This window comes from Vogesella margarita (genome assembly GCF_028548475.1).
GTDB lineage: Bacteria > Pseudomonadota > Gammaproteobacteria > Burkholderiales > Chromobacteriaceae > Vogesella > Vogesella margarita.
In genome coordinates this window covers 1-111,256 of sequence record NZ_JAQQLE010000002.1, presented here as the reverse complement: position 1 = coordinate 111,256, position 111,256 = coordinate 1, and the positions used below count along the sequence as shown (strand labels likewise).

The window sequence follows — 111,256 nt, the reverse complement described above, 5'->3', positions numbered from 1 at the left end:
ATGGTCACGCCCTCGATCTCGCGCAGCTCCTTCTGGATGCGGTCCAGTTCGCGACGGTGGAACACCTCCACCCCCGGCGCCAGGCCTTCCTTCAGGCCGTGTGCGGTGCGGTACTTGTCCGGGTCGTCGCTGGTGATCACGATGCGGCCAACCCCTTCGGCGTGCACCTGGCGGGTGATCATCGGCACGTCGAGGTAGCCGTCCACATGTTGGCCGCCGGTCATGGCCACCGCATCGTTGTAGAGAATCTTGTAGGTGATGTTCACCTTGCCGGCCACCGCAGCGCGGATCGCCAACAGGCCGGAATGGAAGTAGGTGCCGTCGCCCAGGTTGGTGAAGATGTGCTTGGTGGTGGTGAACGGCGCCTGGCCCAGCCAGGTGATGCCTTCGCCGCCCATCTGGGTGAAGGTCTTGGTGCTGTCGCCCTCGATCCAGTGCGCCATGTAGTGGCAGCCGATGCCGGCCACCGCGCGGCTGCCTTCCGGCACCTTGGTGGAGGTGTTGTGCGGACAGCCGGAGCAGTAGTGCGGCACACGGGCGATCGCCTCGCGCGGCTGCACCAGCTGCGCTTCCTTGTCGTCGTAGAACTTCAGCCGGTCGTGGATCACCGGGCTGTCGAAGATGTTGGCCAGCCGGCTGGCGATGGCGCGCGCGATCATCGCCGGGGTCAGTTCGCCGGCGGCCGGCAGCAGCCAGTCGCCGTGCGGCAGCGCCCATTCGCCTTTCTCGGCGAACTTGCCCACCACGCGCGGACGCACGTCGTCGCGCCAGTTGTACAGCTGCTCTTTCAATTGGTATTCGATGATCTGGCGTTTTTCCTCGATCACCAGGATCTCGTCCAGGCCCTGCGCGAATTCGCGCACGCCTTCCGGCTCCAGCGGCCACACCATGCCCACCTTGAAGATGCGCAGGCCGATGTCGGCGGCCAGTTGCTCGTCGATGCCGAGGTCGTCCAGCGCCTGCATCACGTCCAGGTAGCTCTTGCCACAGGTAATGATGCCCAGGCGCGCCTTCGGCGAATCCAGCGTCACATGGTTCAGCTTGTTGACGCGGGCGTAGGCCAGCGCCGCGTACAGGCGGTGGTGCAGCACGCGCTTTTCCTGCGCCAGCGGGGTGTCCGGCCAGCGGATGGACAGGCCGTCCGGCGGCAGCGGGAAGTCTTCCGGGATGATGGTCTTGACGCGGTCCGGGCTGATGTCGACCACCGCCGAGCTTTCGATGGTGTCGGTGATCGCCTTGATCGACACCCAGCAGCCGGAGTAGCGGCTCATCGCCCAGCCGTGCAGGCCGTAGTCGATCACTTCCTGCACGCCGGACGGCGACAGCACCGGGATCATGCTGGCGGCCAGGATGTGGTCGGACTGGTGCGGGAAGGTGGAGGATTTCGCCGCGTGGTCGTCGCCGCAGATCAGCAGCACGCCGCCGTGCTTGCTGGTGCCGGCCACGTTGCCGTGCTTGATCACGTCGCCGGAGCGGTCCACACCGGGGCCCTTGCCGTACCACAGCGCGTACACGCCTTCGTACTTGGCGCCGTCGAACATGTTGACCTGCTGCGTGCCCCACACCGCGGTGGCGGCGAGGTCCTCGTTCAGGCCGGGGTGAAACACCACGTTGTGCGCCTTGAGGTATTTCTCCGCCTTCTGCATGGTCTGGTCGACGTTGCCCAGCGGCGAGCCGCGGTAGCCGGTGACGTAGCCGGCGGTATTGAGGCCGGCGGCGCGGTCGCGCTCCTGCTGCATCATCGGCAGGCGCACCAGCGCCTGGATGCCGTTCAGCAATACCTGTCCGGTAGCGGCCGTGTACTTGTCTTCCAGTTCGACATGGCGAATCGACATGGTTTCTCCTCCATCATTCTCTGTGCTTGTGGCAACGGGGGCGAGGCGCGGCCTTGTGGGCGGCGCTTGCTGGCAATCTCTATCTCTAGTTGTAGCGCCTGCGGCGTCTTTTTGTGGTGGCGGCCGGCGCGCGGATGGCGGCGCGGCTACTGGGCGCAGACTAGGTGACGTAAACGTAAACGTCAATATAATTGTCGTTTCAACGCGATAGGTGCGGCTTATGTGCCAGTGCAGCATGCGCGGCTGCTGGCGGCGGCAGAACACAGCGTTTCGCCCCCACCATTGAGTAGACCGTCGCCGGGGGGTAGAGTGCTTCCTTGACCCTGCCGCCGTCGGCCACAAGCCCGCTGCGGCCAACCTTTGCGGTGCCTCCCATGCCTACCTCCCGTCAGGAAACCTCGCGCGGCGTGCTCTATGCCGTCGGCGCCTTCTTCATCTGGGGCCTGTTCCCGCTGTACTGGAAGCCGCTGCACGACGTGCCGGCCTTGCAGATCCTGTGTCACCGCATCGTGTGGTCGGCCGTGTTCGTGGCGCTGGTCCTGCTGCTGCAGCGCAACTGGGGCTGGCTGGCCGACAGCGTGCGCGACACGCGCCGCCTCGGCATTTTCGCGCTGTCCTCCTTCCTGCTGTCGCTGAACTGGCTGATCTATATCTGGGCGGTCAACGACGGCCGCGTGGTGGAGGCCAGCCTCGGCTACTTCATCAATCCGCTGGTCAACGTGCTGCTGGGGCGCTTCTTCCTCGGCGAGCGGCTGACGCGGCCGCAGGCCGGCGCCGTCGGCCTCGCCGCCCTCGGCGTGGCGTGGATCACCATCGGCGTCGGCAGCCTGCCGTGGGTGGCGCTGGGGCTGGCCGGCACCTTCGGTGTCTACGGCCTGTTGCGCAAGCAGGCGTCGCTGCCGTCGCTGGAAGGGCTGGCGCTGGAAACCTTTCTGATGCTGCCGCTGGCGGCGGCAGCGCTGCTGTGGTTCGAATCCAGGGGCAGCGGCGGCTTCGGCCACCTCGGTGTCACCACCGACCTGCTGCTGATCGGCGGTGGTGTCGTCACCGCCATCCCGCTGCTGTTGTTTGCCAGCGGCGCGCGGCGACTGAAGCTGGCCACCGTCGGCCTGATCCAGTACCTCGGTCCCAGCATCCAGCTGCTGCTGGGCGTGCTGCTGTACCAGGAGCCGTTCGGCCCGGAACGCGCCGTCGGCTTCGCGCTGATCTGGAGCGGGCTGGCGCTGTACTCCGGTGCCGGGCTGCTGGGCTACTGGAAGCAACGCCGCCTGCAGCAGGCGTAAATCAGCATCGCGTAAAGAACATGCGGCCAACCTTGAGGCAAGGTTGGCCGCATTGCTTTTGGCCTCGGGCTTCACACTGTGTTCTGACCGCACCGCTTGTCGCCACCGCCTGCCGGCAGTAGCGTGACAGGCTCGACCGGAGAGCAACATGGCCATCACATTCGATACCGACAAGCAGCGGCTGGACCGCGACATGGTGTACCGCTACCTGAGCGGCGAATCCTACTGGGCGCGCGGCCTGCCGCGCGACATCTTCGAGCGCTCGCTGGACGGCGCGCTGTGCATCGGAGGCTACGACGAGCACGGCCGCCAGGTGGCGTTTGCGCGCGTGATCAGCGACTACGCCACCTTCGCCTACCTCGGCGACGTGTTCGTGCTGGACAGCGTGCGCGACCAGGGCACGGGCAAGGCGCTGATGGCCTTTATCCAGGCGCACCCGCAACTGCAGAACCTGCGCCGCTTTATGCTGGCCACTGCTGATGCCCACGGCCTGTACGCGCAGTTCGGCTTTGCCGCGCTCAGCGCGCCGGAGCGCATCATGGAAAAGGTGGAGCCGGACATCTACCGGCGGCTGGCCGCCGAGAGCAAGCCGGCCTGACGTGCCGGCCGCTCAGGCCCGTGCCGGTTGCTGGCTGAAGAGCTGCACCGCCAGCACGCTGGCCAGCACCGTCACCATGCCCGTCAGCATCCAGCCGTGCAGGCTTTGCCCCAGCGCCAGCCAGCCCAGGATTACCGCCGCCAGCGGGCTGAGCAGGCCCAGTGCCGATACCGCCACCGGCGGCAGCAGGCGCAGGCCGCGGAACCACAGGCCGTAGGCCAGCAGCGCGCCCACCAGCGACAGGTAGGCGTAGCCCGCCACGTTGGCCGCGGACAGCGCCGGCAGCGGCGGGTCCAGCCACAGCGCCGCCGGTAGCAGCATCAGCCCGCCCAGCGCCAGCTGCCAGCCGGTCAGCGCCAGCAAGGGCAGGCTGCTGCCCCAGCGCCGCGCCAGGTACATGCCCAGCGCCATCACCACCGCGCCGCCGGCGGCGGCCAGCACACCCAGGCCGTCCCACTGCGCGTTGCCGGCGTTCAGCAGCACCACCATGCCGGCAAGGCCGGCGCAGGCGGCCAGCAACACCAGCGGCCGCGGCGTCTGCCGCTCCAGCCCCCACAGCAGCCCCATCATCAGCAGCGGCTGGATCGCGCCCAGCACCGCGGCGATGCCACCGGGCAGGCGGTAGGCGGCGACAAACAACAAGGCCTGGAAGGCGCCGATGTTCAGCAGCGACAGCAACAGCAGCCGCGGCCACTCCTGCTTTTGCGGCAGATGCCGCGTCCACAGCAACAGCAGCAGGCCGGCCGGCAGCACGCGCAGCACACCGGCGGTCAGCGGCAGGCCGGGCGGCAGCCATTGCGTGGTTACCAGATAAGTCGAGCCCCAGATCAGCGGCACGATGGCCGTCAGCAGGGTGTCGCGCCACAGGCGGGAAGCGGTCGTCACGGATTTATCTCCCATTCAAGATATAATCAGCGTATCGCCAATTTATCTTCAACTCAAGATATTTATCTTGAACACGAGCTATCTGGAGCCGCCATGGACACCCAACCCAACCCCGACGCCGTGGACGCCATCCGCGCGCAGTGGCAGCGCGAGCGCCCCGACCTCGACACCCACGACATGGCGCTGATCGGCCGCCTGGCCCGCTGCGCCGGCCAGCTGCAAAAGCGGCTCAACGACACCTTCGCCCAGTACGGCATCTGCAACTGGGAGTTCGACGTGCTGGCCACGCTGCGCCGCAGCGGCGCACCGTACTGCCTGGCGCCCACCGCGCTGTTTTCCAGCCTGATGCTGTCGTCCGGCACCATGACGCGCCAGCTGCAGCTGCTGGCCGAGCGCGGGCTGGTGGAACGGCTGCCCAACCCGGCCGACGCGCGCAGCCTGCTGGTGCGGCTGACCCCGGACGGGCTGGCGCTGGTCGAGGCGGCGCTGGATGCCCACGTCGCCAACATGGCAACCATCCTCGCGCCGCTGCCCGCCGAACCCCACGCCGCGCTCGACGCCGGCCTGCGCCAGCTGCTGGCGGTGCTGGAAGCGCCCGCGCCCTGAGCCGGCGCACGGCCGGCTCGTTCCATGCCCCAAAAGCAATGCGGCCAACCTTGGACAAGGTTGGCCGCATTGTTTCCGGGCATCTGCCGGTTTACTGGTTGGCGCGCACCCAGCGGTGCCAGTGGCCGAACAGCTCCGGGTCCAGCGCCGCGATGGCCGAGCGCTTCCACAGCGTGTCCGTCCAGTAGTCGTCGGTATTGAGGCTGGCGATGCGGCCGCCGGCTTCTTCCAGGATCACCGCGCCGGCGGCGTAGTCCCACAGCCGCTGGCCGCCGTGCAGGTACAGGTCGTAGCGGCCGGCGGCGAGGAAGCACCAGTCCAGCGTGCTGGAACCCATGCTGCGCTGGCTGCCGAACGGCGCCACGCTGCTCATGCGTGCCGCCAGCTTGCCGGAGCGCAGGTACTTGATCTCCACCGCGGCGATGGCGTCGCCCATGCTGTTGCGCGTGTTCTTCAGCGGCAGGCGGTTGCCGTTGAGGTAGGCACCCTTGCCGCGGCGGGCGTAGAACATCTCGTCGGAGACCGGGTTGTAGATCACGCCCAGCTCGCTGATGCCGTTCACCATCAGCGCCACCGAGATGGCGAAATAGGGCAGGCCGTTGACGAAGTTGGTGGTGCCATCGATGGGGTCGACCACCCACAGCCCGTCGGGATTGGCCGCCCACAGCGCGTCCTGCTCCTCGCGCGTCATTTCCTCGCCCAGCACCGGGTGCGGCAGGATCTGCGGCAGGTCGCGCTGCAGCGCCTGCTGGCAAGCGAGGTCGGCCTCGGTAAACAGCGAACCGTCGTCCTTGCGCGTCTTGCCGACGCGCAAAAAGCGCGGCATGACCTCGGTCTGTGCCACGTTACGAACGGTACGGATGACCTCGTCGACCACCTGCATGCACTTCTCCTGAGCGTCCACCGGCAGGCGGACGGGTTAACACGGTTGGCAGGCCGGCGGGCCCGCCGCTCAAGCCGTCCCCGCGGGGGCGAATCGAAAACAGTGGTTGTTGCAATTGCAGCAAAACAAGCAAAATACCGCCATCACCACAGACTTTCAACACACCATGCCCAGGTTTTTTGTTGCCACACCCCTCGCCGGCCTGCGTTCGCTGTCCCTTCCCGACCATGTCGTGCGCCATGTGCAGGTGCTGCGGCTGAAGGAAGGCGATGCCATCACCCTGTTCGATGGCCGTGGCGGCGAGTACCAGGCCACGCTCACCGCCATCGCCAAGCGCGATGCCGACTGCGACATCACCCGCTTCGACGACCACAGCCGCGAGTCGCCGCTGTGGCTGGGGCTGGCGCAGGCGATCTCCAGCGGCGACCGCATGGAGTTCACGCTGCAGAAGGGGGTGGAGATGGGCGTCAGCGTGTTCCAGCCGCTGATGACCGAGCGCAGCATCGTCAAACTGGCCGGCGACCGCGCCGACAAGCGCCTGGCGCGCTGGCAGGAAATCATCGTCTCCGCCTGCGAGCAGTGCGGGCGCAATACCATCCCCGAGGTGCTGCCGATCCTGACGCTGAAACAGTGGCTGGCGGCGAAGCCGGACGGCGACGCGCACCTGGTGCTGTCGCCGCTGGGCACGCAGCGGCTGGCCGACATCGCCAAAGCGCCGGCGCGCGCGTGGCTGATGGCGGGGCCGGAGGGCGGGCTGTCGGCGGCGGAAGAGGCGGCGGCGATCGACGGCGGCTGGACGCCGCTCAAGCTCGGCCCGCGCATCCTGCGCACCGAGACCGCGGCGCTGGCGGCGGCGGCGGCGATGCAGACGGTGTGGGGCGACTACGGCGCCTGAGCGCGCGCCCGGCGGTTACAGCGCTGCGGCCAACGTTGGCCGCAACGTCCGGCAACGAAAAACGGTGGCTGCATGCCACCGTTTTTTGTGCCCGTCCGCGAGCGGATCAGTGTCCGCTGCGGCGGTAAATCAGGCGGCGGTCGAACAGCGCCTCGTACTGGCCGAGGCGGAACTGGCCCTCTTCCGGCACCGCGCGATCGTAGTCGTAGCGCAGGCCCTGGTATTCGATCCACGCCACGATGGGCAGGCCGAGATAGCTGCCGACCGTTTCCGTGGACTTGATCACCTCGTTGTCGGCCAGCAGCAGGCCGACACGCTCCTTCGTGGTCACCGCCTCCTGCTGCTCGTCGCCGACCACCGTCGCCAGCGGCTTCAGCGGGATGCCGCGGCGGCGCAGCTGGCGCGCGTGCCACTGCATCAGCCAGCGCACCATCAGCGTCGGCAGCAGCACCGGGTGCACCTGCTTGCTGTCGTCGAACATGCACTTCACTTCGAAACGGCTACCGCACTGCGGGCATTCGGCGCGCGCCAGGATGAACACGCGGTCGACCACCATTAGCGCCACGCCGTGCATGGCCGCGGACTTGACCAGCTTCTTGCAGTGCGGGCAGTGCTTGGCAAAGCTGCTGACCTTGACGCCGCTGGGGAAGACCTGCGGCAGGAATCGATCGAGTCGATCGGGCTTGAGCATACTCGTCACGCTCCGGTGTATCAGGTAAAGCGCGATTATAACGCCGCGACGCGCAGCTGCTGCGTCAGACTGTGCGCCTCGCCGGCCGCCAGCACCCGCACATCGGCGCCGGCATTGGCCGCCTCCACGCACAGGAAGTGCTGCCAGCCGTCATCGGGCAGGTCGCCAAGGCTGGCCGCGCCCTGCTGCCACGGCGTCCACAGCACGGTACTGGCGCTGCCGCTGCTGGACAGCTGCAGCCGGCGCTGCCAGCCGCCATCCTCCAGCTGCAGCGGTGCGGCACTGGCCAGCACCGAATCGGTGGCCGCCTGCGGCGTCCAGTCGCCGTCCGGCCAGGTCTTGAACTGGCCGTCGAGCTTGTCGTGGTACGGCGCCTGCGCCACACCGTGCAGGCGCAGCTGGCGGATGTCGCTGACCGCGACATAGCTGTGCAGCGCCTGGCTCAGCAGCTGCGCTGTCTTGCCGAGGTTGCGCGTGGTCAGCGTCAGCGACAGCTGTGCCGGCGCCAGCTGCAGCGTCAGCGACGCCTGCAGCTCGCCTTCGCGCGGGCCGTTGAGGCTGAGATGGAAGCCGTCGTCGCTGCGCGCCACCGCGTTTACCGTCCACAGCGCGGTACGCGCCACACCATGCTGCGGGCGACTGCTGTCGGCAGGGTGGGGGCCGAACCACGGCCAGCACAGCGGGATACCGCCACGGATGGCCTTGCCCGGCTGCAACGTCGCCTGCGGCGACAGGTAGAGCAGCGGCTGGCCGCCGGCGGGCGTGAAGTCGAGTAGCTGGCCGCCATACAGGCTGAGCACGGCGCTGAAATCCGGGTGGCTGAAGGCGAGGCCGGGCATGCCGGGTGCCAGTTCGATGGCACGCACGCCGGCGGGCAACAGGTCGGGATGGACGGGGTGGGTCATGATGACATCCTTGCAGGCGTTGTAGCGGTGTGACGGCTACAATGCATCAGTTTCTGCCGGCTTGCCAAGCGCGTTATGCCGCCGGCGTTCTGCGTTCCAACCCTGTACCTTAAGGAGTCATGCCGTGAATTCACGCTGGATCGACATTCAAACCGCACAAGGCGAAACCTTCTCCGGCTACCTGACGCTGCCGCCGACCGGCAGCGGCCCCGGCATCGTGCTGGTGCAGGAGATCTGGGGCGTCAACGAGCACATCCGCGCCGTGGCCGAGCAGTACGCGCTGGACGGCTACGTGGTGCTGGCACCGGACGTGTTCTGGCGGCTGAGCCCGCGCGTGGATCTGGCCTATGACGACGCCGGCACGCAGCAGGCCTTCGGCTACTACCAGACGGTGGACACCGCGCTGGCCGCCAGCGACGTGGCGGCGGCGGTCGCCACCCTGCGCGCCCTGCCGCAGGTCAGCGGCAAGGTGGCGACGCTGGGCTTCTGCCTCGGTGGCCAGCTGGCGTTCCGCGCCGCGGCGTTGAGCCAGGCCGACGCGGCGGTTTGCTACTACGGTGGCGGCATCCAGCAGCACCTGGATGTCGCCGACAGGATCACCATGCCCATCCTGTTCCACTACGCGGCGCAGGACGCGCACATCAGCCAGGACATGGTGGCGCAGGTGAAAAAGGCCTTTGCCGGCAAGCCGAACGCGCAGTTTCACGACTACGCCGGCGTCGACCACGGCTTCAACTGCTGGGGCCGCCCGATGTACGACCAGCGCGCCGCGGCGCTGGCCCACGGCCGCAGCCTGCAATTCCTCGCCGAACACCTCGACTGAGGCCGCGGCGCGACCGCCCGCCAGCGGTCGCGCCTTTTTCCGTCCGTTTCAGCTTACAATCGCCGCATGAGCACGCCCAAACCCGCCTCCAAGCCGCACTACCTGCGCATCCGCGATTTCATTCTAGACGGTATCAAGAACCGCAGCTTCGCCCCCGGCGCCAAGATCCCGCCCGAGGTCGAGCTGGCGAAACAGTTCGGCGTGTCGCGCATGACCGTCAACAAGGCGATCCGCGATCTGGCCGAGGCCGGCGTGCTGCTGCGCTACGCCGGCGACGGCACCTACGTCGCCGAGCGCAAGGCGGAATCGCCGCTGCTGGACGTCAACAACATCGCCGAAGAGATCGCCAGCCGCGGCCATGCCTACCGCGCCGAGGTGCACTTCGTGCGCGAGGAGGCCGCCAGCGAGGAAGTGGCGCTGCGGCTGGCGCTGGGTGTCGGCATGGCGGTGTTCCACTCGCTGATCGTGCACTTCGAGGACGACACCCCGATCCAGATCGAGGATCGCTACATCAATCCGCAGTGGGCGCCGGACTACCTGGCGCAGCAGTTCCAGCGCGAAACGCCGAACGCCTACCTGATGCGCACCTGCCCGCTGACCGATGTCGAGCACACCGTCGAGGCGGTGCTGCCGGATGAGCAGGCACAGCAGCTGCTCGGGCTGCAGGCCAGCGAACCCTGTCTGCGCGTGCTGCGCCGTACCTGGTCCGGCAAGCACCTGGTCAGCTTCGCGCGGCTGCTGCACCCCGGCGCCGGCTACAAGCTGCGCTCGCAGACGCGGGTACGCAAATAGTAAATGTATATACATTTACGCAACAGCCAAAAAAAGGCCACGCCAGCGCGTGGCCTATTGTTTTTATTGGCTTTTTTATTACATTATCGGCCCGGCGGCTAGCCGGCCGCAACTCCCCCCGCTGCAGAAAAATCTTGACGGCCGCCTTGCGATCAACTAAATGTATATACAATTAATCGCAAAACAGCGGACACCCCATGAACAGCAGCAGCGACACCCTGTGGATCAACGCCCGTCTCGCCACCTTCGACGCGGCCAACCTTGCGCCGTATGGCGCGCTGGACGGCCACGCACTGTGGCTGCGTGACGGCCGCATCCACGCCATCCTGCCGCAGCACGAGGCGCTGGCCGCCTTTACCGGCTGCGGCGAGGTGCTGGATGCCAGGGGTGGCTGGATCACCCCCGGCTTCATCGACTGCCACACCCACCTGGTGTACGGCGGCAACCGCGCCGCGGAATGGGAAAAGCGCCTCACCGGCGTGCCGTACCAGCAGATCGCGGCCGAAGGCGGCGGCATCATCTCCACCGTGCGCGCCACCCGTGGTCTGGACGAGGACGAGCTGGCACTGGTCAGCCTGCCGCGCCTGAAGGCGCTGATGAAGGAAGGCGTCACCACCATCGAGATGAAGTCCGGCTACGGCCTGACGCTGCAGGACGAACTGAAGCAGCTGCGCGCCGCGCGCCGGCTGCAGGCGGCGCTGCCGGTGGAAGTGGCCACCACGCTGCTGTCCGCCCACGCGCTGCCGCCGGAATTCGCCGGCGATGCCGACGGCTACATCCGCCACGTGTGCGAGGTGATCATCCCCGCCGCGGCGCAGGAAGGGCTGGCCGAAGCGGTGGACGTGTTCTGCGAAGGCGTCGGCTTTTCGCCGGCACAGACCCGCTGCGTGTTCGAGGCAGCACAGGCGCATGGCCTGCAGGTGAAGGGTCACGTCGAGCAGCTGTCCAACCTGCATGGCGCCGCGCTGGTCGCCGAGTTCGGCGGCCTGTCCGCCGACCATATCGAATACCTGGACGACGACGGCGTGGCCGCGCTGGCCAAGTCCGGCACCGTGGCGGTGCTGCTGCCGGGCGCCTACTACTTCCTGCGCGAAACGCAGAAACCGCCGGTGGAGAAACTGCGCGCCGCCGGTGTGGCGATGGCGGTGTCCACCGACCTGAACCCGGGCACCAGCCCGTTCGCCTCCATCCGTCTGGCGATGAACCAGGCCTGCGTGCTGTTCGGCCTGACGCCGGAAGAAGCGCTGCGCGGCACCACCCGCCACGCGGCGCAGGCACTGGGCCGTGGCGCCACGCACGGCCAGCTGGCCGCCGGCTTTGTCGCCGACCTGCTGCTGTGGGACATCGAACATCCGGCCGAGATCGTGTACGGCCTCGGCACCAACCCGCTGACCCGCCGCGTGTTCCGTGGCGTGGTGCAGCACGAAGGATAAGCAATGACGATCGACATGAGCATGTGGAGCGGCCGCATCGACGCCGCCGAGGGCGACGCCGCCCGCCGCTGGCACCAGGTGGTGCAGCCGCTGGCTGCCGGCGCCGCCCCGGGCATCGCCATCCTCGGCTTCGCCTGCGACGAAGGCGTGCGCCGCAACCAGGGCCGCACCGGCGCTGTCGCCGGCCCGCTGGCACTGCGCAAGGCTTTGGCCAACCTGGCCTACCACCCGACACTGCCACTGTATGACGCCGGCACCATCAGCTGCGACGACGGCGACCTCGACGCCGCGCACCAAAGGTTGGCCGCACGCGTCAGCGCCATCGTCTACGCCGGCCACCTGCCGCTGGTGCTGGGCGGCGGCCACGAGACCGCCTTCGGCCACTGGCTGGGCCTCGCCGACGCGCATCGCGACAAGCGTATCGGCATCGTCAACTTCGACGCCCACTTCGACCTGCGCAGCGCGGCGGAAGCCACCAGCGGCACCCCGTTCGCGCAGATCGCCGCCGAGTGCGCCAAGCGCGGCCAGCATTTCCGCTACCTGTGCCTGGGCGTAGCCGAAACCGCCAACACCCGCGCGCTGTTCGAATCCGCGGCCAACCTCGGCGCCGAATGGCGACTGGACAGCGACATGACCGCCTGGCAGCTGGCCGATGCCCGCCACCAGCTGGCCGAGTTCATCGACAGCGTGGACGTGGTGTACCTGACCATCGACCTCGACGTATTGCCGGCGGCACAGATGCCGGCGGTGTCGGCGCCGGCCGGTTACGGCGTCGACATCAGCGTGGTGGAAGCGCTGGTCGGCAAGATCGCCAAGAGCGGCAAGCTGGTCGGCGCCGATCTGGTGGAATTCAATCCCAATTTTGACCAGGACAGCCACGGCGCCAAGGCCGCCGCGCGACTGGCATGGTCGATCACGCGCCAACTGCGGCGCTGAACGGATCACCGTCACCGGATGACAGGCCGGTGCGGACCCAAGCAGTGAATAAAACCTGACAAACAGCACAAACCAAACTAGGAGCAACTCCCATGACTGACCCACGTTTCGACGCTAGCCGCGTCATCCGCGCCCCGCACGGCACCGAACTGCACTGCAAGAACTGGATCGCCGAAGCGGCCTACCGCATGATCCAGAACAACCTCGACCCGGACGTTGCCGAGAACCCGCAAGGTCTGGTGGTGTACGGCGGTATCGGCCGCGCGGCGCGTAACTGGGAGTGCTACGACCAGATCCTGGCCAGCCTGAAAGACCTGAACGAAGACGAAACCCTGCTGGTGCAATCCGGCAAGCCGGTCGGCGTGTTCAAGACCCACGCCAACGCCCCACGCGTGCTGCTGGCCAACTCCAACCTGGTGCCGAAATGGGCGAACTGGGAACACTTCAACGAACTGGACCGCAAGGGCCTGTTCATGTACGGCCAGATGACCGCCGGCAGCTGGATCTACATTGGATCGCAGGGCATCGTGCAGGGTACTTTCGAGACCTTCGTCGAAGCCGGCCGCCAGCACTACAACAACGACCTGTCCGGTAAGTGGATCCTCACCGCCGGTCTGGGCGGCATGGGTGGCGCCCAACCGCTGGCCGCGACCCTGGCCGGTGCCTGCTCGCTGAACATCGAATGCCAGCAGAGCAGCATCGACTTCCGTCTGCGTACCCGCTACGTCGACAAGCAGGCGCGTGACATCGACCACGCGCTGGAACTGATCAAGGAACACACCGCGCGCAAGGAAGCGGTGTCCATCGCCCTGCTGGGCAACGCCGCCGAAATCCTGCCGGAGCTGGTAAAACGCGCCCAGGCCGGCGGCATCAAGCCGGATCTGGTGACCGACCAGACCTCCGCCCACGACCTGATCAACGGCTACCTGCCGATCGGCTGGACCGTGGAACAATGGAAAGATGCACAGACCAAGCCGGAACTGCACGCCCGTCTGACCGACGAAGCGGCACAGAGCTGCGCCGTGCACGTACAGGCGATGCTGGACTTCCAGGCCATGGGCATCCCGACCGTCGACTACGGCAACAACATCCGCCAGGTCGCCTTCGACAAGGGCGTGAAGAACGCCTTCGACTTCCCGGGCTTCGTGCCGGCCTACATCCGTCCGCTGTTCTGCGAAGGCAAGGGCCCGTTCCGCTGGGTGGCACTGTCCGGCGATCCGGAAGACATCTACAAGACCGATGCCAAGATCAAGGAACTGTTCCCGGACAACAAGCACACCCACCGCTGGCTGGACATGGCGCGTGAGCGCATCAGCTTCCAGGGCCTGCCGGCACGTATCTGCTGGCTCGGCCTCGGCGAGCGCCACCTGGCTGGCCTGGCCTTCAACGAAATGGTCAAGAACGGCGAACTGAAAGCGCCGATCGTGATCGGCCGCGACCACCTGGACACCGGCTCGGTAGCCAGCCCGAACCGCGAAACCGAAGCCATGAAGGACGGCACCGATGCTGTATCCGACTGGCCGCTGCTGAACGCGCTGCTGAACACCGCCGGTGGCGCCAGCTGGGTATCGCTGCACCACGGTGGCGGCGTCGGCATGGGCTACTCGCAGCACTCCGGCATGGTGATCGTGGCTGACGGCACCGACGCCGCCGCCGAGCGCCTGGCCCGTGTGCTGGTGAACGACTGCGGCTCCGGCGTAATGCGCCACGCCGACGCCGGCTACGAGCAGGCGATTGCCGCGGCCAAGCGCTTCGGCCTCAAGCTGCCAATGATCAAGTAATCCGCGTGCGGCCAACCCGCAAGGTTGGCCGCAGCACCGACACATCTGTCGCGGCCGCTAGCCGCCGCGCAAAAGGAAAGACCATCATGACCACCATTACCATCACCCCGGGCAAGCTGACGCTGGCCCAACTGCGCCTGATCGCCCGTGACGCTTCCGTGCAGCTGGCACTGGATCCGGCCGCCCACGCCGCCATCGACGCCTCCGCCGCCACCGTGGCACGCGTGCTGTCCGAAAACCGCACCGTATACGGCATCAACACCGGTTTCGGCCTGCTGGCCAACACCAAGATCGCCGCCGACGAACTGGAACTGCTGCAGCGCTCCATCGTGCTGTCGCACGCTGCCGGTATCGGCGAGCCGATGAAGGACTCCACCGTGCGCCTGGTAATGGCGCTGAAGATCAACTCGCTGTCGCGCGGCTTCTCCGGCATCCGCCGCCTGGTGCTGGAAGCGATGATCACCCTGTTCAACAAGGGTATCTACCCGGTGATCCCGCAGAAGGGTTCCGTCGGCGCCTCCGGCGACCTGGCCCCGCTGTCGCACATGAGCGCGGTACTGATCGGCGAAGGCGAAGCCTTTGTTGACGGCAAGCGCGTACACGGTGGTGACGCCATGCGCGCCGCCGGCCTGCAGCCGATCGTGCTGGCGCCGAAAGAGGGCCTCGCGCTGCTGAACGGCACCCAGGCATCCACCGCCTTCGCGCTGGAAGGCTTGTTCGCCGCCGAAGACCTGTACGTGGCCGCCTCCGTCGCCGGCGCCATGTCGGTGGAAGCCGCCCAGGGTAGCCGCACCCCGTTCGATGACCGCATCCACCAGGTACGCGGCCACAAGGGCCAGATCGACGCCGCCGCGCAATACCGCGCGCTGCTGGGCGCCGGCTCCGAGATCGCCGACAGCCACGCCAACTGCGGCAAGGTACAGGACCCGTACTCGCTGCGTTGCCAGCCACAGGTGATGGGCGCCTGCCTGACCCAGATCCGCCAGTCGTCCGAAGTGCTGCTGGTGGAAGCCAACTCCGTTTCCGACAACCCGCTGGTCTTCGCCGACGACAACGACATCCTGTCCGGCGGCAACTTCCACGCCGAACCGGTGGCCTTCGCCGCCGACAACCTGGCACTGGCGATTGCCGAAATCGGTTCGCTGTCCGAACGCCGTATGGCGCTGTTGATCGACAGCAACCTGTCCAAGCTGCCACCGTTCCTGGTGAACAACGGCGGCGTGAACTCCGGCTTCATGATCGCCCAGGTGACCGGCGCGGCACTGGCCTCCGAGAACAAGTCGCTGGCCCACCCGGCCTCCGTCGACAGCCTGCCGACCTCCGCCAACCAGGAAGACCACGTGTCGATGGCTACCTTCGCCGGCCGCCGCCTGCGCGATATGGCCGACAACACCGCCGGCATCCTGGCCGTCGAACTGCTGGCAGCCTGCCAGGGCGTGGACTTCCGCGCCCCGAACAAGGCGGCAGACAAGCTGGAAACCGCCAAGGCCATGCTGCGTGCCGAAGTGTCGTTCTACGACAAGGACCGTTACTTCGCGCCGGACATCGAAAAGGCCTGCGCGCTGATCCAGCGTGCCGAGTACAACCGCTTCGCCATCGACGGGCTGCTGCCGTCGCTGTAAGGGTAGGGTGAGCTTGCGGCCAAGGTTGGCCGCAGGGGGATGTGAACAAGGGCAAGCCTGATGAGGGCTTGCCCTTTTGTCATTATTGAACGAGTATGATGTTTGGCTGATTGGTATGTGGTCAAGGGTAGGTTGGGTGCCTATTAACAAGTTAGTTTCTGCAAGGAGCCAAGTACATGCATTTCTTTTATCTAGATGAAAGTGGAGACTCAGGAGCAAACTTAAATGATATACAGCAACCTATATTCGTACTAGCTGGATTAAGTGTTGCAGACAAGAAATGGAACAATACAAAAGAAAGATTAGATGCAATAATTTCAAACTACTGCGGTGGAGAAATACCAGCAGGATTTGAGATTCATTCGCATGAGTTGCTCTCACCCAATGGTGAAGGTCATTTCGCTGGCCATCCCATAGCTAACCGATTACAGCTAGTAAGATCATTACTGGGATTGATTGAAGATCTTGGTCATCAAATACAATATTTTGCGATAGAAAAATCTTTACTTGCTGCTTCGAACTGTCAGTACCAAACTGTCTACAATACGAAGCACCCTTATTTACTTGCATTTGATTATTTAATTACTTACATGAACTGGCATATTAAGGAAAATTTAGGTCAGTCCGCTCGGGGGATGATCGTGCTTGACGAAAAAGAAGAACATCACGAAAGCGTTGAGCAAATCATTCAAAATAGGCGCTTTGAAGTGCCAAACAATCAAAAAATAAAATGGATTGTTGAGTTTAGCTATCCAATAGATTCGCGTAAAAACCCCATGATTCAATTGTCAGATCTAGTCGCTCTTTGTATCAGGCGTTTCCTTGAAATCGAGAAGGGTTACAAACCAAATATACCTGATGTAGTAAGGAATTTTTATGCCGAATGTTTTAACATAATTGACAAGAGGGTAAAAAGCAGAAATATTATTGAGCGAGAAGGAAGGAATCTCAATCATTTGAATAATCATTTGGTGAATTCACAATGTAAGCCGAAAGCTCAATGGCGGCGGGCCTATGGCATTCAACGCAATTAAAAAACAACTGCACCGTGGTAATTCGAGATTGTAGGCTGCTACTGAGCTTGCGAAGCCTAGCGTTTACTGCGTAGCAATAACAAAGGTTGGCCGCAAGCCGTCACGGCTTTGCGGCCAACCTTGTTTCTATCTGGTGACTCAGCTACGCTGATGTTTTTATCTGCCGCTTTCCGCGCGGCGGCGGCTCCCTTTCTTTTGCTTCGCCAAAAAGAAAGGAAGCAAAGAAAAGGCGACCCGAAGGCGCCGGAATTCCCGCAAAAACGGTCACCAGCCCGGCGCCGCCCATACGCTGCGCTCAAAAGAGGGCGGCTTGTTTCCGGGCTGGCGGCCGTTTTTACGGCCGGCACCAACGGGAGCGGGGCGCGATGGTACGGTGCCGGCTGGCGATTGAAATGGCTTGCGGCCAACCTTGTTTTTCATTCCTTGTCTCGGGTTTCGCAGCCAAAGCCGCTTTTGCCTTTGTCCGTGTCTTTCCGTGTGCTTCCGTGGCAAAAATCAGCTGCGTAGAGTCCGCCCACCCGGAGGCCCGACGTTCACCGCGTATGAACAACAAAGGTTGGCCGCCGAACAGCCGCTGTCAGACACGACAACGGCTCCCGCGGGAGCCGTGTGTGCCGTGCGCAAGGCGCGTCAGTGCATGGGCTGTTCTTCCTTGAACATCTTGCGCAATTGCGCGCGCAGTTCCGGTGTGTCCTGATAGCCGTGTACCGCAACCGCGTGTTGTACGGCGGCGGCGAGCAGTTCGTCTTCGTTGTCGGCGGCAATCGAGACGGTGCATTGCGGCGGGCTGCCGCCATGTTCGCGGCAGTCGATGAGTTTCCTGGCCATGATGGCTCCTTCACCCCTTCGGGACGTGTCCGCCAGCGGCTGGCGGCACCCCGGTTCCAGAGATGGAATTCTCCTTATCCGTTACCGAGTTATAGCACTGCCCCTGCGTTCGCGGTGTGCGCCCGGCGCAGGCTGCCCGCTGCAAAAGCCGGGCTGAAAACGGCCACGCCACGGCAAGCCGTGGCCTGGTGACGGGCAAAGGCGGACAGGGTGTCAGGAGGGCAGGTGGGCGAACTTGCCGATCGCGTCCACCACCTTCTGCACGCCGCCGCGGATCTGGGTGATGGTGTCGCCGGCGCCCTGGGTCAGTTCCACGCTGCTGCGCGCCTGGCTCAGGATGTCGTCCATGTTCAGCACCGCGGTCTTGGTCTGTTTCTGGATGTCCGCCACCATGCCGGCGATTTCGGTGGTGGAGGTGGTGGTGCGCTCCGCCAGCTTGCGCACCTCGTCGGCCACCACGGCAAAGCCGCGGCCGGTCTCGCCGGCACGCGCCGCCTCGATGGCGGCATTCAGCGCCAAGAGGTTGGTCTGGTCGGCGATGTCCTTGATGGTCTGCACGATGGAGGTGATCTGCTCGGAGCGGGCGCCCAGCTGCTGCACATTGCGCCCGGCCTGCTCGATGCTGCCGGCCATCTGCCGGATTTCGGCCACGCTTTGCTGGATATTGTGCACGCCGTGATCGGACAGGTTCTGGGTCTCCTGCCATGAGCTGTACGCCACCATCACCGTTTCGCGGTCCTGCAGCTGTTCCTGCACGCGGGCGGTGACGTCGGTCGCGAACTTGATCACGCCGATCACGCGCTCCTCGTCGTCGAAGATCGGGTTGTAGCTGGCCTCCAGCCAGCGCTCGCTGCCGTCGCGCGCCAGCCGCCGGATGCGGCCGGAGAAGTATTGGCCCTGGCCCAGCGTGCGCCACAGCTGCTGGTACTCCGGGCTGTTGGCAAAGGCGGGGTCGCACAGCAGGCGGTGCGGTTTGCCGCGCAGGTCTTCCAGCCGGTAGCCCATGGTGGCGAGAAAATTGTCATTGGCGGTGGTGATGTTGCCGTCGGGCGTGAACTCGATCACCGCCATCGCGCGGTTGATCGCGGCATTGATGGCACGGTCGTGGCGCGCGAGGGTGACGCGCTCGGTGATGTCGGTCGCGCATTTGATGAAGCTCTTCACCTTGCCGTCGCTGTCCAGCACCGGGCTGTAGGTCGCTTCCAGATGGATCGCCTGGCCGCTGGCCGTCTTGCGCTGGATGCGGCCGGAGAAGGGTTCGCCGCGGCGCAGGCGCTCCCAGAAGCGCTGGTAGTCCGGGCTGGCAGCGTAGCCGGCATCGCAGAAGAGGCGATGCGGTTTGCCCTGGATCTGCGACAGGCTGGTATAGCCCATCACCTGCAGGAAATTCTCGTTGGCCCCGGTCACGTTACCGTCGAGGTCGAAGGTGACGGTGGCATTGGCGCGCGCGATCGCGCTCTCGACTGCCTGCAGATCGTGCAACCGGGCTTTCAGATCTGCGATTTCCTGTTTGAGTCTGGCATTGAACATGACGACGATACCTCTTTGGCACTACAACGCTCAGGGCCCGATACCGCGCCCTCCCCAGTGAGTCTGCGTATTCCGCTGCGGCGCTTTGGCTCGACGTTATGAATGGCGGCTTACCGGTGTTTTTATACAGAACCGCATTATGCCAATCAAGATTTTGTTGATCTTTGTCATTGTTTTACAAGTAATTGTTTTCTCTAAAAATAATTATCCCTCGCGCCGTTAATGCGCACGGCATTGAGATGTCGGCAGACAATGGCTAAGCTTGCCGTTTCCATCCCGAGTCCGGAGCCTGCCATGGCCCTTAGCCAGCTGTTCGTCCATCCGCTGAAATCCTGCCGCGGCAATACGCCGCACCAAGCCGAGGTCACGCCGCAGGGGCTGCGCGACGACCGCGTGTGGCTGGCCAGCCGCGCCGACGGCCAGTTCATCAGCGCACGCAGCCACCCGCGGCTGGTGCAGGTCGGCGTCACACGGCAGGACGACGGCCAGTGGTGCTTCACCGCGCCGGGGATGCCGCCACTGCTGACCAGCCCGGCCGACTACCGGCAGCGGGTGCCGGCCACGGTGTGGAAGTCCGCGTTCAGCGCGCTGCACGGCGACGCGGCGGCCGACGCCTGGCTCAGCCACTACCTGGGCGAGCCACTGCGGCTGCTGTGGTTGGGCGAATCCACCCGCGTGCAGAAGACCACTGCCGATACGCTGTCCTTCGCCGACGGCTATCCCTACCTGCTGCTGAGCGAGGCATCGCTGGCTGATCTCAACAGCCGGCTGGCGCAACCGGTGACCATGCGCCACTTCCGCCCCAACCTGGTGGTGGACGACACCTTCCCCTTTGAAGAAGACGAGTGGCGGCGTTTCCGCATCGGCGCCGTCGAGTTCGAGGTGGTCAGCCGCTGCACCCGCTGCGTGCTGACCACCGTCGATCCCGACAGCGCGCAGCCCGATCCGCAGCGGCAACCGCTGGCGACGCTGCTGGGCTACCGCCGGCGGGAGGAGGGTGTGTGCTTCGGCGTGAACGTGATCGCGCGCAACAGCGGCACGCTGCAACTGGGCGACGCGGTGGAGGTGCTGGACAGTGCGCTGGCCTTCGACTGAGAGCGTCGCCCGTCACGGCCGCGCGGCCCGGCCATGAGCGTGCCCGCCGACCTGCTGCCCGCTGGCCAGTTCCGCGAACGCCACCAGCGGCAATGCCGCGCGACGCCCGCCGCACTGATCGCTGCCGTGCCACGGGTGCAGCCGCCATCGAACGCGCGGCACGCGAGGCCGGCTGATCACCAGTACTGGCGGCAGCGGCGCAGCACCTCGTCGGCGATGGACAGGCAGGCGGTGAGGCCGGGCGATTCGATGCCGAACAGGTTGATCAGGCCGCGGATGCCGTGGCCCTCCTGGCCCTGGATCAGGAAGTCGCCCTCCGGCTTGTCCTCGTTGAGCACCTTGGGGCGGATGCCGCTGTAGCTGGGCGACAGCGCGCCCTGCGGCAGCTGCGGCCACCAGCGGCGGATGCTGTGGTAGAAGCCGTCGACGCGCTCGGGATCGACGCTGTAGTCGAGATGGTTGATCCACTCCACATCCGGGCCGAAGCGCGCCTGCCCGGCCAGATCCAGCGTCAGGTGGATGCCGAGCCCGCCCGGCTCCGGCAGCGGATAGATCAGGTGCGAGAACGGATGCCGCCCGCTCAGCGCGAAGTACACGCCGCGCGCGTAGCGCACGCGCGGAATGGTTTCATGTGGAACACCGCGCATCTTCGCCGCCAGCACGTGGGCGGTGAGGCCGCCAGCGTTGACCACGGTGCCGGCCAGCAGCTCGGTACCGTCGACGAACAGCAGCATGCCGTCCTTGGTCTCCTGCCCGCCGCTGACGCGCGACTGCAGCGCCAGCACCGCGCCGGCAGCCTCGGCGTCGGCCAGCAGCGACAGCATCAGCGCGTGGCTGTCGACGATGCCGGTGCCCGGCGAATACAGCGCCGCGTACGCCTGCAACGCCGGCTCGATCCCGGCCAGCACGCGGCGGTCCATCCAGGTCAGGTCGGTGACGCCGTTGACCAGCGCCTTTTCCTGCAGCGCGATCAGCCGCGGCATCTCGCTCTCGTCCACCGCCACGATCAGCTTGCCGGTCTGGCGATGGGCGATGCCGCGCTCGCGGCAGTAGCGGTACAGCATCTTCTTGCCGCGCAGGCAATGCAGCGCCTTCAGGCTGCCGGCCGGGTAGTACATGCCGGCGTGGATCACCTCGCTGTTGCGGCTGGAGGTGTGCTGGCCGAAGCCGGACTCCGCCTCCAGCACGATCACCTCGCGGCCTTCCTGCGCCAGCGCGCGCGCCACCGCCAGGCCCACCACCCCGGCACCGATCACTACGCAATCGACTTTTTCCATCGCTGTCTCCGTTGTCGTGGCGACGTTTTACCCCGATGCCGCGCGGGGGTAAAGCCGGGTTCACGCCGGCGGCCACATCCGGGAAATTTCCGCTACCCTGCGCCCGCACCGCCCGCCGGCGGAACCCGGTCGCGGCGGCGTGGTCTGCCACGCTGCCTCCCTTACATTTCACGGATCAACCATGTTCAAGAAACTGCTCGCTTCCATCGGCGTCGGCGGCGCCAAAATCGACACCCGCCTCGACAACCCGCGTCTGCGTCCCGGCGAGGTGCTGTCCGGCCACGTGCTGGTGCAGGGCGGCAACGCCGACCAGGACATCGAGAAGATCGAGCTGGTGCTGATGACCGAGGCGGAACAGGAAGCCGGCGACCACGAGGCGCGCGGCGCCATCGCGCTTGGAGTGATCCGCGTCGCCGAACGCTTCACCATCCGCGCCGGTGAAACGCGCCAGCTGCCGTTCCAGCTGCTACTGCCGGCGGAAACCCCGGTCAACGCGCTGCCGCACTACGGCCGAGCGCTGCCGGTGTGGATCCACACCGACCTCGCCATCGCATCCGCCGTCGACGCCAACGACCGCGACCTGCTGGAAATCCACCCCACAGCCCAGATCGCCACGCTACTGGCCGCCTTCGAGCAGCTGGGCTGGCCGCTGTACAGCACCGACGTCGAGGTCGGCACCGCCCGCGTCGGCAACGTGACCAGCACGCTGGGCTGCTACCAGGAGTTCGAGCTGAAGCCGCGCGGCGGCCATTTCCGCATCCAGGAGATCGAGCTGACCTTCATCCCCTACGGCCACGACACCCACGTGCTGGTCGAGGTCGACTCGCGCTTCGGCGGCGACGGCTACCTGGTGCTGCAGATGGGCGCCGATTTCGCCAGCTGCGACTGGGTGGCCGAGCTGCGCCAGCGCCTGGCGCTGTAAACGGCCGCCGCCACAACGAAAAAAGCCGCGTCGGTCCGACGCGGCTTTTTTGCGGCCAACCTTGGCCAGCCTCCTTATCGCCGGCTCAGCCCGCCAGCGCCAGCTGCCCCAGCCGCGCGATCGCCGCCACCAGCGCCGGGGTGAAAGGTTGGCCGCAATTGATGCGCAGGCAGTGGCCGAAACGCGGCGTGGCCGAGAACGCGACGCCGGGGGCAAAGCTGATGCCCTCCGCCAGCGCGCGCTGCAGCAGACGCGTGCCGTCCACCGTCTCCGGACACTCCACCCACAGCACCACGCCGCCCTGCGGCCGCCGCACGCGGGTGCCGCGCGGAAAGTGCTGCAGCACCGCGTCGGCGGTCGCTGTCATCTGCGCCGCCAGCTGCAGACGCAGGCGCTGGCTGATGCGCGCGTAGTCGCCACTGTCGAGCACGTCGGCCAGCACCACCTGCAACAACGGCGACGACACCAGCGTGCTGCTGGCGCACAGCCGCGCCAGCGCGCCGTGGTGGCGACCGGCGGCCAGCCAGCCGAGGCGGAACGACGGCGCGAAGCTCTTGGTGAACGACGCGCAGTAGATCACGTCGCCGTCGCGGTCCCACGCCTTCAGCGGCGTCGGCCGCCCGTTGCCGTAGTGCAGGTCGCCGAACACGTCGTCCTCGATGATGGTGACGCCGTGCTTGCGCGCCAGCGCCAGCAGCCGCTTCTTGTTGTCATCCGGCATCAGCGCGCCGGTCGGGTTCTGGAAGTTGGGCACGCACACCAGGCATTTCACCGCCGGGCCGTGGTGCAACGCGAATTCCAGCGCCTCCAGCGACAGCCCGGCCTCCGGCGTGCACGGGATTTCCAGCGCCTTCAGCCCCAGCCCCTCCAGCGTCTGCAACAGGCCGAAATAGACCGGTGTTTCCACCGCCACCGTGTCGCCGGGGCGGGTCAGGTGGCGCAGCGCCAGGCTGATGCCCTCGGTAATGCCATGGGTGAGCAGGATGCCGCCCTCGTCCAGTGCCAGGCCGCGCTCGGCGCCGAGGCGCACCAGCGCCGCCAGCAGCCGGCGCTGTTCGCCGGCCGGCAGATGGGCGCCGATCAGCTCCGGCTGCCGCGTCAGCGTCAGCTGCAGGCGCCGCGCCAGCTCGGCGGCCGGATACAGGCTGGCGGCGGCTTCGGCCATGTGCAGCTGGGTGTGGATGCGTTCGTCGCCCAGCTGCAGCAGGGTGGACATGCGGCTGCTGACATCAACCAGCGCCGCGGCGCTGGGCAGCGGCGCGGCGGTTCCGGGCGACGACGGCGCCGCCGGCAGCGCGGCAAAGTAGCCGGCGCGCGGCCGCGCCAGCACCCGCTGCTGCTGTTCCAGATAGCGGTAGGCGGCCAGCGCGGTGAGGGTGTTGACGCCGAATTCGGCGGCCAGCACGCGCACCGCCGGCAAGCGGCTGCCGGGCGGGAATTCGCCGCTGTCCAGCCTGGCACTCAGGGTCGCGGCGATGTGGCGGTAAACGGGGAGGGGGGTTGGGTCCATCCTGCTGTTATATAGAACAGCGGCGCGCGGCGCCAGCCTGTTGTAGCCGGCTGTGGCAGGTTGGCCGCAACCGCGCACCGTACAGTGGCGACACCACGGCAGTCCGGTCGCCGCGCTACCCGCACCGGCAGCGTCCACCGACGCCGGATGCCGTCCACCGCGCCGCCCTCTGCATTACCCATGCGCGCGGCCGGCGGCGGCCTCTGACCTGAAGGACTACCATGTTCAAACACCTACCCCCGTCGACCCTGATCACCGGTGTACTGACCATTGCCGTCGGCTACACCGGCCCCTTTCTCATCATCGTGCACGCCGCGCAGCAGGCCGGGCTGACCCCGGCGCAACTGGCCTCGTGGCTGTGGGCGGTGTCACTCGGCTCCGGCGTCGCCGGGCTGTGGCTGTCCTGGCGCTGGAAGATGCCGGTGATTACCGCGTGGTCCACGCCCGGCGCCGCGGTGCTGCTGGCGTCCCTGCCCGGCGTGCCCTACGCGGAGGCCATCGGCGGCTTCGTGCTGGCCGGCCTCGCGGTGTGGCTGGTCGGCGTCAGCGGCGCCTTCGATGCGCTGATGAAGCGCTTCCCGCCGGCGCTGGCCGCCGCGCTGCTGGCCGGCATCCTGTTCCGCTTCGTGGTGGAGCTGGTGCCGGCGGCGCGCGATCACGCCGCGCTGGTGCTGCCGATGGCGCTGGCCTTCTTCGCCGGTCGCCGGCTGTGGCCGCGCTACGCGCTGATGGCGGCGCTGCTGCTGGGCTGCGCGCTGCTGGCGCTGCAGGGCGGTTTTGCCGCCACGCCAACGTTGGCCGCCACCGCCAGCGGCCCGCAGTGGACCACGCCGCAATTCAGCGTCGCCGGCCTCAGCAATATCGCGCTGCCGCTGGCGCTGGTGGCGCTGACCGGCCAGTTCCTGCCCGGCATGGCGGTGCTGAAAAACGACGGCTACGAGCTGCCGGCACGGGTGCCGGTCAGCCTGCTGGGCGGCGTGTCGCTGCTCTTGGCGCCGTTCGGCGGCCACGGTGTGGTGCTGGCGGCGATTACCGCGGCGATGTGCACCGGCCCCGAGTGCCATCCCGATCCGCAACAACGCTGGAAGGCCGGCGTGGTGGCGGCGCTGAGCTACCTCTTGGTGGCAGCGGTGGGCGGCTCGCTGGTGGCGCTGCTGCTGGTGCTGCCCAAGGCGCTGGTGATGGCCGCGGCGGCGCTGGCGCTGTTCGGCACCCTGGCCTCGTCGCTGAGCGCGGCGCTGGGCAATGACAGCCAGCGCGAGGCGGCCTTGCTGACCTTCGTGGTGGCGGCGTCCGGCGTCAGCATCGCCGGCATCGGCGCGCCGCTGTGGGCGCTGCTGGCCGGGGTCGCCGCCAGTGCGGTCTTGCGTTGGCAGCCACGGCTGGCGCTGCGCGGTGCCTGAGGCGGGATGTCATGAAGCAATGAATCGGCAAGGCTTGCGGCCAACCTTGCGCCTCAGCGTGTATTCACCATCCCGCGCGCTCACGCGATGCAAGGCAAAAATGGCTGGGAAAACGGCGTTTAACCGGATATGAAGCAGCAGGATCAAGTGGCAGCAGATTGTGAACAGGCGCTCAGCGCCGCTGCCACAGCCGGATCAGATAGGCCGGCTTGACGCCGGTGCTGCCGCGGCCGACCGCCTTAGTGATGCGGAAGCCCAGCTGGCGGGTGTCGCGCAGCAGCGGCTCGGCGTAGGGCGGGCCGTCACGGCGGCGCAGCGCCGCCACCCGCGGTGTGTTGGCACTGTCGCCGCGGTAGGTGACCACCGCGATCTCGCCGCTGGCCAGCTCGACGAAGCTGCCCGGCGGGTACACGCCCAGCTCCTTCACCAGCGCCGCCAGCTGCGCCGGATCGTGGCCGCCGGCCGGATCGCGGAACAGCGTCGCCAGCACCTGCGACGGCAGCAGGCGCCCGCTTTCCACCTGTTCCCCGATCTGGTCCAGGAGCGCCAGCAGGCGCGCCAGCGGCTGCACCTCGTCGCCACAGAGCGCCTGCGGATAGCCGCTGCCGTCCGGCTTCTCGTGGTGGCACTGCACCAGGCTGTGCCACAGCTCGTCGTCGATGCCGGCCTCGCGCAGGATGGCGGAGCCGATCACCGGATGGGCGAGCAGCGCCGCGTTCTGCGCCTCGCTCAGCGGCTCGTCCTGCAGCCGCAGCTTGCCCAGCAGGCCAATGATGGCGATATTCATCGTCAGCGCCGCGCCGCAGGCGCTGTAGAGCGTCGCCGCGTCCAGCCCCAGGCGGCGGCCGAGCACCGCCAGCGTGGTCGCCACCCGCAGCCCGTGCGCGGCGGCGGGCAGGCGGCTGTCCAGCAGCAGGCTGGCCGCCAGCATGCCGTCCGGCAGGCGCTGGCACAGCTCCAGCAGGCTGGAAACCACCTCGCGCAGCGCGCTGCCCAGACCGCGCACCGCCAGGCCGTGGCTGAGCAGGCCCTCGACGCGGTGCAGCAGGAATTCGAACTCCACCAGCGGATTGCTCGGCTGCGCCAGACTGTCCTGCTGCCGCCGCGCCGCGCGTTCCTGTTGCTCGCGCTCCAGCCGCGCCGCCACCGCCTCGCTGTCGCCGTGGCCGGCGTCGAGCAGCTGTTCGCGCTGCTCCGGGGTCAGCACGTAGTGGCCCTTCTTCAGCAGCAGGATGCCGCTCTCGTGGTAGACATCGACCGGCAGCGGTTGGCCGATACGGACGAGGGAGGAAGGCAGTCGGGTTTTGGCGGGATCGGCCATGGCGATGGCACCGGGAAACGGGATTATTCAGTAATGGCTCAAATTCCGGAAAAGAATACCACTAAATGCAGGCCGCAGCCGCCCGGCCGCGCCGGCCGCTGTGGCATAGTGGCGGCTGTTCCTTTACCCCGAATCCGCGAGCCGTCATGAGCATCTGCATCCTGTTTCCCACCGCCACCGAAGCGCGCCAGTTCCAGCATCCCGGCGTCGACACCGTGGTCAGCGGCGTCGGCCTCACCGCCACCGCCTACGCCACGCTGAAGGCGATCCGCGAGCAGCGGCCGTCGCTGCTGATCCTGGCTGGCATCGCCGGCGTGTATCCGCAGGCCGGGCTGGACATCGGCGAGGTGGTGCTGGTCAGCTCGGAGGTGGAGGGCGATCTCGGCTTTTTCACGCCGCAGGGCTTTACCCATCTGGCGCAGCTGCCGCTGGAGATGGCGTTCGAGCGCCGCCATACGCTGCACTGCCCGCACCTGCCGGCAGCAAGCACGCTGCGCCGCGCGCGCAGCCTGTCGCTGAACGCGGCGCTGGCGCCGTTCGTGGACAGCAGCGAGGTGGAGATCGAGAACATGGAGGGCGCCGCCTTCTTCCACGTCTGCCTGCAGGAAAACGTGCCCTTCATCGAGCTGCGCGCCATCTCCAACGTGGTGCAGCCGGGGCACGACGACTGGGACATGGACGGCGCGGTGAGCGCATTGCACGCGGCGCTGCACCAGTTACTGGCGCAGTTGCCGGTAGTAGAGACGTAAACCCTCGTTCCTGATGCGGCCGGCCGTGTACCGGTCCACACGCAAAAACGGCCCGCCGCAGGAATCCCTGCCCGGGCCGTTCGGCATGGTGCTGCTTATTTACAGGAACTGCAGCAGCGCGCCGTCGCGGTTGAATGCCAGGTAGCGCGCCACGTCGCCGCCGGTCTGGATGGTCTGCACCATGCGCTTCAGCGGGCCGTCGGCGTCGGCGCTGCTGCTGCTGTCGATGGCGGCGACGAACACCAGCTGCCAGCGCGCGTCCAGCGCGTCGGCGTCCTGCGCCAGCTGCGCGAAATCGCCCAGCTCGGCCGGCGTCTTGTCCACGCACAGGATGGGTTGCAGGATGCCGCCCTCGCCGGCGGCGAAGCGTTCCGCTTCCTGCGCGCTGTGGTCGTCGTGCAGGCGGCGCTGGCAAAAGGCGAACAGCAGGCGTTGCGGGGTCGGCTGGGCGCGGGCGGCGGCCAGCAGGCTGGCGAAATCGGTAATGGCGGTCATGGCGGGTGGTCCTGGTACACGGGGCGGGACTGCCAGTGTATAAGCGGCGGCCACTGTTGCCGATACGCCAAAAGACGGAGCCGGCTAGCTCCTGTGGTTGACGAAAATCAGCCGCCGGCCACGAAAAACACGCCAGGCGCCGGAAAAGCATGTTTAGATAAAGCAACCGGGGCGCAAATGGGGAAGCGTGATCGTGTCGCCCCGGTACCGCGCACCGCCGCCGCGACCCCGGGTCCGGCGCGCGGCAAAACCAGAACACAGACGAGGAGCGCCCGCCATGGACACCCAGTACCAAGCCCTGACCACCCTGACCCTGCCGCAAACCACCGACCTGATCCACGTCGACCAGCGCCCGCAGCGCACGCTGACGCTGAAAAGCCCGGCGCTGGAGGTGATGACCGACCTCAAGGTGATCGACCCGGTCAGCATCTGCGAGGACGCGCTGCTGCACGACGCCCACGAGCGCATGGTCAGCCACGGCATCCGCCTGCTGTTCGTCACCGACCGCGACGGCGCGCTGACCGGCCTGCTCACCGCCTCCGACGTGCTCGGCGAGCGGCCGATGAAATGCATCCAGGAACGCGGCAAGCGCCACGATGAGTTGCTGGTCTCCGACGTGATGACGCCGCGCCGCGAGCTGGAGGCACTGGACATGGCCGAGGTGGCGCATGCCAGCATCGGCCAGCTGGTCGCCACCATGAAGCACACCGGTCGCCAGCACGCGCTGGTGGTGGAGCTGAACGGCAGCAGCAAGCATCTGGAAGTGTGCGGCCTGTTCTCCACCTCGCACATCGCGCGCCGGCTCGGCATCTCGCTGAACTTCATCCGCGTGCCGCAGGCCTTCGCCGAGATCGAACACGCGGTGCTGCACGAAGACTGAGCCGCGGCGCCTTAAGCTAAGCCGGACAATATTGCGGCCAACCTTGGCAAAGGTTGGCCGCAGTCATTTGCAGGGCCGCGGCCAGCGCCGCGAACCAAGCCTCGCCGCGCACCCGTGCCAAGGTGCGCCGACGCAGACCGTACCCGTCGTACGGCGGGGTCTGCTTGGCGGCGCTCAGTCCGGATCGGCCGGCACCGCGGTGCGGTACTTGCAGGTATTGATCACCACCAGTGATTCGAACTCGCGCACGTGCGGGTTGTTCATCAGGTGGGCGCGGGCGAAGCGCTCGTAGTCGCCCATGTCGCGCACCAGCACGATCAGCACGAAATCCGGCCGCCCGGTGACGTTGTAGCACTCCATCACCTCCGGCGCCGCCTCCATCGCCGCCTTGAACGCGTCCACCAGCGGCGCCTGCGCACGCTGCATCATCACGTTCACCACCAGCCGCAGCGTGCGCCCGAACAGCGCCGGATCGACCAGCGCCACCTCGCGCCGGATCAGCCCTTCGCTACGCAGCCGCTTCAGGCGGCGGGTGACGGCGGTGGGCGACAGGTTGACCGCCTCGGCCAGCGCGTCGTGGGTCTGGCGCGCGTCGTCCTGCAGCAGCGCCAGCAGTTTGCGATCGTAAGCATCCAGCATGTCAGGAATCCTGCGTAGAAATGTATTGAAACGCAGTCTGGCTGCGGCTCGATGCATGATAACGCAGCAAGCGGCAGCGGCGGGCTTTCTACACTGTGGGTATCGCATCGGGCCGCCGCCCGCCACCGGAGCCGCACATGAGCACCCTCAACCCCGCCCGCCGCCTTGCGGCCAACCTTGCCATGCTGTCCACCAGCCGCTGGCTGCCCTACGCGCTGTTCGCCGGGCTGGTGACCATGTGGGCGTACAACTACGTGGTGATGAAGGTGACGCTGCAGGCGGCGACGCCGATCACCCACCTGATCCTGCGCACCACCATCGGCAGCCTGACGCTGTTCGGCGTGCTGCTGGTGCGCGGCCACGGCCTGCGCCCGCAGCGGCTGGGCGAGGCCGCCAAGGTCGGGCTGACCACCACCTTCGCCTACGGCCTGACGGTGACGCTGGCGCTGGTGGCCGGCGCCGCCGGACGCACCTCGGTGCTGGTGTTCACCATGCCGTTCTGGGTGGCGCTGCTGTCGCGCTGGCTGCTGGCCGAGCCGTTCACCGCCAACGCGCGCCGCGCGCTGATCGCCGGCTTTGCCGGGCTGATGCTGATCGTGGCGCCGTGGCAGCTGCACGGCGGCGTGCTGCCGATGCTGCTGGCGGTGCTGGCCGGCTTCCTGTGGGCGCTGGGCTCGGTGCTGACCAAGAAGACCGCGCAGCAGGGCCAGCTCGACAGCCTGAACTTCTCTGGCTGGCAGGCGCTGATCGGCCTCGCGCCACTGCCGCTGCTGCTGCCGTTCGCCGATTTCGCCGCCATCCACTGGTCGCCGGCCTTCGTGCTGGGCATGGTCTACTCCGGCGTGTTCTCCAGCGCGGTCGGCTGGCTGGCGTGGCTGTGGCTGCTGCGCCGCCTGCCGGCGTCCACGCTCAGCTTCAACGCGCTGGTGATCCCGGTGCTGGCAGTGGCGATGGCCGCCACCAGCCTCAGCGAATGGCCGGGCGGTGGCGAGCTGCTGGGCATGTTGCTGATCGGGATGGGCATCGTGCTGATCGCGCGGCGCTGAGTTTTCCCTGCCCCAAAAACATGCGGCCAACCTTGGACAAGGTTGGCCGCATGTTTTTTTATGGACTGCGCCGCACGTTTTACGGCGCGACCATCTGCTGTTCGATCACTTGGTCCAGCACCCAGCGCACGGATGGCGCGTCGGCCGGCGGCTTGGCGACTTTCACTTCCCTGATGCGCAGGCGGTAGGCAATGCCCGGCTCGGGTTTGAAGCCCTCGATCTCGCCATAGTGCAGCTGCCACGGCGCGTCCTTCCGCTCCCGCACCTGCAGGCACTGCATCGGCGCCACGCCGCTGCACGGCTTGCGCTCGGCGGCGACGTAGACCAGGCGCGTCGACGCCGCCGACAGGTCCTGCTGCTGCCGCAATTCCAGCTGCTTGCCCGGCCCGGCCAGCAGCAGGCGGCCGTCCTGCTGCCGCACCGTCGGCCGGCTGCCCAGCAGCTGGCTGAGCTCGCGGTCGCGCGCCATCGACACCGGGTCGCAGGCCATCATGGTGCTGGCCAGCTGGTCGACGATCAGCACGCCGTTCTCGACGCGGGCGGTGCCGAACAGGCGGTTGCAGCCGCCGGATACCGACAGGCGGCCGTGTTTCAGTTCCAGCTCGATCGGCGGCTCGTTGTCGCCGGCCGACTTCCAGCGGCCGTCGGGTTGCGGTGCGGTGGCGGCGCAGGCGGCCAGCAGCGCGGCGGAGATGATTGCGGAATAGCGGGACAGGCTCATGCGGACTCCTTGCGGCAGGGCGCCGGCAACGACACGGCGCGGGGCGGCAGGGGGAACACGCGCCCTGCCAGGTTGGCCGCAAGGCTAAGGGGCGGGGGATGCCAGCGTCAATCCGGCTCTGGTTAAGGTTTGTGAAGCCGGTCACACACCGTCACACGGGCAGTGCGCGCGCAGACAAAAAAACCCGCCGCAGCGGGGGCGCAACGGCGGGCAAGGACAGGGCAGCGGCGCTGCGGCGACAGCGGGAGGGAGACCTTACGCCGCAGCACCGTGCCAGGAGGACGGTTTACAGCGCCTGGCGGAAGATGGCCTCGATCTCGGCCTGGCTGGCCGGGCGCGGGTTGGTCAGGCCGCAGGCATCCTTCAGCGCGTTGGCGGCCAGCAGCGGGATGTCGGCTTCCTGCACCCCCAGCTGGCTCAGGCTGGCCGGGATGTCGATGTCGGCGGCGAGGCGGCGGATGGCGGCCAGGCAGCACTCGGCGGCGGCGGCGGCATCCAGCGCGGCGACGTCCTCGCCCATCGCGGCGGCGACATCGGCCAGGCGGCCGGCGGCGACGCTGGCGTTGAAGGCCTCGACGTGCGGCAGCAGCAGCGCGTTGCACACGCCGTGCGGCAGGTCGTAGAAGCCGCCGAGCTGGTGCGCCATCGCGTGCACGTAGCCGAGCGAGGCGTTGTTGAAGGCCATGCCGGCGAGGAACTGGGCGTAGGCCATCTGTTCGCGTGCGTGCCGGTCCTGCCCATTGGCCACCGCGGTGCGCAGGTTGGCCGCAATCAGCCGCACCGCCTGCAGCGCGCAGGCGTCGGTGATCGGGGTGGCGGCGGTGGACACGTAGGCCTCGATGGCGTGGGTCAGCGCGTCCATGCCGGTGGCGGCGGTCAGCGCCGCCGGCTTGGCCAGCATCAACGAGGCGTCGTTCACCGACAGGATGGGCGTCACGTTGCGGTCGACGATGGCCATTTTGATGTGGCGCGTCTGGTCGGTGATGATGCAGAAGCGCGTCATCTCGCTGGCGGTGCCGGCGGTGGTGTTGATGGCGATCAGCGGCAGCTGCGGCTTGGCCGACTTGTCGACGCCCTCGTAGTCGCCGATGTGGCCGCCGTTGGTGGCCACCAGCGCGATGCCCTTGGCGCAGTCGTGCGGCGAGCCGCCGCCGAGCGAGATCACGCAGTCGCAGCCCTTGTCGCGCAGCAGCGCGAGGCCGGCCTCGACGTTGGCCACGGTCGGGTTCGGCTGCGCGCCGCTGAAAATGGTGGCCTCGATGTCCTGTTCCTGCAGCAGCGCGGCCACCTTGGCCGCCACGCCGGCGCGCGCCAGCCCGGCGTCGGTGACGATCAGCGCGTGGCGGAAGCCGTAGCCGCGGATCGCCTGCATCGCGTCGTTGAGACAGCCGTCACCGATCAGGTTGACCGGCGGAATGAAGAAAGTGGTCGTTGTCATGGTTGGAAATCCCTATGTCTGGCGTTGCCCGCCGCAACACTGCGGCCCGGCGATGGTTCATCTGCGTGTGCTGGCAGGGGGTGTGTGCTACGCCAGCTTTCGGGTACTGCGCTTGAAACAGCGCGGCGGCAGGCAGCCCGCCGCGCAGGTAATGCTGGCCGGCCTGCGCCGGCCGCGCTCAGCCTCAGAAGAAGCCGAGCTTGTCCTCGCTGTAGCTGACCAGCAGGTTCTTGGTCTGCTGGTAGTGGTCGAGCATCATCTTGTGCGTCTCGCGACCGATGCCGGACTGCTTGTAGCCGCCGAACGCCGCGTGCGCCGGGTAGGCGTGGTAGCAGTTGGTCCACACGCGGCCGGCCTCGATGCCGCGGCCCATGTGGAAGGCGGTGTTCATGTCGCGGGTCCACACCCCGGCGCCCAGGCCGAACAGGGTGTCGTTGGAGATGTGCAGCGCCTCCTCGGTGTCCTTGAACTTGGTCACCGACAGCACCGGCCCGAAGATTTCCTCCTGGAAGATGCGCATCTTGTTGTGGCCCTGGAACACGGTCGGCTGGATGTAGTAGCCGTCTTCCAGATCGCCGCCGAGGTGGGCGCGGCTGCCGCCGGCCAGTACCGCGGCGCCTTCTTCCTTGCCGATGGCGAGGTAGCTCTGGATCTTGTCCATCTGCTCCTGCGACGACTGCGCGCCGATCATGGTGGACGGATCCAGCGGGTTGCCCTGCTTGATCTCGGCCACGCGCTTCAGCGCGCGCTCCATGAAGCGGTCGTAGATCGACTCGTGCACCAGCGAGCGGCTAGGGCAGGTGCACACCTCGCCCTGGTTGAGCGCGAACATCACGAAGCCCTCGATCGCCTTGTCGAAGAAGGCGTCGTCCTTGGCGGCGACGTCGGCGAAGAAGATGTTCGGCGACTTGCCGCCCAGCTCCAGCGTCACCGGAATCAGGTTCTGGCTGGCGTAGTTCATGATCAGGCGGCCGACCGGGGTGGAGCCGGTGAAGGCGATCTTGGCGATGCGCTTGCTGGTGGCCAGCGCCTTGCCGGCCTCGGTGCCGAAGCCGTTGACGATGTTGAGCACGCCCGGCGGCAGCAGGTCGCCGACCAGTTCGGCAAAGATCAGGATGGACAGCGGCGTCTGCTCGGCCGGTTTCAGCACCACGCAGTTGCCGGCAGCCAATGCCGGCGCCAACTTCCACGCCGCCATCAGGATCGGGAAGTTCCACGGGATGATCTGGCCGACCACGCCCAGCGGCTCGTGGAAGTGGTAGGCGACGGTGGTGGCGTCGATCTCGCCGAGGCTGCCTTCCTGCGCGCGGATGCAGCCGGCGAAGTAGCGGAAGTGGTCGATGGCCAGCGGGATGTCGGCGGCCAGCGTCTCGCGGATCGGCTTGCCGTTGTCGAAGGTCTCGACGGTGGCCAGGGTGTGCAGGTGCTGCTCCATGCGGTCGGCGATGCGCAGCAGGATCAGCGAGCGCTGGGCGACGCTGGTCTTGCCCCAGGCCGCCTTGGCGGCGTGGGCGGCGTCCAGCGCCAGCTCGATGTCGGCCTCGTCGGAGCGGGCGATCTCGCACAGCGGCTTGCCGGTGACCGGGGTCAGGTTCTCGAAGTAGCGGCCATTGACCGGCGGCAACCAGCGGCCACCGATGAAGTTGTCGTAGCGGGATTTCAGGTTCAGGCCGTACTGGGCCGGGGTAATGGTGCTCATCTCTCTCTCCTGTTGTCTTGGCTCACCTCAGCGGGTGTGCCTGCAACAGTGCACGGCGCGTGCCAGCGTTTTCTGATGTTGCACCGCAACGTGCGGCCAACCCTGCAACGGCGGCCACCATCACCGCTCGATGTTGCAGCGCGCCAGCGGCGCTGTTTTTTTGGCGCTTGTTCGCCGCGTCCGGGCGCGCATAATCGGCGGATCGAGACCGTCGCCGCTGTCGCAGCCTGACACAGCTGTCGCGACACACTGACACAAGCCGGAGCCACCATGTCGTCCTTGCCGCTAGCCGAAATCCGCCGCCGCTTTTTCGAGGGCGAAACCCTGCCCGACAACAGCGTGCCCGGCCCCATCCTGCACTCGTGGCGGCGCTGCCTCGGCCTCGGCCTGTCCTCGGCGCGGCTGCGGCTGCCGGACAAGCTGGACGACGCCAGCCTCGGCAGCCGGCAGCAGGAAAACGCCGACTGGCTGCAGCTGGCGCGGCCGGCGATCGACGCGCTGTTCGACAGCGTGGTCGACGACGGCCACGTGGTGATCGTCGCCGACCGCCACGGCGTGATCCTCGACCAGATGGGGCACCCGGCCTTTCTCGACCGCGCCGAGCGGGTGGCACTGCTGCCGGGCATGGACTGGCGCGAGGACGTGCGCGGCACCAACGCCATCGGTACCGCACTGGTGCTCGGCGGCCCGGTGCGGGTACGCGGCAGCGAGCACTACCTGGAGCGCAACCGCCAGCTGTCGTGCACCGCCGGCGCCATCGTCAGCCCGCAGGGCGAGCTGCTGGGCGTGGTCGACGTCTCCGGCCTGCCGCGCAAGCTGGGCGACGCGCAGCAGCAGCAGGTGCAGGCGGCAGTGCGCCACATCGAGCAGCGCCTGTTCGACGAGCAGGCCGGCGCGCTGTTCGAGCTGCGCTTCGCCCCCGACGCCGCCACTCTGACCACGCCGCGCTGCGGCCGGCTGGGCTTCGACGACGACGGCGTGCTGCGTGCGGCTAACCGTGCCGCGCTCTCGGCACTGGGGCTGGACTGGCCGGCGCTGGGCCACGGCCGCTTTGCCGCGCTGGCCGGGCAGAGCCTGGAACACTGGCTCAGCCGCCACGGCATCGACGTCGCCTCCTTGCGCCACGGCGGCCAGCTGTACTCGGCGCGGCTGCTGCCGCCCACGCCACGACAGGCGGCGCCGGCCGCCGCAGCCGATCCCGCCGCGCGCGCCACACGACAGCCGGACAGCAAGGTTGGCCGCCACGACGCCGGCGCGCTGCCGGACGGCCTGCTGCAACGCGGGCAACGGCTGCTGGAGGCCGACATCCCGGTGCTGATCCTGGGTGAAACCGGCGTCGGCAAGGAGCGCTTCGTGCAGGCGCTGCACACCGCCAGCAGCCGCGCCAGCGCACCGCTGGTGGCGGTGAACTGCGCGGCGATTCCGGAAGGGCTGATCGAGGCCGAGCTGTTCGGCTACGAGGAGGGCGCGTTTACCGGCGCGCGCAAGCAGGGCGCCAAGGGTCGCCTGCGCGAGGCCGACGGCGGCATCCTGTTCCTCGACGAGATCGGCGACATGCCGGCCAGCCTGCAGGCGCGGCTGCTGCGCGTGCTGCAGGAGCGGCTGGTGGTGCCGCTGGGCGGCGGCATCGGGCAGAAGGTGGACGTGCGCATCGTCGCCGCCACCCACCGCAACCTGGAGCACGAAGTCGCCGCCGGCCGCTTCCGCGCCGACCTCTACTACCGCCTCGGCCACTATCCGCTGCGACTGCCGCCGCTGCGCGAGCGCGGCGACGTGGCGCAGATTGCGGCCAACCTGCTGGCACAGCACGGCGGCGCACGACGCGGGGTGACGCTGTCGGCGGCGCTGGCCGACTTCATCCGCCGCTACCCGTGGCCGGGCAACCTGCGCCAGCTCGACAACCTGCTGAAGACGCTGCTGGCGCTGGTCGACGACGGCACCGAGCTGGGTATCGCCCACCTGCCGGACACCCTGCGCGAGCAGCAGCCGGCGGCGGGCAGCGCCAGCGGCGGGCAGCTGGCGGCGCTGCTGCAACAGCACGGCGGCAACGCCAGCGCCGCCGCGCGCGCGCTGGGCATCAGCCGCAGCACCTTCTACCGCCGCCTGCGCCAGGGCTGAGGCGGTTGACGGCGGGCGGCGGGCGATATTTTTTGTCATGACAAAAGCCTACTGACAGCAGGCTGTCAGTAGCCGGTAGCGATACTGGGCAACGGCAAACCCTGCCGCCAACCCGCTACCGGAGCCACACCATGTCCGCCTTTGTTCACTGGTTTGAAATCCCCGCCACCGACTTCGAGCGCGCGGTGACGTTTTACCGCGACGCGTTCCACGTGGAACTGCACGTCGAACCCTTCATGGGCGAACACATCGCCGTGTTCCGCACCGCAGGCGACGAGCACCCCGGCTGCATCATGGCCAGCCCGCGCCTGCAGGCCGGCAACGCCGGCACCCGCGTCTATCTGGACGGCGGGCCGGACATGGACGCGCTGCTCGTGCGCATCCAGGCCGCCGGCGGCGTGATCCTGCAGCCGCGCATGACGCTGCCGGACGGCAACGGCGACATCGCGCTGTTCCAGGACAGCGAGGGCAACCACATCGGCCTGCACACCGAAGCCTGATCCCGCGCCACGGGATGGCCGCGGCCGTCCCGTATCACCGCTCACTCCTGACGAAAGCCCCACCATGCACACCCCGACCCCGCACTTTGGCGGACTCGAATTCGCCCGTTTCCGGCTGCGCCCCGGCGTCAGCGAAGCCACGCTGCGCCAGGCGGCGCAGGCCGTGGAAGAACACTTGCTGCGCCACCAGCCCGGCTTTGTCGGCCATGCGCTGCTGCGCGGCGACGACGACAGCTATGCCGATCTGGTACTGGCCGACAGCCACGAACGCGCCGTCGCGCTGTGCGAGCTGTGGCCGGACGATCCGCACGGCGCACACTTTCTCAGCCTGCTCGCCCCCGGTAGCGCGCTGCTGGCGTTCTACCGGCGCATCGCCTGACAAAACGTCCCGCCGCAGCGCGTCACGGTTTACCATCACCATTCATTTATCATCATCAGGAGCGGGCATGGCTTTTCCGGAGCACGAACGACAGGCCATGCGCGCGCTGCACGGCGTCGGCGACAGCGTGATCGCACGGCTGGAGCAGCTGGGCTACCGGTCGCTGGCCCAGCTACGCGACAGCGACGAGGCCGAACTGTGCCGCCAGATCGCCCTCATGCTGCGCAGCAGTTGCTGGGGCAACAGCCCGCAGGCGCGCGCCGCCATCCGCGCCGTGATCAGGCTGGCGCAGCAACAGGGCGGCGGCTGACATGCGCCGTGCCGACCGCCTGATGCAGATCCTGCTGCTGCTGCGCGGTCGCCACCGCACCACCGCCACGCAGCTGGCGCAGTGGCTGGAGGTGTCGCCGCGCACGGTGTACCGCGACATGGCCGACCTGATGGCCAGCGGCGCACCGGTCAATGGCGAGGCCGGCGAGGGCTACTGGCTGGAGGCCGGCTTCACCCCGCCGCCGCTGAGTTTTTCCGCAGCCGAGCTGTCGGCGCTGGAGGTCGGCGCCCGCATGCTGGCGGCGTGGGCCGACCACGCCACCGCCGACGCGGCCGCCAGCGCGCTGGCCAAGATCCACGCCGTGCTCGGCTCCGCCGGGCTGGCGCCGGCGCCGCTGTTTGCCGCGCGCCACCACGGCTACCCGCGCGAACGGCTGGGCGGCATCACCGCCGCCATCCACGCGCGGCGCTGCCTCGCCATCGACTACCGCGACGAGGCCGGCCAGCCCAGCCGCCGCACGCTGGCGCCGCTGGGACTGTTCTTCTGGGGCGACCGCTGGACGCTGGCGGCGTGGTGCCTGCTGCGCCGCGACTATCGCCATTTTCGCGTTGACCGGATGCAGGCTATACAACAGAACAACACGCCGTGGCCGGACAACATTTCACTGGATGCCTTCCTGCACCACGCCGACGTCGGTGAGCCGGCGCGACGGCATCTGCAACAACAAATGAGCCAGCCTTGGCACCGGGAGTACCACGCATGGAAGCAAGACTGAGCTTTGTCACCCTGGGCGTCGCCGACCTCGCGCGCGCCACCGCCTTCTACCGCGACGTGCTGCAGCTGCCGCAGATCGCGATGCCGGACGGCGCCGGGGTCGCCTTCTTCGAACTCGGCCACACCTGGTTGTCGCTGTATCCGCGCGCGGCGCTGGCCGCCGACGCCGGCGTGGCCGACAGCCCGCCAGCGGCGTTTCCCGGCTTTACGCTGGCGCACAATGTGCGTAGCGCGCAACAGGTGGACGCGCTGCTGGCCAAGGTCGCCGCGCGCGGCGGCCGCATCGTCAAGCCGGCACAGGACGCGTTCTGGGGCGGGCGCAGCGGCTATTTCGCCGACGCCGACGGCTTCCTGTGGGAAGTGGCGTGGAACCCGGACTTCCCGCACGTCTGAACCCGCGCTTGCGGCCAACGTTGGCCGCAGGCGCCCGATCAAGGAGCCATCATGACCCTGCCTCCCTTCGACGCCCACCTGGACCTGCAACTGGGGCGCGACATCGACCTGCCCCCGGCGCTGCTGTGGCGGGTGTGGACCACGCCGGCGCTGCTGCAGCAGTGGTGGGCGCCGGCGCCGCTGACCACCCCCGAGTGCGAGATGGAACTGCAGCCGGGCGGCGTGTTCCGCACCGTGATGCAGGCGCCGGACGGCACCCGTTACCCGACCAGCGGCTGCTTCCTCGACATCGTGCCGCAGCAACGGCTGGTGTTCAGCGACGCGCTGCAACCGGGCTTCCGCCCCGCCAGCAAGCCCTTCTTCACCGCCGTCATCAGCTTTGACGCGCTGGCCGACGGCGGCACCCGCTACAACGCGCGCGTGCTGCACAAGGACGCCATCGACCGCCAGACCCACGCCGACATGGGCTTTCACGACGGCTGGGGCCGCTGCATGGAACAGATGATCGCGCTGGCGCGCACGCTGTAGCGCCGGGCCACGGCCGGGCGAGCACGGTACGGCACGATGCGGTGGGGTCGCGACCGGGCAGGAACTCGCGCTGCGCCCACCATAGCCAGGCTTGGCCGCAGGCCTGACGGGATCGCCAGCCGGGTTCGCAATGGTGCCGCCCGGCCCGGCCGGGTCAGTGCGCGGCGGAAACGGCTTGCCGTGGCAGCCACCAGCTAGTAACGTAGCATTTTGCTACGTTACTAGGCGACCGCCATGCACAACCGCTTTGACCAGTTCCGCCGCAGCGCCCTCGGCCAGCAGCTGGAACAGCTGATCGACACCCCGCAGCGCTACCTCGAATACGCGGCGCTGTCGCGTGCCGGCATGCCGGCAGTGACGGCCATCGTCCACGATCTCCAGCACAAATTCGCCGAAGTCGCCAGCGACCAGACCGCGCGCCAGTTCTGCGGCGCCATGGTCGGCGACGTGATGCGCCACCACGGCCACCAGCTGCTGCGTCCGCGCGGACGGGTGCCGGGCGGCTACTTCAGCTACGGCGCGGTGTGGTCGCCGCTGCCGCTGCCGCACAGCTTTGCCGAGCTACTGGCCAGCCTCGCCGCGATGCCGCAACAGGTGCTGCAGCGGCTGGCGACACTGCCACCGGCACACCAGCGCACCCGCCCGCCCGGCATCGGCTTCTCCGCGCTGGAGCACCTCTGCCACCTGCGCGACCTCGACGACGACGCCTTCCGCCCGCGCGTGCGCGCCATCCTCGAACAGCCGCAGCCGCTGCTGCACGGCGTCAACGGCAGCGAATGGGCCATCACCCGCGACTACCAGGCACAGGATTACGCACAGGCGGCCAGCGGCATGATCCGTGCCCGCGGCGAGCTGGTGGCGTTACTGCAGGGCTGCGACGCCGACGCCCAGGCCCGCATCGGGGTCTGGGAAGGGCGGCAGCGGCTGACGCTGGCGGAGCTGGTCACCGACATGGTGGCGCACGACGACACCCACCTGCAGGAGATCGACGAGCTGCTGCTGGCACTGGACGGCCATCACGCATAAAGCGGGGTCTGCCACCGCCCCCACCGGCAACCCGACCAGGCGATACGGCAGCGTCAACACCGGCCACGGAAGACAGGTGACGGCTCGCCGGCATACAAGGGCGGCATCAAGCAGGCACCGCAACGCGGCGCTCGTGATTGCGGCCGTGCCGGCCCGGCATCGGGCCGGCCATGCTCCCGTGTGGCAGTATGAATCAGGCCGTATACCGCTGCATCGAATCACACAAAAACACACAACCACTGATTGACGACATGACGCGACTGTATTGACAGTGTGATTGTCATCGCAAAACAAATCACACATACAGTGCACGCCTTTGATAAACCAATAGTTTTACACCGCACAAACAACACATCAGTATGATTAATACAGAAACTGTGGCGAACACAATACACACACCTGGCTGACGCGTATGTTTTTGTGTGTTTTTATGTATTAACCGCTGCATCGTGTGTATGATCAGCGCTTCTTCCCGTCAGCCGGAGAGCACGATGTCCGTATTGCCCGACTTTGAAAGCGCCGAATTTGCCCCGGCGCTGAAAGCCATCCGCAAGCAATTGCAGCTGTCGCGTACCGCGCTGGCAGCCCAGGTCGGGCTGTCCACCGCCGCCATCCAGCGCTACGAGGCGCAGGACGGCAGCAACATCAAGCCCAGCCGCGAAGCCTACGAACGGCTGAGCAAGGTGCTGGCGACGCTGCTGGCCGACAGCGCCACCGCCGCGGTCAGCCCGCCACCGCCGGTGGCGCCCCCCGTGACTATCGCCCCAGCCCCGACGGCGCAGCCAGCCGCGCCGCTGACCGGCATCCTGCTGGCCGATGCCACGCTGGAGCAGCTGATCGCCCGTGCCAAGGCGATGGGGGCGAAGAAGGTAACCGTCGAATTCTGAAGCGACATGATTCGTGACACCTCGCGTCACGAATTGCCTTGCCCGGCGCCGGGCGCTTATTGCCTGCGGGCTGCAAACTGCAATAAGCAGGTTCTGGGCTGCCGGTATGATTTGTGACAGTAGTTGGTCACGAATCATACCCCCCACACTGCGGCCAACCTTGGCCATAAACACACAGCAAAAACCCCCGCTGCCGGACACCGGTAGCGGGGGTTTTTGTTGCTGCCGACGTCGCTCAGTCGTCGCGGGTCAGGACTTCCAATAGCTCGATCTCGAAGATCAGGTTAGAGTGCGGCGTGATGTGGGCGCCGATCTGGCGCTCGCCGTAGGCGAGGTGGGCCGGCACCCACAGCTTGCGCTTGCCGCCGACGCGCATGCCCATCAGGCCCAGGTCCCAGCCCTTGATCACGCGGCCGCTGCCGATCACGCACTGGAACGGCTTGCCACGCTGGTAGGAGGAATCGAAGCAGGTGCCGTCCTCCAACCAGCCGCGGTACTGGGTGGTAATCAGCGCACCCTTGACCACCGCCTTGCCGTCGCCCGGCTGCAGGTCTTCAATCCGCAATTCGTCATTCATGCTGTCTGTCACTCCTTGTCTGAATACGGTGCCGAGCCTGGCGGCAACGCCTGGTTGCCGCTGACAGGCTTGACCTTGCCCGCCGCCAGCCGTGCGCGTTCGCGCGCGGTGGCCACGTCGTCCGCCCGTGCCACCGCCACCCCCATGCGGCGGCGTTCGAAGCTTTCCGGCTTGCCGAACAGGCGCAGGTCGGCGCCCGGCACCGCCAGCGCCTCGGCCACGCCGTCGAAGGCGATGCCGGCCTCCTGCAGGCCGCCGTAGATCACCGCTGACGCCGCGGCATCGCGCAGCGTGACGTCCACCGGCAGGCCGAGGATGGCGCGCGCGTGCAGCTCGAATTCACTGTAGATCTGGCTGGCCAGCGTCACCAGCCCGGTGTCGTGCGGGCGCGGGCTGACCTCGGAGAACCACACCTGGTCGCCCTTGACGAACAGCTCGACGCCGAACAGGCCGCGCCCGCCCAGCGCGGCGGTCACCTTGGCCGCCATGTTCTGCGCGCGCTGCAGCGCCAGCGGCGACATCGGCTGCGGCTGCCAGCTTTCCACGTAGTCGCCGCTCTGCTGCAGGTGGCCGACCGGCGCGCAGAAGTGGGTGGCGATGCCGCCGGCGCCGTCACTGGCGCGCACGGTGAGCAGGGTGATCTCGTAGTCGAAGTCGATGAAGCCCTCGACGATCACCAGCCCCCTGTCGACGCGGCCGGCGCTGAGCGCGTACTGCCAGGCGGCGGCCACATCGTCAGGCCCGCGCAGCAGCGACTGCCCCTTGCCGCTGGACGACATCACCGGCTTCACCAGGCAGGGGTAGCCGATGCCCGCGTCAATGGCCGCCTGCAGCTCGGCCTCGCTCGCGGCAAAGGCGTACGGCGAGGTCGGCAGGCCCAGCTCCTCGGCGGCCAGACGGCGGATGCCCTCGCGGTTCATGGTCAGGTTGGCCGCACGCGCGGTGGGGATGACCTCGGCAAGGCCGTCGGCCTCGATGCGCAGCAGCTCCTCGGTGGCGATGGCCTCGATCTCCGGCACGATCAGGTGCGGCCGCTCGGCTTCCACCAGCGCGCGCAGCGCGGCCGGGTCGGCCATGTTGATGACGTGGCTGCGGTGCGCGACCTGCATCGCCGGTGCGTCGGGATAGCGGTCGACGGCGATGGTTTCCACGCCGAGGCGCTGCAGGGCGATGACCACTTCCTTGCCCAGTTCGCCGCTGCCCAGCAGCATGACGCGTCGGGCCGACGCGGAAAGAGGGGTTCCGATACGCATGGGGATACTCGCGGGTGGCTGCCGATGCCGCATTTTAGCATACGCGCCGCCAGCGGCCGGCCGCCTCAGCCCAGCACCCGTCGCGCCGCCACGTCGCCCCACCACGCGGCTTCTTCAAACAAAGACAGACCGGAGAGGTCCGAATGCGCGAACAGGATGGGGCCGTCGGCGGCGCGCAGCGCGGCCAGGCCGGCGTTGGCCAGGAAGCCCGGCTGCGGGCTGGCCATGGCGTGGGCGCGCACGGTGAGGCGGGCGGCCAGCAGGTGGCGGCGCAGGCGCGCTCCGTACACGGTGTAGAGATCCTGCGTGGCCAGCTCGAACAGCGCGTCGGCCCCGGCTGCGGCCAACCATGGCCGGGTGGCATCGGGCGCCGCATCGGCAAAGGCATGGTAGGTGGTGAACACGGTGCGCTCGGGCAGCGCGACGCGGATCAGCTGGTGCGTAGCCACCACGTAGCCGAGGCCGGTGCTGCCGTACACCACGTTGTCCCAGGCGAGCGTTGACTGTTCGGGCTCTTGCGGGAAGCGATCGAGCAGCACATTGCCCACCAGCCACGGCGCGCGCGGCGGCAGGTGGGCACGCTCGAAGCCCAGGCTGCGCATGGACGGCAGCAGGTGCCAGGCCACGTGCAGCGGCGTGGCGACGATGACGCGCCGCGCCAGCAGGCGCTGTGCACCGCCGGCATCGACATAATCCACCTGTGCCTGCTGGCCCTGCATCTGGATGCGCCAGGCGGCGCCGGGGAGCTGCCGTTCGGCACCGATGCGGCTGCGCATGTGGCGCAGCAGCGGGGCGAGTCCGTCCGGCCAGGTCAGCACCGCGCCGTCTTCGGCGTTGGCCGCGTGGCCGCCGCGGGCGGCGAAGTAGTGCAGGCCGGCCCAGGCCGAGGTCTGCGCCAGCGTGCTGCCGTAGTCGTCGCGGCAGCAGTAGTCGAGGTACCACAGCAGGCCGGGCGCGGTGTAGCCGTGCGCCGCCAGCCAGCTGGCAAAGCTCTGGCGGTCCAGCGCGCGCCAGGCCGGGTCGGTTGAGGCCAGCGCGGTGGGCACGGTGAACACGCGCCGTCCGTCGGTGCCGTGCTGTTGCTGCAGTTGTTTCACGTGAAGCAGGAAGCGCCGCTGCTGCGCGTCGTCGTCGGCGCCGAGGCCGCGCGGCAGCAGGCCATCCTGCCACTGGCCGTCACGCCACAGCCGCTCGTCCGGCGCGTGCACCAGCACGCGCTCGTCGAAGGTTGGCCGCAGGCTGGCGCCGCCTGCCTCGATCACGCCCATCTCGGCCAGCAGCGTGCGCACGTGCGCCGACTCGGGCGAGGGCAGCGGCAGGTAGTGCGCGCCGGTGGGGTAGCGCCACTCGCCGAAGGCGCCGCCGGCGGCGTTGCCGTCCGGCTCCGGCCCGTTCAGCAGCACGAAGTCGCGGTAGCCTTCACGCGCCAGCCGCCAGCCGGCAAACAGCCCGGCCACACCGCTGCCGACGATGACGGTATCGACGCGGCGCGTGCCGCGTGGCGGCGGCAGGGAGGCGGCGTCGCGCAGGCGGTGGCCGGCGGCCATGCCGGGGCGGAAAACGTCTATCGGCAGGCCCCAGCCCAGCACCTGCCGGCAGCCACCCAACAAGGGCAGGCCGGCGAGCAGGGCGGCGGTACGCAGGAAATCGCGGCGCTGCATCAGCACGGACCAATCCCGCTGCGGCGCGGGCCGATGGTGGCGTGGCTCACTCGTTCACTCATAAGTCTGACCCGCTGCGCGGCCTCGTCGTTTGCCCTGTTTCCCACGCCTAGCGAATCACCTGCGACCAGTCCTGCTCGAAGTAGTGCACCAGTATCTGGTTGTTCAGCTCATTGGGCAGCACGTTCCAGCGCCGCATATCGGGCGGAAAGAAGAACATCTGCCGCGTGGCCTCGCGGTCGAGGAATTTCATCGGCACGCGGTAGGCCTGCGGCGGGGTGTAGCCGGGGCGATGGGCGGCGATGATGAAACCCCACTCGCCGAAGGACGGCACGTAGGCGTGATAGGGCGTGGTGGCGAGGCCCGCCGCCTGCAGCGTGGCGTAGATGCTCCAATACGAGCGCGGCGCGTGGTAAGGCGAGGTCGACTGCACCACCGCCAGCCCGTTTTCAGCCAGATGGCGCGACAGCAGCCGGTACAGCGGCACCGAGTACAGCTTGCCCAGCGCGAAGCTGGACGGGTCGGGGAAGTCGACGATGATGGCGTCGAATACCTCGCCGTGCCGCTCCAGCCAGCGCGCGGCGTCGTCGTTGACCACGCGCAGGCGCGGGCTTTGCAGCGAGCCGCCGTTGAGCGCCACCAGCGGCGCCGAGCGGGCGAACAGGCCGGTCATCGCCGGGTCCAGGTCCACCAGTGTCACCTGCTGCACATTCGGGTACTTCAGCACCTCGCGCGCGGCCAGGCCGTCGCCGCCGCCCAGGATCAGCACTCGCCGCGCCCACGGCAGCGCACCCAGCACCGGGTGCACCAGCGCCTCGTGGTAGCGGTGCTCGTCGCGGCTGGAAAACTGCAGGTTACCGTTGATGTACAGCCGCAGGTCGCCCTTCCAGCGCGTCAGCACCAGGCGCTGGTAGGGCGTGGTTTCGGCGTGGATCACGTCGTCGCCGTAGATGGCCTTCTCGTTCCAGCGCGTCAGCTCGTCGGCAGCGATGAAGCCGCCGCCCAGCACCAAGAGCACCAGCAGGCTGCGCAGGTACTGCAAGGTTGGCCGCACGAGCTCGGCGCGGAACACGCGGCAGGTCCACAGCGCCACCGCCACGTTGGACAGGCCGAACAGCAGCGCCGAGCGCGCCAGCCCCAGCCGCGGCGCCAGCACGATGGGGAACAGCAGCGACACCGCCAGCGCGCCCAGGTAGTCGAAGGTAAGCACGCGGCTCACCAGCTCGGCAAAGCGCTGCTGACGCTGGTTCAGCGCGCGCATCACCAGCGGGATCTCCATGCCCACCATGGCGCCGGTGAGGAACACCAGCGCGTACAGCATGAGGCGGAACGACTCACCGCTCCAGGCGAACACCGCGAACAGGGCGCTGGCCGACAGCCCACCCAGGAGCGCCACCAGCAGCTCGATCTCGATGAATGTATCCAGCACCCGTTCATCTTTTACATACTGCGACAGGTGCGAGCCGACGCCCATGGCAAACAGGTAGCAGCCGATGATGGACGAGAACTGCAGCACCGAGTCGCCCAGCAGGTAGCTGGCCAGCGCACCGGCTATCAGCTCGTAGGCGAGGCCGCAGGATGCCACCACAAAAACGGACAGGATAAGCAGACGATCGCGCATGCCGGCACTCATGAAACGTGGGTAGAATGGCCATTATTGCCCAAGCCTGCCAAGGACGCTGCATATGTCGACCGCCTTCCTGCCCGCCCTGTTGGCCTACCTGTCCTACGTGGGCAGCGGCGCGCTGCTGCTGGCGCTGTTCACCGTGCTGTACTGCCGCGTAACGCCGCTGAACGAGATGCAGCTGATCCGCCAGCACAACCAGGCGGCGGCGTTGTCCTTCGGCGGCGCGCTGCTGGGCTTCTCGCTGACGCTGGCCTCCAGCGCCTGGCACCTGAACACCCTGCACAGCTTCCTGCTGTGGGGCGTGCTGGCCATGCTGGTGCAGATCGTGGTGCACATGCTGCTGTCGCGCTGCGTGCGCGACCTGCAGCAGGCGCTGCAGGACAACAACACCGCCATGGGCCTCCTGGCCGGCAGCGTGCAGCTGGCGGTGGGCGTGCTGAACGCCGGCAGCCTGTCGTAACCGCCTGCCGCAGGCGGTTCGCGCTGCGGCCAACCTTGATGGAGTCTTCGCCATGAGTCTGTTTTCCTTCATTTCCAAGCAGTTCATCGACATCCTGGAATGGCAGGAGGAGGGCGACGGCGTGCTGGCCTGGCGCTACCCGATGCAGGACAACGAGATCCAGTACGGCGCCAGCCTGACGGTGCGCGAATCGCAGATGGCGGTGTTCATCAACGAGGGCAAGATCGCCGACGTGTTCGGCCCCGGCATGTACAAGCTCACCACCCAGACGCTGCCGGTGCTCACCTACCTGCAGCACTGGGACAAGCTGTTCGAATCGCCCTTCAAGTCCGACCTGGTGTTCTTCAGCACCCGGCTGCAGCTGGGGCGCAAGTGGGGCACGCCGCAGCCGGTGACGCTGCGCGACAAGGACTTCGGCATGGTGCGCCTGCGCGCCTTCGGCATCTACAGCTACCGCATCACCGACCCGAAACTGTTCTACAGCGAGGTCAGCGGCACCCGCGACAGCTACACCGTGGACGATCTGGAACAGCAGCTGCGCAACCAGGTGGTGGCCACCATGGCCAGCACCCTGGGCGGCAGCGCCGTGCCCTTCCTCGACATGGCGGCCAACCAGGGGCTGATGGCCGACACCATCAAGACGGCGCTGCTGCCGGTGTTCGCGCGCTACGGCGTGGCGCTGGACAGCTTCGCGGTGGAGAACATCTCGCTGCCGGAAGAGCTGCAGAAGGCCATCGACAAGCGCATCGCGATGGGCATGGCGGGCGACCTGAACCAGTACACCCGCTACCAGGCGGCGGAAGCCATCCCGCTGGCGGCGCAGAACGAGGGCGGGCTGGCCGGCATCGGCGCCGGCTTGGCCGCCGGGGTCGGCGTCGGCCAGATCATGACCCAGGCCATGCAGCAGACGCTGCAGCCGACGGCCGCCGCACCTGCCGAGCCGCCAGCCGCGCCGGCCGCCGACACCGGCGACAGCCCGCAGGCCAAGCTGGCGCAGCTCAAGGCGCTGCTGGACGCCGGCCTGATCACCCAGGCCGACTACGACACGGCCAAGGCCGACGTGCTGAAGAAGCTGGTGGGCTGAGCATGACCAAGCAGCCTGCGGCCAACCCTGCCTGATGTACCGCGTCGCCTGCCCCGCCTGCGGCGCCGAAGTGCGCTTCCACGCCACCAGCTCGGTGCTGGCGGTGTGTTCCTATTGCCACAGCACGCTGCTGCGCGACGCGGACAGCGTGCGCGACATCGGCAAGATGGCCGCACTGCTGGACGACTACTCGCCGCTGCAGATCGCAAGCGCAGGCATCTGGCGCGGCCGCCAGTTCACCGTGGTGGGCCGCATCCAGCTGGCCTTTGATGCCGGCAGCTGGAACGAGTGGCACGTGCTGTTCGACGACGGCGAAAGCGCCTGGCTGGCGGAAAGCGTCGGCCAGTACGTGCTGACCCGGGCACAGGGCAGTAGCGATACGGCCCCGCCTTTCGACCAGCTGCGCGCCGGACAGGGCTGGCAACAGGACAACAGCCACTTCATTTTCAGCGACATCCGCCAGGCGCGCTGCGTCGCCGGCGAGGGCGAGCTGCCGCGCCAGCTGCAGCCCGGCTACGACGCACCGGTCGCCGACGCGCGCAGCGGCGGCCACTTCCTGACCCTGGACTACAGCGACGGCCAGCCGCCGCAGCTGTACCTGGGCGAGGCGGTGACGCTCCCGCAGCTGAACATGCAGCGCCTGCGCGATGAGCGCATGATCGAGGCCGCCACCGGCAAGCTCAAGGGCAGCGTGCAGCAGCTGGACTGCCCGCAGTGCGGCGCCGGCCTCGACTACCGCGCCGGCACTGCCACCCACCTCAACTGCCCGTCCTGCAGCAGCGAGGTCGACATCCAGGGCGAGCACGCCACCGTGCTGGCCCAGCACCAGAGCGTGCAGGGCAGCATGCTGCGCTTCACGCTGGCCAACGGCAGCGAGGCCACCATCGACGGCAAGACCTGGACCATCATCGGCCTGCTGGGTTGGGTGGAAAGCGCGGACCGCGACAGCCGCTGGAACGAGTACCTGCTGTACGAGCCGCAGCTGGGCTTCCGCTGGCTGACCGAGACCGGCGACGGCTGGTGGCTGGGCGCGCTGATGGACGTGTGGGTGGACGAGGCCACCGCGGAGTACGCGCTGTGGGGCAAGCAACGCTTCGCCGCGCGCTATCCTCCCTATCTGGCCAGGATAGACTATGCCGCCGGCGCCTTCCCGTGGCGTGCCCGTCTCGGCGACAGCCTGATCCTCAACGAATACCAGAGCCGGGACGGCAATACCCTGCTGGCCAGCGAACAAAGCCCGCAGGAACTCACCTGGAGCAGCAGCCGCAAGGTCAGCGACGCGGACGTGGGACGCTGGTTCGGCAAGGACGCCCCGCTGGCTTCCGCCTTCCGCAGCGCGGGCAGTGCCGCCGGCAAGGCCGCCTTGCGCCCGCTCGGCTACGGCGCCGTGGCGCTGCTGTGGCTGCTCAATGCGCCGCTACTGCTGACCGGCGACAGCAGCGAGATCATCGGCATCTGCTTCATCGCCTCCGTCCTGCTGTTGCTGCCGCTGGAAACCTGACATGAGCCGCCTGACCTATCTGCTGTACTGCGCCGCGATCGTGCTCGTCAGCACGCTGATCAACTACACCGCCAACAGCGACGATGGCGGCAGCTATCGCAGCAGCAGCGGTCGCTCCGGCGGCGGCGGCTTCTTCGGCGGCGGCCACAAATGAGTCCCCTCGGCGAACATCTGCTGGCCGACCTCTACGATTGCCCGGCGGCCGCGCTGGCCGACGCCGCCGGCGTGGAGCAGGCGCTGTACGCCGCCGCCCGCGCCGCCGGCGCGCAGGTGCTGGCCGGCCACTTCCACCATTTCGGCCCCGGGCAGGGCGTCACCGGCGTGCTGCTGCTGGCCGAGTCGCACATCAGCATCCACAGCTGGCCGGAACACGGCTACGCCGCCGTCGACCTGTTCCTGTGCGGCCACGCCGCACACCAGGCCGCGCTGGCCGTGTTGCAACAGCGGCTGCAGGTTGGCCGCACCGAGCAGCGCTGCGTGGCGCGCGGCCAGCTGTCAGTCTGAAAAATCATTCTTGCCGCAAAAGAAAAAGGACAGGGCCATCGCGGCCGCATGGCGGCAGCCGGACCGGTGGGATGCGTGCGGTTTTCGCGGGCGACGTCGCCAAGCGGCATTCCGGCTTTTTCCCGTACTTCCCGTGTGCTTTCGTGGCGAACACAGCACGTTCGCGCTAGAACAGCCCACCCTGCACCGCCGCGCCGCCCCAGGTGATCTCGCCGCGGCCACGCCCGGCCAGCCACTGGTTGGCCTGCGAGAAATGGCGGCAGCCGAGAAAACCGCGGCTGGCCGACAGCGGCGACGGGTGTGCCGCCTTCAGCACGCAGTGGCGGCCGGCATCGATGCGTTCGGCTTTGGTGTGTGCCCAGTTGCCCCACAGCAGGAACACGCAGCCGGGGTTGGCCGCGTTCACCGCGTCGATCAGCGCGTCGGTAACCGCCTGCCAGCCGAGCTTGCCGTGGCTGCCGGCGCGGTCGGCCTCCACCGTCAGCGAGGCATTGAGCAGCAGCACGCCCTGCCGCGCCCAGTGTGTCAGGTTGCCGCTGGCCGGCGGCGGCAGGCCGAGGTCGGCCAGCTGTTCCTTGTAGATGTTGCGCAGGCTGGGCGGGATCTTCACCCCGTCCGGCACCGAAAAGCTCAGCCCCATCGCCTCGCCGGCGCCGTGGTACGGGTCCTGGCCGATGATCACCACGCGGATGTCGGCCGGCGCCACGTGGCGCAGCGCGTTGAACACCAGCTCGCGCGGCGGGTAGATCACCGCGCCGGCGGCGGCGCGCTCCGCCAGTTTCTCGTCGATGGCGGCCAGTTGTGCACAGATGGCCGGCGTTGCCAGCAGCTGTTGCCAGTCGGCGGGCAGGCCGGCGAGGGCGGGGGAGAGATAGCTTATGTTGTCAGTCATTGCATTCACGGAACATGCGGGATTCGGCAGCGGGAGGCGGCTCGGCATCATTTCCACCCGCAGCGGCTAAGACCAATAAAAAAGCCGCTCCACAGGGAACGGCTTTGCTTGCGGCCAACGTCGGCTCAGTAGCGCGCCATCGCCGGCTCGACCTCGTCCGCCCATGCCGCCACGCCGCCGCGCAGGCTCAGCACCTGCTCGAAACCGGCGTTTTCCAGGAACAGGCCGACCTGGTAACTGCGCACACCGTGGTGGCAGATGGTCACCACCGGGGTGTCATCCGGCAGCTCGTTGTGGCGTAGCGGGATCAGGTTCATCGGGATCTGGCGCGAGCCGTCGATGCGGCACAGCGCGTACTCCCAGTCCTCGCGCACGTCAAGCAGCACCGGCTGCGGACGGGACGCGTCGGCCAGCCAGTCGGCCAGCTCGCGGGCGTTGATTTCGCGGATCATCAGAAGCTGAAGCGCGACGGTTCGATCGCGTCCAGTTGCTTCAGGCGCGCGATATTGGTATCGAAGCTGACACTTTCCTGATACGCGGTTTCGGACACGCGGGTGATGATCTTGGCGATCATTACCGGCGCATCGCCGACGATCACCGCCATACGGCCGCCGATGGCCAGCTGCGCCTTCAGCGCTTCCGGCACCACCGGTACCGAACCGCCGACACAGATCACGTCGAACGGCGCCTGCGCCGCCAGACCGTCGATACCGTTGCCCTGGCTCAGGGTCACGTTCTTGATGCCGGCAGTTTTGAGGTTGGCCGCGGCTTGCTGCAGCTGCTGCGCGTCGATATCGACGCTGTACACGTGCTGGCCGACGGCGGCCAAGAGGGCGGTCAGGTAGCCGCTGCCGGTACCGATTTCCAGCACCTTGTCGCTGGCTTTCACCTGCAGGTCCTGCACCAGACGGGCTTCGACCTTCGGCTCCAGCATGGTGCAGCCGTTGTCCAGCGGCAGCTGGGTGTCGACAAAGGCCAGCGCGCGCTTGTCGGTACCGACAAAATCTTCGCGTTTCACGTGGAACAGCAGATCGAGAATGGAGGTGTCGAGCACGTCCCACGGACGGATCTGTTGCTCAACCATATTGAAGCGGGCTTGTTCGAAATTCATCGGAAACTCCGGCTTGGATTCAAGACAATATCAAGGACGACTCTGAAAACCGGGCTGCGGCAACCGGGCTTTCGCAATCGTCCAAACGATTGCTAACTTGCGATTATCCCACATTTACCTTACCTTCACAGCATCGCTAGGGGTCCTGCTCCGGCTTGTGTACCATCCGCGCCAAGGCGCGGCGAGGATCGCAGCCGCAGCGGGTGAGAGTCACCCTTCGAACCTGACCCGGATAATACCGGCGTAGGGAAGCGTAATCTGCCAGACACCGCCCGCTGCCATCCGTTCCCGCAGCACGGCGGCCAGCCTTGCAGCCGGATCTTCCGGGCCGCTCCTTGCGCCGTTTCATCGCCTTGGAGAACCTGCCCGATGAACGCGCCAACCAATCTGAATACCCAAATGGTGGTGGATTCCGCCGCCATCCAGCCGCTGCCGAATTCCCGCAAGATCTACGTCGAGGGCAGCCGCCCCGACATCCGCGTGCCGATGCGCGAAATCAGCCAGGCCGACACTCCCACCCAGTTCGGCGGCGAGCAGAACCCGCCGATCTACGTCTACGACTGCAGCGGCCCGTACAGCGACCCGCAGGCACAGATCGACATCCGCTCCGGCCTCGCCCCGCTGCGCGCCGCCTGGATCGCCGAACGCGACGACACCGAGCGCTTAGCCGGCCTGTCCAGCGACTACGGCCGCGCCCGCGAAGCCGACCCGAAACTCGCCGACCTGCGCTTCGACCTGCAGCGCAAACCGCGCCGCGCCAAGGTTGGCCGCAATGTCACCCAGATGCACTACGCCCGCCAGGGCATCATCACCCCGGAAATGGAATTCGTCGCCATCCGCGAAAACCTCAACCGCAAGGCCTATGTCGAATCGCTCAAGGCCACCGGCAACAGCCGCCTGCTGGAGCTGATGACGCGCCAGCACCCCGGCCACAGCTTCGGCGCCAACCTGCCGGAGGAGATCACCCCGGAATTCGTGCGCCAGGAAGTGGCCGCCGGCCGTGCCATCATCCCCAACAACATCAATCACCCGGAAAGCGAACCGATGATCATCGGCCGCAACTTCCTGGTAAAAATCAACGGCAACATCGGCAATAGCGCAGTAACGTCTTCGATCAGCGAAGAAGTAGACAAGATGACCTGGGGCATCCGCTGGGGCGCCGACACCATCATGGACCTGTCCACCGGCAAGAACATCCACGAAACCCGCGAGTGGATCCTGCGCAATTCGCCAGTACCCATCGGCACCGTGCCCATCTACCAGGCACTGGAAAAGGTCAACGGCAAGGCCGAAGACCTCACCTGGGAAATCTTCCGCGACACACTGATCGAGCAGGCCGAGCAGGGCGTGGACTACTTCACCATCCACGCCGGCGTGCTGCTGCGCTACGTGCCGCTCACCGCCAGCCGCATGACCGGCATCGTGTCGCGCGGCGGCTCGATCATGGCCAAGTGGTGCCTGGCGCATCACCGGGAAAACTTCCTGTACACGCATTTCGAAGAGATTTGCGAAATCATGAAAGCCTACGACGTGGCTTTCAGCCTGGGGGACGGCCTGCGCCCGGGCAGCGCCTGGGATGCCAACGACGCCGCCCAGCTGGGCGAACTGAAGACCCTGGGCGAGCTGACGCAGATTGCCTGGCAGCACGACGTGCAGGTGATGATCGAAGGCCCCGGCCACGTGCCGATGCAGCTGATCAAGGAGAACATGGACAAGGAGCTGGAGTGGTGCCATGAGGCGCCGTTCTACACCCTGGGGCCGCTCACCACCGACATCGCACCGGGCTACGACCACATCACCAGTGCGATTGGCGCCGCGCAGATCGGCTGGTATGGCACCGCCATGCTGTGCTACGTCACCCAGAAGGAACACCTGGGCCTGCCGAACAAGAACGACGTGAAGGAAGGCATCATCACCTACAAACTGGCCGCACACGCCGCCGATCTGGCCAAGGGCCATCCAGGCGCGCAGATCCGCGACAACGCGCTGTCCAAGGCGCGCTTCGAGTTCCGCTGGGAAGACCAGTTCAATCTGGGTCTTGATCCGGACAAGGCGCGCGACTTCCACGACGAGACGCTGCCGAAAGACAGCGCCAAGGTGGCGCACTTCTGCTCCATGTGCGGCCCGCACTTCTGCTCGATGAAGATCACGCAAGATGTGCGTGAATTCGCCGCCAAGCAGGGCATCAGCGATGAAGCCGCATTGCAGAAGGGTATGGAAGTGAAGTCCATCGAGTTCGTGAAGGGCGGCGGCAAGCTGTACGACAAGGTGTAAGCCGGTTTTGCTTCACGTGAAACGATAAAGGTTGGCCGCAGTGATGCGGCCAACCTTTTTATTGCAGCACGGCACGTTTGAATATGGCGCCGACTCAGCCCTTGCGCCGGTAGCTGACGCCGGGGAACACGCGGATGATGTCGTCGCCGCTTTGCGCCTTGCTGTCGGCATCCAGCAGCTGCCAGTAGTGATCGCCGTCGAACAGGTCGCGATAGACCGGGATGCCGTCCTGGTAGAACATCAGGTGGTGGCCGATGAAATCATCGAGCGGGCGCGGCGAGTTGTCGTCCTGCATCACGAACATCACCGCAGTGCTGGGGGAGAGTTCGCGGATCTGCTCGCGGTCGGCCTGCCACATCCCGACAAAGATCAGCAGCACGGAGAACATCAGCAGCGTCCAGGCGGTAGACAGCGTGGACAGCACTGCCAGGATCGTCGCCCCGGTGAAGTAGAACCGACTGTCAAACATGATGCCCCCCCTGTGCTGTCACACAGTCATCCGGCAGCGGCGCAACAGGCGCCGAGATTTCATCATAGGTGAGCCTGGCGCGCTTTACCGCGGCAAATCGGCGCGCCGTTCATGCACAAGAAAGGCACGTTGGCCGCGGTGTCGCTCATGGACGGGGAGCGCCCGGGCGGCGTCCTGGTCGATGGCCTGATGCTTGGGCTCACCCCGGGTGCGGAGGTATTTGCTTGCGTCGGCTCAGCTTACTGCCGCTGCAGGTTGCCGATGAAGGTGCGCACCTCGGCCGGCGTCTGCAAGGGCGTGCCCTCGCTGGCGTAGACCTTGAGCAGACCGTTCTCGATCAGCCCCGCCTCCAGCTTGCGCTGCGACACGTCGATCAGCAGGTAGGCGGCGCCGTCCTGCGCCGCGTGGCGCTTGTTACCGGTGACGAACAGCAGCCGGTCCTGCTGCAACGGCCCCTGGGTATCCATGAAGCGCTTGAACTTGGCCAGGTCCTTGCCCAGCAAGGCTTTCAGCGGGGCCGCCAGCGGCGGCTTGTCGAACAGGCCGCTGTCGCGCGGGTACTGGCCGACCTGCTTTTCCAGCACCGTCCAGTCGCCCTTGCCCTGCCACGCGCTGACCACCTCGCGCACCGCGCCGGCCTGCTGCTTCAGCGCTTCCACCTCTTGCTGCACCTTGGGCTGCAGCTCGCCGGCCAGCGTGCCGGCCTTGTCCAGCGCGGTCGCGGCCTGCTGCTTGATCTCGGCCAGCGGGGCGCTGGCCTGCTGCAGTTTGGCGCCGGCCACGCCAATGGCGGCGGACGCGTCGTTTTGCAATTTGCCGACCTGTTCCTCGGTACAGGCCAGCAACAGGGGCAGGCCGCACGCGGCCAGCAGCAGGGGACGCCACATGATGTTCTCCACAGGGCAAATAAGCGCTTGGAAGCCGCGTCGCGGCGGCGAGTTCCCGCTACCGGCGCAAGGTTGGCCGCAAGCGTGAAAAAGGCGGCCGCAGTTGCCCGCGACCGCCCAATGCCGATACCGGCCGGCTTAGCGCACGTCGACCACGATGTCCTTGCTGAACACCTTCTCGCAGTACTTGCACTTCATCTTGGTATCGTGCTCGGTCACGCGCACGCTGAAGTGGCTCTGCACCGGCTCCACGTGCGACACGCAGTTGGAGTTGGGGCAGGCGAAGATGCCTTCCACCGTGTCCGGGATCGCCAGCTTCTGCTTGCGTACCACGGCAAAGTCCTCGATCACGCTGACGGTGCCGCGCGGCGCGAACAGCGCCAGCTCGTTGGCCTGCTCCTCGCTCAGCACCACGTTCTCGATCTTGATCAGGTCCTTGCTGCCCATGTGACCGCTGGGCAGGTTGAGGCCGACGGTGACGCGCTCGCGGTATTCCGCCAGCTGGAACAGGCGCAGGATGCGCAGGCCCTGACCGGCCGGAATGTGGTCGATCACGGTGCCGGATTTCAACGCCTCGACATTGCGGGCATACACTTTTTCAGTCATGGTTTTTCCTTTCACACCGTTTCGTTGAGCACCAGCGACAGCAGCGCCTGGCGGGCGTAGACACCGTTCTTGGCCTGCTCGAAGTAGTAGGCGTGCGGCGTGGCGTCGACGTCGGTGGTGATCTCGTCCACCCGTGGCAGCGGGTGCAGGATCTTCATGTTGGGGCGGGCGCTGCGCAACATGTCGGCGCGCAGCACGAACTGGCCCTGGATCTTCTTGTACTCGGCCTCGTCGAAGCGCTCGCGCTGCACGCGGGTCATGTACAGGATGTCGATGTGCGGGATCACTTCCTCGATGGTGGCGGCGATGCTGTAGCTGATGCCGCGCTCGTCCAGCTCCTCGCACAGGTAGTCCGGCATCGCCAGCGCCTCCGGGCCGACGAAGTAGAACTTCGCGCCGAACAGCGACAGCGCCTGCGCCAACGAGTGCACGGTGCGGCCGTATTTCAGGTCGCCGACGAAGGCCACCGTCAGGTTGTCGAGACGGCCCTGGGTTTCCTGCAGCGTGAACAGGTCGAGCAGGGTCTGCGACGGGTGCTGGTTGGCGCCGTCGCCGCCGTTGATGATGGGCACGGTGGAGAACTCGCTCGCCACGCGCGCGGCGCCTTCCTTCGGATGGCGCATGATGATGGCGTCGGTGTAGGAGCTGATGATGCGCACGGTGTCGGCCAGCGTCTCGCCCTTCTTCGCCGAGGTGTTGGCACCGTCGGCAAAGCCGATCACGTTGCCGCCCAGGCGCTGCACCGCGGTCTCGAACGACAGGCGGGTACGGGTCGACGGCTCGAAGAAACAGGTCGCCAGCAGGCGGTCCTTCAACAAGTCACTGCGCGGCGAAGCCTTCAGTTGTGCCGCCGTCTGCACGACCAGTTCCAGTTCCTCGCGCGTGAAATCCGGTATCGAAATGATGTGCTTGCGATAAAGCGGGTTGGGCATGGCGGTCACCTTTGGCAATAACAGAATCAATGGCTGAAAAAAAAGCCCCTGATGCCGGATCAGGAGCTTCTTTCTATCTCAATGCAGCGGCCCGGCGTCGTGTCGACCCCGTACCGGCAACGCCTGGCGACGCGCGGATGGCGCGGCGGGGAAACGAAGCGGGCAGGGTAGAGGCGACATGGCGGGTCTCGCAAAGCAAACCGGCGGATTATACGAAAATCGCCGCGCGCTGTCAGGCCAAACTGTCAGGCCAAACTGTCAGGCCAAAGCGGGCAATAAAAAAGCGCCGCCCGTGACGGGCGGCGCTGGCAGCGGCGGGCCGGCGGCTCAGAGTCGGAAATTGCCGACCAGCGCTTCCAGGCTGGCGGACTGCTCGCGCAGCTGCTCCACCGCGGCGCGCACCTCGCGCGCCACCTCGCTGTTGGACTGCGCCATGGTGCTGATGCGCTCCACGTTCTGTGCGATTTCCGAAGTCGCGTTCGACTGTTCCCGCGTCGACGACGCGATATCGCCGATATTGTCCACTAGATCGACGCTTTTCTCGTAGATGCCCTTCATTGCCACATTGGCCTCCTCGGCGATGCCGACGCTGACCGACACCAGCTCGGTGCTGCGCTTCACCTCGTCCACCGCGACGCTGGTCTCGCTGCCGATGGCGGCGACGATGCGGCCGATCTGCACCGTGGCCTCGGCGGTGCGGCCGGCGAGGTTGCGCACCTCGTCCGCCACCACCGCAAAGCCGCGCCCCTGTTCGCCGGCGCGCGCCGCCTCAATGGCTGCGTTCAGCGCCAGCAGGTTGGTTTGCTCGGCAATGTCCTTGATAACGTTGACAATGGTGCTGACTTCCGCCGAACGCGCACCCAGCGCCCCCATGCGTCCGGCCAGCGCCTGCATGTTGCTGGTCATGCGCTGGATCTCGCCGGTGACCCGGTCCACCGCCGCCACGCTGTGCTCGGTCAGCACGCCGCTTTCGCGCGCCATGCTCTCGGCCAGCATCGCGGTATCGGCGATGTGGTGCACGCTGACGGTGACCTGCTCCACGCCGGCGGCAGTGGCGCTGGCGGCGTCCGACTGCTGCGCCGACGACTGCTCCACCTGCACCGCGGAGGCGGCCAGCTGGCCGGCGGAACGGCTCACCGCCAGGCTCTGCTCGCGCACCTCGATGAACATCTCGCGCAGGCTCTCGATGAAGCGGTTGAAGGCGGCGGCGGTGCGGCCGATCTCGTCGCGGTTGCTGACCTGCAGGCGCAGCGTCAGGTCGCCCTTGCCGCTGGCGAACTGCTCCATGGTCTCCGCCAGCGTGTTCAGCGGCCGGGTCAGGGTGCGGATCAGCAGCGTCAGCACCAGGATGATCAGCCCCAGCGCGATAACGCCGATCACGATGGCGGTATTGCGCTGGCTGTTGGCGGAGGCGGTAATCGCCGCGGTCGGCACGCTGACGCCGGCGGCCCAGAACTGGCCGCTGTCCGCCACCTTGACCGGGTAGAAGAAATGGGTAAAACCGCCGTCCTCGTAGGAGAAGCTTTCCCCTTTCTTGATCTTGTCGAGGTTGGCCGCAAGCGGGTCGCCGCTGGCCACCGTCTTGCCGACCAGCGCCGGCTGCGGGTTGACCACGAACAGGCCGCCCTCGGACACCAGGCGCACGTAGCCGGTTTCATACAGGCGGATGCCGCCGAACTGCTTCTGCAGGTCGTCCAGCGCCAGATCGACGGCGGACACCCCCAGCATCTTGCCGGACGCGTCCTTCATCACCACCGCCAGCGAGCTTTCCAGCACCTGCTTGCCCTGCACGTCGTAGAAGAACGGCTCGGTGATGGTGTCGCGGCCGCGCGATTTCGGCACGAAGTAGAAATCGCCCCAGCCGGATTTTTCATAGTCCGGCACGTACTCGGTGAGCCGGTCCTGCCACTCCGGGAATTTCGCCACCCGGTCGCTGGACATCATCACGTCCAGCGCCGCCTTGCCGTTGGCGCCGCGCGTCAGGTAGGGCGTGTAGCGCCCGGTCGGGTCGTGCTTCGGCCAGTCGCGGCGGAATTCGTCGTCGCGGCCGTCCAGTGCGTTCGGCTCCCACAGCATCCACGCGCCGATGATGCCCGGCGCGTTGTCCAGCGTGCTGAGCAGGATGCTGTCGACCACCTTGCGGTCCACCGCTTGCGCACGCTGCAGCCCCTGCACGCTGGCAGCCATGCTGCGCGGAATGGCAAAACCGTTGGCCAGCTTGGCCTCGACGCTGTCCGCCACGCGGCCGGCCTGTTCCGACGCCAGCTGGTTGCCCTGCTCGACCGCGGCGTCATAACTTTGCTTGGCGATGATGGCGATCATCACCGCAAACCCGACCGCCACCGCCACCGCGGCGACGCCGATGATGCGGTTGCCCAGATGTCCCCAACGTGTGTCCTGCGTCATGCCTTGCACTCCCGTAACTGGCGATACAGCAAAAAAGATTTAGATATTGTTACCGAGCATATCTTCTTGCCGGATGATTGACCAATTCCAGCGCAAATCCGGCAAAAACCCGGCTGTTCATCACAGAAAATGATGCAAATCCGTTCTCCACCGCCCAGCAGCGGCCCGGTAATCATCATCAATCAATTTAAAATTCTCCCCGCATTATGCTTTGCGCCCATAATTGTGGGATAAGGTTTCCGGCTCAAACTTGTCATGGGTCAGTATGGCTGACGCATTAATTCTGTAAAATTGCTTAGTCGCTGTTTTTGCTACGTTTCTGCACCAAAAAAGACAATTCCATGATCAAGAGTATCGATATTGCCGATGTAAAAATCGGCATGTATGTGCATGACCTGAACTGCGACTGGGCCTCCCACCCGTTTTTCCGCCGCCGCTTTCTGATCAAGAGCGATGCCGAAATTGCCAAGATCGCAGAGGCCGGTATTCACGAGATCTATATCGATACCGAAAAGGGTCTGGATGTCAGCCATGCGCGCAGCGTGGACGAGGTCAACGCGACACTGCAGCAGCAGATGATCGAAGCCGTCAGCAACGAACCGGCGCCGGTCATCACGCTGTCGTTTGCCGACGAGCTGGGCCGCGCCAACCGCATCAAGAGCCAGGCACACGCACTGGTCAAGACCGTGATGCAAGATGTGCGCCTGGGACGGGCGGTGGAGCTGGAGCAGGTCGAACCGATGATCGAGTCGATCACCGAATCGGTACTCAGCAACAGCGGCGCATTGCTGACGCTGCTGCGCATCAAGAACAAGGACGACTACACCTTCCTGCACTCGGTCAGCGTCGGCACGCTGATGATCGCCTTCTGCCGCTCGGTGGGCATGGACCGGGAAACCATCCACCTCGCCGGGCTGGGTGGCATCCTGCACGACACCGGCAAGGCGCTGGTACCGGATGCGATCCTCAACAAGCCGGGGCGGCTGACCGAGGAGGAGTTCGACATCATCCGCCGCCACCCGCGCGACGGCTTCGACATCCTCAGCCGCACCGAGGGCATCGGCGAGATCCCGCTCGACATCACCCTGCATCACCACGAGCGCGTCGACGGCAGTGGCTACCCACACAATCTCAAGGGCGACACCATCAGCACCCTGGCCAAGATGGCGGCCATCGTTGACGTCTACGACGCCATCACCGCCGATCGCTGCTACCACAAGGGCATGGCGCCGACCGATGCGCTGCGCAAGATCTTCGAATGGTCGAAATACCACTTCGATCCCAAACTGGTACAGGCCTTCATGCGCTGTGTCGGCATCTACCCGGTCGGCACGCTGGTGTTGCTGGAATCAGGCAAGCTGGGCGTGGTGATCGAGCAGCACCCCAGCAACCTGCTGACGCCCAGGATCAGGGTGATGTACAGCAGCAAGAGCAATACCTATCTGCAGCCGGAAATCGTCGATTTGTCGCGGCCGCTCGGCTTTGGCGGCGGCGACAAGATCGTGCGCCACGAGTTGCCGGAAAAGTGGGGCATCAACCCCTTGCGTTTCATGTGAAACAACAACGGCCACCAGCGAAAGCGGGTGGCCGTTTTGTCATGCGTGCAGCCCTACAGCTGACGCAGCTCGAACTGGCCACCGCCACGGCGCTTGGCGCGGTACATCGCCTGATCGGCCTCGGCCAGCACCTCGGCCGGCATACCCGCGCCGCTCTTGAACAGGCAGATCCCCACCGACAGGCCGAGCCGGTTCGGCGGCGGCAGCTCGGCAAACGGCTCGTCCAGCGCCTGGATGATCTTGCCGGCCACCGCGCGTGCGCCGCTCTCGGTGACGCCTTCCAGCAGGATGGCGAACTCATCACCACCGATGCGCGCCAGCAGGTCGGTGCCGCGCAGGGCCTGCTTCAGCCGCGCGGCAACCGCCGAAAGCACCGCATCGCCGGTGTCGTGGCCGTGAACGTCGTTGATCGGCTTGAAACGGTCGAGATCGATGAACAGCAGCGCACACAGGCTGGAGGCGCTGTCTGCGGCCAACCTTTCCAGCTTCAGTTCCAGATAGCGGCGGTTGGCAAGATTGGTCAGCGCGTCGCGGTGCGCCATCTCCAGCAGATGGCCCTGCAGCAGCTGCAGGCGCTGCGCCTCCTGGCGCTGGCGGGTGACGTCGTGGCGGGTCTGCAGCACACCGTTCACCTTGCCGTTGGCATCACACAGCGGCGTCAGCGTGTACTGGTAATGCCCCGGCGTGCCATCGGGCTGCGGCAGGCTCAGTTCCATGCTCTGCGGCGTGGCGGTGGCCAGCAGCTGGGCAAACTTGTCGTCAGCGAGCCCCGGCAACGACACCGCGGCCAGCGGCATGCCGGCGGCCAGCTGCTGCAGTGCCGGCTGCGTATCAGGACAGCCGTGCGCGGCGCGATTGGCAAACTCCAGCAGCCCGTGCACGTCAAACAGCAGCACCGGATAAGGCAGCGCCTCGAACAGCTGCTGCAGGCGGGCGGCGGGCGAGGAAGCGGCGTGGAAAGACAGCGTGTCGGCTTGGTTCATCGGTCGGGATCTGGCGGCAAACACAATCGGGCAGCTTAGCACAGGCTAAGCCAACGGCATGTTTTCTTGCTGTTGCGGCACGGCATAGAAAAGCATTGAATTATCAATTGCCGCAGCTTTCGATAAATAAAATCCTACTACTGCGACAAAACTGTGGCGATTTATTCCCGTCCCGGGGCCGGATATTTCAGCGCATTCTTCTGCAGCTTGTCCTGCAGCGCATGGTCGAGATCCACGCCGCAGACATCTGCCAGCCGCACCAGGTACATCATCACGTCGGCGATTTCCTCCTGCAGCCGCTCGAACGCCTGCGGCTCTTCCGCCATCGCCGCCGCCTCGGCGTCCGTGCGCCACTGGAACAGCTCCGCCAGCTCGCCCACCTCGCCGGTCAGCGCCAGCATCAGGTTGCGCGGGGTGTGGAAACGCTGCCAGTCGCGCTCGGCGGCAAACTGGCGTTGTGCGGCGATCAGGCCGCGGGCATCGAGCAATACGGCGGGCACGGTCATCGGCGGCTCCTTGCGTCAAAAAGCCGCGACACGTGTCGCGGCCGGAGGGTTAGGGTGGCGGGCGGCTCAGGCGTCGTCCGTCGGCGGCGTCTTGCGGGCAAACAGGATGGTCGGCGCCCTGGCCGCACCGTGGCCGGCCGGCGCACGCTCGCTGCTCGGCTTCGGCGCCAGGGTGTGCTTCGGCTTCTTCAGCTGCAGGAACAGCGCCTCCACCTTGTCGCGCGCCCACGGCGTGCGGCGCAGGAAGGCGAGGCTGGACTTGATGCTCGGGTCGTGACTGAAGCAGCGCACCTTGATGCGGCTGGCCAGGCCGTCCCAGCCGTAGTGGGCGTGCAGCTCGGTCAGCATCGCTTCCAGCGTCACGCCGTGCAGCGGGTTGTTGCTCTGTTTGTCGCTCATGTACTCACCTTGCGGCCATGCTGCGGATTACGGGTATAGGCGCAAAACCCCGGTCGCGGGCCGACCTGCGGGTGATTGCGGCAAGTATTCGGCCGCTGCGCATAGATGCTGCACAGCCGGGTCTTCTGGTCCAGGTACTGACAGTCGCCGTTGGCGCGCTGCGTCAGCGTGAACAGGCCGCTCTTGAAGTTGAAATGCTGGATGATGCGCTGCTTTTCCAGACGTTTGGCGATGTTCTTGATAGGCTCGCCCAGCTCGAACTCGTCCACCACGCCGATGCGCACCAGATCCGGCAGCTTCACTTCCACCGGCATGCTGCAACAGCTGCCCATGCAGTCGCTGCACAGGCCATTCTTGTACTTTACCCACGTATCGAGGCGCTCGATATCGGCCACACTGATTCCTTAAAACCCTGATTCGGCAGCATTTCTGCCGCCGCAATGAAAAACAGCGGATTGTAACGCAATCCGCTGTTGCCATTGTGCTGTTTGTCGGCCGCCGCCGGGCGGTTCCACGTGAAACGCTGCGCCGGCCGCTACCGGCCGATGCGGTCGCCCAGATTCACCAGCAGCACCCCGGCCACCACCAGCAGCGCGCCAGCCAGGCGCCAGCTGTTGATCTCCTTCAGCGGCATGCCCAGCCAGCCGTAACGGTCGAACAGCAGCGACGCGCACACCTGGCCGGCGATGATCAGCGACAGCATCACCGCGACCCCCAGCCGCGGCGCCAGCAGCGTGGTGCCGAACACGAACAGCGCCCCCAGCGCGCCACCGGTCAACATCCACCACTCCGCGCGCGGCAGTGCGGCAAGGCCGACCCACTTCTGCCCGCTCAGCAGCGCGGCGATGCTCAGCGTCACCAGCCCCACCGCGAACGACACCAGCGCCGCCAGCACCGGGCTGCCGCCGATCAGCAGCTTCAGCTGGTGATTGATCGCCGCCTGCAGCGGCACCACCACCCCCATCACAAACGCCAGCGCCAGCAACAAACCGTTCATCGCCTCATCCCCCGCAGTAAGCCACCGATCATCCCGCCATCATCGCCGGCTGGCAAGCCGCGCAGAGCCATCGCGGCTACACCGGCACACCGATGCTCGCCGGCGGCGGCAACGGTACCGGCTCGTGCGCCGGCGTATCCAGATCGAACAGCCACACCAGCAGCAGCAAGGCCAGCATCAGCCCACACATCAGCAGCGAAAAGCGGGTGTAGGGATCGCGGTAATGACGCAGGAAAAAACGGCGCAGGAAATCCATGGGCGGCACGGCAAGTTAAAAGAACAGATGCTGCCGTTGTAGCACGAAACGCGGCGGCCTTCCGGCTGGTGTTGCCCACGCCGGCAACACAGCGGCCACAAGGTTGGCCGCAAGCAGCGGCCGGCACCATGCCGGTGCCAGCACTGCCGCCGATGCAGCATTTTGCCCCGCCACAAGGCGCGCCAGCGTCCGGCGGCCAGCCGTCGCCCGCCGTTTGGCTGGCAGGTTTCTTGCGTGCAGCTAAACCGGTGCGGCGCCCTTACCCGGCGCGCCGTTTCTGACAATTCGCCCCACGGTATCCACCCATGACTACCGACACCCCGCACCTGACAAGCGGACACAATCCGCTGGCACACAGCGTGGCAGAAGACCTGCTCGCCATCCTGATCGGCACCTCCTTCATCGGCTTCGGCATGGCCATGTTCGTGCAGGCTGGCCTGCTCACCGGCGGTACCGCCGGCATCGCCTTTCTGCTGCACTACCAGGGCCTGGCGCCGTTTGGCTGGCTGTTCTTCCTGATCAACCTGCCGTTCTACTGGCTGGCGCTGCGCCACATGGGCGCCGCCTTCACCATGCGCACCTTTGTCTGCGTGGCGCTGGTGTCGCTGCTGTCCACGCAATGCCGCGAGCTGTTCCCGTTCGCCGGCACGCTGAACCCGTACTCCACCGGCCTGCTCGGCGGGCTGCTGCTCGGCATGGGCCTGATCGCGCTGTTCCGCCACAAGGCCAGCGTCGGCGGCATCAACATCCTGGCGCTGTACGTACAGCAGCGTTACGGCCTGCGCGCCGGCAAGCTGCAATTCGGCATCGACCTCGCGATCCTGCTGGCGTCGCTGCTGCTGTGCAGCCTGCCGCAGCTGATCGGCTCACTGATCGGCGCCGCCGCGATGAGCCTGGTGATCGGCTTCTACCACCGGCCGGATCGCTATATTGCGGCGTCGTAAGCAAGGTTGGCCGCAAAGCCATGACGGCTTGCGGCCAACTCAATCGCGTTAAACTTTGGGCTTCGCAGGCTCAGCCCAACCTACCATGCTGTGGATAACTTATACCCACAAGCTAAATCCGCCGGCCAACACCGCACCGACGCGCCCATCCCCGTTGGCGCAAGCCGTGAAAAATGGCGCCATCCCGGAAACAAGCCGCCCTCTTTTGAGCGCAGCGGATGGGCGGCGCCGGGATGGCGGCGGTTTTCGCGGGAATTCTTGTGCCTTCGGGTCGCCTTTTCTTTGGATACTTTCTTTTGGCGAAGCAAAAGAAAGTATCCCGCCGCCGTTCGGAAAGCGGCAGATAAAAAATATTCGCGCAGCGAATGCCATATTTCAAAAAAGGTTGGCCGCAACGCCATGACGGCTTGCGGCCAACCTTTTTGTTAATTTCGGTAGGCGTTGGGCTTCGCAGGCTCAGCCCAACGCCTACCGCGCAGTACACTGCTTTCACATCCTTGGCTAAAAACGTCAACAGCCCTAGGAAATGTGAAGTAATTGATCTAGTTTTAGTAAATGCTTATTGCTATGCACTAGGCAAGATATGTGTGGATATGTCATTGCTCTTTGGAAGTAAAATCTAGCCTAAACTTATGAAGCTCTGTACGTTCGGTGCTATTTAGCACTCGATAGTGGGAGGTATTATGTTTCAAAATTTTTCATCTCGGATTGCAATATCAGCATTACTAATAGCCTTCTCCTTAACTTCCTGTGTGACGACTATCAGCCCAAGCACAGCGAAGAGTTTAGGCAATGCAGCTCTTTGTATGCAGTATGGCCACTGGCTGCGGATGGGTAATCCACAAGCAGTTTCTACTGTTGCTGCCGAAATTAAAAACAGAGGAGGTGTCTCACCAAGCCAAGCTGAACACAGTATTATCATGAGTGAATCCGTGGCTATTGGAATGAGTGAATGTGGCATGTTGGCAGCGATGGGGTCGCCTAATGGTCAAAATAGCACCATTACAAGTAATGGCAGACGAACACAATACGTCTTTAGACCATTTCATGGTAGATATAGTACATATGTTTATACAGATAATGGAAAAGTAACTGCCGTACAAAATTAATTATTAATAAAATATTTACATTCATAAATTTCTACAGAAAGCTTTCTGTTATTGTGAATTTTGGAGGTATTAAGACAATGCACTACACATCACGAAATGACACTCTAGGTTTTGCACATCGTACACGCAAGAACCTCGAACACATTGAGCATGCCTACAAAAATGGTCATGATGTTCATGTAGTCACACAACTTGTTCTCTCACTGCTAGGGCTTATCGTATATCCTAATGAACGCAAACTTGTCGAACGAGTTAATACCTTGACGCTATCTGAACTTAAAGATCAAGGATGGCCTAGTTGGAAGATTGAACTCGGCTCACCTGAGACATTAAATCAGCTCATAAAAATGTTACGTAATGCGGTTGCTCATGGTCGCATCCATTTCTCCTCCGACGATCGTGTCTTGGACCATGTTAGTATCCAGTTTGAAGACTATGACCCTCGGTCTAAAATTGTTACATGGCGTGCCACTATCACCTCAAACGATCTTGAAAAGTTTTGTCAAAATTTTATAAAATTAATTGAAAATGAAATAGGATAAACCATAAATTACATGTCTGGTTACTGACTTATATAGCAGATGGAAAACATGACCATTTCATTAATATTTTTTTCTTCTACGAATATCACATCAATTGTGCATAAAAAAGGGCAAGCCATCCGGCTTGCCCTTGTTCTATGTCATCAAAACCCTGCGGCCAACGTTGGCCGCAACCCCATTCAAATTACGACGCAGGCCGCTGCTTGAAGAAGGTGATCGGCGCCGTCGCCGGGATCTCGGACGGCGGCGGCGACTTCAAAATGTGCTTCTTCATCTTGCCCATCACGTGCATCTCGCACGGACGGCATTCGAATTTCAGCGTGTAGGTCTCGTCGCCGGATTTCAGCACCATCGGGTCGGCGCGCACCTGGCCCATCACGCCCTTGACGCCCTTGGCCTGCTTCGGACACAGGTTGTAGGAGAAGCGCAGGCAGTGCTTGGTGATCATCAGGCTGACTTCGCCTTCTTCCTGGTGCGCTTCATACGCCGGCTCAATCACTTCCACGCCGTGTTTCTTGTAGAAATCCCAGGCCTTGGCGTTGTAGACGTTGGCGAGGTAGCTGAGGTTTTTTTCCGGATACGGCACCGGCGGCTCCACCGGCGCCTTGCGCGGCTGGCGTGGCCATGCGGCCAACCTGGCGGCTTCCAGCTTTTCCACCGCGTCGCGGCGCAGAGCATTGATCACCGACGAGGGCACGAACCACGGCTGCGTCAGGTTCAGCGCCACGTCGTTGGCCACGAACATGGTGTTGCCGAGCTTGGCGACCGCGTCGCGCAGGCCAGCTTCGGCACGGGCGGCGTCCTTGGCCGGCTCCAGCGCCAGTGTCGCGTGGGCGGTGGCGCTGCAGCCGTCTTCGTCGGTGATGGTCAGCGCCAGGCCGTCGCCGGTTTCATCCAGGTTCAGCCACACGCCGATGCGACGTTCTGCCGATTTTTTCAGCAGCGACAGCTCCCAGGCGTGGTCGCGGTTGCGGCTGATGCGGGTGCCGGGCTTGAGGCCGGTAAGCGTAGCCGGGTCGTTGGGCACGCAGCGCCACAGCAACTCGCCGCCCGGCACGTGGCCGACCTGCTTCACGGTGTTCAGCTGCATGCCGACGACTTCGCGCTTCTTCATGTAATTGATGCCATCACCGTTGGCCATGCTGTCTTCGGTCGCAATCTCCAGCCAGCCGTCGCCGACCTGGTGCACGTGGCCCAGCTCGACGCCGACGAATTTCGGCGAATCGAAGGCGCCGATGTCGATCTTGCGGCCAGTGGCGAAATAATCCGTTGCCCCGCGGTGGAAGGTCTTGTCCGGATCGGGCGCGAAGTAGATTTCGCTGCTGCCGCTGGAGGCGCGCGCCAGTTCCGGCCGGCGCTCGATGATTTCGTCAAGCAGCAGGCGGTAGTGGGCGGTGATGTTCTTGACGTAGCTGACGTCCTTGTAGCGGCCTTCGATCTTCAGCGAGCGCACGCCGGCGTCGAGCAGCGCTTCGAGGTTGCGGCTCTGGTTGTTGTCCTTCATCGACAGCAGGTGCTTGTCGAAGGCGACCACGCCGCCTTTTTCGTCGGTGAGGGTGTAGGGCAGGCGACAGGCCTGCGAGCAGTCGCCACGGTTGGCGCTGCGGCCGTTGTCGGCGTGGCTGATGTAGCACTGGCCGGAGAAGGCGACGCACAGCGCACCGTGGATGAAGTATTCGATGGTGGCGCTATCGCCGACCTTATCGGCAATGGCGCGGATTTGCGGGATGGTCAGCTCGCGCGCCAGCACCACCTGCGAGAAGCCGGCATCGGACAGGAAGCGCGCCTTGGCGGCGTCGCGGATGTCGCACTGGGTGGAGGCGTGCAGCTGGATAGGCGGCAGGTCCAGCTGCAGGATGCCCATATCCTGCACGATCAGCGCATCGACTCCGGCGTCGTACAGTTGCCAGATCAGCGTGCGCGCGGCGTCCAGCTCGGCGTCGTGCAGGATGGTGTTGAGCGTGGTGAAGATGCGTGCGTGGTAGCGGTGGGCAAACTGCACCAGCTCGGCGATCTCCGACACGCTGTTGCAGGCGTTGTGCCGCGCGCCGAAGCTGGGGCCGCCGATGTAGACGGCGTCCGCACCGTGCAAAATCGCCTCGCGGCCGATGTCGATGTTCTTGGCGGGGGACAACAGCTCAACCTGGTGCGGCAACAGACTCATGAAGACTTCCTGCGGTGGGTGGGGGCAAGGCGCGGAATGATAGCAGAATCAGGCACTTGGGTGGGATCGATGTTGCGGCCAACCTTGGCCGCAAGGCCAGCCGCCCGGGGGACGACGCGCGGTCATCCCCGGACATGGCGGGTGGCTAACCGATGATGCGCAGGATTTCCCAGCGCTGCGTGCCGGACACCACGTGCGGCTCCAGCGCCTTGCTCCACGCGGCGTGGTCGGGCAGGGCGCCCAGCTTGCTCCAGGCGGCGTCCAGCTCGGCGAGATCCGCGATCTCGATTTCGGACTGGATGGTGGACTCCTTGACGCCGATCGAGCCGGTCAGCAGGCGCACGCGCTGCGGCGTCCAGCCGACCTGCGAGCCGATGTCGCGCAGCCAGCGCTGCATCTCGGCGATGACTTCCGGTTTGTGGCCAAACTTGGCCTCGATACTCCAGCGGGCGATCATCATGACGGGTCTCCTCGACGACTGTGATAACCCAGCATAGACCATGCCGCCGCACGGCCAAACGTTGGCCGCATCTGTCAGCAAACCGTTGATATGTATGTCATTTATCGCTGCGCGGCGCCAGCAGGTTCAGCCGCAGCTAACGACGTCAGCCGCGTTGCTGCAGCAGCGCCGCCAGGGTATCGACCGCGTCCGACCACTCGGCGTCGCAGGCCAGCGACTGGCGCAGGAAGGCGGCCTGGCTTGTGCTCCAGAACGGCGCCTCCGGCAGCGCCATGTCGGCGGGTAGCGGATGGCTCAGCACGAAACGGCTGATGGCCTGAGCGTTGTTGTCCAGCCCCAGCTGTGCAAACAGCTCGGCCAGTTCGTGATGTCCGGTATCCATGATTGCCGCCTCCCATGCTGAAAATGCCTCTGTTCAGCTTAGACCGTGCCGGAAAAATTGCCGCATCACGACAGCAAGCGGCGGATCGCGGCACGCCAGCAGCCCGCCACGCGCCGTGCGGCGGTGGCCGTCAGCATGAGACGTCGCAAGCGGCAGCGGGCGCTGGCGGCCGGTTTACGGCTCGACAGCCGGCAGTCGCAGCGTTGGCCGTGCCACCGACTGTGGATAACTCAACCCTGGTGGTAGCCGCGATACCAGTCGACGAAGGCCTGCATGCCGTCGCGCAGCGGCGTGTCCGGCGAGAAGCCAACCGCGTCGCGCAGCCGTGCGGTGTCGGCGTAGGTAACCGGCACGTCGCCGTCCTGCATCGGCAGGTACTGCTTGACCGCCTCGCGGCCGCAGGCGGCTTCGGTGGCCTCGATGAAGTCCATCAGCGGCACCGGGTTGTGGTTGCCGATGTTGAACACCGCAAACGGCACGTCGCCGCTGGCCGGATGCGCCATCACGCGCAGCACGCCTTCGACGATGTCGTCGATGTAGGTGAAATCGCGTTGCATCTGGCCGTGGTTGAACACCTTGATGGTTTCGCCCTTGAGGATGGCCTCAGTAAACAGCCACGGCGCCATGTCCGGACGGCCCCACGGGCCGTACACGGTGAAGAAGCGCAGGCCGGTGATCGGGAACTGGTACAGGTGGGCGTAGCTGTGCGCCATCACCTCGTTCGCCTTCTTGGTGGCGGCGTAGAAGCTGACCGGCTCGTCGACGCGGTCGTCCTCGCTGAACGGCACCTTGGCGTTCTTGCCATACACGCTGCTGGAGCTGGCGAACACCAGGTGCTGCACCGGGTGGCGGCGGCAGGCTTCCAGCATATTGGTGTGGCCGACCAGGTTGCTCTGCGCGTACACGTGCGGGTTCTCGATGCTGTAGCGCACGCCAGCCTGGGCGGCGAGGTGGATCACGTAGTCCGGGCGTTCGGCGGCGAACAGCGCGTCAACCGCGGCCCAGTCGGCGATGTCCAGCTTGTGGAAATGAAAGCCGTCGCGCCCCTGCAGGGTGGCGAGGCGGGCGTGTTTCAGCGCCACCGCGTAGTAGTCGTTGAGGTTATCCACAGCGATCACTTGCACATCGCCGCGATCCAGCAGTTTTTCACATACCGCGCGGCCAATGAAACCGGCGGCGCCGGTGACCAGTACTTTCATCGTCATTTTTCCTGTGGGCGAAGCCGGTGCAGCTCGATCAGCTTCGCGTATTTGAGATAACTGTTGAAGCAGCCAATGCTGATGTGGACAAGTCCGGGCAGGCCGTCGCGAAAACCCTGGCGCAGCAGGTAAAACTTCACGAAGCGCAGCAGCGGGCTCAACACCAGCTTGGCGATGCCCGCCTTTTTCCCGCGCTGATACAGGGTTTCCGCCTGCAGGCTGGTGTAGCGGTTCTGCTTGCTGAGGTAGAGCGCGATGTCTTCGCCGGATTCGTGCATCAGGTCGCCAGCCACGGTGCCGACTTCGCCGTCGGCGATCACGTACTCGTGTACCACGTCGTCGGACCAGCGCGCCTGGCGGCGATCGAACAGCCGCAGGCTGTAATCCGGATAGCCTTCACCGAATTTCAAAAAGCGGCCCATGAACTTGTTGCTGCGCGCAAAGCGGTAGGCACCCAGCGCCGGATTGTTCAGCAATATCTTGATTTCATTACGTAATTTTTCAGACAGCCACTCGTCGGCATCCAGGCACAGCACCCAGTCGTGGCTGGCCTGCCGGACCGCGAACTGCTTCTGCGGACCGAATCCCAACCACTCCTGGTGGATAACTTTGGCCTTATAGGCAGAGGCTATTGCCAATGTCCTGTCTGTGCTCCCCGAATCCACCACCACGATCTCGTTGGCAAAGGCACAGCTTTGCAGACATTTTTCCAGCAGTGCTTCGGCATTTTTGGTGATCAGAACCACGCTAAGTTGGCGCGACATTCTTTCTAGTACTTTCTAGTTATATAAAGGATAAGGATAGTAGAAGGCTGTCCCTGTCTGTGGATAACACACTAAAGACAATTTTTTTCAAAGACTTGCGTTATTGCCTAACTTGTCGTTGCCGGGACTGGAATGGCGTGCATCAGTTGTGGACAATTTTGCCATCTTGCCGTGCCCCGTGCTTATCCACAATCTCTTGCCGGCAATGACGCAAGTCGCGTGGCAGACGGTTTTGGTCTGCAGCTCCTCTTTTCATTGTTTGCCTATTTTAAATATGAAGATACTGATGTAGTGGACACTTTTCTGTGGATAAGTCGCTATTGCGCAATGTTTTCAACAGTTTGCCTTGTTGGGGGCTGGGTCTTTGAAGGGCTTGCCAGGGACAGGACAGCTTGTGGATAGTTTTGGCGGGATTTATCCACTGCCAGTTATCCACAAAGCGGTAGCCCTGATTTTACTTGGTTAACCACAGGGCTGCCCGTAAAATCCGGCGCATGAAAAACGTCCTGTTGCTGCGCACATCGTCGATGGGCGACCTTATCCACACCTGGCCGGCACTGACCGATCTGGAACGCCACCGCCCGGATGTGACGGTGAGCTGGCTGGCAGAAGAAGGCTTCGCCGACATTCCCGGCCTGCACCCGCTGGTGAGCCGCACCATCCCCATCGCCTGGCGGCGCTGGCGCAAGGCCTTGTTCAAGGCCGCTACCTGGCGCGAGATCCGCGCGTTGCGGCATACGCTGGCCGCCACGCGCTGGGAGCTGGTGCTGGATGCGCAGGGGCTGTTGAAGAGTGCCATTCCCGGTCGCTGGGCTAACGGTCCGCTGGCCGGCTACGACCGCGCCAGCATCCGCGAGCCGCTGGCCAGCCGCTTTTACGAGCGCCGCTACGCGGTCAGCCGCCAGCTGTCGGCGATCGAACGCAACCGCCAGCTGTTTGGCGCCGCCTTCGGCTACCGGCCCGAGGGCGCGCCGGTGTTCGGCATCCGCTGCGGCGAGCGGCTGGCGTGGTTGCCACAGGGTGACTACGCGGTGCTGCTGCACGCCACCAGCCGCGACAGCAAGCTGTGGCCGGAGATGCACTGGATTGCGCTGGCGCAGGCGCTGCAACAGCAGGGCCTGGCCATCGTCATTCCGTGGGGCAGTGCGGCGGAGCGGGAGCGCGCGCAAAGGTTGGCCGCGGCCATTCCCGGCGCGTTGCTGGCACCGAAAATGACCCTGCGCGAGGCGGCGGCGCTGCTGGGCCATGCCGCGGCGGTGATCGGCGTCGATACCGGCCTGACCCACCTCGCCAACGCGCTGGATGTGCCGCTGGTGGCCATTTATACCGATACCGACCCGGCGCTGACCGGCGTGGTGGAAACCGCGCGTGCGGCCAACATCGGCCGCGCCGGCGACATCCCGGCGGTGGACGCGGTGCTGGCGCTGCTGGCGCGGGTGCGCGGCGCATGATCGCGCGGGCGCTGTACAGCCTGCTGTGGCCGCTGGCGACGCCGCTAATCAGGCGCTATCTGAGAAAACGCGCGCGCCAGGCGCCGGCCTATCTTGAACACTGGGACGAGCGCTTCGGCGACGTCTTGCCGCAGGCGGGTGGCGAGGTGATTTGGCTGCACGCGGTGTCGGTGGGTGAGACCCGCGCGGCACAGCCGCTGCTTGCGCGTTTGCGGGAACAGTATCCCCAGGCGCGTTTCGTCATCACCCAGATGACGCCGACCGGGCGCGCCACCGCCGAGCAGCTGTACCCTTTTGCCGAGATCCGCTACCTGCCGTACGACAATGCGCGGGTGATGCGCCGTTTCGTCGCTGCGCTGCGGCCGCGCTGCCTGATCCTGATGGAAACCGAGATCTGGCCCAATCTGCTGCACGCCTGCGCGCAGGCCGGCGTACCGGCCTTCCTGGTTAATGCCCGGTTGTCGGAAAAATCGCTGCGCGGCTACCGCCGCATCGGCGCGCTGATCCGCCCGGCGTTGCAGGCTTTGACGGCGGTTGCGGCACAAAGCGAGGACGACGCGCAGCGGCTGGTGGCGCTGGGCGCGGCCAACCTTCGCGTGTGCGGCAATACCAAGTACGACTTCACGCCGCCGCCGGCGCAGCTGGTGCTGGGGGCGCAGTTTCGCGAACGCATCGGTAGCCGGCCGGTGTGGCTGTGTGCCAGCACCCGCGACGGCGAGGAGGCGCTGATCCTGGATGCCTGGCGTGCGGCCAAGGTTGGCGACGCGCTGCTGCTGCTGGTGCCGCGCCATCCGGAGCGCTTCGCCACGGTCGCCGCGCTGGCGGCGGAGCAGGGCTTTGCCGTGCAGCGGCGCAGCGAGCCGCAGCCGGTTTCACGTGAAACGCAGGTGTGGATAGGCGACAGCATGGGCGAGCTGTTCGCCTATTACGCCGCCGCCGATGTCGCCTTTGTCGGCGGTTCGCTGCTGGATTTCGGCGCGCAGAACCTGATCGAGCCAGCCAGCATCGGCGTGCCGGTGTTATTGGGGCCGTCGACCTATAATTTTGCCGAGGCCAGCCGCTTGGCGCTGGCCGCCGGTGCCGCGCGGCAGGTGAGCGATGCCGGCGAGCTGGTGGCGCTGGTGTTGCAGCTGTTGGCCGACGCGCCGCAGCGCGCGGCGATGCGCGACGCCGGCCTCGCCTTCACCGCGCAGCATCGCGGCGCCAGCGCGCGCATCGTCGCGCTCTTGGCCGGCCGGCTCGATCCATAGACCAGGGAGTCCGTCATGGTAGTGATTACCCCGTCTGACCCGCTGCTGGACGGCATCCGCACACCGCGGCTGGTGCTGGTGGCGCCGCAGGCGGGCGACGGCGCGGCGCTGTTCCTGGCCATCGTCGCCTCGCAGCACGAGTTGCAGGGCTTTGCCGCCGATCTGCCGTGGTCGCAGCCGGTGCTGGACGTGGCGCTGGTGGAGCGCTACTGCTACGAGGTGCAGCGCAACTGGTCGCGCGGCGACAGCAAGGTGGCGCTGCTGTGGCTGGGCGACGAGGTGGTCGGCTGGCTGCGCCTGCAACACCAGCCGGACGAATCGTGGCTGTTGCAGTTCTGGGGCCACAGCGACTGGCAGGGGCAGGGGCTGTTCACCGAGGCGGTGGAACGGATGCTGGTGCTGGCCTTCGGCCACTACCGGGTGCGCGACATCCGCGTGCCGGTGGCCGACAGCCAGCAGGCGGCACACCGCCTGTGCGCGCGGCTGGGGATGCGGCTGCTGTCGGCGCCGCCACCGGGCAAGCAGGCCGGGCTGTTCCTGTACGGGGTCGCGCTGCACTGACGTGCGCGGTCCATAGCGGTCGCACCATGAAAAAACCCCCGCCGCGTGGCACGCGACGGGGGTTTTGCTTGCGGCCAACGTTGGCCGCAACGGCGGGTGGGCTTAGTGGCCGCCGCCTTTCACCAGCTCCTCGACCACCTTCTTGGCGTCGCCGAACACCATCATGGTCTTGTCGAGGTAGAACAGCTCGTTGTCGAGACCGGCGTAGCCGGCGTTCATCGAGCGCTTGACCACGATCACGGTGCGCGCCTTGTGCGCTTCCAGGATAGGCATGCCGTAGATCGGGCTGGCCTTGTCCTTCTGCGCCGCCGGGTTGACCACGTCGTTGGCGCCGATCACCAGCACCACGTCGGTATTGGCGAAGTCGGAGTTGATCTCCTCCATCTCCTGCACCTGCTCGTACGGCACCTCGGCTTCCGCCAGCAGCACGTTCATGTGCCCCGGCATGCGGCCGGCCACCGGGTGGATGGCGTAGCGCACGTTGACGCCCTTCTCGGAGAGCAGCTCGGCGAACTCCTGCAGCGCGTGCTGCGCGCGCGATACCGCGAGGCCGTAGCCGGGCACGATGATCACGCTGTCGGCGTTGCCCATCAGGAAGGCCGCATCCTCGGCGGAGCCGGACTTGTAGTTCTTCGGACCGGAGGCCGCGGCACCGCCGGTAGCCACTTCGGCGCCGAAGCCGCCCAGCAGCACGCTGACGATGGAACGGTTCATCGCCTTGCACATGATGTAGGACAGGATGGCACCGGAGGAACCGACGCAGGCGCCGGCGATGATCAGCACCGGGTTGTTCAGCGTGAAGCCGATACCCGCCGCCGCCCAGCCGGAGTAACTGTTCAGCATCGACACCACCACCGGCATGTCGGCGCCGCCGATCGGGATGATCAGCGTCACGCCCAGCACCAGCGCGATGGCGACCATCATCAGGAAGGCCGCGTGGCTGTCGCTGAGGAAGTACATCACGCCGAAGCCGACCATGGCCAGCGCCAGCACCAGGTTCAGCAGGTGCTGGCCGTTGAAGTTCACCGCCTTGGCGCCGAACTTGCCCGACAGCTTGCCGTAGGCCACTACTGAGGCGGTGAAGGTGATGGCGCCGATGAAGGCACCGATGAACAGCTCGATCTTCTGCACGCCGGTGTGCTCGACACCGGTATGGAAGATGGCGGCCACCGCGATCAGCACCGCGGACAGGCCGACCAGCGAGTGCATCGCCGCCACCAGTTCCGGCATGCCGGTCATTTCCACGGTCTTGGCCTTCCAGGCGCCGATGGCACCGCCGGCCACGATGGCGCCGGCGATCAGCGCCAGTACCGGCTTGTCCATGATCAGGAAGGTGGTCACCACCGCGATCAGCATGCCGATCATGCCGTAGCGGTTACCCTGGATGGCGGAGGTGGGCGAGGACAGCCCCTTCAGTGCCAGGATGAACAGCACCGCCGCGACCAGATAAAGTATTGCCGAGAGATTTTCCATCGTGTGTCCCTTATTTTTTCTTCTTCTTGAACATGTCCAGCATGCGCTGGGTGACCAGGAAGCCGCCGAAGATGTTGATGCTGGCGAGGAAGATGCCGATGGTGCCCAGCACCGAGGTCACGCTCAGCTCGCTGCCATTGATGTCCACCACCTGCAGCATGGCGCCGACGATGATGATGCCGGAGATGGCGTTGGTGACGGCCATCAGCGGCGTGTGCAGCGCCGGGGTGACGTTCCACACCACGTGGTAGCCGACGAACACGGCGAGGACGAAGATGGTGAAGCTGGTGATGAACGGATCAACCATGAGTGATCTCCTTCTTGGCTGTGCTGGCCACGTTGGCCGCAGGGAAGCGCACTTCGCCGGCGTGGGTGACCAGGGTGGCCGCCAGCAGGTCGTCTTCCAGATTGAGGGTGAAACCTTCCTTGGTGAGCATCAGGCCCAGGAAGGTCAGCAGGTTCTTCGCGTACAGGCTGGAGGCGTCGGCCGCCACCATGCCCGGCAGGTTGCTGCTGCCGACCACGGTGACGCCGTTGTCGGTGGTGATCACCTCGCCCGGTACCGTTTGCGCGCAGTTGCCGCCGGCTTCGGCGGCGAGGTCGATGATCACGCTGCCCGGCTTCATCGCCGCCACGATGTCGGCGCTGATCAGCGTCGGCGCCTTCTTGCCCGGAATCAGCGCGGTGGTGATGATGATGTCGGCCGCTCGCGCGTGCTTGGCCACCAGCTCGGCCTGACGACGCTTGTAGTCGTCGGACATCTCCTTGGCGTACACGCCGTCGTTGGCTGCCTTTTCCTCGTCGGTCATCGGCACCTCGATGAACTTGCCGCCCAGCGATTCCACCTGCTCCTTGGTGGACGGGCGCACGTCGGTGGCTTCCACCACCGCGCCCAGGCGTTTCGCCGTGGCGATGGCCTGCAGGCCGGCGACGCCCACGCCCATGATCAGCACGCGCGCCGGTTTCACGGTACCGGCGGCGGTCATCAACATCGGCATGAAGCGCGGGTAGTAGTGGGTGGCCAAGAGCACCGCGCGGTAGCCGGCGATGTTGTTCTGGCTGGACAGCACGTCCATCGACTGCGCGCGCGTGGTGCGCGGCAGCAGCTCCATGGCGAAGGCGGACACCTTCTTCGCGGCCAGCGCCGGGAAGGTGGGGTTCTGGTACGGCGAGAGCTGGCCAATCAGCACCGCGCCGTCCTTCAGCTCGGCGATGGCATCCTCGGGCAGCGGGCGCACGGTGAGCACGATGTCGCCCCGGGCCAGCGCCTCGGCGCGCGATGCGGCCAACGTGGCCCCGGCATCGACATAGGCCGCATCCGGTGCCGCGGCATGACGCCCGGCCCCGGCCTCGACCACCACGGTGTGACCCATGGCGACGAGTTTCTTCACCGTTTCCGGTGTGGCGGCCACGCGGGTTTCACCTGCCAGCCGTTCGGCGGCAATAGCGATTTGCATGGTCTTCCTTTCTGCAAATGTTGAATGAAAAATGTAAAAACGACAGAGATAGCGAACGCCCGTGCGAGGCTTGATTTCGAACGAGCGTTTGAATTGGTAATTAATCACAAATTTGTGATTTGGCGCAATGCTTTTACATAAAAGCGACATCCTGTTGCCGGCGTTCGCCGCCGGGCACGTTGCTATTGGCTATAGGAATACTGTCTGACAGTTTTTTAATCAAATGATTTGACGATGTATTTTCATCAACCATGGCTTGATAGCACACAACTGTTGCCATTTTTGTACGTTGCTGCGGGGCAACATCCAGACGGGGTGGCCGCGCCTGCCTCCGGCCGGCAGCCAGGGTTGGCCGCATTCTTCATGTCAAAGCAATTTATTGCGCCGCAATAACCGTTTCAGTAAACCGTTTTGCCTGCCATGCTGTAAACAAGGGCTTACGCTTAAGGGATAACGCTAAGCGCCGCTAACAAAACTCCCGATCCTGCGTTGCGCCTCCTTGCCGTCTCTGCGTCGGCGTGCCTTGGCCCAGTCGATCGGCGACATTCTCATGACAAGGAGACGCTCATGCATTGGCCTTACCCGGTGGGTTTTGCCCACCGTCTCGGCGGTGCGCTGGCGCCGGAAAACACGCTGGTCGGCCTGCTGCTGGCACACCGGCTGGGGGTGACGGCGGTGGAGTGCGACGTGCAGCTCAGTGCTGACGGTGTGGCGGTGATCGCCCACGATGCCGAGCTGGAGCGCACCACCAGCGGCAACGGCGCGCTGGCGGCACACACCGCGGCGGAGCTGTTGCAGCTGGACGCCGGCCGTCATCACCATCCGGCGTTTGCCGGCGAGACGCTGCCCAGCCTGCAGCAACTGGCCGCCACGCTGCGGCGGCTGGGCATGGCGGTGAATCTGGAGCTGAAGCCGGACGGCGACGCGCGGCGGATGGGGCAGCTGTGCGCGGCGCAGATCCGCCAGCACTGGCAGGGCGCGGCGCTGTTGCCGCTGGTGTCCTCATTCAGCGCCGAGGCGCTGGCCGGGGTGCGCGAGGCGGCGCCGGAGCTGCCGCTGGCGCTGCTGGTGGAAGAGCTGAGCCCGTCGCGGGTGGCGCAGGCGCAGGCACTGGGGTGCCGTGCGCTGCACGTCTGCCACCGTGCGCTGAGCGCGGAGTGGGTGGCACAGCTGCACGGCCTCGGCCTCGCGGTGATGGCGTGGACGGTGAACCAGCCACAGGACATGCATCGCCTGCGTCAGTGGGAGGTCGACATGCTGTGCAGCGACCGCCCCGACCGCTTCGACCCGGCCTGGGCGGCCTGAGGCGAGCGGGATGCCGGCGTCCGGTCGCCGCGGCCATGGTGCGGCCCCGCGCCGGCCCTGCGGCCAACCTTGGCACGACAGTGCGCCGCGACGTAGCCATCGCCGCGACGCCGAGCCGGCACGGCCGCGGCCTCAGCCGGCCGACCACACCACCGGGAACCAGTCCTCGCGCAGCCGTTCGCCGTGGCGCTGGTTGATGCCGGGGAAGGGCGGCGAGGTGCGCCCCGGGCGTTCGGCATAGCACACGTCGTCGCCGAGGAAACGGGCGGAGAAGGCACGGCGGCGGTTGCCGCCCTGGTTCCCGGCGGCGCCGTGCACGGTGCGGAAATCGAACAGCACCGCGTCGCCCGGCTCCAGCTCCGGCGCGAGGATGGTGTAGCTGCCGTCCTCCACGTCCGGCATCTCCATGTAGTCGTCGTCGCCGGCGAAGAAATTCTCGTTGCTGGCCCAGCGCTTAGGGCGTACCAGCTTCGGCCAGCGGTGCGAGCCGAGCACCACGCGCAGCGTGTTGTCCTGCGTCACCGGATCCAGCGGAATCCAGTAGCTGGCGGTCTGCTCGCCGTCGACGCAGTAGTAGGGGATGTCCTGGTGCCACGGCGTGGCCTTGGCGGTGCCCGGCTCCTTTACCAGAATGTGCTCGTGGAAGATCTGCACCTGGCGCGCGCCCATCAGCTGGCCGGCCAGCGCCGCCGCCGGCGACTGGTGGATGAAGCGGGAAAACGGTTTGATACGCTGCCAGTTGCAGTAATCCTCGAAGAAACGGCCACGTTCGTTGTTGCCGACGTTCTCGATCGCGAACGGGCCGGGTGCGGCCAGTACCTGCTCGAAACCGTCGCGCAGCGGTTCTATCCAGTCGCGGAACACGCCGCGCAGTACGATGACGCCGTCGCGCTGGAATGCCGCGATTTCCTGTTGTCCGATGGTGGTAGCCTGCATCTGCTGCTCCTTGCTTGCGGTGGGGTAGGCCTTGTTGGCCACTCCAGTATCGGATCCGGCGCTATCATAGTGAAAATATATATTTCCTATTTTTCATTATTGGAAAACATGATCAATTTCTCGCTGCGCCAGCTGCAGTACTTCGTCGCTACCGTCGAGCATGGCGGTGTCAGCGCCGCCGCGCGTGCCTGCCACGTGTCGCAACCGTCGGTGTCGCTGGCCATCGCGCAGCTGGAGACGGCGCTCGGCAGCGCGCTGTTCCGTCGCCAGGCCAGCCGCGGGGTGGAGCTGACCGCCGCCGGCCAGCGCGTGCTGGCGCAGGCGCGCGACATACTCGGCCAGGCGGCGGCTCTCGGCGCTGGTGACGCGTCCGGCGAGCTGCGCGGCCAGCTGTCGCTGATCTGCTTCCAGGATCTCGGCCCCTACTTTGCGCCACGGCTGCTGGCCGGTTTTCACGCGCGCCATCCGCAGGTGGCGGTCACGCTGCTGGAAGGCGATCTGGCCACGGTGCAGCGCGCGCTGCGCAGCGGCAAGGCCGAGCTGGCGCTGACCTACGAGCTGGCCATCGACGCGCAGACGGCGCGCAGCACGCTGGCGGAGCTGTCGCCGTACGCGCTGCTGCCGGCCGACCACCCGCTGGCGGCGCAGGACACGGTGTCGCTGGCGCAGCTGGCCGCCCAGCCGCTGGTGCTGGAGGACATTCCGCACACCCGCGAGTACCTGCTATCGCTGTTCTGGCAGCAGCAGCTGACGCCGCGCATCGCGCAGACGGTGCAGAGTTTCGAGATGCAGCGCGGGCTGGTGGCGCACGGTTATGGCGTGGCGCTGTCGTGCACCCGGCCGGCCGGCGACTGCAGCTACGACGGCACGGCCATCGCCTGCCGTCCGCTGGCGGAAACGCTGCCGGCGCAGCGGGTGGTGCTGGCGCAGGCGCCCGGGGCAGAGGTGTCGCCGCTGGTGGCGGCCTTTGTCGCGTCGGCGCAGGCGGCGGGCTGAGGCGGCGCGAGCGCACAGCAAAAACCCGCCACGGCGGCGGGTTGGGCGGGCGGTGTTTGCGGCAGGGCGCCTACTTGCCGATGCAGAAGCGCGAGAAGATCACGCCCAGCAGGTCGTCGGGGGTGAAGCGGCCGGTGATTTCCGACAGCGCGTTCTGCGCCATGCGCAGCTCCTCGGCGAAGATTTCCACCATCTGCCAATCCTGCTCGGCGAGGTCGAGGTGGCCGGCGGCGCGGGCGATGGCGTCCAGGTGGCGTTCGCGGGCGAGGAACACGCCCTCGCTGTCGCCCTGGTAGCCGATCATCTCCAGCAGCAGTGCGCGCAGGTCGTCCACGCCGGCGTGGGTGCGGGCGGACAGGCGCACCACCGGGTGGCCGTCTTCCTCGTTGCGGCCAACCTTGTCGCCGGACAGGTCCACCTTGTTGAACACGTGTACGCGCGGCAGGCGCGGCGGCAGCTTGTCGAGGATGGCCTCGACTTCCGGCACGATGCCCTCGCGGCTGTCGACCAGCACCAGCGCCACGTCGGCGCGCTCCACCGCCTGCCAGGTACGTTCGATGCCGATCTTTTCCACCACGTCGTCGGTGTCGCGCAGGCCGGCGGTGTCGATGATGTGCACCGGCACGCCGTCGATGACGATCTCCTCGCGCACGGTATCGCGGGTGGTGCCGGCGATGTCGGTGACGATGGCGATATCGTCGCCGGCCAGTGCGTTCATCAGGCTGGACTTGCCGACGTTGGGCTGGCCGACCAGTACCACGTGCATGCCTTCGCGCAGCAGCGCGCCCTGGCGGGCGGTGCGCTGCACGATTTGCAGTTGGCCGCGCAGGCGACGCAGGCGGCCGACGGCATCGGCCTTTTCGAGGAAATCGATGTCTTCCTCGGGAAAGTCCAGCGTCGCCTCCACCAGCATGCGCAGGTTGATCAGCTCGTCGACCAGCACGTGGATCTCGCCGGAGAAGGCACCCTTCAGCGATTTCAGCGCGCTCCTGGCGGCGCTCTCGCTGGCGGCGTCGATCAGGTCGGCGACGCTCTCTGCCTGCGCGAGGTCCAGTTTGTCGTTCAGGAACGCCCGCTTGGTGAATTCGCCGGGTTCGGCCAGCCGCGCGCCCAGCTCGACGCAGCGCGACAGCAGCATCTTCAGCACCACCGGCCCGCCGTGGCCCTGCAGCTCGATCACGTCCTCGCCGGTAAAGCTGTTGGGGCCGGGGAAGTACAGCAGCAGGCCGTTGTCGATCGGCGTGCCGTCGGCGGCGACGAAGTCGGTGTAGGTGGCGTAGCGCGGTCTGGGCGTCTTGCCGCCGCTGATGGCCTGGGCCAGCGGCAGCAGCTGCTGGCCGGAGATGCGTACCACGCCGACGCCGCCGCGTCCGGGGGCGGTGGCAACGGCACAGATGGTGCTGGGGGTGTAGGCAAGGTTCATCGCGGAGTCCGTCGGGTCGGTTGCTTGCGGCCAACGTTGGCCGCAAGGCGAAGGTGTCGAGGCAAGCGTGCGCGCTTGGCTGGAGACTCTCAACAAAAAGCCCGGCCATGACGGCCGGGCTTTGATTTTACGCCAGCTTGGCGGCTGCTTACGACTGCAGTGCCAGTTTGCGGGCTTTTTCGATGTTCTTGTTCACGTACCACTGCTGCGTGATCGACAGCAGGTTGTTGACGACCCAGTACAGCACCAGGCCGGCCGGGAAGAAGAAGAACATCACCGAGAACGCGACCGGCATGATCTTCATCATCTTCGCCTGCATCGGATCGGCTGGCGGCGGATTGAGGAAGGTCTGCGCGAACATGGTGATCGCCATCAGCGCCGGCAGGATGTAGAACGGATCCGGACGGGCCAGGTCGGCGATGTACAGCCAGTCGGCCTGGCGCAGCTCGACCGAAGCCAGCAGCGCCCAGTACAGGCCGATGAACACCGGAATCTGGATCAGCATCGGCAGGCAGCCGCCGAGCGGATTGACCTTCTCGGTCTTGTACATCTCCATCACCGCCTGCTGGAACTTCATGCGGTCGTCGCCGTACTGCTGCTTCAGGTTTTCCAGACGCGGTGCCAGCACCTTCATCTTCGCCATCGAGCGGTAGGACGCGGCGGTCAGCGGATAGAACACCGCCTTCACGATCAGCGTCAGCAGGATGATGGCCCAGCCCCAGTTCTGCACCATGCTGTGCAGCTTGGTCAGCAGCCAGAACAGCGGCGAGGCGAAGATGTGCACCTTGCCGAAGTCCTTGGCGTAGGCCATGCCGTCGGCCACCTTGGTGATGGTGTTGTACTCTTCCGGGCCGGCGTACAGCGGTACCGTGACGCTGGCGCTCTGGCCGGCGGCGATTGGTGCCACGTTGACCATGGCGGCGGCGGAGTAGGCCCCGTTCTTCGGTTCCAGCTGGAAGGTGCACGCCTGCGCGTTGGCGCAGACCGATTTGCCGTCCAGCGGTTTCAGGATCCAGGCGCTCATGAAGTAGTGCTGCAGCATCGCCACCCAGCCGTTGTCGCTGTTCTTCACGTACTCGGCCTTGCCCTTGTCCAGATCGGAGAACGCGACCTTCTGGAAGGTGCCTTCGGTGGTGTACACCGCCGGGCCGGTGAAGGTCTGCGCGAAGCGGCTTTCACCTTGTGGTGCCTTGCCGTCACGCAGCAGGCGGAAGTAGGCGGTGCTGGTCAGCGGCGTGGTGCCGGCGTTGACGATGTCGTAACGCACATCGATCAGGTAGCTGCCCTTGTGGAAGGTGTACACCTTGCTCACCTTGACGCCATTGGCTTCCGGCGCGGTCAGCTTGATCTCGACCTTGTCGCCCTGCAGCGTGTAGGCGGTCTTTTCGGCGCTGAACACGGTCTTGTGGGTCGGCAGTGCGGCGTTGCCGGCGGAAACCAGGCCGGTTTGCGCCACGTACAGGTGGGCGCCCTTGTCGGTGAACAGCTCGAACGGCTTGCTGGCGTCTTCGGCCGCATCGTGCTTGAGCAGTTGCAGGCTGCGCAGATCGCCACCGGTGGTGTCGATTTCGGCCTTGACCAGGTCGGTGGTGACGGTGATGCGCTGGCCGCGGCTCAGGCTGCTGTCGGCAGGCTGGGCGACGTTGCTGGCGGCGGCAGGGGTATCGCTATTGCTCGCGGCTGTGCTGGCTTGCTGTGTCACGGCAGGCTTCGCGGCGGGTTTCGGCGCGAAGTATTCTTGCCAGAGCAACAGGATGCTGAATGACAGCGCGATAAAGATGATCAGTCGTTTGGAATCCATCTTACTTACCGGAAAAGTCAGGGAACCGGGTCATGGCCGCTGCCACCCAGCGGGTGGCAACGACTAATCCGTCGTATCGCTAGCCAGCTGCCCTTGATCACGCCGTGCTTTTGCAATGCCTCGACGGCATAGGCGGAGCAGGTTGGCTGATACCGGCAACGCGGCGGCAGCCAGGGGCTGATCGCCAGCTGGTAAAAGCGGATCAAGAGGACGAAGAGTCGCGACATCGGGCTAGTTTAGCAAAGAGCGCAGCCAATGCCTTTACCGCTTCGTGATATTCGCCGCGATAGTAGGCTTGGCGTGATCTGACGACAAAATCCATCGGCGGCAGATCATGACGGTGCAGCCGGAACCACTCGCGCACGGTGCGCTTGATGTAGTTGCGGCGGTTGGCGCGTTTGGCCACCTTCTTGCCGACCACCAGACCGAGACGGGCGTGGGTCAGACCGTTCGGGCGGGCATACACCTGGAACAATTGGTTGCTGCGCGCGTTGCGCAAATGAAAAACGGATGAGAACTCATCCGTTTTTAACAGCCGGTGCGCACGGCGAAATGTGTTGTCCAAGCGTTATACAGCCAGACGCTTGCGGCCCTTGGCGCGACGGGCGGCCAGAACGGCGCGACCACCACGGGTCTTGGAGCGAACGAGGAAGCCGTGGGTACGCTTGCGGCGGGTAGTGGAAGGCTGGTAAGTACGTTTCATGATGGTTTTCCTGTTTCGAAACGGAAATAAACGCGTGATTACATAGATAAATGCCGGAATTGTCAACCTAATTAACAGTTTGCGGCCCGGCTTGTCGGCGGCGCGGCCACAGTCGCGGCAATCCGGTGGCCACTGTGGCTCGGCGTGGCCGGCGGCAGTGATATTTCGCCGGTGCTGTGGATAACTTTTGGCAAAGCCAGTAGAATGTACCGCTTGTGACCCTGTCCGCCCGGACGGCACCGGCTGCGCCGGATCGCCGCCCGCCAGACACCAGAGACAGGGCGATTCCACACCAAACATCGTGACTGCCGCCCGGCATCCGCCGCGCGCGCAGCCTCCCCGCCGCCCCCGAACTACCCGTTAGTCTGCGGCGGCATTTCGTTTTTAACTTGAAGCATTGATGACTGAACCGGAAAACTTCTGGCCTGCGTGCCTGACGCGTCTTGAGGAAGAACTGTCCTCACAGCAATTCAACACCTGGATCCGCCCGCTCTCTGCCGAGGCCGGCGACGAGGGTGTGGTGCTGTACGCGCCAAACCGCTTCATCCTGCAGTTCATTAAGGATCGCTTCCTGGCGCGCATCGAGGCGCTGGCGATCGAACTGCTGGGCGAGGTGACCGTGGAGCTGCGTATCGGCGCCGCCGCCGGCGCGCCGGTCGCGGTGGCGCGCCCGGCGCCGGCCAGCAGTGCGCCGCGTGGCAACGACAACCCGCCTGCGGCCAACGTTGACGTGGCGGCGGCGGTGGCCAAGGTCAGCGCCGCGACCGGCAGCAGCCAGTTCGCGCCGACGGCGAAGCAGACCGCGGTCAAGGCCATCGGCGGCGGCCACGAGAGCACCCGTCTCAATCCGAGCTTCACTTTCGATACGCTGGTGACCGGTAAGGGTAACCAGCTGGCGCGCGCCGCGGCGATGCAGATTGCCGAGAACCCGGGCGACCCGGCCTACAACCCGCTGTTCGTGTACGGCGGCGTCGGCCTCGGTAAGACGCACTTGATCCAGGCCATCGGCAACCACGTCTATCTGAAGAACCCGCAGGCCAAGATCCGCTACATCCATGCCGAGCGCTACGTCGCCGACATCATGCGCGCCTACCAGCACAAGGCCTTCGACGAGTTCAAGCGCTACTACCACTCGCTGGACCTGCTGCTGATCGACGATATCCAGTTCTTCGCCGGCAAGAACCGCACCCAGGAAGAATTCTTCTACGCCTTCAATGCGCTGATCGAGGGCGGCAAGCAGGTGATCATGACCTGCGACAGCTACCCCAAGCAGATCGAGGGCATGGAAGAGCGCCTGATCTCGCGTTTCAGCTGGGGCCTGACCGTCGAGATCCAGCCGCCGGAGCTGGAAATGCGCGTGGCCATCCTGATGAAGAAGGCCGAAGCCGACAACACCAAGCTCGACCACAACGTTGCCTTCTTTATCGCCCAGAACGTGCGCAGCAACGTGCGCGAGCTGGAAGGCGCGCTCAAGCGCGTGGTGGCCTATGCCCGCTTCAGCAACCAGAGCATCACCATGGAACTGGTGAAAGAGGCGCTGAAGGACATCCTCGCCGCCGGCAATCGCCAGGTCACCATCGAGACCATCCAGAAGACGGTGGCCGACTACTACAAGATCAAGCTGTCCGACATGCACAGCAAGAAGCGCTCGCGCGACATCGCGCGGCCGCGGCAGGTGGCGATGACGCTGGCCAAGGAGCTGACCTCGCTCAGCTTGCCGAACATCGGCGACGCCTTCGGCGGCCGCGACCACACCACCGTGCTGCACGCCTGCAAGACCATTGCCGAAATGCGCGGTAATGACAGCGAAATCGCGCACGATTACGATACGTTGCTCGCGATGTTGCGCAACTGATTCATTTGATAACGACACTGTAACCCTTTCGGGAGTCCGCACATGCTGATTCTGCAAGCCGAACGCGATGCCCTGCTCAAGCCCCTGCTGGCTGTTACCGGCATCGTCGAGCGCCGCCACACCCTGCCCATTCTGTCGAATGTGCTGATCGAAAAACAGGCAGGAGCCGTCAGCTTCCTGGCGACCGATCTGGAAATCCAGATCACCACCGCCAGCCCGGACGACATTGCCGGCGACGCGTTCCGCCTGACGACCTCGGCGAAAAAGCTGCAGGACATCCTGCGTGCCATTCCCGGCAATACCATGGTGACGCTGGAACAGCAGGACGGCCGCCTGATGCTGAAGGCCGGCAAGAGCCGCTTCAACCTGCAGACGCTGCCGGCGGACGATTTTCCGCTGCTGTCGGCCGGCAGTGCCGCGCAAGCCAGCTTCCAGCTGAGCCAGCGCGACCTGAAGCGACTGATCTCGCAGGTGCAGTACGCGATGGCGGTGCAGGACATCCGTTACTACCTCAACGGCCTGTTGCTGCAGACCGAGGGCAACCAGGTGCGCCTGATCTCCACCGACGGCCACCGCCTGGCGTTTGCCAGCGCCGACATCGAGGCCAGCCTCGACAAGGCCGAGGTGATCCTGCCGCGCAAGACCATCCTGGAGCTGTACAAGCTGCTGCAGGACAGCGACGAGACCATCAACATCGAGCTGCTGTCCAACCAGGTGCGTTTCAGCTTCGGCAACACCGTGATCATCAGCAAGGTGGTGGACGGCAAGTTCCCGGACTACAACCGCGTGGTGCCGCTGGATAACGACAAGATCTTCCTGATCGAGCGCGTGACCTTCCTGCAGGCGCTGCAGCGCGCCGCCATTCTCGCCAACGAGAAATTCCGCGGCGTGCGGCTGGTGCTGAAGCCGGGTGCGATGTCCATCCTGTGTACCAACAGCGAGCAGGAAGAAGCGCAGGAAGAGCTGGAAATCGCCTACCAGGGCGGCGAGCTGGAGATCGGCTTCAACATCAACTACCTGCTGGACGTGCTGACCAACCTGTCGGCCGACACCCTGCAGATGGCGTTCGGCGACAGCGTGCGCTCCACGCTGGTCACCATCCCGGACAACAGCAACTTCAAGTACGTCGTGATGCCGATGCGCATCTGACGACAGGCCACCCGCCACCGGCAACGACGGCGGGCGGCATCGTACTGCGGCCAACCTTTGTCCAGCGTTGGCCGCACGCCGGTTTGGGCCGGCACGGCAACGGTTTTCAACAGTGGGGCAACCGCCCCGGACGCACTGGCTGACAAAAGAGTGGTTTTATGAGCGAACAGGAATACGGCGCGGACAGTATTAAAGTCCTGAAGGGTCTGGATGCAGTACGCAAGCGCCCCGGCATGTACATTGGCGATACCCAGGACGGCACCGGTCTGCACCACATGGTGTTCGAAGTGCTGGACAACGCCATTGACGAAGCGCTGGCCGGCCACGCCGACACCATCAAAGTCACCATCCACCCCGACAACTCGATCTCGGTGGAAGACAACGGTCGCGGCATCCCCACTGACATCCACCCGGAAGAAGGCCGCTCCGCCGCCGAGGTGATCATGACCGTGCTGCACGCCGGCGGCAAATTCGACAGCAACAGCTACAAGATCTCCGGCGGCCTGCACGGCGTTGGCGTGTCGGTGGTCAATGCGCTGTCCGACTGGCTGAAGCTGAAAATCTGGCGCAACGGCCAGGTGCACGAAATGGAATTCCGCCGCGGTGAAGCCGTGGCGCCGTTGACCATGACCGGCCACACCACCTACCGTGGCACCGAAGTCACCTTCCGCGCCAGCGAAGAAACCTTCGGCGTGATCGAATTCCACTTCGACATCCTCGCCAAGCGCATCCGCGAACTGTCCTTCCTCAACCAGGGCGTGGCCATCACCCTGCTGGACAAGCGTACCGGCAAGGAAGAAAACTTCGCCTTCTCCGGCGGCGTCGCCGGCTTCGTGCAGTACATGAACCGCAACAAGTCGGTTCTGCACCCGAAGACCTTTTACGCCACCGGCGAAAAGGACGGCATGACCGTGGAAGTGGCGATGCAGTGGAACGATTCCTATCAGGAAAACGTGCAGTGCTTCACCAACAACATCCCGCAGCGTGACGGCGGCAGCCACCTGACCGCACTGCGCCAGGTGATGACGCGCACCCTGAACGGCTACATCGAGGAGTCCGAGGCCGCCAAAAAGGCCAAGGTCGATACCAGCGGCGACGACATGCGCGAAGGCCTGACCTGCGTGCTGTCGGTCAAGCTGCCGGACCCGAAATTCTCCAGCCAGACCAAGGACAAGCTGGTCTCCAGCGAGATTGGCCCGGTGGTCAACGAGGTGATCAGCGAAGCGCTGAAGGACTTCCTGATGGAAAACCCGAACGACGCCAAGATCATCATCGGCAAGATCGTCGACGCCGCCCGCGCCCGCGAAGCCGCGCGCAAGGCGCGCGAGATCACCCGCCGCAAGGGCGTGATGGACGGCCTCGGCCTGCCCGGCAAACTGGCCGACTGCCAGGAAAAAGACCCGGCCATGTCCGAACTGTACCTGGTCGAGGGTGACTCCGCCGGCGGCTCCGCCAAGCAGGGCCGCGACCGCAAGTTCCAGGCCATCCTGCCGCTGAAGGGCAAGATCCTCAACGTCGAGCGCGCGCGCTTCGACAAGATGCTGCAAAGCCAGGAAGTCGCCACCCTGATCACCGCGCTGGGCTGCGGCATCGGCAAGGACGAATACAACCCGGACAAGCTGCGCTACCACCGCATCATCATCATGACCGACGCCGACGTCGACGGCGCCCACATCCGCACCCTGCTGCTGACCTTCTTCTACCGCCAGACGCCGGAGCTGGTCGAGCGCGGCCACATCTACATCGCGCAACCGCCGCTGTACAAGGCCAAGCACGGCAAGCAGGAACGCTACCTGAAGGACGACTACGAGCTGAACCAGTACCTGCTGCAACTGGCGCTGGACAAGGCCGAGCTGATCCCGGCCGCCGGCGAAGCCGCACTGTCCGGCGACACGTTGGGCGAAGTGGCGCGTCAGTTCCTGCTCGCCCGCGCCGCCATCGATCGCGAAAGCCGCGTCGTCGATCCGCTGGTGCTGCACGCCTTCCTCAAGGTTGGCCGCATCACCCTCGACAGCGAAGCCGCGGCCAACGCCGCCGTTGCCGCGCTGGCAGCCGTGCTGCCGCCGGAACTGATCCGCCTCAACGTGCTGCGCGACGACAAGAACGACGCCTGGATGCTGAAGATCACCCGCCAGCTGCACGGCAACGTGCTGGTCACCGCGCTGGATCAGGACTTCCTCGCCACAGCCGACTACGACATCCTGTGCCAGACCCGCGACATGCTGCACGGCCTGCTGCGCGACGGCGCCAGCGTCAAGCGCGGCGAGACCGTGAAGCCGATCACCGAATTCGGCGACGGCCTCGACTGGCTGCTGGGCGAAACCCGCAAGGGCCTGTCCATCCAGCGCTACAAGGGTCTGGGCGAGATGAACCCCGGCCAGCTGTGGGAAACCACCATGGACCCGACCGTGCGCCGCCTGCTGAAAGTGCGCATCGAAGACGCGATGGCCGCCGACGACGTGTTCACCACGCTGATGGGCGATAACGTGGAACCAAGACGTGCTTTCATCGAAAGCCACGCCTTGATTGCTCGGAACATCGACGTGTGATATAAGCTTTTGTTTTTAAAGAAAAAAGCGGCCAACCGGCCGCTTTTTTTATGTGCTGTGCCACCGCTTGTGGCGGGCGCGCTTAGTTAAAAATATGGTCTGCGTGATAGGCCAAAAACTCAGGATTCGGTATGAATTTCTGGGGTAGGGTGATGGGCTTGCCGTGCAATTGCCAGAGATAGTCCTTGGCCAAGTCGCTCTGATCCGCAAACAAGCGTGGTGACACGCGAATGACGAAGTCTGGTGTCACGGTCAGCAAGCCCTGATCGTAGGCTTTATCGTGCAATACCGATAAGCACAGGCCATTTGCCGGATTCAGCCGCTGCTGCGCGTTTTCACGCCATGGCACGATGTGGCTGGCGACGAGTAGTTTCGGCTCGGCCAAGCCGGTAATGCAGCAGCGTCCCTGATAACTGCTGAGTACTGCTTTACGGAAGAAGGCTTGTTTTACTCGCACTTTAGTCTGACTAAGGGTGTTTTCGGCGTAGTAATCGGCAGTGATCGTGGTGGTGGCCTCATCACTAGACAGCGGCGTCAGGGTTGCTTCTTGTTGGGCCAATTGATCAACCAACACTTGGCTGTCGTAGCCAACTTGATCCGGATTGGCGCTGAATTCCGCCCAAATCGCACGATCGAGCTGCGAGGCGCCGGCCAATCCCTTGCGCCCGCTGCCGGTGATGTCCGGGTCCAAACTCGCAAGGTTGCTCAGCTTCATCGCCAAGGCACTGGGTGTGCGTCCGATTTTGGCCGCGGTGGCAATGATCAAGGGATTACCTTGATGGAATTTTCCGAACGGTAGCTGGCAATACAGATTAATGGCGATCAGTAGCTGCTCGCGCGTCCAGTTATTCGACATGGTGGGATTGGGCCTTGATGTTGAAGATGCAGAGAGCAGGCTCTTGCAGAAAGCATAACAGCTTTGCCTACATGAGCGACTGCGGCCAACCTTGGCCGCCGCCCCTCAACTCGCCAGCATCCCCGCTGCCAGCAGCAGCAATCCCCCCGCCGTCGCTTCCGCCAGCCGCCGTTTGCGGTCGCTGAAGCGGCCGTTGCCGGCCATGCCGGCGACGCTGTAGCCGATCACGCTGTACACCACGGCGCAGGAGCCGATGAAGATGGCCGACAGCAGCAGTGCCTGTGTCGCCACGCTGGCGCCGGGGCGGATGAAGTTGGGCAGGATGGACAGGTAAATCAGCAGGCCTTTCGGGTTGAGCAGGCTGGTGAGCAGGCCCTTGCGGAACAGGCCGTGCACCGGGCGGCTGTCCAGCTGCAGGCTGCCGGGGCGGCTGGCGGCGCGGAACATCTGCCACGCCAGATACAGCAGGTAGGCAAGGCCGGTCCAGCGGATGGCGTGCAAGAGCGGCGGCCATGCGCCGAGCAGAGCGGCGATGCCGAAGGCGGCCAGCAGCGCGTGCACGCTGTAGCCGGCGAGGATGCCGAGCGTGGCGCGGCGCACGGCGCTGCGGCCGCCACTCAGCCCTTGCGAGGCGACGAACAGGATGTCGGGGCCGGGGCTGCAGACCAGCGGGAAGACGGTGAGGGCAAACAGCAGCAGGGTATCGCTAGGCATGGCGTGCGCTTTCGGTGGCAGGTGGTCGGGTGCCGCTGCCGGGAGGGCAAGGGCACATTACTGCCGGGAAATTCTAGGATTTTCGGGTTGAAATCGGGTTGTGTTGTGACGCGGAATCGGCGTTGAAATAGAATCTGCTGCGAATAATCCTGGAGATAGCCGCAGTGGATGCCGTAAAGCTGGACAGTATTGATCGCCGCATTCTGCACGCGCTGCAGCGTGACGGCCGTTTGCAGAACATCGAGCTGGCGCGCGCGGCCGGCTTATCGCCGTCGTCGTGCCTGCGGCGGGTGAAGCTGCTGGAGGAACGCGGCGTGATCAAGCGCTACGTGGCGGTGCTGGATGGCGCCAAGGTCGGCGCCGGGCTGTCGCTGTTCGCGCGGGTGTGGTTCAAGGCGCAGGACGCGGACACCACCAACCATTTCATCGCCAGCGTGCGCGACATGGCCGAGGTGGTGGAGTGCCACATCATGGCCGGCGAGTGCGACGCGCTGCTGCGCATCGTGACGCAGGATCTGGCGTCGTACCGCAAGTTTCACGCCGAGCAGCTGACGCGTATCGCCAGCGTGCAGAGCGTGAAAACCGAGGTGCCGATGGAGACGGTGAAGCTGACCCACGCGGTGCCGCTGTAGCCGTCGCGCTGGCAGCGCTTGGCCGCCGCGCGTTTTCATGTCGTCCCCGTCATAAGCGCCTGTTTTTTATGGACAGGCCGGCGCGCGGGCAGGGGGCGTGTTACCATCTGCGCCGCGCCGTTTTTATTGCTTTGCAGCATACGGTGGCGCCACGCTGCCACGGCAGCATTCTTACCCTGATGCGGCCAACGTTGGCCGCATTTTCTGTCGTCTTCCCGCCTTGTCGCCGGTCGCGGCCTAACCTGTTTTCTGCCGCCGCACGGCGATTCCCATGATCATTCTGAAAAACGTGGCCTTGCGCCGCGGTACCAAAGTCCTGCTCGACAACGCGTCGGTGACGCTCAATCCCGGTGAGAAAGTCGGCCTCGTCGGCCGCAACGGCGCCGGCAAATCCTCGCTGTTCGCGGTGCTGAACGGCTCGCTGCACGAAGACGGCGGCGATGTGTCGATCCCGTCGCAGTGGCGCATGTCGCAGGTGGCGCAGGACATGCCGGAAACGGCGCAGACGGCGACCGAATTCGTGGTCGAGGGCGATACCACCCTGCTCGCCGCGCAGCAGGAGGTGACCGAGGCCGAGGCCGGCGAAGACTACATGCGCATGGCGCACGCCTATACCGCGCTCAACGATGCCGGCGCCCACGACGCGCCGGCCCGGGCGCAGGCGCTGATCCTGGGCCTGGGTTTCAGCGTCGCCGAGCTGCAGCAGCCGGTGAACAGCTTCTCCGGCGGCTGGCGCATGCGGCTGCAACTGGCGCGCGCGCTGATGTGCCCGTCCGACCTGCTGCTGCTGGACGAGCCGACCAACCACCTGGATCTGGACGCGCTGGTGTGGCTGGAGGCGTGGCTGAAGCAGTACGCCGGCACCATGGTGGTGATCAGCCATGACCGCGAATTCCTCGACGCCGTCACCAACGTGACGCTGCACGTCGACAACGCCAAGCTGGTGCGCTATGGCGGCAATTACAGCAAGTTCGAGGACATGCGTGCCGAACAGCTGGTCCTGCAGCAGGCGGCGCAGGCCAAGCAGCAGGAAAAGATGGCGCACCTGCAGAAGTTCATCGACCGCTTCAAGGCCAAGGCCAGCAAGGCCAAGCAGGCGCAGAGCCGCGTCAAGGCGCTGGAGCGGATGGAGAAGATCGCGCCGGTGCTGGCCGATGCCGAGTTCCAGTTCGAATTCAAGGAGCCGCAGAGCCTGCCGAACTCGATGCTGTCGATGACCAGCGCCGCCTTCGGCTATCCGGCAATGGAGGGCGCGGCGGACGGCACGCCGCCGACGGTGATCGTGCAGAACGTGAACCGCACCGTGCTGGCCGGCCAGCGCATCGGCATTCTCGGTGCCAACGGCCAGGGCAAGTCGACGCTGGTGAAAACGGTGGCCGAGGCGCTGCAGGCGGTCGGCGGCGAGATCATCCGCGGCAAGGGGCTGAACATCGGCTACTTCTCGCAGCAGGAGCTGGACGTGCTGCGGCCGGAGGACGATCCGCTGCAGCACATGCTGCGCCTGGCGCGCGACACGCCGGCGGCGATGCGGCCGCCGGCCAACGACTGCCGCGAGCAGGGGCTGCGCAATTTCCTCGGCACCTTCAACTTCAGCGGCGACATGGTGAAGCAGGCGGTCGGCAGCATGAGCGGCGGCGAGAAGGCGCGGCTGGTGCTGTGCATGATCGTGTGGCAGCGGCCGAACCTGCTGCTGCTGGACGAACCGACCAACCATCTGGACCTCGCCACCCGCGAGGCGCTAAGCGTGGCGCTGAACGAGTTCGAAGGCTCGGTGATGCTGGTCAGCCACGACCGCGCCTTGCTGCGCGCGGTGTGCGACGAATTCTGGATGGTGTCGCGCGGGGGGGTCAGCGATTTCGCGGGAGATCTGGACGATTACCAGGTCTACCTGCTGGAAGAGGCCAAGCGCCGGCGCGAAGAGGCAGCCGGCAAGCGCTGAGCCTGTAGACTCCGGCGTTAAAACATTGCGGCCAACCTTGGATCAAGGTTGGCCGCAGTGTTTTGCTTATCCGGTGTTGCCGCCTCAGCCGGCGGTCGGTGGCGCGTCGCCCCAGCCGTTCTCGCTGAGCAGCGCCGCCAGCGGCTGGCGCTGCGCCCAGTTTTCCTGTTCCAGCATCGGCTTGTCGTAGAAGGCGTCGACGTGGCCGATGCACAGTATCGCCACCGCACGGGCGCCTGGCGGAAACCGCAGCAGCGTGGCCAGCGCGTCCGGATCAAAGATCGACACCCAGCCGAGGCCAATGCCCTCGGCGCGCGCTGCCAACCACATGTTCTGTATCGCGCAGGCCACCGACGCCAGATCCATCTCCGGCAGCGTGCGGCGGCCGAACACGTGGCGCTCGCGGCCGTCCATCAGCGCCACCACCAGCACCTCGGCGCACTCGCACAGGCCTTCCACCTTCAGGCGCATGAATTCTTCCTGTCGCTGGCCGAGGGCGGCGGCGGTGCGCTGTCGTTCCTGTTCCACCAGCGCGTGCAATTGCTCACGCAGCGCGGCATCGCTGATGCGGATGAAGCGCCACGGCTGCATGTAGCCGACGCTGGGCGCGTGGTGCGCTGCCTGCAGCAGCCGTTGCAGCAGCACCGGGTCCAGCGGCCCGGGGCGGAAGTGGCGCATGTCGCGCCGTTCGCGGATCACGCGGTAGACGGTGGCAATCTCGGCGTCGTGGTAGCGGCTCATGCGGGGGCTCGTCGGCGGGGGAAAGGCGGGAGTAGGTTTCACGTGAAACGCGGGTGTTTCATTCTTCCCATGGCCACCAGTCTGGCGCCGGCTTCAGGTATTTCTCCGGATAGCCGGCGAACAGGTTGGCGGCGATGCGTTGCGGGTGGCTGACGCCGTGCTCGTCCAGCCATTCGTCCAGCGCCTCGGTCTGTTCGCTGTAGCCCATCAGCCGGTACAGCAGCGCCCAGTCCTCGGCCATGCACCAGTTGAGGCCGTCGGCCTGCCACACGGCGCTGGCGTCAAAAGGCCAGCGGAACTGGCCCTTGTCCAGCCGGATCGCCAGCCCGGCGATCAGGTCGATCTCCAGCCCGTCGGCGGTCTGCAGGCGGGCAAAGTGGCGGGTGGCGTACAGCGGATGCGGCGGCGGGGTGATGTCGCTGGCGAGTTGCAGCAGCAGTGCCTTGACGGCGGCGAAGTCCTCGGCCGTCGTGACCAGATCGAGATCGCGCGGCTCGTCGACGAGGCCCAGCTGTTGCAGCAGGGTGCTGCCGCCGATGGCCCAGCTCAGGCCGGCCAGCTGCGGCGCGAGGGCGGAGATGAAGGCGCGGGGTGTGCTCATGCGGTGTTTCCGGCAAGCGCGGCGCCGTTGCGGCCAACGTTGGCCGCAAGTGGCGCTACGCGGGTGAGTGACGGTTCAGTAGTGCGGCGGAATGTCGTCGCGCAGCGAGCCGACGGTTTCGTCCTGGCCGGCACCCTGTTGCAGCTGGTACAGGTGGCGCAGCTGTTCCTGCAGCAGGTCGATCTGCTGCTGCTGGCGGGTGACGGTGAGATTGAGCGCGTCGAGCAGGTCTTCCTGCAGCGCAACCTTGATTTCCAGTTCGGTGAGGCGTGATTCCATGATTGGTACCCGCTGAGAGTGGTGACGGTGCATTACTGATCATAGAACGGAAAACGGGGTTTCCATTTCTGGAAACCCCGTAAATCCTGGTGCCGGCGGCAGGAATCGAACTCGCGACCCCCTGATTACAAGTCAGGTGCTCTACCATCTGAGCTACACCGGCGAAGAGGTGTGCATTATTGTCAAAGATCCGGCGTTTGGCAAGCCCCCGTCGATATTTTTTTTGCTTACAGCACCAGTGCCGCCACCCAGCCGGCGGCCAGCAGCGGCAGGTTGTAGTGCAGGAAGGTGGGGATCACCGTGTCGCGCATGTGGTCGTGCTGGCCGTCGACGTTGAGGCCGGAGGTCGGGCCCAGCGTGGAGTCCGATGCCGGCGAACCGGCATCGCCCAGCGCGCCGGCGGTGCCGATGATGGACACGGTGGCCAGCGGCGAAAAGCCCAGATGCAGGCACAGCGGCACGTAGATCGCGGTCAGGATGGGCACGGTGGAGAACGAGGAGCCGATGCCCATGGTCACGATCAGCCCGACCAGCAGCATCACGAACGCGGCCATGCCGCGGTTGTCGCCGAACAGGCCGGCCGAGGCCTGCACCAGGTCGGCGATCTGGCCGGTGGCGGTCAGCACCTCGGCAAAGCCCTGAGCGGTGATCATCACGAAGCCGATCATCGCCATCAGCTTGATGCCCTCGCTGAAGGCGTCGTCGGCGTCGCGCCATTTCAGCGCGCCGGTGGCGAGGAACAGCAAAAAGCCGCTCAGCGCGCCCAGAATCATCGAGTCGCTGTACAGCTGGACGGCAAAGGCGCAGCCGATGGCCAACAACGCGGTCAGCACGCCCTTGCGGCTGACGTGGGCGCGCGTGCGTTCGGCGTTCTCGATCTTGCCCAGCGAGTACGAGCGCGGCTTGCGGTAGCTGACGAACACCGCCAGCAGCAGGCCGGCCACCATGCCGGCGGCCGGGATCGCCATCGCATGCATCACGTTGACGCCGCTGACATCCATGCCGGCCTTGGCGATATTGCCGAGCAGGATCTGGTTCAGGAAGATCTCGCCGAAACCGACCGGAAACAGCATGTAGGGCGTCACCAGGCCGAAGGTCATCACGCAGGCCACCAGCCGGCGATCCAGCTGCAGCCGCGCCATCACGTACAGCAGCGGCGGGATCAGCAGCGGGATGAAGGCGATGTGGATGGGCACCACGTTCTGGCTCATCACGCTGACCGCGGCCAGCATCAGGATCAGCAGCCATTTCAGCCGGGTTTTGCCGCTGCTGTTTTCCAGCCGCGCCACTGCGGCATCGGCCAGCACGTGCGGCAGGCCGGACTTGGCGATCGCCACCGCAAACGCGCCCAGCAGCGCGTAGGACAGCGCCACCGACGCGCCATTGGTGATGCCCTTGTTGAAGGCGGCCATGGTCTGCTGCAGGTCCAGCCCGCCGAGCAGGCCACCGGCCAGCGCGCCCAGCAACAGGCTGATGACGACGTGGGTGCGCAGCAGCGCCAGCACCAGCATCAGGGATACTGCGATCAAGATTGCATTCATTTGTATATACAAAGTACTGATTTGAAATGAAAAAAAGGGCGCAAGGGTAGCGCGTCCGGCGGCAGGTGTCGAGGTGACCGGTGTCGAGGCGGGAAGGGGTGGGCGCAGCGGGGAGCAGCCAGGGTTGGCCGCAAACGACAACGCCCCACAGTGCGGGGCGTTTTGCTTGGCGGCGGCTTCAGCCGGCCAGTTGCGCGGCGAAGGCCTCCGGGATCGCCGGACGGCCGCGCTCGTTGACGGCGGTGCCGATGATCAGCCCCTCCAGCACCACCTTCTGGTCGGACAGGCGGATCACCTGCTGGCGGAAGCCGAAGCGCACGCGCGACACCGCCTCGAACGCCACGGTGACCACGAACTGGTCGCCGCTGGTCAGCGACGCCTTGTAGTCCAGCTCCGAGCGCACCACCACCAGGTTCACCTTCTGGCGCGCCAGCTCGGCAAAGTCGATGCCCTTGTGCAGCAGGAACTCGTGGCGCGCGTGCTCCAGGTAGTTGAAGTACACGCCGTTATTGACGATGCCCTGCATATCGCACTCGTAATCACGCACCTTGAATTCAACGGCAAACTCGGACATCGCTATGGCTCCGGATAGGGGACGGTGGATGGCGCACACGCGCCGGGGCGGGCAGTGTAACGCATCGCTGCCGGTGTGACGCAAGCTTGGCCGCAAGGGCAAATAAATGCTGCTATGTTGGATAAGGCATCTGGCCGGCGGGAGGCATCGATTACAGAAACGGGCCGCATACCGTTCATTTGCCATGCAATGTTCCACATCGACCGGTCCTGTTCACGTGTGCCGTGAACGGTATGACTGCCTTGTGCGGGGAGGGGATATGAGCTTGATCGAGAGAATCATCGGATCCGAGCGCTTCAATGTCTACGGCGGGCTGCTGCTGGCGGTGTTGTGGGGGGGATTTTCCTACGCCCATTTCTCTAAATTCCAGGTGAATCATGATCCGACACTGTTGCTGGTGATTTTTTCCGAGACATTGACGGCGGTGATTTTTATCATCCGGGCCGTTCCCAAAACCGTTTCGCTACTGGCATTTGATTGGCTGGTGGCGCTGGGTGGCTCGTTTGTTCCGTTCTTGCTCCGCCCGACGGAATGGGGCGTATTGCCGGAGGCGGTGGTGCTGGTGTGGCTGGGCACCGTGCTGCAAATTATCAGCCTGCTGTCGCTGAACCGCAGTTTTGCCCTCGTGGCCGCCAAGCGCGACATCAAGACCCGTGGCATGTACCGCTATGTGCGGCATCCTATCTATGCCAGCTATGTGGTGCTTTTTGCCGGCTATGTGCTGAGCAACACCTCTGTGGCGAATGGGCTGATCTATGCGCTGCTGCTGGTGCTGCTGGCTTGCCGGATTGCCAGGGAGGAGCGCCACCTCGGGGCCGATCCCGTGTACCGGGAATACATGCTGGCGGTGCGCTATCGGCTGATACCTTATGTTTTCTGACGGGATCGCGGGATCCGGTCTCTTTCCTTCTCGCCATGACAAAGGGCAAGCCGTGCGGCTTGCCCTTTGTCCGTGTGGTGACGCGTGCGGCCAACGTTGGCCGCAGGCTCAGTCCGCGTCCGCGAAGTCCTGCGGGCGCAGCGCCTTGATGATGTAGAGGTCGAAGCGGGTGGACTTGCCGTCCAGCACCACCGACGGCTTCACGCCCGCTATCGGCACGCCGCGTTGCGGCCGTTTCACCACCACACGGCCGGTGGCGGCGGCGATGGCGGCCTCCAGCAGCTCGGCGCTGTCCAGATCGTCGCCGATCACGTGCTGGAACGCCTGCATGCCTTTCTTGGCGGCGGCGGATTTCTTGTCGGTGTCGGGGAACATCGGGTCAACGAACACCACGTCCGGGCGTTGTTCGCGTGGCAGCGCGGCCTGTTGTGCCAGCCAGGTGATGGCGTTGGCGTGCACCAGCGTCATGCGTGCGGCGATGTCGGCGGTGGACGGATCGCGCGCGGCGCGCTCCAGCGCGTCGGCCAGCAGTGCGGCGGCCACCGGCGAGCGCTCCAGCATGGTGACGTGGCAGCCCAGCGTGGCCAGCACGAAGCTGTCGCCGCCGAGGCCGGCGGTGGCGTCCACCACCCGCGGCAGGTCTTTGGCGCCTTTCAGCCCCACCGCCTTGGCCACCGGCTGGCCACGGCCGCCGCCCTGTTCGCGGCGGTGACGGGCGGCGCCCTCGACAAACTCCGCGTACACCGCGCCGTGCTTGCCGGCGGTGACCAGCTCCAGCCGCTCTGGCCCCAGTTCCAGCCAGTAGCCGTCCGTCGGCCGCTGCGCGACCAGCGGCAGGGCAAAGCGGCTGGCCAGTTGCCCGGCGGTGTCGCGGCGCGCGCTCTCGGCGCAGTACAGGGGAGTGGGGTGCATGCGGCTTCCTTCGTTGACGCGGCGACGATACGGGATCGCGGTGACGGCAGCAAGCGCTTTGCCTTTCTTGATGCAATGTGAATAAATGGCGGCATGTTACTGCTCGCCTGTTTCTGTGCTGGGGTGGTGCTGTGCGCGTTTTTGCCAGTACTGCCAAGCTGGCCCTTATTGCTGACCGTGCTGCTCTTGTCGTGGCCGCTGTGGTGGCGCACGCGCCGTCTGTGGCTGCTGGCGCTGGTCGCCGCCACGCTGGGGCTGGGCTACGCCGCGTGGCGGGCGGAGCTGCGCCTCGCGCAGCGGCTGGACGCGGTGCTGGCCGGCGAGGTGGTGCAGTTCAGCGGCGTGGTGCGCGGCCTGGCCAAGCCCGGCGAATTCGGCGTGCGGCTGCGCTTCGAGGTGGAGGCAGTGGATAGCCCGGGCCTCCGCCTGCCGCCGCTGCTGGAGCTGAGCGACTACCGGCAGCAGGCGTGGCCGGCCGGCAGCCGCTGGCGTCTGGCTGCGCGCCTGCGCCCGCCGCGCGGTGCGGCCAACGTTGCCGGTTTCGACGCCGAGGCGTGGTACTGGTCGGAAGGGGTGCTGGCCACCGGCAGCGTGCTCAAGGGGCGGCAGGCGCTGGGCGTGGCGACGGACTGGCCGGCGCGCATCGACCGCCTGCGCGAGCGGGTGGCGCAGCGGCTGCTGGCCGGCAGTAACGAGCCGCGGGCGGCGGCGCTGGTGGCGGCCCTGGCGGTGGGGGCGCAGCAGACGCTGACGCGCGACGACTGGCAGCGCCTGGCTGCCACCGGGCTGACCCATGTGGTCAGCGTGTCCGGGCTGCACATCACGATGATCGCCTTGCTGGTGGCGTGGCTGTTGCGGCGCGCGCTGCGCCATCTGCCGCCGCTGCGGCGGCCGTTGTGGTGGGTGCTGGGCGGCGCGGTGCTGGCGGCCGGCGCCTATGCCGTGCTGGCCGGCTTCTCGGTGCCGACGCAGCGCAGCCTGTGGATGCTGGTGGTGGCGGCCGTGGCGCTGGCCAGTCAGCGCGGCTTGTCGCCGTTGCAGATCTGGCTGGCGGCGCTGACGCTGGTGTTGCTGCTCGATCCGTTTGCGGTACTGGCGCCGGGCTTCTGGCTGTCGTTCGGGCTGGTGGCGGCGCTGGTCGTGATGGTGGCCGGCCGCCGCGCACCGGGCGGCAAGTGGCAGGCCGCGCTGCAGGCGCAAGGGCTGGTGACGCTGGCGTCGACGCTGCCGCTGGCGCTGTTCTTCGGCCAGCTGCCGCTGGTGTCGCCGCTGGCCAACGCTGTGGGCACGCCGCTGGTATCGCTACTGCTGACGCCACTGGCCCTGCTGGCGGCGCTGCTGCCGTGGCCGTGGCTTCTTGATGCGGCGGTCTGGACGGCGCAGCTGTTCTGGTACTGGGTGGACCTGCTGGCCGGCGCGCCGCTGTACCCGGTGCCATTGTTGCCGTGGCCGCTGCTGCTGGCGGCGCTGGCCGGCACCTTGCTGGCCCTGCTGCCGTGGTCGTGGAGCGGGCGCGCGCTGGGCGGCTGCCTGTTGCTGCCGCTCTTGCTGTACCGGGTGCCGCCGCCGGCCAGCGGCACGCTGGCGGTGGAGCTGCTCGATGTCGGCCAGGGGCTGGCGGTGCTGTTGCGCACGCGGCAGCACGCCTTGCTGTACGACACCGGCGCCGGAGAGGCGACGCGGGTGCTGCTGCCGGCACTGCGCGCGCTGGACGTGCGGCAGCTGGACACGCTGCTGCTGTCGCACCACGACGGCGATCACGACGGCGCCGCGGCCAGCCTGCGCGACGGCATCAAGGTTGGCCGCATCCTCGCCGGCCAGCCGCAGTTCTATCCCGGTGCGCAGCCGTGTCGCGGCGGGCAGAGCTGGGTGTGGGATGGCGTGCGTTTCGATGTGCTGTGGCCGCCGCCGGCGTGGCAGGGCGAGGACAACGCGCACAGTTGCGTACTGCGGGTCGCCACCGCCGGCCAGGCGCTGCTGCTGTCCGGCGATGCACCGCTGGCGGTGGAGCAGATGCTGGTGGCGCGTTACGGTGCCGCGCTGCGCAGCCAGTGGCTGGTGCTCGGTCATCACGGCAGCCGCACTTCCAGCGGCGACGACTGGCTGCGCCAGGTACAGCCGCGGATGGCGCTGGTCAGCGCCGGCTACCGCAACCGTTACCGCCATCCGCACCCGCAGGTGCTGGCGCGGCTGGACGCGGCCGGCATCACGCTGTGGCGCAGCGATCACGACGGCGCGCTGGCGTTGCGGCTGGGGCCGTGGCAGGGCGAACTGCTGGCACGGCGGGCGCAGGCGGCGCGCTACTGGCGGCCGCCGTCTCAACCGTGAACGATGGCCAGCACCTGGCTGCCGTTACCCTGGTAGTGCAGCTGGTCGAAGGACAGCTTGCGCGCGATCAGGATGCCGCGGCCGTGGCTGCTGATCAGCTGCGTCGGGTCATCGACCAGGTAGCGCTCCCAGTCGAAGCCCTTGCCCTGGTCGCGGATGGTGAAGTGCAGGTCGCGGCCGTGGCGCTGCATGTCGACGCGCACCTCGCGCGCGCCCAGCACCGGGTCGGCTAGCCGCTGCTGCAGCGTCTCCTGCCAGCGGTCCTCGCGTTGCAGCTGGGTCTTCTCCTGGTAGTCCAGCTCCAGGTTGCCGTGCTCGATGGCATTGACGATCAGCTCGAACAGGCCGGTGGCGGTCTTCTCCGGCCTATGGCTGGTGCGTGCCAGCAGCGCGGTGACGCTGCGCGCCTCGTGCAGCTGGCGAAAGCCGAAGCTGGCCTGTTCCAGGTGCTGCAGTGCGTCCAGCTGCTGGTTGGCCAGCTCGACGAAATACTGGTGGCGGTCCCAGTGCTCGGTGGCGGCGCCGACTACCGCCAGCAGCATGTCGCGCGAGAACGGCTTGGTCAGGTAGTAGAAGGCGCCGCCGGCCAGGCTTTCCTGCACGCTGGCGGCGGCGCCGACCGCGGTCTGCATGATCACAGGCAGGAAGGCTAGCCGGCCGCTGGCCTTGATGCGCTTGAGCAGGTCGACGCCACTGATGCCGGGCATCATCTTGTCGAGCAGGATGGCGGAAAACTGTTCGCCCTCGCGCTGCAGGATCTGCCATGCGTCCTCGCCGTTCAGCGCCTGCTGCGTGTCGTAGCCGGCGTCCTCCAGCAGGTCGGTCATCAGTTCCAGGTTGAACGGTTCGTCGTCGACCAGTAACAGGCGTTTTTTCATCAGGCTGATTCCTCGCTGGCGCCAACGCTGCCTCGCGGCAGGGTGACGCGGAAATGGGCGCCGCGGCCGGCAACCGGCAGGATCTCGATGCGGCCGCGGTGGGCGTGCACGATTTCGCGGCAGATCGCCAGCCCAAGGCCGGTGCCGCCGGCGCCGGTCTTGGTCAGCGAACTTTGTATGAAGGTATTGAAGATGCGCTCCTGCTCGTCGGCCGGCACGCCGGGCCCGAAGTCGCGCACGCTGAGGCAAAGGTTGGCCGCAGTGTCGCTGGCGAGGTCGATCTGCACCGGCGCGCCGGCAGGGCTGAACTTGATGGCGTTGCCGAGCAGGTTGCGCAGCACCTGGCCGATGCGGAAGGCGTCGACCTCGGCGTACAGCGGCGCGTTGCCGTGTACCACCAGCTGCAGGTAGACGTCGTGGCGCTGCGCCATGCCGCGCAGCTCGTCCACCGCCTCGCGTGCCACCTGGGCGACGTCGCACGGCGCCATGGTGTAGACCATCTTGCCGACTTCCATCTTCGACAGGTCGAGCAGGTCGTTGAGCAGGGTCAGCAGGCGGGTGCCGCTGCTGTGGATGCGTTCGAAGTAGTGGCGCAGCTTATCGGCGGGGGCACGCTCGACGCGGTTCTGTCCCATCTCGGCAAAGCCGAGAATGGCGTGCATCGGCGTGCGCAGCTCGTGCGACATGTTGGCGAGGAACTCGGTCTTGGCGCGGCTGTTTTCCTCGGCCAGCTCCTTGGCGTGGCGCAGGTTGTCTTCCGCCGCGCGCTGCGCCGAGATGTCCTGGTACAGCCAGATCGAACCCAGCGCCGGCTTGTCGGCGCTGACCGCCTTGCCGTACATGTACACCCACTGTGGCGCGCCGTCGCCGCGCAGCAGGCAGATCTCGCCCTGCGACACCTGGCCGCTGTGCAGCACCGGGTACACCTGGCGCCCGGTGCGGGCGAAGTGCTCGTCGCTGTCGTACAGGATGCGCGTGGACTGGCCGATGATCTCGTCCTCGCGGCGGCGGAACAGCTCCAGGAAGGCGTGGTTGACCTGCTTGAACTCCAGCTCGACGATGTAAGCCATCGCCATCGGGCTGGCGTCCAGCAGCGCCGACAGCTGCCGGCTCTGCGTTTCCACCTGTTCCGCCAGCGAGTCCTTCAGCTGGATCAGCGCCGCCTCGCTCGCCTTGCGCGCCGAGATGTCGCGGCACACCGCGATGTAGACAGCGTCCTGCTCGATCACCACGTGGGTCAGCGACACCTCCACCTGCAGCATCTGCGACGCGCTGCAGATCATCAGCGCCTCGAACGGGCGGCCGATGCGCGGTGCGACGTGGTGCTCGAAGCCCAGCGCCGGCTCCGTCGGGTGCAGTTCACTGAGCAGCGCGCCGGCCGGCAGCGCCAGCAGCACGTCGCGCGTCTGGCCCAGCATCGCCTCGGCGGCGCGGTTGAGGTCGCGGATCAGGCCGTCGCGGCCGATCACCAGGATGGCATCGCCGCTGCCCTCGACGATGGCGCGCAGGCGCAGGATGGTCTGCTTGTGGCCGTCTTCCAGTTGCCGCTGCCGCTGCAATTGCTGTTGCAGCTGCGCGTTCTGCGCGCCCTGCGCCTGCAGCCGCTGGCGCTGTACCTGCTGGCTGTGCTGGTTGTGACGCACGATCAGGCCAGACAGCGTGGCCATGATCGCCAGCGCCAGCAGCATTGCCGCATCCTGGCCGTAGTGGTGGCCGCCGTCGCCGTCGATGGTCGGGTACAGCTCGAAGATCAGCGGCTGGCCGCCGATGGTGCGGGTGGAGGACAGCGCCGGCTGTTGCGCCGGCGGCGGGTGGGCCAGCCCCAGGCTGTCGAGGATCACCGTCTGCGCGGGGTCCTTCAGCAGCACGCGCAGGCGGTAGGGCAGTGCCGGGCGGAACATGTCCGTCGCCATCGGCACCGTGCTGATCAGGCCGCCGGGGTTGATGCCCATCACCAGCAGCTGGTCGCCGGGGCGGCTGCGGGCGCTGAAGAAGGCGGACAGGCGGCTGGCGTTGCCGGCCCGGATCAGCGCGATCGCCGGGCGGCCGGTTTTGCTTACCCGTTGCAGTGCAGCGTCGACATTGGCCTGCGAGGCGAGGTCCAGCTGCGCGGGCAGCGCCTTGCTGTTTTCCGGGTATTGCTGCTCGACCGGGAAATACAGCGGGCGCTGGCCGGCGGCGCCCAGCCGGCCGTCGCGGTATTCGCGCAGGATCACCGTCTGTTCCCGTTCGTACAGCAGCCGCTGCGGCGGGGTGATGCGGCGTACGGTGGCGACGAAGTCGAACAGCGCGTTATCGGAGAGGATGAACGGCGCAAAGCGCTGGAAGGCGCTCTGGCCGTTGAGGCCGTGTTCGGACAGCAGCAGCTCGCTGGTGGCCTGGCCGGCCAGCAGCGCGTAGTTGAGCTGGTTGGCGGCGTTGTCGACCAGCAGTTCCGCCTCGCGCAGCTGCTGGTTGCGCTGCAGCTGCTGTTCGCTGTCCTGCTGCAGCCAGCTCGCGCCCAGCCACAGCAGCAGGCCGCTGGTGGTGCCCAGCAGCCACAGGATGCGCGGCGAACGGGTGGTCAGCACCGGGCGGCCCGTCCGGTTACTGGCGGTGCAGGGTCTGGTACAGCGCGGCGAATTCCTGCGACAGCTTGTGGCGCGCGTCGAGGTACACCATCGGCAGGCTGCGCTCGTGCGATTCGCGGATCTTCACCGACGCCGACAGCGGCGGGTCCAGCACCGGCAGGCCGGCGTCGCGCAATTCCTGCACCAAGCGTTGCGGCAGGCTGGCGCGCGGCTGGAACTGGTTGACAACGATCCCTTCCACGCTGAGGCCGCTGTTGTGGTCGGCACGGATCTCGCCGACGCTGTCGATCAGGCCCAGCAGCGCGTGGCGAGAGAAGCTGTCGCAGTCGAACGGGATCAGGCAGCGGTTGGCCGCAATCAGCGCCGAGCGGGTGTAGAAGTTCAGCGCCGGCGGGGTGTCGATCCAGATCTCGTCGAAGTCGCCGTCGAGCTGCTCCAGCGCGTCGCGCAGCTTGAACATCTTGTAGCGCGCTTCCAGCTTCACCATCAGCTCGGAAAGCTCCGGGTGCGAGGCCAGCAGGCTGAGGTTGGGGTGGGCGGTGGCGGTGACGAAGTCGGTCACCGGCTTTTCGAACATGCTGATGTTGAGCATCTGCTGGAACAGCCCGGCCACCGACACCTCGGGCGGCGTGGTGCTGCCGCTCAGGTAGTGGCTGCTGTTGCCCTGCGGGTCGAGATCGACCACCAGCACGCGGCGCCCGGCGGCCGCAGCGGCGGCGGCGAGGTTGACGGTGATGGTCGACTTGCCGACGCCGCCCTTCTGGTTGAATACGACACGACGCATGCTGGCTCCCTGGATCAGATCACGAATTGGTTAGGCCGCTCAGCGGCTGCGCTGGCAGACGAATTCCACCTGCTGGAAGGCGGCGGATTGCTTCACCACCGGCATCGGCTTGATCTCCGCCTCGCTGAAGCTGCGGCTGAGCAACTGGCGGCCGCCGTCGTCGAGCAGCGCCATGCTGCGCAGGCGGAAGGTCTTGGCGGTGCAGTTCACCTCCCACTGGTTCAGCGAATACTTGTGCTGCGGCGTGTTGAGGAAGTTTTCCTTGCGCGGATTGAAGATGGTCTTGCGGTCGCGGAACACCGTCAGCGCGCCTTCGCGGCGGATGCTCAGCACGTCGACCTCGTGCAGGATATTGCCGTTGGGCGACACGCCGATGATCTGCCACTCGGCATTGGGCACCGTAACCGGCGCCGGTAGCGGTTTGGCGGTGCCGGGCCGGGCCGGCGTGGTGCTGCCCGGGCGCGGCTGGGTGGCGCAGGCGGCCAGCAACAGGCTGGCGGCGGCAAGGAATATCAATCGCATGATGACGGGCTACTTTCTGAGGACAGGGGAAAGTCTCGCACACTCTGCGCCAAAGCCAAAGTGGCGAGTCGCGGGCGGCGCGCCGCTTTGGCGTACAATGGACGCCCCCAATGGAAATCACCGATGCAGCACGCGCTCTCGATCCTTCAGAATACTTTCGGTTACCCGGCGTTCCGCGGCATGCAGGGCGACATCATCGCGCATGTCGCCGACGGTGGCCACGCGCTGGTGCTGATGCCCACCGGCGGCGGCAAGAGCCTGTGCTACCAGATCCCGGCGCTGCTGCGCGACGGCGTGGCGCTGGTGGTGTCGCCGCTGATCGCGCTGATGCAGGACCAGGTGGCGGCGCTCAAGGAAGCCGGCGTTGCCGCGGCCTGCCTCAATTCCGCCACCGCGCCGGACGACGCCCGCGAGATCGCGCGCATGGCGCGCAGCGGCGAGCTGGACCTGCTGTATGTGGCGCCGGAGCGCCTGCTCAGTCCGCGTTTTCTGGATTTTTTGGCCAGCCTGCCGCGGATCGCGCTGTTCGCCATCGACGAGGCGCACTGCGTCAGCCAGTGGGGGCACGACTTCCGCCCCGAATACCAGCAGCTGGGCGTGCTGTTCCAACGTTGGCCGCAGGTGCCGCGCATCGCGCTGACCGCCACCGCCGACGCCGAGACCCGCGCCGACATGCTGCACTTCCTGCAATTGCAGGACGCGCGCCAGTTCGTCACCAGTTTCGACCGCCCGAACCTGTTCTACCAGGTGGTGGAGAAGGACAGCGCCAAGAAGCAGCTGCTGGCTTTCATCGAGCACGACTACCCCGGCGCCTCCGGCATCGTCTACTGCCTGTCGCGCAAGCGGGTGGACGACACCGCACAGTGGCTGTGCGAGAACGGCATCCGCGCGCTGCCCTACCACGCAGGCATGAGCCACGCCGAGCGCGACGCCAACCAGCGCGCCTTCCTGCGCGAGGACGGCATCGTGATGGTGGCGACCATCGCCTTCGGCATGGGCATCGACAAGCCGGACGTGCGCTTCGTCGCCCACATCGACCTGCCGAAAAGCCCGGAGAACTTCTACCAGGAATCCGGCCGCGCCGGCCGCGATGGCCTGCCGGCTACCAGCTGGCTGTGCTACGGCCTCAACGACATGGTGCAGCTGACGCAGATGATCGAGTCCGGCGACAGCGCGGAGCAGCAGAAGCAGGTGGAGCTGACCAAGCTCGACGCGATGCTCGGCTACTGCGAAACCGCCAGCTGCCGCCGCCAGCAGATCCTCGCCTACTTCGGCGAGGCGTCGCAGCCCTGCGGCCAGTGCGACAACTGCCAGCGCCCGCCGGCTACCTTCGACGCCACCGTGCCGGTGCAGAAACTGCTGTCCTGCATCTATAGAGTGGAACAGCGCTTCGCGGCCAGTCATGTCATCGACGTGCTGCTCGGGCGCGCCAACCAGAGCGTCACCCACTTCGGCCACGACAAGCTGTCCACCTTCGGCATCGGCCGCGAGCTGAACCAGAAGGGCTGGCGTTCCATCATCCGCCAGCTGGTGGCGCGCAAGCTGCTGGTGGTCGATATCGCGCGCGGCCAGTCGCTGTTGCTCACCGACGCCTGCCGGCCCTTGCTGAAAGGGCAGGAAAGCATCGCGCTGCGACCGCTGGCCGACGACAAGAAGCGGCAGAGCGTGCATGCCGAGCGCTGGTTGCGCACCGAGCGCGAGGAACGCTTGTGGCAGGCGCTGCGCCGCTGGCGCAAGGCCACCGCCGACGAGCACAACGTGCCGGCCTACGCGGTGTTCTCCGACAAGAGCCTGCAGGAGCTGGTGCTGCAGCGGCCGCAAACGTTGGCCGCATTGAAGAAAATTTACGGGCTGGGCGAACTGAAGGTCGCCCGTTACGGCAGTGCGCTGCTGGCGCTGGTGCGTGACGGCGAGGCGTGATCCGGGATCACGGATTCAGTTACAATGACGCGACACCAAATTACGGAGAAACGTCATGCCAGTGAATCTCAAGCCCATCGATAACGCGCAGCTCGCGCCCATCGCCGGTGTGGACCTGTCCTACGCCTGTGCCGGTATCAAGAAGCCGGGCCGCAAGGACGTACTGGTCATCCGCATCGACAAGGGCAATACCGTCGCTGGCGTGTTCACGCAAAACCGCTTCTGTGCCGCCCCGGTACAGATCTGTAAACAGAATCTCGATGCCGGCGTGCAGATCCGCGCGCTGGTGATCAATACCGGTAATGCCAACGCCGGTACCGGCGAATCCGGCCGCCAGAACGCGCGCGCGGTGTGCGAGGCGCTGGCCAAGGAACTGGACTGCCTGCCGGAACAGATCCTGCCGTTCTCCACTGGTGTGATCCTGGAGCCGCTGCCGGTCGACAAGATCGTCGCCGCACTGCCGACACGGCAGGCCGCCAGCTGGGCCGACGCCGCCGAGGCGATCATGACCACCGACATCGCGCCGAAGGCCACCAGCCGCACCCTCGACATCGACGGCCAGCAGGTGAACATCACCGGCATCGCCAAGGGCGCCGGCATGATCCACCCGAACATGGCCACCATGCTCGGCTTCATCGCTACCGACGCCGCCATCACCCGCCCGGTGCTGAACCAACTGGTGAAAGATGTTGCCGACCTCAGCTTCAACAGCATCACCATCGACGGCGACACCTCCACCAACGACAGCTTCATGCTGATCTCCACCGGCCAGAGCGGCGCGCCACGCATCGACTCCGTCACCCACCCGGCCTACGAGCAGCTGAAAGCGGCCTTGCTGGACGTCTCCATCGAGCTGGCGCAGGCCATCGTGCGCGACGGCGAAGGCGCCACCAAGTTCATCACCATCCAGGTCGAAGGCGGCCGCAGCGTCGCCGAGTGCAAGGCCGTCGGCTACGCCATCGGCCGTTCGCCGCTGGTGAAGACCGCTTTCTTCGCCTCCGACCCCAACCTCGGCCGTCTGCTCGCCGCCATTGGCTACGCCGGCATCGCCGATCTGGATGTCGACCGCCTCGAGCTGTACCTGGACGACGTGCTGGTCGCCAAGGACGGCGGCCGCAACCCGGACTACAAAGAGGAAGACGGCCAGTGCGTGATGAAGCAGGACGAGATCACCGTCCGCGTGGTACTGGGCCGGGGTCTTGCCAACGCCACGGTGTGGAGCTGTGACTTCTCCTACGAGTACGTGAAGATCAACGCCGACTACCGCAGTTAAGTGTTTCGAACGTTGGCCGCAGGCTTGCGGCCAACGTTGAGCGTGTCAGCGGCCGCCGTCAGGCGGCCGTTAACGTTTCAAAAGCGGGTAAATACAAAAATCCGGCGTAAAAAGGCGGGATTTGAATATTTGGCTGGCGGTGCGGGTAACGGTTTGGTGGCGGACAGGGCGGTTTTGCCGTTTTCTGCAAAATAGTCTTTTCGGGTAATTGTTTGTAAATCAGCCTGTTATCTGGTGTTTTTGTCAAAACCCCTATTTTTCTGCAAAAAAACCGGTTGACGCCGGTTTGGGGGTTCGCTATAGTTCGTCTCCTCAGCTGACGCCGCAAACGAAACGCGACGCAGCACTGCTCTTTAACAAAACGAATAACCGATAGGTGTAAGTGTCTGGCCAAGCCAAATACTTGCACTGTCAAGATTCAAGAAACGATGTTTCTTTGAACTTGCGTGCCAAAAAATTGCTATGAG

General features: G+C 66.0%; 108 protein-coding genes, 1 tRNA gene, 2 pseudogenes and 1 riboswitch (1 of these 112 cut by a window edge). Of the genes and pseudogenes, 50 read left to right on the top strand and 61 right to left on the bottom strand.

The genetic code is table 11. The features are described from left to right. A protein-coding gene (locus PQU96_RS03035; RefSeq protein WP_272770783.1) for an indolepyruvate ferredoxin oxidoreductase family protein crosses the window boundary here: on the bottom strand, positions 1-1,835 show its 5' portion. The gene continues 1,660 nt to the left of window position 1, outside the view; only the first 1,835 of its 3,495 coding nucleotides appear in the window; its start codon is at positions 1,833-1,835; the stop codon falls past the left edge of the window. Positions 1,836-2,209: 374 nt separating this feature from the next. Between PQU96_RS03035 and rarD the strand changes: the two genes are divergently transcribed. Both rarD and PQU96_RS03025 read left to right on the top strand, forming a co-directional pair. Then, entirely contained in the window at positions 2,210-3,118 is a 909-nt protein-coding gene (gene rarD / locus PQU96_RS03030; RefSeq protein WP_272770782.1) for an EamA family transporter RarD, read from the top strand. Positions 3,119-3,266: 148 nt separating this feature from the next. After that, on the top strand, positions 3,267-3,716 hold the full coding sequence (locus tag PQU96_RS03025; protein WP_272770781.1) for a GNAT family N-acetyltransferase: 450 nt from the start codon (positions 3,267-3,269) through the stop codon (positions 3,714-3,716). Positions 3,717-3,728: 12 nt separating this feature from the next. Here PQU96_RS03025 and PQU96_RS03020 read toward each other — a convergent pair whose 3' ends face one another. Beyond that, a complete protein-coding gene (locus tag PQU96_RS03020; RefSeq protein WP_373316263.1) occupies positions 3,729-4,616 on the bottom strand; it encodes a carboxylate/amino acid/amine transporter in 888 nt (295 codons plus the stop codon). 78 nt (positions 4,617-4,694) lie between these two features. Here PQU96_RS03020 and PQU96_RS03015 point away from each other — a divergent pair, with 78 nt between their 5' ends. Beyond that, positions 4,695-5,207, top strand: a complete 513-nt coding sequence (locus tag PQU96_RS03015; protein WP_272770779.1) for a MarR family winged helix-turn-helix transcriptional regulator — start codon at positions 4,695-4,697, stop codon at positions 5,205-5,207. A 91-nt stretch (positions 5,208-5,298) separates the two neighbouring features. Here the strand turns inward: PQU96_RS03015 and PQU96_RS03010 are convergent, their stop codons facing one another. Next, positions 5,299-6,111 (bottom strand): inositol monophosphatase family protein, encoded by an 813-nt coding sequence (locus PQU96_RS03010; RefSeq protein ID WP_272770778.1) that lies wholly within the window; start codon positions 6,109-6,111, stop codon positions 5,299-5,301. A 145-nt stretch (positions 6,112-6,256) separates the two neighbouring features. Here PQU96_RS03010 and PQU96_RS03005 point away from each other — a divergent pair, with 145 nt between their 5' ends. Next, positions 6,257-6,985, top strand: coding sequence for a 16S rRNA (uracil(1498)-N(3))-methyltransferase (locus PQU96_RS03005; protein ID WP_272770777.1), 729 nt, complete (start codon positions 6,257-6,259; stop codon positions 6,983-6,985). 106 nt (positions 6,986-7,091) lie between these two features. On the opposite strand, the gene PQU96_RS03000 is transcribed toward PQU96_RS03005, so the two are convergent. Further along, on the bottom strand, positions 7,092-7,676 hold the full coding sequence (locus PQU96_RS03000; RefSeq protein ID WP_272770776.1) for a hypothetical protein: 585 nt from the start codon (positions 7,674-7,676) through the stop codon (positions 7,092-7,094). 35 nt (positions 7,677-7,711) lie between these two features. Next, complete coding sequence (locus PQU96_RS02995) at positions 7,712-8,581, bottom strand: D-hexose-6-phosphate mutarotase (protein WP_272770775.1); 870 nt, start codon at positions 8,579-8,581, stop codon at positions 7,712-7,714. Between the two features lie 124 nt (positions 8,582-8,705). Between PQU96_RS02995 and PQU96_RS02990 the strand changes: the two genes are divergently transcribed. The 7 genes from PQU96_RS02990 to PQU96_RS02960 all read left to right on the top strand — a co-directional run bounded on the left by PQU96_RS02990 (position 8,706) and on the right by PQU96_RS02960 (position 17,002). Then, entirely contained in the window at positions 8,706-9,404 is a 699-nt protein-coding gene (locus PQU96_RS02990; protein ID WP_272770774.1) for a dienelactone hydrolase family protein, read from the top strand. A gap of 66 nt (positions 9,405-9,470) precedes the next feature. Continuing rightward, positions 9,471-10,196 (top strand): histidine utilization transcriptional repressor HutC, encoded by a 726-nt coding sequence (gene hutC / locus PQU96_RS02985; protein WP_272770773.1) that lies wholly within the window; start codon positions 9,471-9,473, stop codon positions 10,194-10,196. A gap of 197 nt (positions 10,197-10,393) precedes the next feature. After that, on the top strand, positions 10,394-11,629 hold the full coding sequence (gene hutI / locus PQU96_RS02980; protein WP_272770772.1) for an imidazolonepropionase: 1,236 nt from the start codon (positions 10,394-10,396) through the stop codon (positions 11,627-11,629). A gap of 3 nt (positions 11,630-11,632) precedes the next feature. Then, on the top strand, positions 11,633-12,565 hold the full coding sequence (hutG, locus tag PQU96_RS02975; protein WP_272770771.1) for a formimidoylglutamase: 933 nt from the start codon (positions 11,633-11,635) through the stop codon (positions 12,563-12,565). Positions 12,566-12,657: 92 nt separating this feature from the next. Further along, positions 12,658-14,346, top strand: a complete 1,689-nt coding sequence (hutU, locus tag PQU96_RS02970) for a urocanate hydratase (RefSeq protein ID WP_272770770.1) — start codon at positions 12,658-12,660, stop codon at positions 14,344-14,346. Positions 14,347-14,432: 86 nt separating this feature from the next. Then, positions 14,433-15,968, top strand: coding sequence for a histidine ammonia-lyase (gene hutH / locus PQU96_RS02965; protein WP_272770769.1), 1,536 nt, complete (start codon positions 14,433-14,435; stop codon positions 15,966-15,968). Between the two features lie 176 nt (positions 15,969-16,144). After that, a complete protein-coding gene (locus tag PQU96_RS02960) occupies positions 16,145-17,002 on the top strand; it encodes a DUF3800 domain-containing protein (RefSeq protein WP_272770768.1) in 858 nt (285 codons plus the stop codon). Positions 17,003-17,632: 630 nt separating this feature from the next. On the opposite strand, the gene PQU96_RS02955 is transcribed toward PQU96_RS02960, so the two are convergent. The 3 genes and pseudogenes from PQU96_RS02955 to PQU96_RS15975 form a co-directional block, all read right to left on the bottom strand. After that, entirely contained in the window at positions 17,633-17,830 is a 198-nt protein-coding gene (locus tag PQU96_RS02955) for a DUF1059 domain-containing protein (RefSeq protein ID WP_272770767.1), read from the bottom strand. A gap of 213 nt (positions 17,831-18,043) precedes the next feature. Further along, positions 18,044-18,532: pseudogene (locus PQU96_RS15980) on the bottom strand (methyl-accepting chemotaxis protein); the annotation flags it as partial. A 54-nt stretch (positions 18,533-18,586) separates the two neighbouring features. Continuing rightward, positions 18,587-19,360 (bottom strand): annotated as a pseudogene (locus tag PQU96_RS15975) (PAS domain-containing protein); the annotation flags it as partial. A gap of 294 nt (positions 19,361-19,654) precedes the next feature. On the opposite strand from PQU96_RS15975, the gene PQU96_RS02945 reads away from it, so the two are divergent. Next, positions 19,655-20,455, top strand: a complete 801-nt coding sequence (locus PQU96_RS02945; RefSeq protein WP_272770765.1) for an MOSC domain-containing protein — start codon at positions 19,655-19,657, stop codon at positions 20,453-20,455. 176 nt (positions 20,456-20,631) lie between these two features. On the opposite strand, the gene PQU96_RS02940 is transcribed toward PQU96_RS02945, so the two are convergent. Further along, positions 20,632-21,732, bottom strand: coding sequence for an NAD(P)/FAD-dependent oxidoreductase (locus PQU96_RS02940; RefSeq protein WP_272770764.1), 1,101 nt, complete (start codon positions 21,730-21,732; stop codon positions 20,632-20,634). A gap of 181 nt (positions 21,733-21,913) precedes the next feature. Between PQU96_RS02940 and PQU96_RS02935 the strand changes: the two genes are divergently transcribed. Continuing rightward, positions 21,914-22,654: a sporulation protein gene (locus PQU96_RS02935; protein WP_272770763.1), complete on the top strand. Its 741-nt coding sequence runs from the start codon at positions 21,914-21,916 to the stop codon at positions 22,652-22,654. Between the two features lie 85 nt (positions 22,655-22,739). Here the strand turns inward: PQU96_RS02935 and PQU96_RS02930 are convergent, their stop codons facing one another. After that, positions 22,740-24,164, bottom strand: a complete 1,425-nt coding sequence (locus PQU96_RS02930; protein ID WP_272770762.1) for an aminotransferase-like domain-containing protein — start codon at positions 24,162-24,164, stop codon at positions 22,740-22,742. A 221-nt stretch (positions 24,165-24,385) separates the two neighbouring features. On the opposite strand from PQU96_RS02930, the gene PQU96_RS02925 reads away from it, so the two are divergent. Next, positions 24,386-25,567, top strand: a complete 1,182-nt coding sequence (locus tag PQU96_RS02925) for a benzoate/H(+) symporter BenE family transporter (protein WP_272770761.1) — start codon at positions 24,386-24,388, stop codon at positions 25,565-25,567. A 172-nt stretch (positions 25,568-25,739) separates the two neighbouring features. Here the strand turns inward: PQU96_RS02925 and PQU96_RS02920 are convergent, their stop codons facing one another. Next, positions 25,740-26,888: an HD-GYP domain-containing protein gene (locus tag PQU96_RS02920; RefSeq protein WP_272770760.1), complete on the bottom strand. Its 1,149-nt coding sequence runs from the start codon at positions 26,886-26,888 to the stop codon at positions 25,740-25,742. A 146-nt stretch (positions 26,889-27,034) separates the two neighbouring features. Here PQU96_RS02920 and PQU96_RS02915 point away from each other — a divergent pair, with 146 nt between their 5' ends. After that, a complete protein-coding gene (locus PQU96_RS02915) occupies positions 27,035-27,637 on the top strand; it encodes a phosphorylase family protein (RefSeq protein WP_272770759.1) in 603 nt (200 codons plus the stop codon). A 99-nt stretch (positions 27,638-27,736) separates the two neighbouring features. On the opposite strand, the gene PQU96_RS02910 is transcribed toward PQU96_RS02915, so the two are convergent. Then, positions 27,737-28,132 carry a ribonucleotide reductase subunit alpha gene (locus PQU96_RS02910; protein ID WP_120812830.1) on the bottom strand — a complete coding sequence of 132 codons (396 nt, stop codon included), beginning with the start codon at positions 28,130-28,132 and terminating at the stop codon, positions 27,737-27,739. A gap of 277 nt (positions 28,133-28,409) precedes the next feature. Here PQU96_RS02910 and PQU96_RS02905 point away from each other — a divergent pair, with 277 nt between their 5' ends. Beyond that, positions 28,410-29,012, top strand: a complete 603-nt coding sequence (locus PQU96_RS02905) for a CBS domain-containing protein (protein WP_272770758.1) — start codon at positions 28,410-28,412, stop codon at positions 29,010-29,012. A 174-nt stretch (positions 29,013-29,186) separates the two neighbouring features. On the opposite strand, the gene PQU96_RS02900 is transcribed toward PQU96_RS02905, so the two are convergent. Then, a complete protein-coding gene (locus tag PQU96_RS02900) occupies positions 29,187-29,651 on the bottom strand; it encodes an Lrp/AsnC family transcriptional regulator (RefSeq protein ID WP_272770757.1) in 465 nt (154 codons plus the stop codon). A gap of 137 nt (positions 29,652-29,788) precedes the next feature. Here PQU96_RS02900 and PQU96_RS02895 point away from each other — a divergent pair, with 137 nt between their 5' ends. After that, positions 29,789-30,697 carry a DMT family transporter gene (locus PQU96_RS02895; RefSeq protein ID WP_272770756.1) on the top strand — a complete coding sequence of 303 codons (909 nt, stop codon included), beginning with the start codon at positions 29,789-29,791 and terminating at the stop codon, positions 30,695-30,697. 79 nt (positions 30,698-30,776) lie between these two features. On the opposite strand, the gene PQU96_RS02890 is transcribed toward PQU96_RS02895, so the two are convergent. From PQU96_RS02890 to adh, 3 genes are all read right to left on the bottom strand, one after another. Beyond that, positions 30,777-31,418, bottom strand: a complete 642-nt coding sequence (locus PQU96_RS02890) for an META and DUF4377 domain-containing protein (protein ID WP_272770755.1) — start codon at positions 31,416-31,418, stop codon at positions 30,777-30,779. Positions 31,419-31,704: 286 nt separating this feature from the next. Further along, positions 31,705-32,856: an L-threonine dehydrogenase gene (gene yiaY / locus PQU96_RS02885; protein ID WP_272770754.1), complete on the bottom strand. Its 1,152-nt coding sequence runs from the start codon at positions 32,854-32,856 to the stop codon at positions 31,705-31,707. Positions 32,857-33,040: 184 nt separating this feature from the next. Beyond that, positions 33,041-34,555 (bottom strand): aldehyde dehydrogenase, encoded by a 1,515-nt coding sequence (adh, locus tag PQU96_RS02880; RefSeq protein ID WP_272770753.1) that lies wholly within the window; start codon positions 34,553-34,555, stop codon positions 33,041-33,043. Between the two features lie 270 nt (positions 34,556-34,825). Between adh and PQU96_RS02875 the strand changes: the two genes are divergently transcribed. From PQU96_RS02875 to PQU96_RS02835, 9 genes are all read left to right on the top strand, one after another. Next, positions 34,826-36,673 carry a sigma-54-dependent Fis family transcriptional regulator gene (locus tag PQU96_RS02875; RefSeq protein ID WP_272770752.1) on the top strand — a complete coding sequence of 616 codons (1,848 nt, stop codon included), beginning with the start codon at positions 34,826-34,828 and terminating at the stop codon, positions 36,671-36,673. A gap of 131 nt (positions 36,674-36,804) precedes the next feature. Beyond that, the gene (locus tag PQU96_RS02870) at positions 36,805-37,173 is read left to right on the top strand and encodes a VOC family protein (RefSeq protein ID WP_272770751.1); all 369 of its coding nucleotides are present in this window, start codon (positions 36,805-36,807) and stop codon (positions 37,171-37,173) included. Positions 37,174-37,237: 64 nt separating this feature from the next. Further along, complete coding sequence (locus tag PQU96_RS02865; RefSeq protein WP_272770750.1) at positions 37,238-37,552, top strand: antibiotic biosynthesis monooxygenase; 315 nt, start codon at positions 37,238-37,240, stop codon at positions 37,550-37,552. 67 nt (positions 37,553-37,619) lie between these two features. Continuing rightward, on the top strand, positions 37,620-37,862 hold the full coding sequence (locus PQU96_RS02860) for a recombinase RecA (protein WP_272770749.1): 243 nt from the start codon (positions 37,620-37,622) through the stop codon (positions 37,860-37,862). A gap of 1 nt (position 37,863) precedes the next feature. After that, entirely contained in the window at positions 37,864-38,598 is a 735-nt protein-coding gene (locus tag PQU96_RS02855) for a helix-turn-helix transcriptional regulator (protein WP_272770748.1), read from the top strand. After that, positions 38,583-38,990 (top strand): VOC family protein, encoded by a 408-nt coding sequence (locus tag PQU96_RS02850; protein WP_272770747.1) that lies wholly within the window; start codon positions 38,583-38,585, stop codon positions 38,988-38,990. Before PQU96_RS02855 ends, PQU96_RS02850 begins: the two co-directional genes overlap by 16 nt. A gap of 51 nt (positions 38,991-39,041) precedes the next feature. Next, a complete protein-coding gene (locus PQU96_RS02845; protein WP_272770746.1) occupies positions 39,042-39,518 on the top strand; it encodes an SRPBCC family protein in 477 nt (158 codons plus the stop codon). 234 nt (positions 39,519-39,752) lie between these two features. Next, positions 39,753-40,544 (top strand): DinB family protein, encoded by a 792-nt coding sequence (locus PQU96_RS02840; RefSeq protein WP_272770745.1) that lies wholly within the window; start codon positions 39,753-39,755, stop codon positions 40,542-40,544. Between the two features lie 491 nt (positions 40,545-41,035). Further along, complete coding sequence (locus tag PQU96_RS02835) at positions 41,036-41,431, top strand: helix-turn-helix domain-containing protein (RefSeq protein WP_272770744.1); 396 nt, start codon at positions 41,036-41,038, stop codon at positions 41,429-41,431. Positions 41,432-41,666: 235 nt separating this feature from the next. Here the strand turns inward: PQU96_RS02835 and PQU96_RS02830 are convergent, their stop codons facing one another. The 4 genes from PQU96_RS02830 to PQU96_RS02815 form a co-directional block, all read right to left on the bottom strand. Continuing rightward, entirely contained in the window at positions 41,667-42,008 is a 342-nt protein-coding gene (locus PQU96_RS02830) for an FKBP-type peptidyl-prolyl cis-trans isomerase (RefSeq protein ID WP_272770743.1), read from the bottom strand. 8 nt (positions 42,009-42,016) lie between these two features. Then, complete coding sequence (gene purT, locus PQU96_RS02825) at positions 42,017-43,261, bottom strand: formate-dependent phosphoribosylglycinamide formyltransferase (RefSeq protein WP_272770742.1); 1,245 nt, start codon at positions 43,259-43,261, stop codon at positions 42,017-42,019. Between the two features lie 65 nt (positions 43,262-43,326). Next, complete coding sequence (locus PQU96_RS02820) at positions 43,327-44,922, bottom strand: NAD(P)-binding protein (RefSeq protein ID WP_272771106.1); 1,596 nt, start codon at positions 44,920-44,922, stop codon at positions 43,327-43,329. 109 nt (positions 44,923-45,031) lie between these two features. Beyond that, positions 45,032-46,543: a polyamine aminopropyltransferase gene (locus tag PQU96_RS02815; RefSeq protein ID WP_373316261.1), complete on the bottom strand. Its 1,512-nt coding sequence runs from the start codon at positions 46,541-46,543 to the stop codon at positions 45,032-45,034. Positions 46,544-46,607: 64 nt separating this feature from the next. Between PQU96_RS02815 and PQU96_RS02810 the strand changes: the two genes are divergently transcribed. Genes PQU96_RS02810 through speD form a run of 5 tightly spaced genes read left to right on the top strand, consistent with a single transcriptional unit; the run spans position 46,608 to position 50,098 of the window. Further along, positions 46,608-47,009: a DUF350 domain-containing protein gene (locus PQU96_RS02810; protein WP_272770740.1), complete on the top strand. Its 402-nt coding sequence runs from the start codon at positions 46,608-46,610 to the stop codon at positions 47,007-47,009. A gap of 58 nt (positions 47,010-47,067) precedes the next feature. Continuing rightward, entirely contained in the window at positions 47,068-48,093 is a 1,026-nt protein-coding gene (locus PQU96_RS02805; RefSeq protein WP_272771105.1) for an SPFH domain-containing protein, read from the top strand. 34 nt (positions 48,094-48,127) lie between these two features. Then, positions 48,128-49,594 carry a DUF4178 domain-containing protein gene (locus tag PQU96_RS02800; RefSeq protein WP_272770739.1) on the top strand — a complete coding sequence of 489 codons (1,467 nt, stop codon included), beginning with the start codon at positions 48,128-48,130 and terminating at the stop codon, positions 49,592-49,594. 1 nt (position 49,595) lies between these two features. Then, a complete protein-coding gene (locus PQU96_RS02795) occupies positions 49,596-49,748 on the top strand; it encodes a hypothetical protein (protein ID WP_272770738.1) in 153 nt (50 codons plus the stop codon). Continuing rightward, positions 49,745-50,098, top strand: coding sequence for an adenosylmethionine decarboxylase (speD, locus tag PQU96_RS02790; protein WP_272770737.1), 354 nt, complete (start codon positions 49,745-49,747; stop codon positions 50,096-50,098). Before PQU96_RS02795 ends, speD begins: the two co-directional genes overlap by 4 nt. Positions 50,099-50,264: 166 nt before the next feature. Here speD and PQU96_RS02785 read toward each other — a convergent pair whose 3' ends face one another. The 3 genes from PQU96_RS02785 to PQU96_RS02775 form a co-directional block, all read right to left on the bottom strand. After that, the gene (locus tag PQU96_RS02785) at positions 50,265-50,990 is read right to left on the bottom strand and encodes a uracil-DNA glycosylase (RefSeq protein WP_272770736.1); all 726 of its coding nucleotides are present in this window, start codon (positions 50,988-50,990) and stop codon (positions 50,265-50,267) included. A gap of 125 nt (positions 50,991-51,115) precedes the next feature. Next, entirely contained in the window at positions 51,116-51,442 is a 327-nt protein-coding gene (locus PQU96_RS02780) for a rhodanese-like domain-containing protein (RefSeq protein WP_047968229.1), read from the bottom strand. Next, entirely contained in the window at positions 51,442-52,101 is a 660-nt protein-coding gene (locus tag PQU96_RS02775; RefSeq protein WP_272770735.1) for a protein-L-isoaspartate O-methyltransferase family protein, read from the bottom strand. The genes PQU96_RS02780 and PQU96_RS02775 overlap by 1 nt, the downstream gene beginning before the upstream one ends. A 128-nt stretch (positions 52,102-52,229) precedes the next feature. Beyond that, positions 52,230-52,368, top strand: a riboswitch (TPP riboswitch). A 102-nt stretch (positions 52,369-52,470) separates the two neighbouring features. Between PQU96_RS02775 and thiC the strand changes: the two genes are divergently transcribed. Beyond that, entirely contained in the window at positions 52,471-54,375 is a 1,905-nt protein-coding gene (gene thiC / locus PQU96_RS02770; protein ID WP_272770734.1) for a phosphomethylpyrimidine synthase ThiC, read from the top strand. Between the two features lie 94 nt (positions 54,376-54,469). Here thiC and PQU96_RS02765 read toward each other — a convergent pair whose 3' ends face one another. The 5 genes from PQU96_RS02765 to PQU96_RS02745 form a co-directional block, all read right to left on the bottom strand. Further along, positions 54,470-54,844 carry a hypothetical protein gene (locus PQU96_RS02765; protein WP_272770733.1) on the bottom strand — a complete coding sequence of 125 codons (375 nt, stop codon included), beginning with the start codon at positions 54,842-54,844 and terminating at the stop codon, positions 54,470-54,472. Between the two features lie 239 nt (positions 54,845-55,083). Continuing rightward, positions 55,084-55,731: an Ivy family c-type lysozyme inhibitor gene (locus tag PQU96_RS02760; RefSeq protein ID WP_272770732.1), complete on the bottom strand. Its 648-nt coding sequence runs from the start codon at positions 55,729-55,731 to the stop codon at positions 55,084-55,086. Positions 55,732-55,869: 138 nt separating this feature from the next. After that, positions 55,870-56,337: an aspartate carbamoyltransferase regulatory subunit gene (gene pyrI / locus PQU96_RS02755; RefSeq protein ID WP_047968234.1), complete on the bottom strand. Its 468-nt coding sequence runs from the start codon at positions 56,335-56,337 to the stop codon at positions 55,870-55,872. A gap of 11 nt (positions 56,338-56,348) precedes the next feature. Further along, positions 56,349-57,269 carry an aspartate carbamoyltransferase gene (gene pyrB, locus PQU96_RS02750; protein ID WP_272770731.1) on the bottom strand — a complete coding sequence of 307 codons (921 nt, stop codon included), beginning with the start codon at positions 57,267-57,269 and terminating at the stop codon, positions 56,349-56,351. A gap of 327 nt (positions 57,270-57,596) precedes the next feature. Further along, positions 57,597-59,675, bottom strand: coding sequence for a methyl-accepting chemotaxis protein (locus PQU96_RS02745; RefSeq protein WP_272770730.1), 2,079 nt, complete (start codon positions 59,673-59,675; stop codon positions 57,597-57,599). A gap of 341 nt (positions 59,676-60,016) precedes the next feature. On the opposite strand from PQU96_RS02745, the gene PQU96_RS02740 reads away from it, so the two are divergent. Continuing rightward, positions 60,017-61,231 carry an HD-GYP domain-containing protein gene (locus PQU96_RS02740; RefSeq protein WP_272770729.1) on the top strand — a complete coding sequence of 405 codons (1,215 nt, stop codon included), beginning with the start codon at positions 60,017-60,019 and terminating at the stop codon, positions 61,229-61,231. A 53-nt stretch (positions 61,232-61,284) separates the two neighbouring features. Here PQU96_RS02740 and PQU96_RS02735 read toward each other — a convergent pair whose 3' ends face one another. From PQU96_RS02735 to PQU96_RS02710, 6 genes are all read right to left on the bottom strand, one after another. Next, positions 61,285-62,214: a GGDEF domain-containing protein gene (locus PQU96_RS02735; RefSeq protein ID WP_272770728.1), complete on the bottom strand. Its 930-nt coding sequence runs from the start codon at positions 62,212-62,214 to the stop codon at positions 61,285-61,287. A gap of 161 nt (positions 62,215-62,375) precedes the next feature. Then, complete coding sequence (locus PQU96_RS02730; protein ID WP_272770727.1) at positions 62,376-62,720, bottom strand: nucleotide pyrophosphohydrolase; 345 nt, start codon at positions 62,718-62,720, stop codon at positions 62,376-62,378. Positions 62,721-62,786: 66 nt separating this feature from the next. Further along, a complete protein-coding gene (locus PQU96_RS02725; protein WP_272770726.1) occupies positions 62,787-63,119 on the bottom strand; it encodes a VF530 family protein in 333 nt (110 codons plus the stop codon). Continuing rightward, the gene (locus tag PQU96_RS02720) at positions 63,116-63,514 is read right to left on the bottom strand and encodes a YkgJ family cysteine cluster protein (protein ID WP_272770725.1); all 399 of its coding nucleotides are present in this window, start codon (positions 63,512-63,514) and stop codon (positions 63,116-63,118) included. The genes PQU96_RS02725 and PQU96_RS02720 overlap by 4 nt, the downstream gene beginning before the upstream one ends. A 140-nt stretch (positions 63,515-63,654) precedes the next feature. After that, entirely contained in the window at positions 63,655-64,116 is a 462-nt protein-coding gene (locus PQU96_RS02715) for a DMT family transporter (protein WP_272770724.1), read from the bottom strand. A 76-nt stretch (positions 64,117-64,192) separates the two neighbouring features. Next, positions 64,193-64,372, bottom strand: a complete 180-nt coding sequence (locus tag PQU96_RS02710) for a hypothetical protein (RefSeq protein ID WP_272770723.1) — start codon at positions 64,370-64,372, stop codon at positions 64,193-64,195. Positions 64,373-64,677: 305 nt separating this feature from the next. Between PQU96_RS02710 and PQU96_RS02705 the strand changes: the two genes are divergently transcribed. The 3 genes from PQU96_RS02705 to PQU96_RS02695 all read left to right on the top strand — a co-directional run bounded on the left by PQU96_RS02705 (position 64,678) and on the right by PQU96_RS02695 (position 66,967). Further along, positions 64,678-65,316, top strand: coding sequence for a YitT family protein (locus tag PQU96_RS02705; RefSeq protein WP_272770722.1), 639 nt, complete (start codon positions 64,678-64,680; stop codon positions 65,314-65,316). 683 nt (positions 65,317-65,999) lie between these two features. Continuing rightward, entirely contained in the window at positions 66,000-66,425 is a 426-nt protein-coding gene (locus tag PQU96_RS02700) for a hypothetical protein (RefSeq protein ID WP_272770721.1), read from the top strand. 77 nt (positions 66,426-66,502) lie between these two features. Further along, a complete protein-coding gene (locus PQU96_RS02695; protein ID WP_272770720.1) occupies positions 66,503-66,967 on the top strand; it encodes a HEPN family nuclease in 465 nt (154 codons plus the stop codon). A gap of 184 nt (positions 66,968-67,151) precedes the next feature. Here PQU96_RS02695 and PQU96_RS02690 read toward each other — a convergent pair whose 3' ends face one another. The 5 genes from PQU96_RS02690 to PQU96_RS02670 all read right to left on the bottom strand — a co-directional run bounded on the left by PQU96_RS02690 (position 67,152) and on the right by PQU96_RS02670 (position 71,936). Then, positions 67,152-69,131, bottom strand: a complete 1,980-nt coding sequence (locus tag PQU96_RS02690; RefSeq protein WP_272770719.1) for a peptidase U32 family protein — start codon at positions 69,129-69,131, stop codon at positions 67,152-67,154. Positions 69,132-69,276: 145 nt separating this feature from the next. Further along, on the bottom strand, positions 69,277-69,591 hold the full coding sequence (locus tag PQU96_RS02685; RefSeq protein WP_272770718.1) for a hypothetical protein: 315 nt from the start codon (positions 69,589-69,591) through the stop codon (positions 69,277-69,279). A gap of 145 nt (positions 69,592-69,736) precedes the next feature. Beyond that, complete coding sequence (locus PQU96_RS02680) at positions 69,737-69,973, bottom strand: DUF2789 domain-containing protein (protein ID WP_272770717.1); 237 nt, start codon at positions 69,971-69,973, stop codon at positions 69,737-69,739. A 230-nt stretch (positions 69,974-70,203) separates the two neighbouring features. Then, complete coding sequence (locus tag PQU96_RS02675) at positions 70,204-71,172, bottom strand: NAD-dependent epimerase (RefSeq protein WP_272770716.1); 969 nt, start codon at positions 71,170-71,172, stop codon at positions 70,204-70,206. Between the two features lie 2 nt (positions 71,173-71,174). Then, positions 71,175-71,936 (bottom strand): glycosyltransferase family 2 protein, encoded by a 762-nt coding sequence (locus tag PQU96_RS02670; protein ID WP_272770715.1) that lies wholly within the window; start codon positions 71,934-71,936, stop codon positions 71,175-71,177. A gap of 494 nt (positions 71,937-72,430) precedes the next feature. Here PQU96_RS02670 and waaC point away from each other — a divergent pair, with 494 nt between their 5' ends. Genes waaC through PQU96_RS02655 form a run of 3 tightly spaced genes read left to right on the top strand, consistent with a single transcriptional unit; the run spans position 72,431 to position 75,198 of the window. Next, positions 72,431-73,387, top strand: a complete 957-nt coding sequence (gene waaC / locus PQU96_RS02665; RefSeq protein WP_272770714.1) for a lipopolysaccharide heptosyltransferase I — start codon at positions 72,431-72,433, stop codon at positions 73,385-73,387. Further along, on the top strand, positions 73,384-74,637 hold the full coding sequence (waaA, locus tag PQU96_RS02660; protein ID WP_272770713.1) for a lipid IV(A) 3-deoxy-D-manno-octulosonic acid transferase: 1,254 nt from the start codon (positions 73,384-73,386) through the stop codon (positions 74,635-74,637). Before waaC ends, waaA begins: the two co-directional genes overlap by 4 nt. 15 nt (positions 74,638-74,652) lie before the next feature. Then, positions 74,653-75,198 carry a GNAT family N-acetyltransferase gene (locus PQU96_RS02655; protein WP_272770712.1) on the top strand — a complete coding sequence of 182 codons (546 nt, stop codon included), beginning with the start codon at positions 74,653-74,655 and terminating at the stop codon, positions 75,196-75,198. 102 nt (positions 75,199-75,300) lie between these two features. On the opposite strand, the gene PQU96_RS02650 is transcribed toward PQU96_RS02655, so the two are convergent. The 3 genes from PQU96_RS02650 to PQU96_RS02640 are packed head-to-tail and all read right to left on the bottom strand — an operon-like array spanning position 75,301 to position 78,128. Beyond that, the gene (locus tag PQU96_RS02650; protein WP_272770711.1) at positions 75,301-76,671 is read right to left on the bottom strand and encodes an NAD(P)(+) transhydrogenase (Re/Si-specific) subunit beta; all 1,371 of its coding nucleotides are present in this window, start codon (positions 76,669-76,671) and stop codon (positions 75,301-75,303) included. A 10-nt stretch (positions 76,672-76,681) separates the two neighbouring features. Beyond that, entirely contained in the window at positions 76,682-76,978 is a 297-nt protein-coding gene (locus PQU96_RS02645; protein WP_047967458.1) for a proton-translocating transhydrogenase family protein, read from the bottom strand. After that, a complete protein-coding gene (locus tag PQU96_RS02640; protein ID WP_272770710.1) occupies positions 76,971-78,128 on the bottom strand; it encodes a Re/Si-specific NAD(P)(+) transhydrogenase subunit alpha in 1,158 nt (385 codons plus the stop codon). Before PQU96_RS02640 ends, PQU96_RS02645 begins: the two co-directional genes overlap by 8 nt. 567 nt (positions 78,129-78,695) lie before the next feature. On the opposite strand from PQU96_RS02640, the gene PQU96_RS02635 reads away from it, so the two are divergent. Continuing rightward, positions 78,696-79,433, top strand: coding sequence for a glycerophosphodiester phosphodiesterase family protein (locus PQU96_RS02635; RefSeq protein WP_272770709.1), 738 nt, complete (start codon positions 78,696-78,698; stop codon positions 79,431-79,433). A 132-nt stretch (positions 79,434-79,565) separates the two neighbouring features. Here PQU96_RS02635 and PQU96_RS02630 read toward each other — a convergent pair whose 3' ends face one another. After that, the gene (locus PQU96_RS02630) at positions 79,566-80,369 is read right to left on the bottom strand and encodes a phytanoyl-CoA dioxygenase family protein (RefSeq protein WP_272770708.1); all 804 of its coding nucleotides are present in this window, start codon (positions 80,367-80,369) and stop codon (positions 79,566-79,568) included. A 108-nt stretch (positions 80,370-80,477) separates the two neighbouring features. Between PQU96_RS02630 and PQU96_RS02625 the strand changes: the two genes are divergently transcribed. Beyond that, entirely contained in the window at positions 80,478-81,365 is an 888-nt protein-coding gene (locus tag PQU96_RS02625) for a LysR family transcriptional regulator (protein ID WP_272770707.1), read from the top strand. Positions 81,366-81,435: 70 nt separating this feature from the next. Here the strand turns inward: PQU96_RS02625 and mnmE are convergent, their stop codons facing one another. The 5 genes from mnmE to rpmH form a co-directional block, all read right to left on the bottom strand. After that, entirely contained in the window at positions 81,436-82,788 is a 1,353-nt protein-coding gene (mnmE, locus tag PQU96_RS02620) for a tRNA uridine-5-carboxymethylaminomethyl(34) synthesis GTPase MnmE (RefSeq protein ID WP_272770706.1), read from the bottom strand. 148 nt (positions 82,789-82,936) lie between these two features. Next, positions 82,937-84,589 (bottom strand): membrane protein insertase YidC, encoded by a 1,653-nt coding sequence (gene yidC / locus PQU96_RS02615; RefSeq protein ID WP_272770705.1) that lies wholly within the window; start codon positions 84,587-84,589, stop codon positions 82,937-82,939. A 17-nt stretch (positions 84,590-84,606) separates the two neighbouring features. Then, positions 84,607-84,816: a membrane protein insertion efficiency factor YidD gene (gene yidD, locus PQU96_RS02610; protein ID WP_272770704.1), complete on the bottom strand. Its 210-nt coding sequence runs from the start codon at positions 84,814-84,816 to the stop codon at positions 84,607-84,609. Then, positions 84,792-85,154, bottom strand: coding sequence for a ribonuclease P protein component (gene rnpA, locus PQU96_RS02605; RefSeq protein ID WP_047967466.1), 363 nt, complete (start codon positions 85,152-85,154; stop codon positions 84,792-84,794). The genes yidD and rnpA overlap by 25 nt, the downstream gene beginning before the upstream one ends. Positions 85,155-85,157: 3 nt before the next feature. Beyond that, on the bottom strand, positions 85,158-85,292 hold the full coding sequence (gene rpmH, locus PQU96_RS02600; protein ID WP_008955801.1) for a 50S ribosomal protein L34: 135 nt from the start codon (positions 85,290-85,292) through the stop codon (positions 85,158-85,160). A 400-nt stretch (positions 85,293-85,692) separates the two neighbouring features. Between rpmH and dnaA the strand changes: the two genes are divergently transcribed. The 3 genes from dnaA to gyrB all read left to right on the top strand — a co-directional run bounded on the left by dnaA (position 85,693) and on the right by gyrB (position 90,845). Next, positions 85,693-87,147 (top strand): chromosomal replication initiator protein DnaA, encoded by a 1,455-nt coding sequence (gene dnaA / locus PQU96_RS02595; RefSeq protein WP_272770703.1) that lies wholly within the window; start codon positions 85,693-85,695, stop codon positions 87,145-87,147. Positions 87,148-87,189: 42 nt separating this feature from the next. Then, positions 87,190-88,296 carry a DNA polymerase III subunit beta gene (gene dnaN, locus PQU96_RS02590; protein ID WP_189374755.1) on the top strand — a complete coding sequence of 369 codons (1,107 nt, stop codon included), beginning with the start codon at positions 87,190-87,192 and terminating at the stop codon, positions 88,294-88,296. A 158-nt stretch (positions 88,297-88,454) separates the two neighbouring features. Beyond that, on the top strand, positions 88,455-90,845 hold the full coding sequence (gyrB, locus tag PQU96_RS02585) for a DNA topoisomerase (ATP-hydrolyzing) subunit B (protein WP_272770702.1): 2,391 nt from the start codon (positions 88,455-88,457) through the stop codon (positions 90,843-90,845). 82 nt (positions 90,846-90,927) lie between these two features. On the opposite strand, the gene PQU96_RS02580 is transcribed toward gyrB, so the two are convergent. Both PQU96_RS02580 and PQU96_RS02575 read right to left on the bottom strand, forming a co-directional pair. Then, the gene (locus PQU96_RS02580) at positions 90,928-91,701 is read right to left on the bottom strand and encodes an HNH endonuclease (RefSeq protein ID WP_272770701.1); all 774 of its coding nucleotides are present in this window, start codon (positions 91,699-91,701) and stop codon (positions 90,928-90,930) included. A gap of 105 nt (positions 91,702-91,806) precedes the next feature. Next, a complete protein-coding gene (locus PQU96_RS02575; protein WP_272770700.1) occupies positions 91,807-92,415 on the bottom strand; it encodes a LysE family translocator in 609 nt (202 codons plus the stop codon). A 164-nt stretch (positions 92,416-92,579) separates the two neighbouring features. Here PQU96_RS02575 and PQU96_RS02570 point away from each other — a divergent pair, with 164 nt between their 5' ends. Then, positions 92,580-93,047 (top strand): Lrp/AsnC family transcriptional regulator, encoded by a 468-nt coding sequence (locus PQU96_RS02570; protein WP_255908946.1) that lies wholly within the window; start codon positions 92,580-92,582, stop codon positions 93,045-93,047. 271 nt (positions 93,048-93,318) lie between these two features. Beyond that, entirely contained in the window at positions 93,319-94,986 is a 1,668-nt protein-coding gene (locus PQU96_RS02565; protein WP_272770699.1) for an ABC-F family ATP-binding cassette domain-containing protein, read from the top strand. A gap of 84 nt (positions 94,987-95,070) precedes the next feature. Here the strand turns inward: PQU96_RS02565 and bluB are convergent, their stop codons facing one another. From bluB to PQU96_RS02535, 6 genes are all read right to left on the bottom strand, one after another. Next, positions 95,071-95,727: a 5,6-dimethylbenzimidazole synthase gene (gene bluB / locus PQU96_RS02560; protein ID WP_272770698.1), complete on the bottom strand. Its 657-nt coding sequence runs from the start codon at positions 95,725-95,727 to the stop codon at positions 95,071-95,073. A 58-nt stretch (positions 95,728-95,785) separates the two neighbouring features. After that, entirely contained in the window at positions 95,786-96,328 is a 543-nt protein-coding gene (locus PQU96_RS02555) for a hypothetical protein (RefSeq protein WP_272770697.1), read from the bottom strand. A 75-nt stretch (positions 96,329-96,403) separates the two neighbouring features. After that, positions 96,404-96,607: a SlyX family protein gene (locus tag PQU96_RS02550; protein ID WP_047967483.1), complete on the bottom strand. Its 204-nt coding sequence runs from the start codon at positions 96,605-96,607 to the stop codon at positions 96,404-96,406. An 87-nt stretch (positions 96,608-96,694) separates the two neighbouring features. Continuing rightward, positions 96,695-96,770, bottom strand: a tRNA-Thr gene (locus PQU96_RS02545). Positions 96,771-96,834: 64 nt separating this feature from the next. After that, positions 96,835-98,148: a Na+/H+ antiporter family protein gene (locus tag PQU96_RS02540; RefSeq protein ID WP_272770696.1), complete on the bottom strand. Its 1,314-nt coding sequence runs from the start codon at positions 98,146-98,148 to the stop codon at positions 96,835-96,837. Between the two features lie 178 nt (positions 98,149-98,326). Next, a complete protein-coding gene (locus tag PQU96_RS02535; RefSeq protein WP_189354622.1) occupies positions 98,327-98,722 on the bottom strand; it encodes an acyl-CoA thioesterase in 396 nt (131 codons plus the stop codon). Between the two features lie 259 nt (positions 98,723-98,981). On the opposite strand from PQU96_RS02535, the gene PQU96_RS02530 reads away from it, so the two are divergent. Continuing rightward, complete coding sequence (locus PQU96_RS02530; protein ID WP_272770695.1) at positions 98,982-99,602, top strand: methyltransferase family protein; 621 nt, start codon at positions 98,982-98,984, stop codon at positions 99,600-99,602. Between the two features lie 108 nt (positions 99,603-99,710). Here the strand turns inward: PQU96_RS02530 and PQU96_RS02525 are convergent, their stop codons facing one another. After that, positions 99,711-100,514 (bottom strand): class I SAM-dependent methyltransferase, encoded by an 804-nt coding sequence (locus PQU96_RS02525; protein ID WP_272770694.1) that lies wholly within the window; start codon positions 100,512-100,514, stop codon positions 99,711-99,713. A gap of 93 nt (positions 100,515-100,607) precedes the next feature. Here PQU96_RS02525 and PQU96_RS02520 point away from each other — a divergent pair, with 93 nt between their 5' ends. After that, positions 100,608-102,842 (top strand): DNA internalization-related competence protein ComEC/Rec2, encoded by a 2,235-nt coding sequence (locus tag PQU96_RS02520; RefSeq protein WP_272770693.1) that lies wholly within the window; start codon positions 100,608-100,610, stop codon positions 102,840-102,842. On the opposite strand, the gene PQU96_RS02515 is transcribed toward PQU96_RS02520, so the two are convergent. The 4 genes from PQU96_RS02515 to PQU96_RS02500 are packed head-to-tail and all read right to left on the bottom strand — an operon-like array spanning position 102,833 to position 107,596. Further along, a complete protein-coding gene (locus PQU96_RS02515; RefSeq protein ID WP_272770692.1) occupies positions 102,833-103,720 on the bottom strand; it encodes a response regulator in 888 nt (295 codons plus the stop codon). The genes PQU96_RS02520 and PQU96_RS02515 overlap by 10 nt on opposite strands. After that, on the bottom strand, positions 103,720-106,290 hold the full coding sequence (locus PQU96_RS02510) for a sensor histidine kinase (RefSeq protein WP_272770691.1): 2,571 nt from the start codon (positions 106,288-106,290) through the stop codon (positions 103,720-103,722). The genes PQU96_RS02515 and PQU96_RS02510 overlap by 1 nt, the downstream gene beginning before the upstream one ends. A gap of 16 nt (positions 106,291-106,306) precedes the next feature. Then, positions 106,307-107,074, bottom strand: a complete 768-nt coding sequence (locus tag PQU96_RS02505) for a ParA family protein (RefSeq protein ID WP_272770690.1) — start codon at positions 107,072-107,074, stop codon at positions 106,307-106,309. Positions 107,075-107,113: 39 nt separating this feature from the next. Next, complete coding sequence (locus PQU96_RS02500) at positions 107,114-107,596, bottom strand: surface-adhesin E family protein (RefSeq protein ID WP_272770689.1); 483 nt, start codon at positions 107,594-107,596, stop codon at positions 107,114-107,116. Positions 107,597-107,719: 123 nt separating this feature from the next. Here PQU96_RS02500 and recQ point away from each other — a divergent pair, with 123 nt between their 5' ends. Continuing rightward, positions 107,720-109,516, top strand: coding sequence for a DNA helicase RecQ (recQ, locus tag PQU96_RS02495; RefSeq protein WP_272770688.1), 1,797 nt, complete (start codon positions 107,720-107,722; stop codon positions 109,514-109,516). Between the two features lie 55 nt (positions 109,517-109,571). Beyond that, positions 109,572-110,789 carry a bifunctional glutamate N-acetyltransferase/amino-acid acetyltransferase ArgJ gene (argJ, locus tag PQU96_RS02490; RefSeq protein ID WP_272770687.1) on the top strand — a complete coding sequence of 406 codons (1,218 nt, stop codon included), beginning with the start codon at positions 109,572-109,574 and terminating at the stop codon, positions 110,787-110,789. Positions 110,790-111,256: the final 467 nt, after the last annotated feature.

Bases quoted from the DNA above. Each gene is read 5' to 3' on its own strand.
- yiaY (WP_272770754.1), bottom strand. From the start codon at position 32,856: ATGACAACGACCACTTTCTTCATTCCGCCGGTCAACCTGATCGGTGAC.
- waaA (WP_272770713.1), top strand. From the start codon at position 73,384: ATGATCGCGCGGGCGCTGTACAGCCTGCTGTGGCCGCTGGCGACGCCG.
- PQU96_RS02850 (WP_272770747.1), top strand. From the start codon at position 38,583: ATGGAAGCAAGACTGAGCTTTGTCACCCTGGGCGTCGCCGACCTCGCG.
- rarD (WP_272770782.1), top strand. From the start codon at position 2,210: ATGCCTACCTCCCGTCAGGAAACCTCGCGCGGCGTGCTCTATGCCGTC.
- PQU96_RS02630 (WP_272770708.1), bottom strand. From the start codon at position 80,369: ATGCAGGCTACCACCATCGGACAACAGGAAATCGCGGCATTCCAGCGC.
- PQU96_RS02685 (WP_272770718.1), bottom strand. From the start codon at position 69,591: ATGATGATCGCCCGCTGGAGTATCGAGGCCAAGTTTGGCCACAAACCG.
- PQU96_RS02945 (WP_272770765.1), top strand. From the start codon at position 19,655: ATGGCCCTTAGCCAGCTGTTCGTCCATCCGCTGAAATCCTGCCGCGGC.
- PQU96_RS02820 (WP_272771106.1), bottom strand. From the start codon at position 44,922: ATGCAGCGCCGCGATTTCCTGCGTACCGCCGCCCTGCTCGCCGGCCTG.
- PQU96_RS02780 (WP_047968229.1), bottom strand. From the start codon at position 51,442: ATGATCCGCGAAATCAACGCCCGCGAGCTGGCCGACTGGCTGGCCGAC.
- dnaN (WP_189374755.1), top strand. From the start codon at position 87,190: ATGCTGATTCTGCAAGCCGAACGCGATGCCCTGCTCAAGCCCCTGCTG.
- PQU96_RS02635 (WP_272770709.1), top strand. From the start codon at position 78,696: ATGCATTGGCCTTACCCGGTGGGTTTTGCCCACCGTCTCGGCGGTGCG.
- PQU96_RS02905 (WP_272770758.1), top strand. From the start codon at position 28,410: ATGGACACCCAGTACCAAGCCCTGACCACCCTGACCCTGCCGCAAACC.
- PQU96_RS02710 (WP_272770723.1), bottom strand. From the start codon at position 64,372: ATGGATTTCCTGCGCCGTTTTTTCCTGCGTCATTACCGCGATCCCTAC.
- PQU96_RS02860 (WP_272770749.1), top strand. From the start codon at position 37,620: ATGGCTTTTCCGGAGCACGAACGACAGGCCATGCGCGCGCTGCACGGC.
- PQU96_RS02900 (WP_272770757.1), bottom strand. From the start codon at position 29,651: ATGCTGGATGCTTACGATCGCAAACTGCTGGCGCTGCTGCAGGACGAC.
- PQU96_RS02520 (WP_272770693.1), top strand. From the start codon at position 100,608: ATGTTACTGCTCGCCTGTTTCTGTGCTGGGGTGGTGCTGTGCGCGTTT.
- waaC (WP_272770714.1), top strand. From the start codon at position 72,431: ATGAAAAACGTCCTGTTGCTGCGCACATCGTCGATGGGCGACCTTATC.
- mnmE (WP_272770706.1), bottom strand. From the start codon at position 82,788: ATGAACCTTGCCTACACCCCCAGCACCATCTGTGCCGTTGCCACCGCC.
- PQU96_RS02995 (WP_272770775.1), bottom strand. From the start codon at position 8,581: ATGACCCACCCCGTCCATCCCGACCTGTTGCCCGCCGGCGTGCGTGCC.
- recQ (WP_272770688.1), top strand. From the start codon at position 107,720: ATGCAGCACGCGCTCTCGATCCTTCAGAATACTTTCGGTTACCCGGCG.
- PQU96_RS02715 (WP_272770724.1), bottom strand. From the start codon at position 64,116: ATGAACGGTTTGTTGCTGGCGCTGGCGTTTGTGATGGGGGTGGTGGTG.
- PQU96_RS02920 (WP_272770760.1), bottom strand. From the start codon at position 26,888: ATGGCCGATCCCGCCAAAACCCGACTGCCTTCCTCCCTCGTCCGTATC.
- PQU96_RS02500 (WP_272770689.1), bottom strand. From the start codon at position 107,596: ATGCGATTGATATTCCTTGCCGCCGCCAGCCTGTTGCTGGCCGCCTGC.
- PQU96_RS02865 (WP_272770750.1), top strand. From the start codon at position 37,238: ATGCACACCCCGACCCCGCACTTTGGCGGACTCGAATTCGCCCGTTTC.
- PQU96_RS02690 (WP_272770719.1), bottom strand. From the start codon at position 69,131: ATGAGTCTGTTGCCGCACCAGGTTGAGCTGTTGTCCCCCGCCAAGAAC.
- thiC (WP_272770734.1), top strand. From the start codon at position 52,471: ATGAACGCGCCAACCAATCTGAATACCCAAATGGTGGTGGATTCCGCC.
- hutC (WP_272770773.1), top strand. From the start codon at position 9,471: ATGAGCACGCCCAAACCCGCCTCCAAGCCGCACTACCTGCGCATCCGC.
- dnaA (WP_272770703.1), top strand. From the start codon at position 85,693: ATGACTGAACCGGAAAACTTCTGGCCTGCGTGCCTGACGCGTCTTGAG.
- pyrB (WP_272770731.1), bottom strand. From the start codon at position 57,269: ATGCCCAACCCGCTTTATCGCAAGCACATCATTTCGATACCGGATTTC.
- PQU96_RS02575 (WP_272770700.1), bottom strand. From the start codon at position 92,415: ATGCCTAGCGATACCCTGCTGCTGTTTGCCCTCACCGTCTTCCCGCTG.
- PQU96_RS02645 (WP_047967458.1), bottom strand. From the start codon at position 76,978: ATGGTTGATCCGTTCATCACCAGCTTCACCATCTTCGTCCTCGCCGTG.
- PQU96_RS02800 (WP_272770739.1), top strand. From the start codon at position 48,128: ATGTACCGCGTCGCCTGCCCCGCCTGCGGCGCCGAAGTGCGCTTCCAC.
- PQU96_RS02640 (WP_272770710.1), bottom strand. From the start codon at position 78,128: ATGCAAATCGCTATTGCCGCCGAACGGCTGGCAGGTGAAACCCGCGTG.
- PQU96_RS02655 (WP_272770712.1), top strand. From the start codon at position 74,653: ATGGTAGTGATTACCCCGTCTGACCCGCTGCTGGACGGCATCCGCACA.
- PQU96_RS02700 (WP_272770721.1), top strand. From the start codon at position 66,000: ATGTTTCAAAATTTTTCATCTCGGATTGCAATATCAGCATTACTAATA.
- gyrB (WP_272770702.1), top strand. From the start codon at position 88,455: ATGAGCGAACAGGAATACGGCGCGGACAGTATTAAAGTCCTGAAGGGT.
- PQU96_RS02675 (WP_272770716.1), bottom strand. From the start codon at position 71,172: ATGAAAGTACTGGTCACCGGCGCCGCCGGTTTCATTGGCCGCGCGGTA.
- PQU96_RS02795 (WP_272770738.1), top strand. From the start codon at position 49,596: ATGAGCCGCCTGACCTATCTGCTGTACTGCGCCGCGATCGTGCTCGTC.
- PQU96_RS02695 (WP_272770720.1), top strand. From the start codon at position 66,503: ATGCACTACACATCACGAAATGACACTCTAGGTTTTGCACATCGTACA.
- PQU96_RS02895 (WP_272770756.1), top strand. From the start codon at position 29,789: ATGAGCACCCTCAACCCCGCCCGCCGCCTTGCGGCCAACCTTGCCATG.
- PQU96_RS03025 (WP_272770781.1), top strand. From the start codon at position 3,267: ATGGCCATCACATTCGATACCGACAAGCAGCGGCTGGACCGCGACATG.
- PQU96_RS02565 (WP_272770699.1), top strand. From the start codon at position 93,319: ATGATCATTCTGAAAAACGTGGCCTTGCGCCGCGGTACCAAAGTCCTG.
- PQU96_RS02735 (WP_272770728.1), bottom strand. From the start codon at position 62,214: ATGAACCAAGCCGACACGCTGTCTTTCCACGCCGCTTCCTCGCCCGCC.
- hutG (WP_272770771.1), top strand. From the start codon at position 11,633: ATGACGATCGACATGAGCATGTGGAGCGGCCGCATCGACGCCGCCGAG.
- PQU96_RS02915 (WP_272770759.1), top strand. From the start codon at position 27,035: ATGAGCATCTGCATCCTGTTTCCCACCGCCACCGAAGCGCGCCAGTTC.
- PQU96_RS02960 (WP_272770768.1), top strand. From the start codon at position 16,145: ATGCATTTCTTTTATCTAGATGAAAGTGGAGACTCAGGAGCAAACTTA.
- PQU96_RS02650 (WP_272770711.1), bottom strand. From the start codon at position 76,671: ATGGAAAATCTCTCGGCAATACTTTATCTGGTCGCGGCGGTGCTGTTC.
- PQU96_RS02530 (WP_272770695.1), top strand. From the start codon at position 98,982: ATGAGCTTGATCGAGAGAATCATCGGATCCGAGCGCTTCAATGTCTAC.
- PQU96_RS02875 (WP_272770752.1), top strand. From the start codon at position 34,826: ATGTCGTCCTTGCCGCTAGCCGAAATCCGCCGCCGCTTTTTCGAGGGC.
- PQU96_RS02840 (WP_272770745.1), top strand. From the start codon at position 39,753: ATGCACAACCGCTTTGACCAGTTCCGCCGCAGCGCCCTCGGCCAGCAG.
- PQU96_RS02830 (WP_272770743.1), bottom strand. From the start codon at position 42,008: ATGAATGACGAATTGCGGATTGAAGACCTGCAGCCGGGCGACGGCAAG.
- PQU96_RS03015 (WP_272770779.1), top strand. From the start codon at position 4,695: ATGGACACCCAACCCAACCCCGACGCCGTGGACGCCATCCGCGCGCAG.
- PQU96_RS02785 (WP_272770736.1), bottom strand. From the start codon at position 50,990: ATGACTGACAACATAAGCTATCTCTCCCCCGCCCTCGCCGGCCTGCCC.
- PQU96_RS02835 (WP_272770744.1), top strand. From the start codon at position 41,036: ATGTCCGTATTGCCCGACTTTGAAAGCGCCGAATTTGCCCCGGCGCTG.
- PQU96_RS02940 (WP_272770764.1), bottom strand. From the start codon at position 21,732: ATGGAAAAAGTCGATTGCGTAGTGATCGGTGCCGGGGTGGTGGGCCTG.
- PQU96_RS02955 (WP_272770767.1), bottom strand. From the start codon at position 17,830: ATGGCCAGGAAACTCATCGACTGCCGCGAACATGGCGGCAGCCCGCCG.
- PQU96_RS02680 (WP_272770717.1), bottom strand. From the start codon at position 69,973: ATGGATACCGGACATCACGAACTGGCCGAGCTGTTTGCACAGCTGGGG.
- rpmH (WP_008955801.1), bottom strand. From the start codon at position 85,292: ATGAAACGTACTTACCAGCCTTCCACTACCCGCCGCAAGCGTACCCAC.
- PQU96_RS02555 (WP_272770697.1), bottom strand. From the start codon at position 96,328: ATGAGCACACCCCGCGCCTTCATCTCCGCCCTCGCGCCGCAGCTGGCC.
- hutI (WP_272770772.1), top strand. From the start codon at position 10,394: ATGAACAGCAGCAGCGACACCCTGTGGATCAACGCCCGTCTCGCCACC.
- PQU96_RS02845 (WP_272770746.1), top strand. From the start codon at position 39,042: ATGACCCTGCCTCCCTTCGACGCCCACCTGGACCTGCAACTGGGGCGC.
- PQU96_RS02580 (WP_272770701.1), bottom strand. From the start codon at position 91,701: ATGTCGAATAACTGGACGCGCGAGCAGCTACTGATCGCCATTAATCTG.
- PQU96_RS02550 (WP_047967483.1), bottom strand. From the start codon at position 96,607: ATGGAATCACGCCTCACCGAACTGGAAATCAAGGTTGCGCTGCAGGAA.
- PQU96_RS02505 (WP_272770690.1), bottom strand. From the start codon at position 107,074: ATGCGTCGTGTCGTATTCAACCAGAAGGGCGGCGTCGGCAAGTCGACC.
- PQU96_RS03000 (WP_272770776.1), bottom strand. From the start codon at position 7,676: ATGCTCAAGCCCGATCGACTCGATCGATTCCTGCCGCAGGTCTTCCCC.
- PQU96_RS02810 (WP_272770740.1), top strand. From the start codon at position 46,608: ATGTCGACCGCCTTCCTGCCCGCCCTGTTGGCCTACCTGTCCTACGTG.
- PQU96_RS02740 (WP_272770729.1), top strand. From the start codon at position 60,017: ATGATCAAGAGTATCGATATTGCCGATGTAAAAATCGGCATGTATGTG.
- PQU96_RS02705 (WP_272770722.1), top strand. From the start codon at position 64,678: ATGACTACCGACACCCCGCACCTGACAAGCGGACACAATCCGCTGGCA.
- PQU96_RS02515 (WP_272770692.1), bottom strand. From the start codon at position 103,720: ATGAAAAAACGCCTGTTACTGGTCGACGACGAACCGTTCAACCTGGAA.
- PQU96_RS02730 (WP_272770727.1), bottom strand. From the start codon at position 62,720: ATGACCGTGCCCGCCGTATTGCTCGATGCCCGCGGCCTGATCGCCGCA.
- PQU96_RS03020 (WP_373316263.1), bottom strand. From the start codon at position 4,616: ATGGGAGATAAATCCGTGACGACCGCTTCCCGCCTGTGGCGCGACACC.
- PQU96_RS02625 (WP_272770707.1), top strand. From the start codon at position 80,478: ATGATCAATTTCTCGCTGCGCCAGCTGCAGTACTTCGTCGCTACCGTC.
- pyrI (WP_047968234.1), bottom strand. From the start codon at position 56,337: ATGACTGAAAAAGTGTATGCCCGCAATGTCGAGGCGTTGAAATCCGGC.
- PQU96_RS02815 (WP_373316261.1), bottom strand. From the start codon at position 46,543: ATGCGCGATCGTCTGCTTATCCTGTCCGTTTTTGTGGTGGCATCCTGC.
- PQU96_RS02870 (WP_272770751.1), top strand. From the start codon at position 36,805: ATGTCCGCCTTTGTTCACTGGTTTGAAATCCCCGCCACCGACTTCGAG.
- PQU96_RS02910 (WP_120812830.1), bottom strand. From the start codon at position 28,132: ATGACCGCCATTACCGATTTCGCCAGCCTGCTGGCCGCCGCCCGCGCC.
- PQU96_RS02925 (WP_272770761.1), top strand. From the start codon at position 24,386: ATGTTCAAACACCTACCCCCGTCGACCCTGATCACCGGTGTACTGACC.
- purT (WP_272770742.1), bottom strand. From the start codon at position 43,261: ATGCGTATCGGAACCCCTCTTTCCGCGTCGGCCCGACGCGTCATGCTG.
- hutH (WP_272770769.1), top strand. From the start codon at position 14,433: ATGACCACCATTACCATCACCCCGGGCAAGCTGACGCTGGCCCAACTG.
- PQU96_RS02525 (WP_272770694.1), bottom strand. From the start codon at position 100,514: ATGCACCCCACTCCCCTGTACTGCGCCGAGAGCGCGCGCCGCGACACC.
- PQU96_RS02670 (WP_272770715.1), bottom strand. From the start codon at position 71,936: ATGTCGCGCCAACTTAGCGTGGTTCTGATCACCAAAAATGCCGAAGCA.
- PQU96_RS02855 (WP_272770748.1), top strand. From the start codon at position 37,864: ATGCGCCGTGCCGACCGCCTGATGCAGATCCTGCTGCTGCTGCGCGGT.
- PQU96_RS02765 (WP_272770733.1), bottom strand. From the start codon at position 54,844: ATGTTTGACAGTCGGTTCTACTTCACCGGGGCGACGATCCTGGCAGTG.
- speD (WP_272770737.1), top strand. From the start codon at position 49,745: ATGAGTCCCCTCGGCGAACATCTGCTGGCCGACCTCTACGATTGCCCG.
- yidD (WP_272770704.1), bottom strand. From the start codon at position 84,816: ATGTCGCGACTCTTCGTCCTCTTGATCCGCTTTTACCAGCTGGCGATC.
- PQU96_RS02725 (WP_272770726.1), bottom strand. From the start codon at position 63,119: ATGAGCGACAAACAGAGCAACAACCCGCTGCACGGCGTGACGCTGGAA.
- adh (WP_272770753.1), bottom strand. From the start codon at position 34,555: ATGAGCACCATTACCCCGGCCCAGTACGGCCTGAACCTGAAATCCCGC.
- PQU96_RS02760 (WP_272770732.1), bottom strand. From the start codon at position 55,731: ATGTGGCGTCCCCTGCTGCTGGCCGCGTGCGGCCTGCCCCTGTTGCTG.
- PQU96_RS02745 (WP_272770730.1), bottom strand. From the start codon at position 59,675: ATGACGCAGGACACACGTTGGGGACATCTGGGCAACCGCATCATCGGC.
- PQU96_RS02935 (WP_272770763.1), top strand. From the start codon at position 21,914: ATGTTCAAGAAACTGCTCGCTTCCATCGGCGTCGGCGGCGCCAAAATC.
- yidC (WP_272770705.1), bottom strand. From the start codon at position 84,589: ATGGATTCCAAACGACTGATCATCTTTATCGCGCTGTCATTCAGCATC.
- argJ (WP_272770687.1), top strand. From the start codon at position 109,572: ATGCCAGTGAATCTCAAGCCCATCGATAACGCGCAGCTCGCGCCCATC.
- PQU96_RS02540 (WP_272770696.1), bottom strand. From the start codon at position 98,148: ATGAATGCAATCTTGATCGCAGTATCCCTGATGCTGGTGCTGGCGCTG.
- PQU96_RS02775 (WP_272770735.1), bottom strand. From the start codon at position 52,101: ATGAATTTCGAACAAGCCCGCTTCAATATGGTTGAGCAACAGATCCGT.
- bluB (WP_272770698.1), bottom strand. From the start codon at position 95,727: ATGAGCCGCTACCACGACGCCGAGATTGCCACCGTCTACCGCGTGATC.
- PQU96_RS02535 (WP_189354622.1), bottom strand. From the start codon at position 98,722: ATGTCCGAGTTTGCCGTTGAATTCAAGGTGCGTGATTACGAGTGCGAT.
- PQU96_RS03005 (WP_272770777.1), top strand. From the start codon at position 6,257: ATGCCCAGGTTTTTTGTTGCCACACCCCTCGCCGGCCTGCGTTCGCTG.
- PQU96_RS02890 (WP_272770755.1), bottom strand. From the start codon at position 31,418: ATGAGCCTGTCCCGCTATTCCGCAATCATCTCCGCCGCGCTGCTGGCC.
- PQU96_RS02930 (WP_272770762.1), bottom strand. From the start codon at position 24,164: ATGGACCCAACCCCCCTCCCCGTTTACCGCCACATCGCCGCGACCCTG.
- hutU (WP_272770770.1), top strand. From the start codon at position 12,658: ATGACTGACCCACGTTTCGACGCTAGCCGCGTCATCCGCGCCCCGCAC.